This is a genomic window from Tistrella bauzanensis (genome assembly GCF_014636235.1).
GTDB lineage: Bacteria > Pseudomonadota > Alphaproteobacteria > Tistrellales > Tistrellaceae > Tistrella > Tistrella bauzanensis.
In genome coordinates, this window is the sequence record NZ_BMDZ01000016.1 from 1 (window position 1) to 89,490 (window position 89,490).

Sequence of the window (89,490 nt, forward strand, 5' to 3'; positions counted from 1 at the left end):
CTCACCCGAGGGAATCAGCCCCGCAGCGCGGGGGCAAGCGGACATCGACAGGGTTGGAGCCCATTCTGCAACAGGCTCTGGGGGCCGCTTTTTTTATCGCGTGCCGGTTCTTTGACTGTCGGCAGTGTCAGATGATGCCCCTGATTCTCAGATCATTCAGAGTCTGACTGAAAAAGAAGGTGGTTGATTTCAATCGGTTGTGATTCCGTTGGCTTGTGAAGCTCAATGTAGATCACGATGGCTTGGACTGAAACCACCCGCTGGCACTATCGGCGCGAGGGCTTGCGCTACGCAAGCGATCTTACCGACGCGGAGTGGGCGTTGGTCGCCCCGTTGTTGCCGGCGGCGCCGAGGCGGGGGCGGCCGAGAAAGACCAACCCGCGCTCGGTGGTGGAGGCGATCCTGTACATGGCCTCGACCGGCTGCCAATGGCGTGCGATCCCCAAGGACTTTCCGCCCTACTCGACGGTGCAGGGCTACTTCTACGCCTGGTCGCACACGGGCTTGCTGGCGCAGATCAACCACATGCTGGTCATGGCCCTGCGCGAGATGGTCGGGCGCGAGGCCCGCCCCACGGCGGGGGTCATCGACAGCCAGTCGGTGAAAACCACCGAAAGCGGCGGGCCGCGCGGCTTCGACGCCGGCAAGAAGATCAAAGGCCGCAAGCGCCATATCCTCACCGACACCGAGGGCCATCTGGTCGGCGTGCTCACCCCGCCGACATCCAGGACCGTGACGGCGCGCCCGACCTGCTGGCGTCGATCCGTTCGCTCTATCCGTGGCTGCGCCACATCTTCGCTGACGGCGGCTATGCCGGCGACAAGCTGCGCGACGCCATGGCCGCGCTGGGCCACTGGACCTTCGAGATCATCAAGCGCTCCGACACCGCCAAGGGCTTCGAGCTTCTGCCCCGCCGCTGGGTGGTCGAACGAACCTTCGCCTGGCTCGGGCGATGCCGCCGCCTCGCCAAGGACTTCGAGGTCAGCATCTTGCGGCCGCGCCGCGATCAGGTCGCGATCGATGTTATTGGTCGATGAGAGGGTTCATCTTCGCGAACGCCCGCAGATCGTCGACATCGGCAATGGTGACCGTGTTGCCCGCGACATCCACCCCATAGGCCCTGAGGGTCGCGAAGCCGCGCGAGAGGTTTTCCGGCGTCATGCCAAGGATCGAGGCCAGCGTCTTCTTGTCGTAAGGCAGCATGAAGCTGCCGGCGGCCGCGTTCTGATCGTGAAGACGCAACAGCCGGTTGGCCAGCCGCTCGATCCCCGGGCGCAGCTTCAGGTTCTTGTATTCCTTGATCATCACCCGGAAATCGAGCGCCAGTTCGCGCACGATGGCGCGCGCGAAGGCGCCATCCTTCTCGAAGATCGCCCGGATATTCTCGGACGGGATCATCAGGATGCGAGAGGCTTCCGTGGTCCGGCCCGACATCAGATACACCGCGTCGCGGATCACCGCCGCCAGAATGAACGAACTCACCGGCACCACCATTCCCAGGGTCGTCTCGCGCCCGGCATGGCGGCTGAACAGCTCGACGCAGCCCTCGATCACCACATACAGGAAATCAGCCGGTTCTCCCTCAAGAATCAAATCAACCTGACGGGGAAATTTCTGAAGATAAGCGGCATTCATCAGCTCGGCGAAGCTGGCTTCGTCCATGCTGCGGAACAGGGGCAAGTCCCGGATGCCAGGCAGGTCATTTGGGCGCATGTGGCTTTCCTTGATATTTATCAAGGCTGAATTTGATGAACATATACCCTCTGCCTCTGCGAATGTAAATCACCATGATAGATATAGTCATTCTCCATAGCGCGAACATCATCCCAAGCTTTGTTTCGACTCTCTCTCCGCAATTTTTGATCTGGATCAACATCTACGGCGCGTCATCAAAATAACGTCTGGTCACCCCCAAATGCGAACCCTCCGTCAGGCTCGCCAAGGCAGGTGGATAATCATGCAGGCTCAGACCAGCGCCGCAACCCCGCAAGCCGGCAAGATACTCGGTATGAGTACTTTTGCCTTCACCATCTCTTTTGCCGTCTGGACAATCTTTTCGATCATCGGCATCCGCATCCAGCAGGATCTGGGGTTGAGCGATACCCAGTTCGGCCTTCTCGTCGGCACGCCGATCCTGACCGGCTCTCTGGTCCGGATCGTGCTGGGGGTCTGGGCCGACCAGTATGGCGGGCGCCCGGTTTTCGCGCTGACCATGCTGGCGGCGGCGGCCGCGACCGCGCTGCTGGCCTTTGCCGAAACCTACACCATGATGCTGGTCGCGGCGCTGGGCGTGGGGCTTGCCGGCGGCACATTCGCGGTCGGCGTGGCCTATGTGTCGAAATGGTATCCGCGTGAACGCCAGGGCACGGCGCTGGGCATCTTCGGCGCCGGCAATGTCGGTGCCGCGGTCACCAAGCTGCTGGCACCGCTGATCATGGTCGCCTTCGGCTGGACCATGGTCGCCCTGATCTGGGCGGCGGTTCTGGCGGTGACGGCGGTCATCTTCTGGCTGGTCACCTCCGACGATCCGCAGACCATCGCCCGGCGCGCCAGCGGCACCCGCCCGCGCAGCGCCTTCCTGGAGCTTGAGCCTCTGAAGCGTCTGCAGGTGTGGCGGTTCGCGCTCTATTACTTCTTCGTCTTCGGCGCCTTCGTGTCGCTGGCGCTGTGGCTGCCGCATTATCTGGTCGGCGTCTATGGCCTCGACATCAAGACCGCCGGCCTGCTTGCCGCGTTCTATTCGGTGCCGGCCAGCATCTTCCGTGCGTATGGCGGACATCTGTCTGACCGCAAGGGCGCGCGGACGATCATGTACTGGACCTTCGGCGTCTCGGCGATCGCCACCTTCATGCTGTCCTACCCCGCGACCGATTATGTCATCCATGGCATCCGCGGGCCGATCAGCTTCACGACCAGCATGGGCCTTGTGCCGTTCGTGATCCTGATCTTCGTCCTGGGCTTCTTCATGTCGCTGGGCAAGGCCGCGGTCTACAAGCATATCCCGGTCTATTATCCCGATCATGTCGGCGCCGTCGGCGGCCTGGTCGGGTTGATCGGCGGGCTTGGCGGCTTCGTCCTGCCGCTGATCTTCGGGGTCATGCTCGACCTGACCGGCATCTGGACAAGCTGCTTCATGCTGCTGTTCGCGATCGTGTCGGTGGCCTTCATCTGGATGCATCTGTCGATCCGGCAGATGGAACGCCAGCACCTGTCGACCGAACTCGACGCCCTGCCCGATCTGCCCGAGATGCGGGAAATCCATGGGCCGGCACAGACCGCCGCCATGAGCCGGGTGATCGAGGACTGGCGCCCCGAGGATCCGGGCTTCTGGCAGAGCACCGGCCGGCGCATCGCCCGGCGCAATCTGTGGATCTCGATCCCCTGCCTGCTGCTTGCCTTCTCGGTCTGGATGGTGTGGAGCATGGTGATCGCCAAGCTGCCGGCGATCGGGTTCACCTACACCACCGACCAGTTGTTCTGGCTGGCCGCCCTTCCCGGCCTGTCGGGCGCCACGCTGCGCATCTTCTATTCCTTCATGGTGCCGATCTTCGGCGGCCGGCTGTGGACCACCCTGACCACCGCATCCCTGCTGATCCCCGCCTTCGGCATCGGCTATGCGGTCCAGAACCCCGACACGCCTTATGTCATCTTCCTGGTGCTGGCACTGCTCTGCGGCCTGGGCGGCGGCAACTTCGCCTCGTCGATGGCAAATATCAGCTTCTTCTTCCCCAAGGCCGAAAAGGGCAACGCCCTGGCCCTGAACGCGGGCCTCGGCAATCTGGGCGTCAGCGTCATGCAGTTCCTGGTGCCGCTGGTCATCACCATGAGCGTGTTCGGCGCGATGGGCGGCAGCGGGCGGGCCACGAGCGCCGGCGACCTGCTGTGGGTGCAGAATGCCGGCTTCATCTGGGTGCCGTTCCTGATCGTCGCCACCATCGCCGCCTGGTTCGGCATGAACGACATCGCGTCTGCCCGCGCGTCGTTCAAGGAGCAGGCGGTGATCTTCAGCCGCGGCCACAACTGGATCATGTGCTGGCTGTATACCGGCACCTTCGGATCGTTCATCGGCTATGCCGCCGCCTTCCCGCTGCTGGCCAAGACCCAGTTCCCTGAGGTCGACTCGCTGCAATTCGTGTTCCTGGGGCCGCTGGTCGGCGCCCTGTCGCGAGCCGGCACCGGCTGGATTTCCGACCGCTTCGGCGGCGGGCGCGTCACCTTCTGGACCTTCCTGCTGATGATCGCCGGCGTGCTGGGCGTGCTCTACTTCCTGGGCATCAAGGATCAGCCCGGCGCGTTCTGGGGCTTCTTCGCCATGTTCATGGTGCTGTTCCTGGCCACGGGCATCGGCAACGCCTCCACCTTCCAGATGATCCCGGTGATCATGCGCACCGTCGTCGACCGGACCAGCCCGGGCATGGCGCCGCCGGAACGGCTCCGCCAGGCGGAGCGCGAATCCGCCGCGATCATCGGCTTCACCTCGGCCCTCGCCGCCTATGGCGCCTTCTTCATCCCCAAGGCCTATGGCAGCTCGATCGCCGCCACCGGCGGCCCGGAAGCGGCCCTGATCGGCTTCCTTGTCTTCTATGTCACCTGTGTCGCCGTCACCTGGTTCTTCTACACCCGCAAAAACGCGTCGGTGCCGTGCTGACCCGTCCGACATCACGAAAGGATACGGAGAGATGAGCCATCTTCTCGACCGCCTGAACTTCCTGGCCGTGAAGACCGCCGGCACCTTCTCGGACGGTCACGGCGTCACCACCACCGAAAGCCGCTCGTGGGAAGACGCCTATCGCAAGCGCTGGCAGCACGACAAGATCGTCCGCTCCACCCATGGCGTGAACTGCACCGGATCGTGCTCGTGGAAGATCTATGTCAAGGGCGGGATCGTCACCTGGGAAACCCAGCAGACCGACTATCCGCGCACCCGGCCGGACCTGCCCAATCACGAGCCGCGCGGCTGCGCCCGTGGCGCCAGCTATAGCTGGTACATGTATTCCGCCAACCGGGTGAAGCATCCGCTGATCCGCTCGCGGCTGCTGAAGCTGTGGCGGGCGGCCCGGGCGACGCTGGCGCCGGTCGCGGCCTGGGCCTCGATCGTCGAGGCGCCCGAGAAGCGGGCGGCTTATACGAAGATGCGCGGCCTGGGCGGCTTCGTGCGCGCCGACTGGGCCGAGGTCAACGAGATCATCGCCGCCGCCAACGCCTATACCGTCAAGACCCACGGCCCCGACCGCGTGGTCGGGTTCTCGCCGATCCCGGCCATGTCGATGGTGTCCTATGCCGCCGGCTCGCGCTATCTGTCGCTGATGGGCGGGGTGTGCCTGTCATTCTATGACTGGTATTGCGACCTGCCGCCGGCATCGCCCATGACCTGGGGCGAGCAGACCGACGTGCCGGAATCGGCCGACTGGTACAATGCCGGCTTCCTGATCCTGTGGGGATCGAACGTTCCCCAGACCCGTACCCCCGACGCCCATTTCTATACCGAGGCCCGCTACAAGGGCGCCAAATCGGTGGTGGTGTCGCCGGATTATTCCGAGGCCGCCAAGTTCTCGGATCTGTGGCTGCACCCCAAACAGGGCACCGACGCGGCGCTGGCCATGGCGCTGGGCCATGTGGTGCTGCGCGAATTCCATCTCGACCGCCAGACACCCTATTTCGAGGACTACTGCCGCCGCTATACCGATATGCCGATGCTGGTGCGGCTGGTCGAGAAGAACGGCCATCTGGTGCCCGAGCGGCTGCTGCGGGCCGCCGATTTCGACGGCGCGCTGGGCGAGGCCGACAATCCCGACTGGAAGACCGTGGCCGTCGACCGCCGGACCGGCCGGATCGTGGCCCCGCGCGGATCGGCCGGTTTCCGCTGGGGCGAGCAGGGCCACTGGAACCTTGAGCCCAAGGACGGCCAGGGCCGCGACGTCGATCTGGCGATGACCTTCATCGACCCCGCCGATCACGACGCGGTGGCCGAGGTCGGCTTCCCCTATTTCGGCAACCGCAAACACGATCATTTCGAAGGCACCGACCATGCCGACGTGCTGGTGCGGCGCGTGCCGGCAAAGCGGGTGACGCTGGCCGGCGGCGAGGCGCTGGTCGCCACGGTCTTCGACCTGATGGCCGCCAATTACGGCCTGGATCGCGGCCTGGGTGGCGGCAATGTCGCCCGCGATTACGACCGGAACGAGCCTTATACCCCGGCCTGGGCCGAGAAGATCACCGGCGTGCCGCAGGGCCACATCATCACCGTGGCCCGCGAATTCGCCCGCAATGCCGAAAAGACCGAAGGCCGGTCGATGGTGATCCTGGGTGCCGGGCTGAACCACTGGTACCACATGGACATGAATTACCGGGGGATCATCAATCTCCTGATCATGTGCGGCTGCATCGGCAAGTCCGGTGGCGGCTGGAGCCATTATGTCGGCCAGGAAAAGCTGCGGCCGCAGACCGGCTGGCTGCCGCTGGCCTTCGGGCTGGACTGGAGCCGCCCGCCCCGGCAGATGAACGGCACCTCGTTCTTCTATGCCCATACCGACCAGTGGCGTTATGAAACCCTGGACGTGCGCGACATCCTGTCGCCGACGGCACCCGATGGCGACTGGTCGGGCACGCTGATCGATTACAACATCCGCGCCGAGCGGATGGGCTGGCTGCCATCGGCGCCGCAATTGCAGAGCAATCCGCTTGGCGTTGCCGCCGATGCCGCCCGCGCCGGCAAGGCGGTGCCCGATTACGTCGCCGACGGCCTGTCGTCGGGCACGCTGCGCATGGCCTGCGAGGATCCGGACGATCCGGCCAACTGGCCGCGCAACATGTTCATCTGGCGGTCGAACCTGCTCGGATCGTCGGGCAAGGGCCATGAATATTTCCTGAAGCACCTGCTCGGCACCTCGCACGGGGTTCTGGGCCGCGATCTGGGCGCGGAAGGCCGGCTGAACAGCATGGAGGCCGCCTGGCATGACGAGGCGCCGCGCGGCAAGCTCGACCTGCTGGTGACGCTGGACTTCCGGATGTCGACCACCTGCGTCTATTCCGACATCGTGCTGCCCACCGCCACCTGGTACGAGAAGAACGACCTCAACACCTCGGACATGCACCCCTTCATCCACCCGCTGTCGAGCGCCGCCGATCCGGCCTGGGAGGCGCGCAGCGACTGGGAGATCTTCAAAGGGCTGGCGCGGTCGTTTTCCGACATCGCCCCGGAAGTGCTGGGGGTGGAAACCGATGTGGTGCTGGTGCCGATCCTGCACGACACGCCCGGCGAAATGGCCCAGCCCTATGACGTCCACGACTGGAAGCGCGATGGCACCAGACCTGTGCCCGGGCGGACGATGGCATCGGTGGCGGTGGTCGAACGCGACTATCCGGCCCTCTACGACCGCTTCACCGCCCTTGGCCCCCTGCTCGACAAACTGGGCAATGGCGGCAAGGGGATCACCTGGAACACCGGCCATGAGGTCGAGGCCCTGGGCCGGCTGAACGGTGTGGTCGCGGCCGGCCACAGCACCACCGGCCGGCCCCGCATCGACAGCGACATCGATGCGACCGAGGTCATCCTGATGCTGGCGCCCGAGACCAATGGCGAGGTCGCGGTCAAGGCATGGGACGCCTTGTCGAAGGCCACCGGCCGCGAGCATGCCCATCTGGCGCGCGCCAAGGAAGACGAGAAGATCCGCTTCCGCGACATCGTCGCCCAGCCGCGCAAGATCATCTCGTCGCCGACCTGGTCGGGGATCGAGTCGGAAACCGTCTGCTATAATGCCGGCTATACCAATGTCCACGAGTTGATCCCCTGGCGGACGCTGACCGGTCGTCAGCAGTTGTATCAGGATCATCTGTGGATGCGGGCCTTCGGCGAGGGGTTCTGCGTCTATCGCCCCCCGATCGACACCCGGTCGGTGGCGCCGGTGATCCATGCCAAGGACGACGGCAACCCGCAGGTGGTGCTGAACTTCATCACCCCGCACCAGAAATGGGGCATCCATTCCACCTATTCCGACAATCTGATGATGCTGACGCTCAATCGCGGCGGGCCGGTGGTCTGGATGTCGGAAGTGGATGCCGCCCGCGGCCAGATTGTCGATAACGACTGGGTGGAAGTCTACAACACCAACGGCGCCCTGGTGGCGCGGGCGGTCGTGTCCCAGCGGATGAAGCAGGGCACGCTCTACATGTATCACGCCCAGGAAAAGATCGTGAATACGCCGGGATCGAAGATCACCGGGCAGCGCGGTGGCATCCACAACTCCGTCACCCGCGCGATTACCAAGCCGACACACATGATCGGCGGCTACGTGCAGCAATCTTACGGCTTCAACTATTACGGCACGGTCGGCTCCAACCGGGATGAGTTCGTCATCGTCCGGCGGATGGACAAGGTCGAGTGGCTGGATGGGCCGTATCGTGAGGAGGCGGCGGAATGAAGATCCGAGCACAGGTCGGCATGGTCCTTAATCTGGACAAATGCATCGGCTGTCACACCTGTTCTGTGACCTGCAAGAACGTGTGGACGAACCGCGAGGGCGTGGAATACGCCTGGTTCAACAATGTCGAGACCAAGCCGGGCATCGGCTACCCGAAGGACTGGGAGAACCAGAAGCGCTGGAATGGTGGCTGGACCCGCGGCACCGATGGCCGTATCCGGCCCCGCATGGGCGCCAAATGGCGCATCCTGGCCAAGATCTTCGCCAATCCGGACCTGCCCGAGATCGACGATTATTACGAGCCGTTCGATTTCGATTACGGTCACCTGCAAAGCGCCGGCGAGGTCCAGACGCCGCCGACCGCGCGGCCGCGCTCGTTGATCACCGGCCAGCGGATGGAGAAGATCGAATGGGGGCCGAACTGGGAGGAAATCCTGGGCGGCGAATTCTCGAAGCGCTCGGCCGACTATAATTTCGCCGAGGTCGAGAAGGAGATCTACGGCGCCTTCGAGAACACCTTCATGATGTATCTGCCCCGGCTCTGCGAGCACTGCCTGAACCCGACCTGCGTCGCGGCCTGCCCATCCGGCGCCATCTACAAGCGCGAAGACGACGGCATCGTTCTGATCGATCAGGAGAAATGCCGTGGCTGGCGGATGTGCGTCTCGGGCTGCCCGTACAAGAAGATCTATTACAACTGGTCTTCGGGGAAATCCGAGAAGTGCATCTTCTGCTATCCGCGCATCGAGGCCGGCCAGCCGACCGTCTGCTCTGAAACCTGCGTCGGGCGCATCCGCTATCTGGGCGTGCTGCTCTATGATGCCGACCGGATCGCCGAGGCCGCATCGACCGAGGACGAACAGGATCTCTACGAGGCGCAGCTCCGGGTGTTCCTGGACCCGAACGACCCCGAGGTGATCGCCCAGGCGCGGCTCGACGGCGTGCCCGAGGCCTGGCTGGATGCCGCCCGCAAATCGCCGGTCTGGAAGATGGCGATGGAATGGAAGATCGCCTTCCCGCTGCACCCTGAATACCGGACGCTGCCGATGGTCTGGTATGTGCCGCCCCTGTCGCCGATCCAGTCCGCCGCCGATGCCAGCAAGATCGGACTGGATGGCGGCATGCCCGACGTCCGCTCGCTGCGGATTCCGGTGCGCTACCTCGCCAATCTGCTGACCGCCGGCAAGGAAGAGCCCGTGGTGACGGCGCTTGAACGGATGCTGGCGATGCGCGGCTATATGCGCGCCAAGACCATCGACGGCGTGATCGACGAGGCGCTGGCCGCCCGCGTCGGCCTCAGCGGTCCGATCATCGAGGAGATGTACCGGATCATGGCGATCGCGAATTACGAGGACCGCTTCGTCATTCCGACCAGCCATCGCGAGATCGGCGAGGACGCCTATGACGTCCGTGGTTCCTGCGGGTTCTCGTTCGGCAATGGCTGTTCCGGGGGCACGTCGACCGTCGACCTGTTCGGCGCGAAACGCACCCGGACGGTGCAGACACCAACCGATGTGTTCTGAGCCCGGGGAGGTCATCGCCATGTCACGTCTGATCAGGATCGTGTCGCTGCTGCTGTCCTATCCGACGGCGGAGCTTCAGGCGGCAGCGCCGGACCTGCGCGCCGCCATTGCCGCCGAACCAACCCTGGCGCCCGATCTGGCCGGCAACCTTGCCCGGCTGGTCGACCATATCGCCGGCCAGGATCTTTACGACGCGCAGGAAGCCTATGTCCTGCTGTTCGATCGCACCCGGGTGCTGTCGTTGCATCTGTTCGAGCATGTCCACGGCGAAAGCCGCGATCGCGGGCAGGCCATGGTCGATCTGAAGGACATGTACGAAGCCGCCGGCTTTGTCATCGCCGCCCGCGAACTGCCCGACCACCTGCCGCTGTTTCTGGAATATCTGTCGACCCGCGCGCCCGACGAGGCCGCCGGCCTGCTGGACCAGATCGCCCATATCACCCAGGCCCTGCATGCCCGGCTTGTGGCGCGGGACAATCCCTATGCCGCCGCCCTGGCGGTTCTGGTGGCGCTGGCGGCCGCGTCGCCTGCCCATACGGCCCCCGATCCGGCGGTGGTCGCCGGATTGATGGCCATGCCCGATGACGACCCGACCGATCTTGAGGCCCTGGACCGGATCTGGGAGGAAGAGGCGGTGATGTTCGGCGCCGCCGGCGCCGGCACCGACAGTTGCGGCCCCGACCGGCTGCGGCGCCAGCTTCGCGCCGCCGCCCGCCCCGCCCCCGCCACTCATGCCCCCGCCCCCGCCACGCCCGCCTCGGCCGCCGCCACGACCCACGCCCCAACGATGCCATCGAGGGAGACCGTGTGATGGCCAGCTATCTGAACACCGCCCTGTTCGGGGTGTATCCCTATATCGCGCTGGTGGTGATGGTGCTTGGCAGCGTGCTGCGCTATGACCGCGATCCCTATACCTGGCGGTCGGGATCGAGCCAGCTTCTGCGCCGGCGGCAGTTGATCTGGGGATCGGTGCTGTTCCATATCGGCGTGCTGGTCATTCTGGGCGGCCATCTGGTCGGGCTGCTGACCCCCATCGGGATCTTCGACGCACTGGGCATCAGCCATGGCGCCAAGCAGCTTCTGGCGATCGTGGCCGGCGGCATCGCCGGGGTGATGGCGATCATCGGCGCCAGCCTGCTGATCCACCGCCGGTTCCTCGACCCGCGTATCCGCCGCACCTCCGGCCCCACCGATCTGCTGATCATCTGCATGCTGTGGCTGCAACTGGCGCTGGGTCTGCTGACGATTCCGCTGTCGCTGGGCCATCTGGATGGCCACGAGATGGTGAAGTTCATGAACTGGGCGCAGGGCATCTTCACCCTGGATGGCCGGGCCGCCGGCTATATCAGCGACGTCCACATCATCTTCAAGCTGCATCTGATGCTGGGCATGACCATCCTTCTGCTGTTCCCCTTCACCCGGCTGGTGCACATGCTCAGCGCGCCGATCCGCTATCTGTGGCGGCCGGGCTTTCAGGTGGTGCGCACCCGCAGGCCCGCATCCGCCACCCCCACCCGCCGCATGCCGGCCGAATAAGGAGGACGATCCGATGGCGACGATCTTTCGTGACGGCCGCTTCCCCAAGACCATGCCCACCGACAGCCCGAGCGCGGTGCCCGGCCACCGCCATGTCCATCCCCGCGCCCAGGCGGCACAGGCCGCCGCCGCCGCCCGCGCGGCCGCAACCCAGCCATCCGCCGCAACCCAGGCACCAGCCGAACCCCAGATGCCCGACCTGCCGGACATCTCGGTCGATGGCGTGGTGATCGGCGAGGCCGAGATCCGGGCCGAGATGCACAATCATCCGGCCCCGGATGCCCGGCGCGCCTATGCCGAGGCCGCCCGCGCGCTGGTGATCCGCGAATTGCTGCTGAGCGCCGCCCGCCGCCGCGACCTGCAGGCCGAGCCCGAAATCGATGCGGCCGGCAAGCGCGAGGTCGACGACGACGCGCTGCTGCGCGCGCTGCTCGATGCCGAGGTGACCACACCCACGGCCGACGCGGTGGCCTGCCGGCGGTATTACGACCGCAACCCCGGCAAATTCACCAGCGGCACAATCTATGAGGCGCGCCACATTCTGCTGGCGGCACCGGAAAGCGACGCCACGGCGCGCAAGACCGCCGAAGACACCGCCCGGCGGCTGATCGCGGTGCTGCAAGACGATCCCTCGGCCTTCGCGGCGCTGGCCGAGGCTCATTCCGCCTGCCCGTCACGCGCCCAGGGCGGCAATCTGGGGCAGGTGACCGCAGGCTCCACGGTGCCCGAATTCGAACGCGCCCTGGCGGGGCTGGGTGCCGGGCAGATGGTGGCCGAACCCGTCGGCTCCCGCTTCGGCGTCCACGTCATCGCCCTCGACCGGGTCATTGCCGGCGAAACCCTGCCTTTCGAGCTGGTCGAAGCCCGCATCGCCGCCTGGCTGGAGGCGTCGAGCTGGAGCCGCGGCGTGGCACAGTTCATCGGTGTTCTGGCCGGCGCCGCCGATATTCGCGGCATCACCCTGGATGCCGCCGACGGCCCGCTGGTGCAATAGCGCCGCCGATCGCGGCACCGCCCCCCCCCCGCAATCCTTGGGTCCGTGGCCGGATGACGGCCACGGACGGAGGCCCTGGACATGGAGACAGACCGGATCGACCTTCAGGCCCTGACCGAGAGCCTGCCGCCATCGCTGTTCGCGACACCGCTGGACCGGATCTTCGCCGACCATTTCCGTCAGCGCACCCTGTGCCGGGTCTTCGACCGGATCGCCGAGGGTGCCGCAGCCCCGCCGGTGCTGATCGGCGCCGCGGTGCGCTTCCTCGCCACCCAGATCGAGGTGCACTGGACCGACGAGGAAGACGACCTGTTTCCGCTGCTGCGCAGCCGCGCCACCGCCGATGACCGGATTCAGGACATCCTGACCAGTCTGGCCCGCGACCACGACGCCAGCCGGCTTGCCCACGACCGCATTCTCGACGGGCTTGGCCAGATCGACCGGGCCGGCGGCACACCCGCCCCGGCGCTGGCGGCGATGCTCCACGATTTCGCCACGCGCGAACGGCGGCATCTGTGCCTGGAAAACGCCATCGTGCTGCCGATCGCCAGGGCCCGGCTGGGCCATCAGGATCTGGTGGTGCTGGGCCAGCGGATGGCGGCACGGCGCGGCGTGCCGCTCGTCATGACGGAGTATGTGAAATGACCCCTGCCGACATATCGCGCGCGCCCTCGGGCGATGGCTGTGTCTGCGACCGTGACGCCGGCCGGTTGCTGGATGTCACGGCCGCCGTCGCCCGCGCCGAGGCCTTGTGCGTGGCGGTCGGGGGTGTGGAGACCGTGCCACTGGCCGAGGCGGCGGGGCGGATCGCCGCCGCCGCCATCGCCACCCCCTATCCGATGCCGGGCTTCGATCACGCCGCGATGGATGGCTATGCCTTGTCGTCTCATGCCCTGACATCTGGTTCCGTGGCCGGCGCATCCGGGCCGTGGGTGCTGCCGGTGACCGGTGTCGCCGCCGCCGGCGGCCCCGCGCCGGCCGCCGACGGCACCCGCCCCCATGCCGTGCGCATCCTGACCGGTGCCGCCCTGCCGGCGGGCTTCGACCGGGTGGTGGCGCAGGAAGACTGCACCAGCACCGACGGCCGGATCACGCTGCGCCGCGATCCGGCCATCGGCGCCCATATCCGGCGCGCCGGCGAGGATGCGCCGGCCGGCACCGTCATTCTGGCCGCCGGCACCCGCATTGATGCCCGCCACATCGCCCTGCTGGCCATCGCCGGCCATGCGGCGGTGCCGGTCCTGCCGCGCCTGCGGGTGGCGGTGATGACGCTTGGCGACGAACTGGTGCCGCCGGGCCAGCCGCTCGGCCCCGGCCGGATCCATGATTCCAACCGCCCGATGCTGCTGGCGCTGCTGACAGGCCCGTCCACGATACTGACCGACCTTGGCGCCATTCCCGATCAGGCGGCGGCGGTCCGCGACGCGATCGCCGCCGCCGCCGGCCGGTTCGATCTGATCCTGTCGACCGGCGGCGCCTCGGTCGGCGACCGCGATCATCTGAAACCGGCCTTCGTGGCCGCGGGCGGCGTGATCGATAGCTGGGGCGTGGCGATCAAGCCCGGCCGGCCGGTGATGCTGGGCCGCATCGGTGGCAGCGCGTTCCTGGGTCTGCCCGGCAATCCGGCGGCGGCGTTTCTGGGCCACGAGCTGTTCGCGACCGCGATGCTGCGCCGCCTGTCGGGGCAGTCCGGCGGCGTGCCGCCGACCGGCCATGCCGGCCATGTATCCGGCACCGCCCTGACCCACCGGCCGGGCCGGACCGAATACCTGCCGGCCCGGCCCGAATATCTGCCGGCGCGGACCGGGGGCATCGACCCGGCCGGCCGGCCGGTGCTGCGCATCATGGGTCCGAGCAGCGCCGCGCGGCTGATGCCGCTGGCCGGGGCCACGGGTTTTGCCGTGGTCGATGCGGCGGCGGGCGATATCCGCCCCGGCGACCCTGTGGGCTGGCTGCCGTTTTCCTGCCTCTCGTCCGGTCTGCAAGGAGCCCGGTCATGACGATCTTCACCGATCTGGCGCCACTCGGCGTCATCGACTTCGACGACAGGATTCCGGTCGATGCGGGGCCGGTCGATGCGATATTTGAGGCTGTCGCCCGCCAGTTGATGGCCGAGGGCCGGATACCGGGCGGGTTCCTGCAACGCGAGGGGCCCGCCCCCGCCGGATGTTGCGCCGCCATGGATCTGGAAGATCTCCGCACCGGCGCCCTGATCCGGATCTCGCAGGATCTGGGGCCGTCCGCGCGCGGCTGCCGGCTGGACCCGCGCGGATTGGCCGAGGCATCGGCGGCGGCACAGGTCGCGATCGGCCAGGGCATCGACCTGCTGATCATCAACCGCTTCGGCAAGGGCGAGGCCGATGGCCAGGGCCTGCGCGCGGCGATGATCGCCGCCCTGGATGCCGGCATTCCCGTGCTGACCGCCGCGCGGCCGGCCTATATGCCGGCCTGTGCCGCCTTCCATGGCGGGCTGGCGACCGTGCTGGAAGCGGATGCCGCACAGATCCTCGACTGGTGCCGAGGGGTGATGAGGCAGCCCGCCAGGATCGCGGAGCTTCAGTCATGAGCGCGCTGCCGCCGCGTCTGGCAGGTGTCGGCCGACGGCCCGCCACGACGCCGGGCACCGGCTGCCCGCTGACCGATGCGTTCGGCCGGCAGGTGCGCTATCTGCGGCTGTCGGTGACCGACCGCTGCGACCTGCGCTGCGTGTACTGCATGGCGGCGCGGCCGGTGTTCATGCCGCGCGATCAGATCCTGACCATCGAAGAACTGGCACGGCTGGCCGACATCTTCATGGCCAATGGCGTGCGGCGCATCCGTCTGACCGGTGGCGAGCCGCTGGTCAGGCGCGGGGTGATGGCGCTGATCGAGCGACTGGGCGAGGCGGTGGTCGACGGGCGGCTCGACGAGTTGACCCTGACCACCAACGGCACGAGGCTGGCCGTTCATGCCAAGGAACTGGCGGCGGCCGGCATAAGGCGGGTGAACGTGTCACTCGACAGCCTCGACCCCGACACCTTCCACCGCCTGACCCGTGGCGGCCGGCTGGACGGCGTGCTCGACGGGCTCGATCGGGCGCAGGCGGCGGGGTTGCACGTCAAGATCAACGCCGTGGCGCTGGCCGGTGTTATCGAGCGCGAGGTCGACGGGTTGATCCGCTTCGCCCATGGCCGGGGCATGGATCTGACGCTGATCGAGGTGATGCCGCTTGGCGAGACCGGCCATGACCGCCGCACGCAGTTTCTGTCGCTCGACAGCCTGTGCGACGATCTGGCGACGCGCTGGACGTTGACCCGCCTGCCCGATCGCACGGCAGGCCCGGCGCGCTATCTGCGGGTTGCGGAAACCGGTGGCCGGCTGGGCCTGATCACGCCGCTGTCGCACCGCTTCTGTGAAAGCTGCGACCGGGTGCGGATCAGCGCCGCCGGCCGGCTTTACACCTGCCTTGGCCATGATGGCGCGGTCGATCTGGCACCGGCGCTGCGGGCCGGCACACCGGATGCCACCGAGGCGCTGATCCGCCAGACCCTGCGCCTGAAGCCACAGGGCCATGATTTCGCCATCACCCGCGATGCCGCCCATGGCATCGGCCGCACCATGGCGGCGCTGGGTGGCTGAAGCCTGCATGGTTGTCCGCCGGCCGGCGGACACCCCCCTCTTACGATCCAGGACCATGTCATCATGCGCATCGGCATCGTCACCATTTCAGACCGCGCCAGTCGCGGGATCTATGAGGATCTGAGCGGCCCCGCGATCGCGGCGTGGCTGGAAACCGCAATCCGCAGCCCGTGGATACCCGACCGCCGGATCATTCCCGACGGTGTGGCCCCGGTGCGCGACACGCTGATCGATCTTGCCGACACCGCCGGCGCCGGTCTGGTGTTCACAACCGGCGGCACCGGCCCGGCGCTCCGCGACCTGACGCCCGAGGCGATGGCCATGGTCATCACGCGGGAAATGCCGGGCTTCGGCGAGATGATGCGCCGGGTCAGCGCCGAGACCGTGCCGACCGCGATCCTCTCGCGCCAGACCGCCGGCATCCGTGGACGCTGCCTGATCGTCAACCTGCCCGGCAAACCGGCCGCGATCGCGGTTTGTCTGGCCGCGATCTTCCCGGCGATCCCCTATTGCCTCGACCTGATGGAGGCCGGCCGCATCGAGACCGACCCGGCCGTGGTCGAGAGCTTCCGCCCGGTCCCCACAAAGGCTGGGAGCCCGATACCATGACCCGCGCATCCCACCCGCAACCGGCCGGATCGGCCGCGATCCGGCGCGCCTATACCGGCCCTGCCATCCTGCATGGCTTCCGGCTGTTCTTCATGGCCGCCGCGATCTGGGCGGTGATCGCCATGGTCGCCTGGATCCCCCTGTTCCGCGGCATGCTGGTGCTGCCGACCGGGCTGGGGCTGATCGACTGGCATGCCCATGAGATGATCTATGGCTATGTGCCGGCGGTGGTGGCGGGCTTTCTGCTGACGGCGGTGCCCAACTGGACCGGGCGCCTGCCGATCCTGGGCCGGCCGGTGCTGCTGCTGGGCCTGCTGTGGCTGGCCGGCCGGCTGGCGGTGGCGCTGTCGGGGGTTGTCGGCGCACAGGCGGCGGCACTCGTCGACCTTGCCTTTCCGGTGGTGCTGGCCCTGGCCATCGGCCGCGAGATCATCGCCGCGCGCAACAGCCGCAACATGAAGGTGCTGGTGATCCTGGCGCTGCTGATCGCCGGCAATGCGCTGTTTCACGGCGCCCTGCTCTGGCCCGGCCCCGCCGCCGATGCCGGCATCGATACCGGCACCGGCCTGCGGGTGGGGCTTGCCGTCACCCTGCTGCTGATCATGCTGGTCGGCGGGCGGATCGTGCCCAGCTTCACCCGCAACTGGCTGGCGAAGCGCGGCCCGGGCCCGCTGCCGGTGGCCTTCGACCACCTCGACGGTGCCTGTATGGCGGTGGCGGCGGTGGCGCTGGCGGCCTGGATCGCGCGCCCCGACGCCATCCTGACCGCCGCCCTTTCGGCTGTGGCCGCGATCGCGCACACCATCCGTCTGGCCCGCTGGTGTGGCGGGCGGTGCGGTGGCGAACCGCTGGTTCTGGTGCTGCATCTGGCCTATGGCTTCGTGCCGTTGGGCTTTGCCGGCCTCTGGCTGGCGATCCTGTGGCCCGACATCCTGCAACCCTCCGCTGCCCTGCATGCCTGGACCGCCGGCGCCATCGGCCTGATGACCATGGCGGTGATGAGCCGCGCCAGCCTGGGGCATGCCGGATTGCCGCTGCATGCAGGCCCCGCGGTGGTGCTGGTCTATGGGCTGCTGATCCTGTCGGCCGTGCTGCGCATCCTGTCGGGCAGCCCGATGATTGCCGGCGATGCGGTGCTGCCGTTGATCGAGGCCGCCGCCGCCGCATGGATCGCCGGCTTCGCCCTGTTTGTCGCGTCCTATTGGTCGATCCTGACCCGCTATCCCGCGCGCTGAGGACATCCGCCGATGACCGCACAGCAAAACGCCGCCCTGCCGCCAGAGCTCAGCCCGCTGCTTCTGTTGCAGCCGCCGCTGCGGGCACTGCCCGCGCCATGGGTGAACCGGGCGCTCGCCATCGCCCTGCGCGTCACCCGCCAACGCCACCCCGCCGTGTTCGAACGGCTGGCGGCCGGGGTGGATATCGCGCCGCCGGCCCGACCCTGCCTGCTGGTCACGGCCGACGATCTGCCCTGGCCGCTGTTCCTCGACCTCGACCCGCATCACCCGGCGCTGCGGATCGCCGGGCCGGATGACATGGCGCTGGCCATGGCGCGGATATCCGGTCCATTGGCCCTGCTGCTTGATCTGCTTCAGGGCCGGAGCGACGGCGACGCCGCGTTCTTCGCCGGCCGGCTGCGCATCGAAGGCGATACCAGCCTGATGGTCGCCCTGCGCAATGCGGTCGACGACGCCGAAATCGACCTGCTGGCCGACATCCGCGCCAGTTGCGGCCGGATTGGCGATGTCGCCATGCGGCCGATTGCCCTGGGCCTGCGGTTGCATGCGGCCGCCACCCGCGACATGGCCCGCGTCGCCAAGGCCATCACCGGGCCGGGCGATGCCCGCGCCGATGCCGGGCTGCGCCGGCTGGCCGCGATCGACAGCCGCTTGGGCGTGCTGGAACGCCAGACCGCGCGCCGCCGCCCCCACAAGCCCGATGTGGAGCCCGACCAATGACCGGAACCGGACGCGCCGCCGACAGCCGGGCCACAGACAACCGGAGCCGCCCGGATCGCCAGGATCGCACGGCCCGCGGCATCATGGAACTGGTGGCCCCCGCCGGCACGCCGGCGGCCCTGCGCACAGCCATTGCCGCCGGCGCCGACGTGGTCTATTGCGGCTTCCGTGACGCCACCAATGCCCGCAATTTTCCGGGGCTGAATTTCTCCCGCGATGAACTGGCCGCCGGCATCGCCCATGCCCATGCCCGCGGCGCCGGCGTCTATCTGGCCTGCAACACCTATCCCCAGGCCGGCCGGGAACATCTGTGGCGTCAGGCGGTGGACGATGCGGCATCGCTTGGCGTCGATGCGGTGATCCTGGCCGATATCGGCCTGCTGGGCCATGCCCGCGACCGCCACCCCGATCTGCGGCTGCATCTGTCGGTGCAGGCCTCGGCCTCGAACGAGGATGCGATCGCCTTCTATCAGCGGCATTTCGGCGTGCGCCGGGTGGTGCTGCCACGGGTGCTGTCGCTGGCCGACATCGCGGCACTGAACCACCGCATCACGGTCGAGACCGAGGTCTTCGCCTTCGGGGGCATGTGCGTGATGGCGGAAGGGCGCTGCGCGCTGTCGTCCTATGTCACCGGCGAAAGCCCCAACACCACCGGCGCCTGCTCGCCCGCAGCCCACATCCGCTATCAGCCGGATGGCGACGCCACCCTGGCACGGCTTGGCGCCGTGACCGTCGACCGCTTTGCCCCAGGCGAGCCGGTCGGCTATCCGACCCTGTGCAAGGGCCGGTTCACCCCGCGCGGCGCCACGCCGGGCACGGCATCCGGGCCGCGCCGGGATGGCGTCTATCTGTTTGAAGATCCTGTCAGCCTGAACGTCGAGGCGATGCTGCCCGAGCTTGCCGCCGCCGGGGTCAGGGCGATCAAGATCGAGGGTCGCCAGCGCGGCCGCGCCTATGTCGAGGCCGTGGTCGCCGCCTTCCGGCGGGCGCTGGATCAGGCCGGACGTGACGAACCGGCGACCGCCGGCACGCTCGCCGCCATGAGCGAGGGCGGCAGCGGCACCGCCGGCGCCTATCGTCGGGGCTGGCAATGACGATCGGAATACCCATGAGCACGACCGCGACGACCGTCACGACGCCGCCCCCGGCCCGGCTGGTGCTGGGGCCGATGCTGTTCAATCGCCCCCCGGCCACCCTCCACGACCTCTATGCCCGCATCGCCGACGAGACCGATATCGATGTGGTTCATCTGGGCGAGGTGGTCTGCGCCAAGCGGATGCCGTTCATCGACCCGCATCTGCCGGCGATCATCGACCGCCTGCGCCGCGCCGGCAAACAGGTGGTGATCTCCACCCTGGCGCTGGTTCAGGGCGCGCGGGAGACGGCACTGGTCCGCGACCTCACCGCAAGTGACGACTGGCTGATCGAGGCCAACGACATGTCGGCGATCCATGGCCTTTCCGGCCGGCCGCATGTGGTGGGGCCGCATGTCAATGTCTACAATCCCGCCAGTCTGGCCTGCCTTGCCGCCCTGGGTGCCGTCAGGGTGTGCCTGCCCGCGGAACTGCCGATGGCCGGCATCGCCGCCCTGGCCGCCGCGCGTGGCGCGGTCGCGATCGAGGTTCAGGTCTTCGGGCGGGCGCCGCTCGCCATCTCGGCACGCTGCTACCATGCCCGCGCCCATGGTCTGCACAAGGATGGCTGTCGCTATGTCTGCGGCCAGGATCCCGACGGCATGCCGGTCGACACGGTGGATGGCCAGCCATTCCTGGCGGTGAACGGCCTTCAAACCCTGTCCCATGGCTGCCTGGAATTGTCGGGCTGGATCGACGACCTGCGCACAGCCGGCGTCACCGGCTTCCGGCTGTCACCCCACAGTGTGGACATGGTCGCGGTGGCCGGCATTTATCGCGCGGTGATCGACGGCCGTATGGCCGGGTCTGACGCGGCGGCATCAATCCGGCCCCTGCTGGGAGAGATGCCGCCGATCAATGGTTTCCTGGCCGGCGGCGCCGGCATGGCGTGGCACCCCCGGGCGGAATAGGTCAGGAGATGCCCGCGCCATGCCGCTCAGAACGCCGCATCACGCTCGAAGCGCGGAAACAGCACGTTGTTTTCAAGATGGATGTGCTCCATCAACTCGCCCATCAGATGGCCCAGGCCCAGATACAGCGCCTGCCATGACCGGCAGGCGCCCTGGGGCAGCACCAACCCTCCGGTGATCGCCTCGATCTGCCGCAGGGCCTCGCCATGATCGTCATGTTCGTGACGCATCTGGCGGATCGGCTGCGCGACCAGCGCCTGCGGGTTGTGGCGCATCGCCGGAAACAGGATCAGCTCCTCTTTCTTCATGTGCATTTCCAGCACGCCGGCCATCTCACGCAGCAGATCGGCCAGCCCCGCCGGCACCGCCGGATTGGCCGCATGCACCGCCTCCACCTTCCGCGCCAGCAGGATCAGTTCGGGCAGGTCGCGGCGGTGAGCTTCGTGATAGCAGACCAGGATGTGATCGATCAGCGCGTCGGTCGGCAGATCGGCGGCGTTGACCTCGTCGGGTTCCAGCGCATCCAGCGCCGCTTCGATCACCGCCGGGTCGACACCGCGACGGGCGGCCGCCTGATCCAGCGGCACGTCGCCACCGCAGCAGAAATCGAGCCGGTGATGGCGGAATACCGCCGTGGCACCGGGCAGGGTGGCGGCGATCTCGCCAAGCGCGCGGTCACGGAACGGCGCGGCGGCGGCGGGCTGGCACTGGCTGGTCATCGGATGTCCTCCGGATGCGGGGCTCATGATGACCAGAAGATATATCTGAAATACCTTTTTAAGAATGCGACATTGTGCCCGTCATCCGGAAGGCCGGCTCGGGCAGGCCGGGGGTGTCGACGCGGACGGCGAACACGCCGCCGGCCAGGGGTTCGGCCGCGCGCTGTGCCGGCGTGAAGCCCTGCCAGGCCGAGGTGACATACAGCGTCTTCAGATCGGGGCCGCCAAAGGCCGGGCAGGTCGGCCGCGACACCGGCAGCGCGATCGACCGCTCTTGCGTGCCATCGGGGCGATAGCGGACCACCCGCCCGCCATCCCACAGCGCGCACCAGACATGATCCTCGGCATCGACCACCGCTCCGTCGGGCGCCGCCCCGGCGCCGGACAGGTCGACGAACACCTCGGGCGCGCCCGCGGGCAGGCCCGTCGCCGGGTCGATCGGCCAGCGATGGATGATGCCGGTCAGGCTGTCGCCGCTATAGCCGATGCGGCCATCGCCGGTGAAACAGCAGGCATTGGGGATCGACATCGGCCGGCGCAGGGTGGTGATGTCGCGCCCGCTCAGACGATAGAGCGCGCCCATATCCCGCTCTCCGGCAAGACCCATGGTGCCGACCCAGAATCCGCCAAACGGATCGACCCGGCCGTCATTCGACCGGGTGCGCGGGTTGCAGGCCTCAAGCGCCGCATGCACGGTGCGCCGGTCGGTCCCAAGGTCGATCTCGACGAAGCCCAGGGCGGTCGCCACCATGATCCGGTCGTGGTCGATCCAGCCCAGCGCCGAGACCGGGACATCGAAATCCCAGCGCCGGCCCCGGCTGCCATCGCCCGCCACCGCATGCAGAGCACGGCCCGCGATGTCGACGAACAGCAATTCGCCGCGCAACGGATGCCAGAGCGGCGCCTCGCCAAGTTCGCAGCCACAATCGACCAGCAATGCCATCATCGCCGTGTCCGACGCCGTCATGGTCACGCCTCCTTCATACACCACATCATGTGCGATCACCGCACCATGCGGCGGATCACTGTTGGACCGGCACCGCGTGCGATCATGACCCGGCCGCGATCATCTGGGCATGGGCGGCACGAAGCCCCGCGATCACCAGTGTCTCTCCCGACACCTGCCGGGCGGGAATGCCGCAGGCATCCAGCGCCACCGCATAGCGCCCGGCCAGCGCCGGCGCGCCGATCACCACCACCGCCTCTCCCGCCCGCCAGCCGGTCCGGGGTAGCGCCGCCAGCTCCAGCCCGATCAGCAGGCCCGACAGCCGGTCGGCCGCACGCTCCGGATCGGCGCGCCCCTCGTCGCCTCCGGCCGGATCGGCACCACCACCGGTCAGATCGGCCGCGCGCAGGGCAAACATCGCCGGCAGCACTGCGGCCGGATCGGCCATGGCCTGGCGCACCGCCGCGCGGAAGCCGGCCTCGTCGACCAGCACCGCCGCCGGCCGCAGCGACTGGCGCAGGATCGATTGCCGGGCCAGCAGCGCGAAGATCTCGCCGGTCATCATGGTGGCCGAGGCGGTCAGCCGGTCATCGGCGATCCGCGCCCATTTCGAATGGGTGCCGGGCAGGCAGACCAGCCCGGCGAAGCCCGGCTCGGTGCCGATCAGCCCCAGAAGCTGGGTTTCCTCGCCCCGCATCACATCCGGCGGATCGCCGCGGGCATAGCCGGGCAGGATCAGCGGCCGGATGCGCCGGTCCAGCGCCGGGGCTGCCACGGCGGCAGCGGCAAGGCGGGTCAGCGGCACATCCGGATCGCAATAGGCAGCCTCCCGCCAGCCGGTCCGCGACCCGGCCATGCCGCAGATCAGCACACGGATGGCCGCGGGCGGCGCATCGGGCAGCCAGTCCGCCACCAGCGCCATCAAGGCCGGCTCGAACCCGTCGGGCGCCAGACCGCCGGCGCCATCATCGCTGCGCCGCACGGCCAGCACCCGGCCATCGGCCGCAACCGCGAAAACCCGCAGGCTGGACCCGCCCCAGTCGCAGCCGATCCAGGCCAGATCCGCCAACCCGCCGCCGCCGGTCATGGCGCCACCCCGAAGGCACCGGCCACCCGATCGGCGCCGACCATGATCACCCGGCGCATCGCGGCACGGGCGCCATCGGCATCGCCGGCCTCGATCCGGGCGGCGATCGCGCGATGATCGGCGGCCGAAATCGCGATCTTGGCCGGATCGTCCGCCGGCGACGAGATGTTCAGCGCCGCCGACAATGCCGCCTCGATCAGCGCGCTGATCGAGCGCATGAACGGATTGCCCGAGGCGCGGGCAACGACCAGATGAAATTCCAGATCGTGATTGGCAAAGCTGCTGCCGGTATTGGCCGGATCGTTCATCGCCGCCGCCAGCCGGTACAGATCGGCCACATCCTCTGGCGACCGCCGCAATGCCGCCAGTGCCGCCGCTTCCGGTTCCAGCGCCAGGCGGATTTCGGCCAGACTGGCCAGGAAACCGCGGTTCAGCCCGCATTGGAAATGCCAGGACAGGGTATCGGGGTCGAACAGGTTCCAGTGGCTGGCCGGCATCACCCGGGTGCCGATCCGCGCCTTGGGCTGAACCAGCCCCTTGGCCTCCAGGGTCTTCAGCGCCTCACGCAGCACCGTGCGCGACACCCCGAAACGTGCCATCAGATCGGCATCGCCGGGCAGGATGCTGCCGGGGGCGAAATGGCCCTCGACGATGCCGAGCCCCAGTTCCTGCACGACATGGGCATGATTGGTCCGCGACCGCCCGCGCCCCGAGATGCTGCCGACCAGACGGCCATTGCCGATGACGAGACTGCCGGTCATGCCCCTGCTCCGCTGTTGCCCCGCATATCCGACGACATCGCCGTGCGCCGGTCCGACAGCCAGAGCAGGCCGCGTTGCAGGGCGATGAAGGCGAACAGCAGGCCGCCGATCACGATCTTGGTCCACCAGCTCGACAGCGTGCCGTCGAACACGATATAGGTCTGGATCAGCCCCTGCATCAGCACGCCGACGAAGGTGCCGGCCACAAAGCCGGCGCCGCCCGACAGCAGGGTGCCGCCGATGACCACCGCCGCGATCGCATCCAGCTCCACGCCCACCGCCGCCAGCGGATAGCCGGCCGAGGTGTAGAGCGAGAACACGATGCCGGCAAGCCCCGCCGTGAGCCCCGACAGCGCATAGACCCTGACCGTGGTGGCCGCCACCGGCACCCCCATCAGCGCCGCCGACACCCGGTTGCCGCCCAGGGCATAGACATTGGCGCCGAACCGGGTGCGATGGGCGATGACGATGCCGGCCAGGGTGACCAGGATCATGGCACCCGCGATCACCGTCAGCCGTCCGCCGCCCGGCATGCGCCAATAGATCCCCTGCAGGGCGGCATAGAAGCCATGGCCGATCGGCAGCGAGTCGGTGGTCATGACGAAGGCGGCACCGCGCGCCAGGAACATCCCGGCCAGGGTGACGATGAAGGGCGGCATCTCAAGATAATGGATCATCAGCCCCATCGCCGCGCCGAAGGCGGTGGCCACGCCCAGCGCGATCGCGAAGGCCAGCAGCGGATGGATGCCGGCCTGACCGATCAGCACCGCCAGCAGCACGCCGGTGAAGGCGATCACCGATCCCACCGACAGATCGATGCCGCCCGACAGGATCACGAAGGTCATGCCGATGGCGGCGATGCCCAGAAAAGCATTGTCGGTCAGCAGGTTGCCGACCACGCGGGTCGAGGCCATGCTGGGAAACTGCGCGATGCAGGCGGCATAGGCCACCACGAAGATCGCGAGCGTCGCCAGCAGCGGCAGAAAACGGGTGTTCATGGCCGGACCTCCTGGCTTTCGGCACGGGCCGCGGCACCCGGGCGGGCTGCGGTATCGGGCCGGGCGGCACTGCCGGGGCGGCTGCGGCCACCCAGCCAGCGCCGGCCCAGCCGCGCGGCCAGCGGCGACTGCATCACCAGGATGACCACGATGATCGCCGCCTTGAAGATGAAGTTGAATTCCGGCGGATAGCCCGACATCAGAATGCCGGTGTTCATCGCCTGGATGATCAGCGCGCCCAGCAGCGACATCAGCACCGAGAACCGCCCGCCCAGCAGCGAGGTGCCGCCGATCACCACCGCCAGAATGGCATCCAGCTCCAGCCACAATCCGGCATTGTTGGCATCGGCACCGCGGATATCGGCGGCGATGATCACACCCGCCACCGCAGCACAGAAGCCCGAGGCCATATAGACCGAGACGATCACCAGCCGGCTGCCGATACCGGCATGCAGGCTGGCGCGGCGGTTGATGCCGATCGCCTCGATGAACAGGCCAAGGGCCGTGCGCCGCACCAGCAGGATGGCGATCAGCGCCAGCCCGGCGGTGATCGCAACCGGCATCGGCAGGCCCAGCACCGATCCGCTGCCGATGAAGATCAGCCCTTCATCGACAAAGGTGGCGATGGTGCCCTCGGTCACCAGCTGGGCGATGCCGCGCCCGGCCACCATCAGGATCAGGGTCGCCACGATCGGCTGGATATCGAGCACCGCCACCAGAATGCCGTTCCACAGCCCGCAGACCAGCCCGGCGGCGAGCGCGCCGGCCAGCACCAGCCATAACGGGTGGCCGGCATCGATCAGCACGGCCGCCACCGCGCCGGCCAGCGCCATCACCGCCCCCACCGACAGGTCAATGCCGCCCGACGCGATCACCAGGGTCATGCCGATCGCCAGGATCGCCACCGGCGCGCCCCGGTTCAGCACGTCGATCAGGCTGCCATACAGCCGGCCATCCTGGATGGTCAGATCGAAAAAGCCGGGAAAGGCCAGCCAGTTGGCGAACAGGATCGCCGCCAGCGTCGCCAGTTGCGGCAGCCCGGCGGGCTTGCGCATCGCACGCGCGATCATGATGCGGTCTCCGGAACCGGCGCCGACACAAGCGGATGGCCGGCCGCCGGCACATCGGCGATCACCCGCATGATCGCATCGGCGGAGAGCGCCGTGCCACGGATCTCGCCGACATGGCGGCGGTCGCGCAGCACCACCACGCGCGACGCATAGGCCACGATCTCGTCCAGTTCCGACGAGATGACCACCAGCGCCATGCCGTCGGCGCATAACCGGTGGATCAGCCGGATGATCTCGGCATGGGCGCCGACATCGATGCCGCGGGTGGGCTCGTCCAGGATCAGCAGGCGCGGGCTGGTCGCCAACCAGCGCGCCAGCAGCACCTTCTGCTGATTGCCGCCGGAAAGCAGCTTGACCGGCGTTTCGATATCGCTGGTGCGGATGTCGAGGGCCGCGACGAACCGGTCTGCCAACGCCACCATCGCCGTCGGCGGTATCGGCTTCAGCCAGCCGCGCCGCGCCTGAAGCGCCAGGATGATGTTCTCGCGCACCGACAGGTCGCCGACGATGCCGTCGGTCTTGCGGTCTTCGGGGCAGAAGCCGAAGCGCAGGGCCACGGCATCGCGCGGGCCGCCGATCCGCGCCGGCCGGCCATCGATGGTCAGCCGGCCATTGCGCAGCACCGTCACCTGATCGGCCAGCGCGAAGACCTGATCCAGAAAATGGGTGATGAAGATGATGCCCAGCCCCTGATCGCGCAGGCCGCGCACCACATCGAACAGCATCGCCACTTCGGCCCGGTCGAGGCTGGCGGTGGGCTCGTCCAGGATCAGCACCTTGCCCGACAAGTCGACCGCCCGCGCGATGGCCACGATCTGCTGCACCGCCACCGACTGGTCCGACAACAGGCTGCCCGGATCGATGTCGAGGCCATAGCGCGCCAGCAGCCGCCGGGCATCGGCCCGCATCCGGCGGTGATCGACCATCCCGAAGCGGCGCGGCTGGCGGCCCAGATACAGGTTTTCAGCCACCGTCAGATTGGGCAGAAGATTGACCTCCTGATACACCGTGCCGATGCCCTGGGCCTGGGCGTCGGCGGTGTCGCGCGGCGCGATGCGCCGGCCGTTCAGGTGGATATCGCCGGCATCGGCGCGGTGCACCCCGGTCAGGATCTTGATCAGGGTCGATTTGCCGGCGCCGTTCTCGCCCAGCAGCGCATGCACCTGGCCGGCATGCAGGGTGAAATCGATCCCGTCCAGCGCCTTCTGGCCGGGAAAGGATTTGCTCAGGCCGCTGACCTGCAACAGGGCGCCAGCGACGGGCACGCCTGCAGCGGGCACGCCAGCAGCGGACAGTGCCGCATGGGCGGCATCGGGCATGGGAACCATGATCGCGGAGGTCTCCTGCGGCGGAAACCGGCACCGCGCCGGGTGACGTGCGCGGTGCCGGGCAGGGTGAAGCTGGCGACAGCCGTCGGATCAGTAGCCGAGGCCCTGCTTGCTCTTATAGACCGCCGCCGGATCGTCCGCCTGGGTATAGAGCTTCGAGTCCGTCTGGATCCATTTCGGCGGCACGGTGCCCTTGTCCTTATAGGCCAGGATGGCATCGAAGGCCGGGCCGGCCATGTTCGGGGTCAGTTCCACCGTGGCATTCGCCTCGCCATCCATCATCGCCTTGAAGATGTCGGGCACCGCATCGATCGACACCACCAGAATGTCCTGGCCGGGCTTCAGCCCCGCTTCCTTGATCGCCTGGATGGCACCCACCGCCATGTCGTCGTTATGGGCATAGAGGGCGCAGATCGATTTGCCGCCGCCTTCGGCCTTCAGGAAGCTTTCCATCACCTCCTTGCCCTTGGCGCGGGTGAAATCGCCGGTCTGGCTGCGGATGAGCTTGAGGTTGTCATGGGCCGCGACCACCTCGTCGAAGCCCTTCTTGCGGTTGATCGCCGGGCTCGACCCCACCGTGCCCTGCAATTCCACGATCGGGCAGTCGCGGTCGCCCACCGTCTTTGCCAGCCATTCACCGGCCACCCGCCCCTCATGGACCGTGTCGGAGGTGACGGCGGTCAGATACAGATCGGGATTGGCGGTCTCGATGCTGCGGTCGAGCAGCACCACCGGAATCTCGGCGTCCTTGGCCTCGCTCAGCACCGTGTCCCAACCGGTGGCCACGACCGGCGCCACGAAGATCGCGTCCACCCCTTGCGCCACGAACGACCGGATCGCCTTGATCTGGTTTTCCTGTTTCTGCTGGGCATCGGCGATCTTCAGCGTGATGCCCCGGGCCCCCGCCTCGGATTTGGTTACCGTGGTCTCGGCCGCGCGCCAGCCGGATTCCGATCCGATCTGCGAGAAGCCCACCGTCAGATCGGCCGCCTGGGCGGCCGAAATCGCCGACAGTCCCGCAACCGCGAGCACCGCCAACCGTGTCAGCGTCGACATCGTCTGTTTCCCCCCTGGGATGATCCGGCCCGTCTCCCCGTCGCCCTGCCCGTTTCTTCAGGGTTGCACAGGTGCGGTCCGATTGGTGTTCAGACGATTATGTCTATCATAGTACTTTTCGAAAGCCCTAAACTGCGGGTCAGGAATTTTTTCTCAAGGCGACGCCATGACGACCGACACCAGGATAGAGCGGCCCGAACGACGCTTCATGCTCGATAGCGGCGATGGCGGCCTCAGGGCCGTGATCGCCGAGGGCGGCGCCCGGCTGATCTCGCTGACCATGCCCGACCGCCAGGGTGGCCGGGTCGATATGGTTCATGGCACACGCGGCCATGACCCGGTGATCGCGGGCGACAGGGTCGACATGCATGGGGTCGACATCCATGCCGGCACCATCTGCGGCCGCTATGCCAACCGCATCGCCGGCGCCCGCTGCCCGATCGATGGCCATATGGTCGTGCTGGCGGCGAATGAAGGCACCACCAGCCTGCATGGCGGCCCCGAGGGCTTCGGACAACGGCGCTGGCGGGGTGGCGCTCTGCCCGGTGGCATCTGCTTCCGTCTGGAGTCGGCCGCCGGCGATCAGGGCTTTCCGGGGCGGCTGGCGGTCGAGGCGGTGTATCGGCTGGCGGGCATGCGGCTGAGCCTGGAAATCGCCGCGGTCACCGATGCGCCGACGGTGGTGAACCTCAGCCAGCATGTCTATTGGAACCTTGCCGGCGGCGGCACCATCGCCGGCCATGACCTCGCCATCGCGGCCGCGCATTATCTGGCCGTCGACGAGGCGCTGTTGCCGGTGGGCGCGCCGCAACCGGTCGCCGGCACCCGGTTCGATTTCCGGGCGCCGCGCCGGCTCGATCAATCCGTCGATCACAATTTCTGCCGCATCGCAGGCCGCGGACCACTGCAGGCCGTGGCCCGGCTCAGCGATCCGGGCTCCGGCCGGGCGATGACCCTGTTCACCACCGAACCGGGGCTTCAGGTCTATACCGCCGATCATTTCCATGCCGGACTCGCCGGCGCCGACAGGCCGCTGCGTCACCATGGCGGGGTCGCCCTGGAATCCCAGGCCTTCCCGAACAGCCCCAACCGCCCGGATTTCCCCTCCACCCTACTCCGGCCGGGCATGGCCTATCGCCACGACATCGTCTGGGACTTTTCGGGTCCACCCTTGATTTAATGCCAGAATGATCAAGCTGTTTCATGCTGGCAAAAAACCCGGCCGCTGGCTGGCAGGGGGCCTGGCAGGACATGCGGATGGTGATGCACCGCCGTCCACCCTTGGGCCCCCGCCGCCGGGTGGCGCCTTCCCTGTCAAAGCCCGATAATTGTTGCCGCTTGCGGCCGCGGACGACCTAGCGATCCTCCCGGCTGTGCCACAGCCGGAGCACATAGATCGTGCTGGCCTGGATTTCATAGCGCAGTTCGTATGACCCGACGAGCAGGCGCCGGACCTCGCGCGGCTCGAAGCCGAAGAGCTGCTCGCCAAGACGGGGATTGGTCAGAAGGATGGTCGGGGCATGGGCCAGGGCCTGCACCGCCCGTGCCGCCGCCGGCGGGTTTGCCGGGGCCAGAAAGTCGTGCAGGCGCGCCAGATCGGACAGCGCCTTGCCGGTCCATTTCAGATCCATCAGCGCGGGCGCGGCAGCGGCGTATCATTGGGCGTATCGACGGGCGTATCACTGCCAAGACTGTCGGCCCAGGCCTGCACGGCCTGATGGTCGATCACCCGGCCGGCATCGACATCGGCCAGCGCCTCGCGGGTCAGGCGGTCACGCTCTTCTTCCTGCGCCAGCCAGGCCGACAGCGCCTGCTTCACGATCCAGCCACGCGACCGCTCCAGCCGTTCGGCCATCTGGTCGACCCTGTCGGCCAGGGGCAGCGGCACATGGGCGGTCAGCACCCGGGTTCCGGTCTGTGCCATCGCGGAGGTCACCTTTCGGTCAGAGCCATCTGGTCATCTCCAATCATAGTGATTAAAGATGACCAGTTCAAGCTGCCGACCGACCGGACGGCCCAAGGCGGTCACACGCCGGCCAGAATCCAGGCCGCCGCCTTCTCCGCCATCATCAAGGTGGGGGAATTGGTGTTGCCGCTGGTGATGGTGGGCATGGCGCCGGCATCCACCACCCTGAGGCCGCGCATGCCGCGCACCCGGAAATGCGGGTCGAGCACGGCATCCGGGTCGTCGGCGCGGCCCATGCGGGTGGTGCCGACCGGGTGAAAGATGGTCGAGGCGATGTCGCCGGCCAGCTTGGCCAGTTGTTCGTCGGTTTCGTATTGCGGGCCGGGCTTCCATTCCTCGGGCTGGAACTTCTCCAGCGCCTTCTGACCGCAGATCCGGCGGGTGACGCGCAGCGAATCCGCCGCCACCTTGCGGTCCTCCTCGGTGCTGAGGTAATTGGGCGCGATCAGCGGCGCGTCCTCGAAATTGGGGCTGCGGATGCTGATCGTGCCCCGGCTGGTCGGGTTCAGGTTGCAGACGCTGGCGGTGAAGGCATCGAAGCTGTGCAGCGGCTCGCCGAAGGCATCCAGGCTGAGCGGCTGCACGTGGAACTGGATGTTGGCGGCATTCTTTTCGGCCGAACTGCGGGTGAAAGCGCCGAGCTGCGAGGGCGCCATGCTCATCGGCCCGGTGCGGCGCAGGGCATATTCCAGCCCGATCGTGGCCTTGCCGACCAGATTGCTTGCCAGCCGGTTCAGGGTCCGCGTGCCCTTGACCTTATAGACCGCGCGGATCTGAAGATGATCCTGAAGATTGGCGCCGACGCCGGGCAGATCGTGGCGGACCTCGATGCCGTGGCGGGCCAGCAGACCGGCCGGACCGATGCCCGACACCTGCATGATCTGCGGCGAGCCGACGGCGCCGGCGCTCAACACCACCTCCTGGCGAGCCAATGCCTGCATCCGCTCGCCATTGCGCACCACCTCGACACCGGTGCAACGCATCAGGCCGTCATCATCGGGGGTGGTGATCAGCCGCGCGACCTGGGTCTTGGTCCAGACGGTGAGGTTCGGCCGCACCATCGCCGGCCGCAGAAAGGCCTTGGCGGCATTCCAGCGCCAGCCATTCTTCTGGTTGACCTCGAAATACCCGACACCCTCATTATCACCACGGTTGAAATCGGTGGTCGCGGGCAGCCCGGCCTGTTCGGCCGCCGCCGCCCAGGCGTCCAGGATGTCCCAGCGCAGACGCTGGCGTTCCACCCGCCATTCGCCGCCGGCGGCATGGGCATCGTCGCCGCCTTTGTGATGATCCTCATGGCGCTTGAAGAACGGCAGCACCTGATCCCAGTCCCAGTCGTCCTCGCCGGTGATTTCCGACCACTGGCGATAGTCGCGGGCCTGACCGCGCATATAGATCATGCCGTTGATGCTGGAACAGCCGCCGAGGGTCTTGCCGCGCGGATAGCGCAGCACCCGGCCGTTCAGCCCCGGCTCGGGTTCGGTCATGAAGCACCAGTCGGTGCGCGGATTGCCGATACAGTACAGATAGCCGACCGGCACATGGATCCAGATGTAATCGTCCTTGCCGCCCGCCTCGATCAGCAGCACCCGGCGGTTCGGGTCGGCGCTCAACCGGTTGGCGAGCAGGCAACCGGCGGTGCCGGCGCCGACGATGATGGTGTCGAAGGCGGGCGTCGTGCGTGTCATCGTTTCTTCCCGACCGGGTGCGGCCAGCCGCACGCTTGGGGTTGTTGGGGCATTATGACGGCGGCGTTTCTCTCCGCCTTCATGGATAGCCCCGAACCGCCCGGTTTTCCAGTCAGGTGTTTGTGCAAGAGGACGGGCTAATGCTCTGATCGTGAGGTCGCGGACGCCGGTACGCAGGCGTCGACCTCCGCGATCGAGAGGCTCAGCGAAGGGCCACGGGCGCATCCTGCGCCTGCAATGCAGCGTCAAAAAGCCGCTTTCCGCGACCGGAGAGCCACGCATCAAGGGTGGTCAGCGTGCCGAAATCCCTGCGGAGAGCGTCAATATCCGCCGCCCCGGCGCATCGGCCGTCATCGACGAGCGCTGCCAACCGTCCAAGGAATGCATCCTGCTCAAGGAGACTGTCCGGGAAACGATTATATGTGATCGTCCTGCCTGCAGCTCGGCTGAGCACCTCCTGAATGCCGCGTCCGGTGACCTCGTCTCCGGCAATCTCGATGGTCCGGCCCGCAAAGCGCTCCGGATCGGCAAAAATCAAGGCGACGATCTTTCCGATGTCATCGGCCGCGATGAACTGCATGGATTGATCGGGCCGCATGAAGAAGCTGAACGTTCCCTGGTCCAGGCCCATGCCCGGCAGCATCAGCATTTCCATGAAGGCTGCCGGCCGCACGATCGTGCTACGGATGGGCAGACCACGAATATGCCCTTCGATTTCCGTCTTGCTGTCGAAATGGCCCAGACCGGTTTCGCCTTTGCCCGCAGCGCCACCGGAGGTGTAGACGAGATGCCGGACACGATGCTTCGCGGCCATGTCGGCAACGGTCTTGCCGTAGCGGACCTCCTCTGCGTCGGTGATGCCATACGCAGCACCTTGTCCCGAACTGGGCTGAACGCTGAAGACGCCATACGCGCCCGACATCGCCGCGTCGATGGACGCGACATCCGAAAAGTCGCCCTTGTGCAACGCAACGCCGATGGCCTCAAGCGCCTTTGCCGTCTCGCCAGCGGGCTCCCGGACAAGCGCCCTGACATGCCATCCGGCGCTCCGGAGCGCCCGCGCAACCGCTCCTCCCTGCTGCCCCGTGGCGCCGAACACGAGCACCGATTTTTCGTCCATCATCGTCCGTTCCTTTTCGTAACCATTGAAGGTTACGAAATGGCACTGCTATAAAAACCGCGCAAGACGGCACATTTTTGTGTGCCGGTTACAAAGAGGTGCCTCATGGAAAAGTCGATCCACGGTCGGCCATACATCGAGACGAAGAAGGGGCCGGTCCTCACGCCCTGCGCGCCAAACGGCGTTCTCGCGAGGCTTGGCGACAAATGGACGATTCTCGTGATGAGCATCCTCGCGCTGGAGCCTGCCAGGGCGCTGCGGTTCTCCGAGATCAAGAACGGGATCCCGAGCATTTCACAGCGCATGCTCACCCTCACGCTCCGCAACCTGGAGCGCGATGGACTGGTGACACGCCATTACTTTGCCGAGGTTCCGCCACGCGTCGCCTACGAACTGACGCCGATGGGCAAAACGATGCTACCGGCGCTTGAAGGATTTACCGGTTGGATCAGAGACAACTGGCGGGCCATTGAGCAGGCCCGTCAGCGGTTTGATGCGGCTGGAAGCGACTAGACCAGGTTTCGGTATCAAGCTGGGGTACAGCATAGCTGGCTCGCAGGAACGCGGTCGGCGTTGTCGGCTTGCGACCGAGGAGTGTCTCCAGGTCGCCGGTCCGGCCGTCCCACTCGCCAGCGTTGATGCCATGTGCCCATGCCAGCACGAAGCCGGCAGCCGGCTCGGGCAGCCCCGCTGCCATGAGGTGGGCGATGTAGTCCTGATCCGAGACGGCATTGAACGGCACCGGCTTGCCGCTGATGTCCGACAGAATCCGTGCAACATCCGCGAAGGATACGGCCGGACCGCCATACAGCGCGTAGGCCTTGTTCTCATGTCCGGCTTCGCTCAGCACAACGGCATGCGCTTCTGCCAGCTCATCACGGAGGGCATAGCCCGCCTTGCCCGCCCCGGCCGGCGCAACGACACCCGTCACCAGGGGATTGCCACCGATATAAGAGACGACCGTCTCAAGAAATGGCGGATGACAGACCAGCGTGTAGATCAGGCCTGAGGCCTTCAACCGTTCCTCGACGAAGCGGTCTTCGTCGGTGACCTGCGGCAAATGAAAGGCGGAACCCGCCTTGTGGATGATCGGCATATAGACGATGTGCCTGACGCCCGCCTGCTTTGCCGCGCCAATGACATTCTGATGCTGGGTATTGCGATCGGTAAAAGCCGTGGCGGACACAAGCATGACCTTCTCGATACCCTGGAAGGCGCGCACCAGCCCCTCATAATCAAGGTAGTCGCCCTGGCGGATCTCAATCCCCTCGCCGGAAAGATCTGCCGCCTTGGCCGGATCGCGGGCAAGGCCCGCAAGATCGCTGGCAGGCAGGCGCTTCAGAAGATGTTGGAGGGTCATGCGGCCAATGTTGCCGGTTGCGCCGGTGACGAGGATCCGGGTCATGGATGTCCCTTTCGGTTTATGGGGTGGCGCGGCGCCGTTGTGCCGCGCCCCTTGTTCATTGCGGGCGGACGATGACCGGTCAGGCGACGATCACGATCTTTCCGATCGTTCGTCGGCTTTCGAGCATGTCGTGCGCCGTTTTCATGTTCCGGGCGGTCAGGCCGTCGAGCCGGGTCGTCACGATCGGGCGCAGCCCACCCGAGACGACGCGATCGGCGATCTCAGCGAGGATTTCGCCCTGACTGGCCGGATTGAAGCCGCTGATCACCTTCGCGAAGACCATTTCGGTGTGAACGGATATGGATTTCGACACGATCGGACTTGCGTCGAAGGGCGGTGCGATGTCCACCGCCGACAGATGCCCGAAGGGCCGCAGCAGCCTGGCGATCCAGCTCAGGTTTCCTGCGGTGCCTGCGGTCGAAAGCACCATGTCGACCTGGTCTATGCCGGCGGCGCCGAGCTGAGCGATCACGTCCCGGCTGTGATCGACGACCAGGTCGGCCCCCATCACCGTGCACCACGCCGTCGATTCCGGACGGGAGGCGGTCGCGATGACGAACGCGCCTGTCCTGGCTTTCAGCAACTGGATCGCCATGGAGCCCACACCGCCGGCGCCGCCGACGACGAGCACACGGTCAACCCCGGCCGGCAGCGTATCGCGATCGCGGAACATCGCCTCCCATGCCGTCAGGCCACCGATGGGCAAAGAGGCGGCATCGATGACAGACAGCCGATCGGGGATTCTGGCTGCGACACGATGATCGACGGCAAGGCGTTCGCCCCAGCAGCCATCGCGGGTAACGTCGCCGGTGCCCATCACGCGGTCGCCGACCGCGAAACCCTTTGCCGCCGAACCGACCTGGATCACCACCCCGGCGAATTCCCAGCCCAGAACGACGCGACCGTCTGGTTCGGCGCTACGCACGCTCCTGATATAAGCCTCGCCGGGATTGACGCCGACGGCACGGATGTCGACCATAAGATCTGCATCGCGCAGCGTCGGTTCGGCGACGTCCCGCTCCTCGATCCCGAAGGCGTCGAGAGCATGCGCCGTCTGGTATGCGAGCGCCTTCACAGCACGAACCGATCAACCAGGGTCAGGTTGAGACCCGCCAAGGGACCACCGATCTGCTGCTGCCTGCCACCGATCGCGAGTGTACCGAGATCGACGACGGCAAAGCCGACCTGCTCAAGCACGTCGCCCAGCGCAGTCTTCGCCCCGGCATCGTCACCGGAAATGAAGAGGACGGTTTTTGGTTTATCGGGCGATGCATCATCGATCCACTGCATCGGGATGGTGTTGAACGCCTTGACCACCTTGGCGCCCACCGCCTGATCGGCAACGATCTCGCTGGATGTGGGCCCTGAGAGGTCGCCGAGATCGCGAGGATTGTTGCGGTCGATCCGGTTGGTGGCGTCGATCAGAATACGGTCCGACCAGTCCGGGATCGACGCGAGCGCCTTCGGGACATTGGCCCAGTCGACACTCAAAACGACAACGTCCTGATCGGCAGCCTGTTGCGGGGTGCCGGCGGTCGCACCCTGGCCAAGGCTGCCGACGACATCGGCCAGCGTGTCAGGCCCGCGGCTGTTGCTGAGCAAGACCTCGTGGCCGAATGGCAGTACATGGCGGGCAATCGTCTGCGCGACCACGCCTGCGCCGATGAATCCGAACGTCATGGATGTCTCCTGCAAATCTGCATCCCGCAGCGTTGTCTCGGCGATCATCGACCGTCTTGCGCGTCGACATCGTCGTCCGATCCAGTTAAGACAGGGCAGACTTTCGTTCCAGTACTGACTATTTAGTAAGTGTCTGAATTAGGAGATCAAAATGACCACGACGAATTTCCGGTGCGGCCTGGAAGCGGTTCTGGCCATCCTTGGCGGCAAGTGGAAGCCGCTTATCATTTATCATCTGGCCGGCGGGTCCAAGCGCACCGGCCAGCTCCGTAGGCTCGTTACCAATGTGAGCGAAAAAATGCTGATCCAGCACCTCAAGGAGCTGGCGGATGATGGCGTCATCCGCCGCATTGATTTCCAGAGGGTGCCACCGCATGTCGAATACGAACTGACCGACTTTGGTCGAAGCCTGGCCCAGGTTCTGGCACCGCTCTGCGAATGGGGCACCCATCACAACGCCGAGGTCGCGATGATCGTTCAGAAACGACAATGCGCAGCGAAGGAGGCTTAGAACATCTCAACCCGACCCGATGATTCCACCTGGTCGGGTTGAGATGCTCGATAAACCAACAGTTTTTTTTAGAGTTATGTTGTGCGCCACCCCGATCCGGCGCGATGGCGCCGCCGGTCAGAAGCGGAACACGCCATAGCCCTGCCGATCCATCGGCGCCTGTGCCGCCGCGGCCAGGGCGATGCCAAGGGCATTGCGGGTGTCGACCGGGTCGAGCATGCCGTCATCCCAGATCTCGGACGTCGAATGCCACGACGAGGTCTGCGCCTCGTAATCGCGCTGGGTGGCGGCGCGGACCGCGTCGAGCAGCGCCGGGTCGGGTGCGGCACCATTGCGGGCCATCTGCCGCGCCTTCACATCCGCCAGGGTCCGGCCGGCCTGATCGCCGCCCATCACCCCGATCTGATGGCCGGGCCACGAGAACAGGAAGCGGGCATCATAGGCCCGGCCGCACATGCCGTAATTGCCGGCGCCGAAGGACGCGTTGCACATGACGGTCAGCTTGGGCACATGGCTGCAACTCTGCGCCATGATCATCTTGGCACCATCCTTGGTGATGCCGGCAGCCTCATAGTCGCGCCCGACCATATAGCCGGTGATGTTCTGAAGAAACAGCAGCGGCGTGTCGTTCTGATTGCACAATTCCATGAAATGGGCCGCCTTCAGGGTGCTGTCATTGAACAGCACGCCGTTATTGGCCAGGATGCCGACCCGATAGCCCCACAGATTGGCGAAGCCCGCGACCAGGGTGGTGCCATAGGCCGGCTGGTATTCGTGGAACCGGCTGCCATCGACCATCCGCGCGATCACCTCGCGCATGTCGAAGCCCTTCTTGATGTCGTCGGGCAGAATGCCGTACAGCTCGTCGGGGTCATAAGCCGGGGCTTCCGGCGCGTCGACCGGCGCGATCCATTTCCGCGGCCGGTCCCATTGCGCCACGATCTCGCGGCCGATGGCGATCGCCTCGGTCTCGGTCGCCGCCGGATAGTCGCAGGTGCCGCTGGTGCGGGTGTGCAGGTCGCAGCCGCCCAGATCCTCCACCCCCACCACCTCGCCGGTGGCCGCCTTCACCAGCGGCGGACCGGCCAGGAACACCGCGCCCGTGCCCCGGACGATGACGTTGTAATCGCTCAAGGCCGGCACATAGGCGCCGCCGGCGGTGCAATGTCCGAACACAATCGCAAGCTGCTTGACGCCCATCCGGCTGAGGATCGCCTGATTGCGGAAGATGCGGCCGGCCATGTGCTTGTCGGGGAACAGCTCGGACTGGCGGGGCAGGAAGCCGCCGGCGCTGTCGCAGAGATGCACCACCGGCAGGCGGTTCTCGATCGCGATATCCAGCGCGCGGACGATCTTCTTGATGGTCAGCGGATACCAGGCGCCGCCCTTGATGGAACTGTCATCGGCATGGATCATCACCTCGCGGCCGGAAATGACCCCGATGCCGGTGATGCTGCTGGCCCCCGGCGCCTCGCCGTCATAGGCAAGGCCGGCCGCCAGCGTCGACAATTCCAGGAACGGGGTGCCGGGGTCGAGCAGGCGTTCCAGCCGCTCGCGCGGCAGCATCTTGCCCTGGCGTTCAAGCCTGCGGATATCGGCCTCCGGCCGGTCGTGGCGCGCGGCGCGCTGGCGTTCGCGCAGCTCGGCCACCAGGGCGCGGTTGCGGGCATAGCGCCGGCGGAATTCCTCCGACTGGCCGTCGATCGCGGATCTGATGAAGCTCATCGCCGGGTCATCCTTCGCACAGGGTATCGGCCGGTGCCAGCGACACCAGCACGTCGCCACGGCCGAACGCGGTGTCGGCCGGCGCGTGCAGCCGGGCGATGGCACCGTCACGCGGGGCAATGATCGTCGTCTGAAGCTTCATGCTCTCGATGGTCAGCAGCGCGTCGCCCCGCGCCACCACATCGCCGGCAGCGCAATGCACCGCCACCACGATGCCCGGCATCTCGGCGCACAGATCGTCGCCGCCGGCGCCCGCACCCGCCGCATCACCGCGCCCGTCATCGACGGTCACGTGATGGGTGCGGCCATCGATGCGCAGGAACACGTCATCGCCCGCGACATGACGCCAGCCATGATGCACCCGGCCATCGATGGTGATGGCGAAGCGGCCCGAGCCGCGCGGCCCGGCTGTGTCAGGTCCGGTCGCATCTGGTCCGGATATCTCGTGCACCACACCGTCGACGGCAAGGCGCAGCACCGGGCGGCGGGCGGCGATGTCCAGGCGGACATCCCGGCCGTCGATCGACAGATGAAATTCCATGGGGGATTGCCTCAATTGCGCCAGCCGCCGATCGATGCGTGCGGGTCGGGCGTGTCGTGGATCAGACGGCGCAGCACCGGATGGCCAAGGGCGGCGGCGGCAATCGCCGGCGCCGGGTCCGGCGCGCCGCCGACCAGCGTGGCCGCATGGGTCTCAAGGAAGCCGGTATCCACCGCGCCGGCGATGAACGCCGGATGGCGCAGGATCCGCGCCAGATGATCGATATTGGTGGTAATGCCCAGAATGGCCGTCTGGTCCAGCGCCGCCGCCAGCGCCGCGGCCGCCGCCGCGCGGCTGTCGGCCAGGATGATGATCTTGGCCAGCATGCTGTCGAAGGCCACCGTCACCTCCTGTCCCTGCGCGATGCCACCGTCGAAGCGCAGGCCCGGCGCGCGCGGCACATCCAGCAGCCCGATCCGGCCCACCGCCGGACGGAAGCCGGCCTCGGGCTCCTCGGCGCAGATCCGGCATTCGATCGCATGACCGCGGGCCACGATATCGGCCTGGGTCAGCCGCAAGCCCTCACCCGCCGCGATCCGGATCTGCTCCGCCACCAGATCCAGCCCCAGCACCATCTCGGTCACCGGATGCTCGACCTGAAGCCGGGTGTTCATTTCCAGGAAATAGAATGCCCCGTCCGGGGCCAGCACGAATTCCACCGTGCCGGCGTTGCGATAGCGCGCGGCCGAGGCCAGATCGACCGCCGCGGCGCAGATCGCCTGCCGTAAGGCCGGGTCCAGCCCCGGCGCCGGGGTTTCCTCGACGATCTTCTGATGCCGGCGCTGGATCGAGCAATCCCGCTCACCCAGATGCACCACCCGGCCGGTGCCGTCGCCCAGCACCTGAACCTCGATATGGCGCGGCCGCTCGATCAGCCGTTCGGCATAGATCCGGTCGTCGCCGAAATAGCGCAGAGCCTCGCCGGCGGCGACACGGGCGCTGTCGGCCAGCTCACCCGCATGGCGCACGATCTTCATGCCTTTGCCGCCACCGCCGGCCGATGCCTTGATCAGCAGTGGAAAGCCGACATCACTGGCGGCCGCGTCGAGGAAGCCCGCGACATCATCCTCGCGGATCACGCTGGGGGCGACCGGCACGCCGGCCGTGCGGGCGAAGTCGCGCGAGCGGATCTTGTCGCCCATCAGGCGCATGACATCGGCATCGGGGCCGATGAAGGCGATGCCGGCCGCCTCCGCCCGCTCGGCGAAGCCCGCATCCTCGGACACGAAGCCATAGCCCGGATGCACGGCATCGGCACCTGCGGCGAGGCAGGCCTCGATGATCAGCGCCTTGTCGAGATAGGCGGCGGCGGGGGTGGGGCCGGTGATCTCCACCGCCCGGTCGGCCATCGCCACATGGGGGGCATTGCGGTCGATATGGTGAAAGATCGCGACGCCCTCGATCCCCATGGTCTTCAGCGTCCGCAGGATACGGCAGGCGATTTCACCGCGATTGGCGACCAGAACCGTTCTGAACATGATGTCTTTGACCCTATTCTGCGGAGCGGGCGGCCGCGCGGGCCAGCAGGGCCTGTGCCTGCACCAGATGCGGCCGGTCGAGCATCCGGCCGTCGAGCCCCACAGTGCCGGCGCCATCTGCAGATGCAAATGCGGCAACGATACGCTCTGCGGTTGCGATTGTGGCCGCATCGGGGGTGAAGGCCGCGTTGATCGGCCCGACCTGATCGGGATGTATGGCGATCTTGGCGCGGAACCCGGCATGGGCGGCGGCGCGGGCCGATGCAACCAACCCCTCGCCATCCTTGTAATCCGCCCACAGCGTATCCACCGGGTCGACACCGGCTGCGGTGGCCGCCAGCAGGCACAGATGCCGGACAGTCAGATAGAGCGGGTCCAGCCCGCCACTGGCATCGCGATTGGATACGGCACCCAGCGCCGCCGACAGGTCCTCGGCCCCCCAGGTCATCGCCGCCAGCCGTGCTATCGCCGGCCCGGCATAGCTGTGGAGCGTCAGCACGGCCGCCGGTGTTTCGGTCGCCACCGACAGGATGTGGGTGGCGCCGTGATCGATGCCATATGCCGCCTCGAACGCATCCAGATGATGGCCCAGCCGGATCACGTCATGACGCCCCGCCGCCTTTGGCAGCATGATGCCGGCGGGCCGGCCGGGCATCACGGCGGCAAGATCGGCCAGCGCCGAACCATGGCCATCGGTCAACGGGTTGATCCGCACCCAGAGCTGTGGCCCGCCGGCCGTGCCGCCATGATCGTCCAGCACATCGCGCAACGCAGCCCGCGCCATGGGCTTGCGGTCGCCCGCCACCGAATCCTCAAGATCCAGGATCAGCGCGTCGGCGCCGGAGGTCAGCCCGCGCGCGATCTTGCGCGGCGCATCGGCCGGCACGAACAGATAGGACCGGGCGCCGCTCATGCTCCCGCGTCCCCCGTCTTTCCGCCGGTCGCGGTGCCGGCCGGCATCTTGCGCTTCATCAGCGCATAGCGGTGACAGGTCGCCACCATCTCGTCCTTCTGATTGAAGCATTTGTGCTCGAACACCACCACGCCGGCATCGGGGCGCGACCGGCTGTCGCGCAGCTCGACAACCTCGGTGGTGCTGCGCAGCGTGTCGCCGATATGGACCGGCTTGGGGAATTTCACCCCCTCCATGCCCAGATTGGCGACCGTGGTGCCAAGCGTGGTGTCGCCGACCGACACGCCCAGCATCAGGCCGAAGGTATAGATGCTGTTCACCAGGATGCGGCCAAACTCGGTGCCCTTGCAGAACTCGGCATCCAGATGCAGCGGCTGCGGGTTATGGGTCAGCGTCGTGATCAGCAGATTGTCGGTCTCGGTGACCGTGCGGGTGATCGCATGCACAAAGTGCTGGCCGACGTGGAATTCCTCGAAATGCAGACCGGACATGGGTGGGGGGTATCCCTGGAAGCGGCCGGGGCGCGATGCGCCGGGCCTCAAAGTGAGTGATATTTACTTTATGGCTCAAGATGCCATTGGTCAACGATGTTCAACCGACATAAAACTGCGTATTATCTGACATGTTCCAATTATGAACATGATTCGCTTTTATCCCCGCCGCGGAGACCAGACCGATGACAGATACCGCATCGCCACCCCGTCATGTCGCACCCGGCCCGTTGGCCGGACAGCATTTCGCCGCCGGCCTGCTGGCCGGAAAGACGGCGCTGGTCTCTGGCGCCGGCAGCGGGCTGGGCCGGGCGATCGCGATCGCCATGGCGCGGGCCGGCGCCGATCTGGTGATCTGCGGCCGCCGGCCCGAACCACTGGAGGCGACCGCCACCAGCCTGCGCGATCTGGGCGCGCGGGTGCTGATCCACCCGATGACCATCCGCGATCCCGACCAGGTGGCCGGGCTGTTCACCGCCACCGCCGGCTTCGGCGGCATCGACATTCTGGTCAACAATGCCGGCGGCCAGTTTCCGCAGGCCGCGATCGACATGTCGCCCAAGGGCTGGAACGCGGTGATCGACACCAATCTGAACGGAAGCTGGTACATGATGCAGGCGGCGGCCCGTGCCTGGCGCGATGCGGCGCGGCCCGGGTCGATCGTGTCCATCACCGCCCCGATCTGGCGCGGCATGCCCGGCGTCGCCCATACCTGTGCGGCACGCGCTGGCGTGGTGTATCTGTCGAAGACGCTGGCGGTGGAATGGGCACCGCTCGCCATCCGGGTGAACTGCATCGCCGCCGGCGTGATCGAAAGCGAGGGCATGCGGGCCTATACGCCAGAGGTGCAGCGCGCCTTCGACCGCTCCAACCCGATGATGCGCAAGGGTCGGGTCGACGAGGTCGCAGATGCCTGCCTGTTCCTGGCCGGCCCCACCGCCGGCTATATCACCGGCGAGGTGCTGAACGTCGATGGCGGCCAGCAGATGTGGGGCGAGTTGTGGACCAACGGCCGCCCCGCCTATTTTTCCGGAGACTGACCCGGCGCCGGCACGCGGCGGCACCGGGTCATCCCGGTGCCGCGTCAGCCCTTCAGCAATTCGCCGCTGATGATCAGCTTGCGGATTTCGGTGGTGCCGGCGCCGATCTCCAGCAGCTTCGATGCCCGGTACAGCCGGTTGATCTCGGTCTCGCGCATATAGCCGGCGCCACCGAAGATCTGCACCGCCTCGTTCATCACCCGGCTGCATCCCTCGGCCGCATACAGGATGGCGGCGGCGGTCAGTTTGTGGATGTCGCCGCGCCCGCCCTGGTCATGCTCCATGCCGTTGGCCTGCTCCAGCACCCGATAGCAGAAGCTGCGCATGGTCTCGACCGTCACATACATCTCGGCAAGCTTGGCCTGGATCATCTGGAAATCGCCGATCCGGCGGCCGAACTGCTCGCGGGTGCGAGCATAATCCAGCGCCAGATCGAAGGCGCGCTCGGCCATGCCCAGATTGATCATCGCGACCACGATCCGTTCAAGATCCAGGCCGCTCATCACCACGGCAACGCCCTCGTTCTCGACACCGACCATGTTGGCGGCGGGTACACGGCAGTCGTCGAACACCAGTTCCGCCGTGGTGCTGCCACGGAAGCCCATCTTGTCCAGCTTCTGCGCCACGCTGAAGCCGGGGGTGCCGGCCTCGACCACGAAGGCCGAAATCCCCCTGGCGCCGCGCTCCGGGGCCGTCTTGGCATAGACCAGAACCAGATCGGCGACCGGGCCATTGGTGATATAGAGCTTGGTGCCGTTCAGAATGTAGTCGTCGCCATCCCGCCGCGCGGTGGTGCGCATCGAGCCCAAGGCATCCGATCCGGCCCCCGGCTCGGTCAGGCCCAGCGCGCCGATCGCGGTGCCGGCGCACAGACCGGGCAGAAACCGCGCGCGCACGTCGTCATTGCCGTTGCGCAGAATATTGTTCAGGCACAGGTTCTCGTGCGCCACATAGCTCAGCGAAACCGCATGGTTCCAGCGCCCCAGCGCCTGGGCGATCAGCCCCGATGCGAACAGATCGCTGTCGGCGCCACCAAGTTCGCCCGGCGCGGTGACACCCAGAAAGCCCATCTCGCCCAGCCGGGGCATCACCTGCGGCGGCCACCATTCCTCGTCATCCATCCGCTGTTGCAGCGGATACAGTTCCTTGCGCGCGAAACGGTCGGCGTGGTCCAGGATCTCCTGGCGGTCCGCCGACAGGGTCCAGCCGGATGGCTCGATCCGGTTGGGAAGGGTCTCGATTGCCGTCACGTCCGCATCCTCCCTGAATGCATGAATTGTCACGCGCACGTCGGCCCGCTGGCCGGGCTCACGAGCGCATATCCTCGATCAGCCGGCCGTCATCGGGCAGTCGCCCCACAGCCACCAGCCGCACCTCGCCCTTCAGCCGGGTCAGCGCCGCCAGATCGGCGGCGATCGCCCCGGCGGAAATCTCGTCGCCGGAACCGGTCTCGACCAGCAGGGTCATGCTGTCGCGGCCGTCGTCATGGCCGATCACCAGCCGGCCGCGCGTCACCGCCGGATGCCGGGCCAGCACGCCCGCCACCTGCATCGGATAGACAAACTGCCCCTTCACCTTGGTGCCGTCATCGGCCCGGCCCAGCCAGCCACGGATGCGCATGGCCCCATCTCGTACCGGCACTCGTATCGGCACCTGGGCCGGCACCTGGGCCGGCAGCACCTCGGCACTCAGATCGCCGGTCGCGAACCGGATCAACGGCCAGTCGGGATCGAGCCTGGTCACCACCACCTCGCCCACAGCGCCCGGCACCACCGGATCACCGGTGCCGGGGGTCAGGATCTCGACGATCAGCCGGGCATTGACCAGCATGTCGGGCGACCGCACGCCATCGCTCAGCGTCTCATGCGCGATCATGCCGATCTCGGCGGTGCCATAGCACTGGATCGCCACCACACCGAACCCCGCGATCTCCGCCGCCATGGCCGGCGGAAACGCCTCGCCCGACACCAGGGCATGGCGGAACGGCAGGGGCGTGCCGGCGGCGGCGGCGCTGCGCAGCAGATGCAGCAGGAACGACGGTGTGCCGGTATACCCGGCGGGCTTCAGATGCAGGGCGGCGGCGATCTGCGCCTCGGTATTGCCGATACCGGCCGGAAACACCGCGCAGCCCAGCGCCCAGGCGCCGGCCTCCATCGCCGCACCCGCCGGCGTCAGGTGATAGGAAAAGGCATTGTGCACGATGTCGCCGGCGCGGAACCCGGCCGCGTCCAGCGCCGCCGCCATGCCCCAGTGATCCACGGTGCCGCGCGGCTGGGCTTCGTGGATGCCGCCGGGCGAGGCAAAGACCCGGGCATGATCGCCCGGCCCCCGGACATTGATGCCGGCAAAGGGCGGCCGGGCCGCCTGCAACCCCGCCAGAGTGGATTTGCGCAACACCGGCAGGGTCGCCAGCCCCGCACGGTCGGTGATGCGGTCGGGATCGATGCCGGCCAGTGTCTCGGCATAATGCGGTGTCGTCAGTGCGGCGCGCAGCAGCGCCGGCAGGCCGTCGCCATGAAACCCGGTCATGACCATGTCCTCCCGCCCCTCAACTCAGCCAGCGCTTGCGCCGGCGGTAATGCTTCACCCGGGCATAGTCGACAGGCTCGGCGCCCCCGCCCAGATAGAATTCGCGGATGTCGGGGTTGTCGCGCAGGGATTGCGCGGCACCGCTCATCACCACCCGGCCGTTCTCGATCAGATAGCCATGGGCCGCGATGGCCAGCGCCGCATCGGCGTTCTGTTCCACCAGCAGCACACCCACGCCACTGTCGGCGGCAACACCCGCGATGATCGCGAAGATCTCGTCGACCAGATGCGGCGCCAGTCCCAGGCTGGGTTCGTCGAGCATGATCAGCGACGGGCCGGTCATCAGCGCCCGGCCGATGGCCAGCATCTGTTGTTCACCACCCGACAGATAGCCGGCCTGCGCCCGCGCGCGCTGTCGCAGGCGCGGGAACCGCTCCATCACCTCCTCCATCCGCGCCGCCACGGCCCGGCGGTCACGCTGCATGGTGGTGGCCGCCATCAGGTTCTCGACCGGCGTCAGATGCCCGAACACCCGCCGGCCCTCCAGCACATGCACGATGCCAAGCCGCACGCGTTCGGCCGGCGGCAGGCTGGTGATGTCCCGGCCGCGAAAGGTCAACGTGCCCTTGGTCACCATTCCGCGTTCAGGCTTCAGCAGCCCGCTCACCGATTTCAGGGTTGTGCTCTTGCCGGCGCCGTTGGCCCCGAGCAGGGCGATGATGCCTTGCTCGGGAACGTCCAGTGATACGCCGGACACAGCCATGAACACGCGGTCATAGACCACCTCGACATTGCTCAGGCTGAGCAGCATCGGTGTCACTCCCCCGTTTGGCGGTACTTTTCCGATTCAGCCCGCACCATCTTCCACACCAGATCCTGATGCGCCGAAAACCAGTCGGTCTTCGCCACCCAGCGCGTGCCATCCCACGCCGCCATCCGGCCGGCGCCGCCGCCCTGATGGTCCTCACGCGTCAGCGTGGTCGGCGGCAGCAGGCCCTCGGCATTGAAATCGGTGATGCTGCGGATGCCGATGTTCAGCCGCTCGGCGGTCAGCGGCAGGGTCGGGTCGGCCTCAAGCGCCAGGCGCGCGCCTTCGACCATCATCGCCATCATGCCGACGCCCATGTTGTAATAAGCGGTGCCGACCTTGGCCTCGGGCCCCGCGCCCTTGCCCTTGGCCACCACCTCCGACAGGATGTCGGCGATGATCTTCGGCTCGCGGCCGCTGGCCACGGCCTCGAATTTCAGCACGCCCTTCGTCTGTTCGCGGCCCACGATCTCGGCATCGGATTCCGACAGCCAGACACCGGTTGCCAGCCGGTCGCGGGGGATGCCGTTGCGCACCGCTTCACGCAATGCCACGGTCTGGCCGACACCGGCGCCCCAGATGATCGTCCAGTCGGGCTGGAAACGCCGGACCTGGGTCCAGACCGCCGACTGCTCGCTGCCGGGCGAGGCATAGGGGAAGGTGCCCAGTTCGAAACTGTTTTCTTCCGCCAGCGCGTTCAGCACCGGCAGCGGCTCGCGGCCGAAGGGCGAGTCGATATAGACATAGGCGAGCTTGCGGCCCTTCAGCCCGCCCTCGGTCGCCGTGTTCATGTACGACACCACCGCCGCCGCCTGCGACCAGTACATCGGCGACATCGGGATCACATAGGGGAAGGTGCTGCCGTCGGCGGCGTCGCTGCGGCCGCTGAAGGTGGTCAGCAGGTTCAGATGATCGGCCATCGCCCGGGGCACCAGCGCCCGCGACACCGGCGTCGACAGCGCGTCGATGGTCAGTGCGCCCTGCTGCTTCAGCCGCTCATAGGCCTCGATCCCGCGCTGCGGCTGATTGCCATGGTCCAGCACCAGCGCCTGGAAGGTGGCCCCGCCGATGCCACCCCGGCCATTGACCAGCGCCAGATAGTCGCGCTGGCCCTGATTGTATTCCGACGTCACGAAGGTGTAGACGGCGGTGAAATCCTGCGGCAAGCCGAATTTGATCACTGCATCGTCATTGGCGGCAGCGCTGCCCGTGGCCGCCGCCGATGCCGCAAGGACCGCCGCCAAGGCAAATCCTGCAGCACGAGCCAGAATACCCATGTCGCTTCTCCCCAGAGATCGTGTTCTTTTTTGTGCGTGGAACCGGCCCGCCGCCACCATCAGCCAAGATGGCGGAACGGCCAGACCAGGATGTACTTGCGGATGTTGTCGTAGATCTTGGCCAGGCCCAGCGGCTCGATCAGCAGGAAGCCGATGATCAGCGCGCCATAGACCGCGAGCGGGATATGCGCGATCAGTTCCTGCGAGATGGCGAGATCGCCGGCACGGACAAGGGCGACCAGCCCGGTGTTCAGCAGCAGCGGTGCCGCGAAGATGAAGGCGGCGCCGAGCATGCTGCCGATCACGCTGCCAAGCCCGCCCACGATCACCATCGCCACCAGCTGGATCGAGACGTCCAGATGGAACTGTTCGGGCGTGATCGCGCGGTAATAACAGAAGGCGAGCACCGCGCCGGCCACACCACCGATGAACGAACTGGTCCAGAAGGCCGACAGCTTGTAGCGGAAGCTGTTCACGCCGATGACCTCGGCCGCGTAATCCTTGTCGCGGATGGTGGCGAGCGCGCGGCCATAGCCGGTGCGCGACACGTTCAGCAGGAACGACGCCACCACCACGCACACCGCCAGCGCCACCCAGTAGCGCCCGGCATCGCTGTCCACCGGCACAAGGCCCAGCAGGGTCACCGACGGCGCCTGAAGCGTCGCCTGACTGCCGCCGCTGATCGCCGGCACATGGGCGATGCCGAAATCGACGATGTACTGCATGGCCAGCGTCGAGATCGCCAGATACAGCCCCTTGACCCTGAGGGCGGCCGCGCCGAACACGCTGCCGATCAGCGCCGCCGCCAGCCCGCCGCCCAGCACCGCCAGTTCGAACGGCACCCCCGCCCGGCCCAGATGCACCGAGGCATAGGCGCCGATCGCCATCACCGCCGCATAGCCCAGATGGATCTGGCCGGCGCCGCCCATCAGCAGGTTCAGCCCCATGGCCGCCGTGGCCCAGATCACCATTGGCAAGGCCCAGGCGGTGAGATAGAGCGGCCCCAGCCACAGCGGCACCGTGATGGCCACCACCATCACCACGGCCAGCATCCGGCGATCGAAGGCCAGCGGCCAGAGTTTGCGGTCGGCCACATAGCTGGTGTGGCGGACCCCTGCCCGACGATAGAACATCGGCCTCAGACCCTTTCGATATGGATGCGGCCGAACAGGCCGTAGGGGCGGATCAGCACGGTCAGCAGGATGATCACCGCGGCCACGATGTCGCGGGTGCCGCCGCCAACCACAGGGTCGAGCAGGCCTGCGACCAGGCTTTCGGCGATGCCGACCAGCAGCCCCGCCACCAGCAGCCCGGGCACGCTGTCGAGTCCGCCCAGGATGGCCACCGCCAGCCCCTTGACCAGGAACAGCGACAACGTCCAGTCGACGCCCTGAACCGAGCCCCACAGGATGCCCGCCGATGCGGCGGTGACCCCGGAAATCCCCCAGGCCAGCGCGATCGCATGCTCAACCCGGATGCCCACCGACCATGCGGCGATCTGGTCGTCCGACACCGCCCGCAGCACGATGCCGTGCAGCGTGCCGAAGAACAGCACCGACAGCCCGATCAGCACCAGCGACACCACCCCGCCCACCAGATAAGCGGTGTTGATCAGCATCGGCCCCAGGAAGATCGGATCCTGGCCGATCCCCAGATCCAGGCGCTTGACGTCGGCGCCCCAGATGCCCGGCACCACGCCGCGCAGCATGATCTCGATGCCCAGCGTCACCATGATGATCATGATCGGCGCCTCGCCGGCCATGCGCCGCAGCACCACCCGCTCCAGCACCACGCCCAGGCCGAACATCACCACCAGCACCAGTGGAATGGCAAGCCATGCGGGCAGACCGGCATCGGTCGCCAGCGCCCAGGCGACATAGCCGCCAACCATGGCAAGCGCGCCCTGCGACAGATTTGCGACGCCGGATGCCTTGTAGATCAAGACGATGCCCAGACCCACCAGGGCATAGAACAGGCCGACCAGAGCGCCATTGAGCGCGAGTTCGCCGGCAAAGGCCATATCCATCAGTCAGCGCGCCTCCCGCAGCATGATCCGGCGGCTGGTCATCGCACGCGCGCCGGTCTCATAGGTGATCTCGATATCCAGGGTCGTGGCGTCTCCGGGGCCGTACAGCGCCTCGATCAGCGCGCCATAGCGGCTCTCGATCAGCCCGCGACGCAGCTTGCGGGTGCGGGTGATCTCGCCGTCATCCGCATCGAAATCCTTGTGCAGATTGGCGAAGCGGCGCACACGTTCACCCTCGGGCAGCACGCCGTTGGTGCGCGCCACCGCCTCGCCCACCAGATCCAGCACCTTCGGGTGCTGCGACAGGTCGGCATAGGATGTCCAGGTGACGCCATGTCGCTGCGCCCACTGGCCCACCGCCGCCTCGTCGATGCAGATCAGCGCCGCCAGATGCGGCCGCCCATCGCCAAACACCGCCGCATTGCGGATATAGGGGCTGAACTTCAGCCGGTTCTCGACATGGCCGGCAATGAAGCGCGCGCCGCCGGTGGTGTGGCGGACATCGCCCATCCGGCCCAGCACCACCAGTTCCCCGCCGGCCTCGAGGTGACCGGCATCGCCGGTGCGCAACCAGCGCCGGCCGGCGTCATCCGTCACCAGGGTGTCGTCACCGGCGGCGGCGGCACCCAGATAGCCGTTGAACACCGATCCGGCGCTGATCAGGATCTCGCCCTCGGCCGATATCCTGACCGCCACGCCGGGAAGCGGCCGGCCGACACTATGCGGCATGGCCTCGCCGCCGGTCTGGCAGACCACCAGCGCGCAGCTTTCGGTCTGGCCATAGAACTGCCGAAGGTCGATGCCCAGCGCGCGGAAGAACACATAAGTGTCCTCGCCGATCGCTTCGCCGCCGGTATAGGCGCGGGTGGCGCGCGACAGACCCAGATGATCCTTGATCGGGCCAAAGATCACCGGCTCGCCGACAGCGCGCAGCATCCGCCGCATCATGCCCGGCCGGCGGCCGGCCAGGCGGTCGCGCTCCATACCGGTCGCCAGCGCCATGAAGCGCTGATAGACCGCGCGCTTGAACGCCGTGCTCTCCTCCATGCCAACCTGCACCCGGGTCAGCATCAGATCCCAGGCGCGCGGCGCCGCCAGATACAGGGTCGGCGCCACTTCCCTCAGGTCTCGGGCCACGGTTTCCTGGCGCTCGGGAATGTTCACCACGAAGCGCTGCGCCATGGCGCCGGCGATGCTGAACACGAAATCGCCCACCCAGGCCATCGGCAGATAGGCGATGTGTTCGTCGCCCGTGCGGAAGCAGCCGCCTTCGGCTGCCGCCGCCGCCGCCGCCAGCGCCTGACCATGGCGGATCGGGATGCCCTTGGGCACGCCGGTGGTGCCAGATGAGTGCAGCAGCACCGCGATATCGTCGGCGCCGGCCCGGCCCATGATGTCGTCCATAAGCCCCGGTTCGGCCGCGAGCCGCGCCCGACCGCGCGCCGCCAGATCGGCCAGCGCCACCAGCCCGGGCTCGTCATAGCCGGCGATGCCGCGCGGATCGTCATAGATGATCGTCGCGGGCAGGCCCGATGTAGCGCGCAGCGCCAGCAGCTTGTCGGTCTGCTCCTGATCCTCGGCCAGCGCGAAGCACGGCTGCGCGATGCGGGTGAAGTGCACCAGTTCCTCGGGCGGCACGTCGGGGAACACGGGCGATGCGAAACCGCCCAGCGCCATGGCCGCGACCGATCCGAAATACAGCGCCGCCCGGTTGTCGCCCAGCACCGCCAGGGCATCGCCCCGCCGGAAGCCCAGCGCGTCGAGCCCGGCCGCGATCGCCGCCACCCGGTCGCGATAATCACGCCAGTCATAGGTCTGCCAGATGCCCAGCGCGCGCTCGCGCAGGGCCGGCCGATCGCCATGATCGCGGGCATTCGCCGCCAGGATCGTCAGCACGCTGGTTCCGCGCCCGCTATCTGGCGGTGCTAGCGGGCCGGCTTGCGGCTGCGCCGGCCGGTCGGCGGCAGGCGCAGCCAGCCGTCCGCCATGGGGTTCTGCCAACCGCTCAGGCCGCACGGGTCCGCCCCTTCCCCAGATAGGCCGCGACCACCGCCGGCTCGGCGATCACCGCATGGGGGTCGCCCTCGGCAATCGGCTCGCCATAGCTCAGCACCAGCAGGCGGTCGCACAGGGCGGTCACCACGTCCATGTGATGCTCGATCAGCAGCACCGCGGCGCCAAAGGCGTCGCGGGCGTCCAGGATGAAACGGGCCATGTATTCCTTCTCTTCCTGGTTCATGCCGGCCATTGGTTCGTCCAGCACCAGCAGTCGGGGCTCGGCTGCCAGTGCCCGCGCCAGTTCCACGCGCTTCTGCAACCCCAGCGGGATCACCTCCACGGCCATATCGCGGACATCCTGCAATTGCAGGAAGTCGATGATGTCCTCGACATGGCGGCGGTGGCGGATCTCGGCCGGCCGCGCCCAGACCGGATAGAACAGCGATTTCAGCGCGCCGGGCCGCATGTGGATGTGCCGGCCGACCAGGATGTTGTCGAGCACGCTCATGCCCCGGAACAGCGCCAGATTCTGGAAGGTCCGGGCGATGCCCAGCTGCGCGATGCGGTGCGGCTTCAACCCCTTCAGGTCGCGGCCATCGAACATGACCCGGCCGGCATCCGGCGGATAGAAGCCGGTGATGGCATTGACCATGGTGGTCTTGCCGCTGCCATTCGGCCCGACCAGCCCGAAGATCTGGCCGGGGCTGATCGCGATCGACACGGATTTCAACGCCTTCAGCCCGCCGAACGACCGGTCTATGCGGTCGCAGACCAGCAGAGGCGGCGCGCCGGTTCGCGACCGCGCGGCCGCGTCGGACGGATCGGTGGACATGGCGGGGCCTGCGTCGGCGCGCGGCAGATCAGCCGGGCCGGCAGCCTCGCGAACGAGGGTCGGTGCGGTCATCGGATTGGGGGGCCTTCTTCAGCGGCCGTATCGGCGGATGGCCATGCGCGTCGTGGCGCGGCGTGATCACGAACTTCGCGGGCGTCGCTGCCCCGGCCGAAGTCATCTCCCTGTCTGCGCGCCGGTTCTGCATGTCTTGTTGTCCGGCGACATGCCTAGTGAACGTTACTCACTTTTATGAGTCAATGCAAAATGACAACGGCGGACGCATCATCCGCATGCCGGAGCAATTATCCGGAATGAGAGGCAATATACTGCAATGCACGCAAAATTTCCGCACCGCACCACGGCGATGGCCGGATTCGCCTCCGGCATCGCGCGGACATTGTCAGTAAGTATGGTTCACTTATGTGCTGGCTGCGCCTCGATCCGGGCGATCGCCGCCTCCAGACGGTCCAGCAGACCGCAGGCAGGGTCGGGCTCGGCGGCGGCAGGCGGCGCCATGCCACGCACCAACGCGTCAGTCAATGCGTCGGCAATGGCGGGCACGTCGATGCGGCCACGGCCGCTCATGGCGCGCCACGCCACATGTTCCAGAGTTCCGAACACCAGATAGCGCACCAGCCGTACGGGGAAATCGGCCCGGACCTCGCCCCGCGTGATCGCATCCTGCACGATGGCCTGGGTGATGCCGGTATAACGGCGGTTCACATCCAGAATGATGGATTCGAAATAATCGTCATGGCTGCGGGCTTCGCGCAGAAATACTTTCGATATGCCCGCGTTCGTCAGAAGGTTCTGAAGATGGAAGCCGAAAATATACCGCAGCTTCTCATGAAATCCGGTGATATGCGGCAGATTCGCCTCTATTTCGACGATCAGACCATCGTAATAGCGGACAAGAACCTGCCCGAGCAGATCCTTCTTGCTGTCGAAATGCTTGTAGATCGTGCCTTCGGCGATGCCCACCCGGCGCGCGATCTCGGAAATCGACGCCCCCTCATAGCCACGCTCGGCAAACACGTCATGGGCGGTTTCCAGGATGGTGCGCGTCCGGGCCAGGGTTTTCGGCCGCACGCTGCGCTTGCGCGGCTCGGGCACATCGGCGCTGGTCTCGGGGCTGGTCTCGGTCATCTTGGGCAACGGCGCTCCAGGTCACGGACAGGGCGGCCGGCCGGGCGATCAGGCCGCTCCCGTCTTCCTAGCATGCCCACCTTGCAGACTTCCATCGGCAACCGGCCCGATCCGGAACCACGCGGCATAGAGCGCGGGCGGTGAGTAGCCCGAATCGGGTCGGGTCGGATTGAGGGTCATCGCCCGGCGGCCGACCCGTCATATCATTATCCGCAATGAGCTCTCACCGGGGAACACTGGCCGCCACAACCTGCGTCAACGAATATCCACCGACGCGGTAGCACGGCTTGCGGGTGACATGATCTTGCACCTAATGTGCGACCGGACAGGCACCATCCGGACGGCCGACAGGCCTTGATCCGGGCAGCAGGAGCCGGGGTGCGTATGAAAGGTAAGGCGGCGTGAGCGTGATTGGTCGGGTCGGGCCCAGCCTGCGACAGGATATGTCGGCGGTGATCGATGCGGCGGCGCCGGCAGCGGATACCCCCGCGCCGTCATCCGCGCCGATGCCGCTGTCGGGCGCCCAGGCGGCCATCTGGGCCGAACTGGCGGCGGGCGGTGTCGCCACGACGTTCTATAACATCGCGGATCAGATCAGCCTGAACGGACCGCTCGATCTGGCGGCGTTCCGGGCGGCACTGTATCACGTCCACCGGACCACCGATGGCCCGCGGCTGCGCTTCGCCGCCGATGACGGCGTGCCCGTGCAGTGGTTCGACGCCCGGCCCGGCCGGTTCGATTTCGCCCTGATCGACCTGTCGGATGCCGAAGACCCCGAGACGCTGTCCACCGAGGAATTCCACGCGCTGCGCCTGCGCCCGTTCGACCTGATGCATGGCCCGCTGAACCGGCACCGGCTGATCAGGCTTGCCCCCGACCGGCATTGCTGGATCCGCTGCTATCACCACCTGGTCACCGATGGCCTGGGCGGTGTGATGACCGCCGCCGCCACCGCCGCCGCCTATGATGCTTACAGGCAGGGGGCACCGCTGCCCGATCCGGCCTTTCTGCCCTATGGCGACCATCTGATGCGTGAGGCGGCCCATGCGGCGGGGGCAGCCGGGGCGGCCGATCTCGCCTATTGGCGCGCGCGGCTGGCCGGCGACATCCATCCCCACAGCTTCGGACCCGCCATGCGGCCGGGCGGCCTGCCCGCTGCCGCGGGCGCCCGCCGGGCCGCCATCCTCGGCACCGAAGCCCCGCCGCAATCGGTGGTCCGGCCACTGGGCACCGCCCGGATGGCGGCGTTGGACGCGCTGGCCGGCCGGCTTGGCATCAACGCACGCAGCAGCGTGATGCTGGCCCTGTTCCTGGCGCTGCTGGGCCGCAGCACCGGCACCGACACGCCGTCCTGCACCACCCTGCTCAGCAACCGCCTGACCCGTGCCGACCGGCGCACGCTGGGCCAGTTCGCCTATACCGTGCCGTTCTGGACCCCGATCGACCCGGCCGAGAGCCTTGAGGATCTGGCCCGCCGGGTCGACGGCATCGCGCGCCGCGACCTCCGGCATATGCGGCTCGCCCCGGTGCGCTGGCGCGAGGCGGGTTTTACGCCGGCATCGGCCATCGCCCGCGGCGCCACCTTCAACGCCATGGATTTCCCCGCCACGCTGGGCTTCGACGGGCTGAGCGTTGCGGTGCGCGACGCGGTTTTCGGGCCGCTCGACGATGTGCTCGCCTGTCTGCGAACCTTCGGCACCGCCGGCGGCGCCGATATGCAGTGGAGCTTTCCGCCGGCCCGCATCGACGCATCGGCCGTCGAGGCCCTGGCCGACAGTTATGAACGCATGCTCGATGCGGCACTGGCCGATCCGTCGCAACCGCTCCGCCAAGTGCAGGCGCTGGCGGCGGGGCCGGCCGCGATCGCCACGGCGCCGGTCATCGACGATGCCACGGTCTGGCGGCTGGAAGACGACATCACCCGGATTTTCGCCGGCCTGCTGCACAGCCCGGCGCTGACGCCGGCCTCGGACCTCACCGATCACGGTCTGCATTCACTGCTGGCGATCCGCGCGCTGGGCCCGGTGACGCGCGCGCTGCGCAATATCGTGGCGGCCGGTCGTGACGTCACCGTCGCCGATGTCCTGGGTCATCCGTCACCAGCGGCGCTGGCAGCCCGCCTGCTCGACCGGCCGGTTGTGGCACGACCGCAGGCATCGACGCCTGCCTTGTCCCCGGTGCCCGGCCCGGCCGCGGTTCCGACATCGCCCGCCGCAACCACCCCACCCTCACCCGTCGCCGCAATCGCCCCGCCCTCGGCCGGCGCCACACAGGCAGCCTTCCCCCTGCCGGCGATGCTGGAAGGCCAGTGGCTGGCCCGGCGCGACGCGGGGCCCGGCACCACCTATGCCATCGGCATGATCTGCGATCTGCCGGCCGGCACCGGCCGCGCGGCGCTGATCGCGGCCCTGACCACGCTGATCGGCCGCCACCCTGCCCTGCGCTCCACCTTTGCCGAGGCGACCGACGGCCAGGTGGTGCAGCATGTCCACCCGGTGCCGGCGGTCATCCTGCACGGCTTCAACGATCCGCACGCCATGATGGCGCCCTTCGACCTGACCACCGGGCCGCTGATCCGGTTCGGCTGGGACGAGGACGCGCCCGAGCGGCTGCGGGTGATGGTCGACCATATGGTGTTCGACGGCGAATCACGCGCCATCCTGCAGCGCGAGCTGACGGCGCTTCTGTCGGGCGCGCCGCTGGCGCCGGCGCCCGATATGGCGGTGCTCGCCGATGCCGGATCGGGCGACCATGCCGCCACCGAAGCCGCCCGCGCCTTCTGGGCCGATCGTCTGCCGCTGCTGCCCTGCCGGGCGCTGACCGCCGATCCCGACCCTGACGTGCAGCCGGCCACCGGCCAGGGCCGGCGCGCGATGACCCGGCTGTCGGCCGAGACCGCCCGCGCCCTGGGGCGGCTGACCGGCCGTGGCGCCACGCCGACCGCGATCTGGACCGCCATCGTCGCCACCGCCCTCACCCGCCTGATCGACGACACCCCCCGCCTTGCCTTCGGCTTCCCCTTCGCCGGCCGCAATCGTGGCGGCACGACCGATGCGATTGGCTGTTTCGTCAACCTGCTGCCGGTGATCGCGGCGCCCGAGGACGGCGACACGCTGACCACGCTCGGACGCCGGATCGGGCTTGAACTGTCGCGGGTGCTGGCGGTTCAGGATTATCCGCTGTCCCGGCTGACCGCCGACTGGAGCCGCGCGGTGCCCGATCGCGGCCCGGCGCCCTTCGATGTGGTCTGCACGCTGGAAGGCGATCTCGCCGCTCTCGATTCCGCCGATCTTGCCATCGCGACCGGCAAGTTCCCGCTGCTGATCGGGTTGATGTGGCAGGGCGACGCGGCGGCGCTGAACATCGAGCACGATCCGGCCCGCTTCGGCACGGCCTGGGTCGACCGGCTGGCCCGGGTGCTACAGGCGGTGATCATGGCCGCCGCCGCCGACCCGGCCACGCCGCTCGGCCGGCTGTCGCTGCTCGACGATGCCGACCGCGCGCTGATCGATGCGGTGAACGCCACCGCCACGTCTTATCCGCGCGATCAGGGCCTCGCCACCCGGCTCGACGCGGTGCTGACCGCCGATCCGGCGCGCCCGGTGATCGCCGATGACGATCAGACCCTGGATGCCGGCACGCTGCGCGCGCGCCTGGGTGGCGTCGCCGCCGCCCTGGAGGATGCCGGGGTCGCCCCCGGCGCGGTCGTGGGTCTGGCGGTCGACCGCGATCTTGGCGGCATCATCGGCCTGATGGGGATCATCTGGGCCGGCGGCGCCTATCTGCCGCTGGCCACCACCTTCCCGATCGACACCGCCCGGCGGCTGCTGGCCAATGCCGGCTGCACGGTGCTGCTGGCGGATGACGCCGGGCTGGCACACTGGGCGGCGCTCGCCCCCGACATCACCCTGGTGCCGCTGACTGCTGCCATGCCGGTGGCGGCGGCACCCGGCCAGGCGCCGGCGCCGCGCGGTCCGGAAGACCTCGCCTGCATCCTCTATACCTCGGGCTCGACCGGCGAGCCCAAGGGTGTCGCCATTCCCCAGCGCGCCATCGCCCGGCTTGCCCATGGCGGCTTCTGCCGGCCGGGGCAGACCATGGCCCAGACGGCGCCGATCGCCTTCGACGCGATCAGCCTGGAATTGTGGGCGCCGCTGCTGAACCACGGCCGGGTGCGGATCATCCCGGCGATGACCATGTTCGATCCGCCGCTGCTGGAACGCTGCCTGCGCGATGGCCGGGTGGATGTGGCCTGGGTCACCGCCAGCCTGCTCAACCGGATCATCGACGACCGGCCCCGGACCTTCGCCAGCCTGTCGCTGCTGTTGACCGGTGGCGAGGTGATCAGCCCCGGCCATATCGCCCGGCTGATCGACGCCTGCCCCGGCATCACCGTGCTCAACGGCTATGGCCCCACCGAAAACGGCACCTTCACCACCACCCATATCGTCTCCTCAGCCGATCTCGACGGCGGCCCCGTGCCCATCGGCCGGCCGGTCGCCAACACCCGCATCCATGTGGTCGACGACCGGGGCCGGCCGGTGCCGCCGGGGGTGTGGGGTGACCTTCTGGCCGCCGGCGACGGCCTGGCCATCGGCTATGTCGGCCGGCCCGATCTGACCGCGCGGTCCTTCGTCACCCTGCCCGATATCGACGAACCCCTGCTCTATCGCACCGGCGACCGGGTGCGGCTCCGCGCCGATGGCCTGCTGGAATTCGGCGGCCGGCGCGACGGCCAGCTCAAGATCCGCGGTCAGCGCATCGAAACCGCGGCCATCGAAGCGGCACTCGCCGCCCGGCCGGATGTGCGGAATGCGATGGTGATCGCCATCGGCGCCGGTGCCGATCAGACCCTGGCCGCCCTGGTCGCCGCCGACACCGCCGATCCTCAGGGCTGGCATCAGGCGGTGGCCGATCGCCTGCCCGCCTATATGATCCCGGCCCGGTTCGAGCGGGTCGACCGGCTGCCGGTCAATGCCAATGGCAAGGCCGACCGCGCCGCCGCCGCCCGGCTTCTGGCGGGAGAGACGCCGGCGGCAGCGGTGGTTGCGGCCGCCATGCCCTTGGCGTCCGGCCTGCCGGCCCTGCCCGACCGCCCGTTGGAAGACAGTTCGTTGGAGCGGGCGGTCGCTACGGCCTTCGCCACCCTGTTCCCCGGTGCCGATATCGATGCCGAGGCCGATTTCTTCGCCCTGGGCGGCCACAGCCTTGCGGCCATGCGGCTGTCGGGGCTGATCGACACGGCGACCGGCCGGCGCCCCGGCCTGGGCCAGATCATGGCCGGCCGCACGGTGCGGGCGATCGCGGCCGATCTGGCCACCCTGCCGGTGGTGGGTCCGGCGGCGATCCCGCACGCGCCCGGCCTGGATCATCCGCTGTCCAGCGGTCAGGCGCGGCTGTGGGTGCTGCAGAAGCTGCATCCGGGCCTTGCCACCTATTCGGTGCCGATGGTGCTGGATTTGCGGGGCGCGCTCGACACGCAGGCGCTCGACCGGGCGCTGGTGGCGCTGGAAGACCGCCACCACGCGCTGCGCACCCGCTTCGTCGCCCGCGCCGACGATGCCGATGGCGTGCGCCAGACCCTGGCCGCACCCGGCGCGTTGTCGCCGCGCCGGCTCACCCTCGACGCCGATGCCGCGACGGCCTTCATCGCGGCCGAGATTGCCCGGCCCTTCGACCTGGGCGCCGAGCCGCTGGCACGGGCGGCCCTGATCCGGCTGGATGATACCGGCCACCATCACTGTCTGCTGCTGGTCATTCACCATGCGGTCTGCGACGGCTGGTCGCTGCCGATCCTGCTGCGCGACCTTGGCACGCTCTATGAAGCGCAGTTGGCCGGCCATCAGGCAGCGGGCACCGCCCCACTGCCGCCGCTGACCCGCCAGTTCACCGATATCGCGGTCTGGCAGCGGGCGCGGCTGGCGGCGCCAGAGGGCCGGGCGCTGATCGCGCGCTGGCAGGCACGGCTGACGCCGGTGCCGGAAGCCCTGGCGCTGCCGACCGATTACCCGCGCCCCGCCCTTCGCAGCTTTGCCGGCGCCGTGGTCAGCCGGGTGCTGCCACAGGCGGCCACCGCCTGCATCGACCGGGTCGCCGGTGCCGCATCGGTGACGCCGTTCACGGTGATGGCGGCGCTGCTCCAGATTCTGCTGCACCGCATGACCGGGCAGACCGACATCGCCCTGGGCCTGCTGGTCAGCGGCCGCGCGGCACCGGTGCCACAGGATGTCGTGGGCTTTCTGGTCAACACCGTGGTGCTGCGCCAGCCGGTCGACCCGGCGGCGGCCTTCGCCACCCATCTTGCCGTCACCCGCGACCGTCTGGCCGAGGCGATCGCCGATCAGGACGCGCCGTTCGAAGCGGTGGTGGCAAGCCTCGGCGCCGAACGCCGGGCCGACCGCAATCCGATCTTCGACGTGCTGGTCACCTGGCAGGACGACATGCCGGCGATGCCGGCCATGGGCGGGCTTCAGGTGGTGCCGGTCGAAACCGTGCTGCCCTTCGCCAAATTCGACCTGTCCTTCCACATCCAGCGCGATGGTGCCGCCATCCGCCTGCATGTGGAATATGCGACCGAGCTGTTCGATGCGGCCACCGTGCAGGCGCTGACCGACCGGCTGGCGGTGCTGGCCGAGGCGCTGCCGTCATCGGCGCCGGTCGGGGCATCGGCGCCGGTCGGGGCCCTGCCGCTGCTGACCGCCGATGACCGCCGGCACCTCGCCGCCTGGAACCGGACCGGCCTGGCCCTCGACACCCGGCGCAGCATTCCGATGGTCTGGCGCGACGCGGTGTCGGCCATGCCCGACGCCCCCGCCCTGATCGGCGCCGACATCACGCTCAGTCACCAGCCCACCCTCAGTCACAGGGCCTTCGCAGCACGGGTGGATGCGCTGGCGGCCCGCCTGCATGCGGCCGGTGTGGCCGGCGGCGATGTGGTGGCGGTGGCGCTGGCGCGCGGCGCCGACATGCTGATCGCCATTCATGCGGTGCTGCGGGCCGGGGCCGCGTGGTGCCCGCTCGACCCCGCCCTGCCCGAGCGCCGCCGTGCCCATATGATCGAGGATCTGGGCCATCCCTGGTTCCTGTGCGATGCCGCCGGCGCCGCCATGTTCCCCGCCGACCGATGCGTGCGGGTGGACGAGGTTGACGGAACGGCGGCGGCGACACCGCCGCCGCTGCCCTCCGATCCCGATGCGCTGGCCTATGTGCTGTTCACCTCCGGCTCCACCGGCCGGCCCAAGGGGGTCGAGATCGCCCATCATTCGGTGCTGAACCGCATTCTGTGGATGCAGGCGACCTTCCCGATCGGGCCGGGCGACGTGATCCTGCAGAAGACGCCGGCCGGGTTCGACGTCTCGGTGTGGGAATTGCTGTGGTGGTCGTGGACCGGCGCCGCCGTCGCCATGCCGCCGCCGGGGGTGGAACGCGACCCGCAGGCCCTGGCCGATGCGATCGCAGGCCATGGCGTGACCGTGATCCATTTCGTGCCCGCCATGCTGCGCGCCTTCCTGACCGCGATCGAGGACGGCATCGTCGATGCCGGCCGGCTGGCCGGGCTGCGGCTGGTCTTCGCCAGCGGCGAGGCGCTGGATGCCGCCACCGTGCGCCGGTTCAACCACCTGCTGCATGACCGCTTCGGCACCATGCTGCACAATCTGTACGGGCCGACCGAGGCAACCGTCGACGTCACCTGGCAGCCCTGCACGCCCTGGGCCGCCGACAGCCAGATCGTGCCGATCGGCCGGCCGGTGGCCAATACCCGCGTGCTGATCCTGGATACGGCCGGCCGGCCGGTGCCGCCGGGCGGCGTGGGCGAAATCGTGCTGGCCGGGCCGCAGGTGGCGCGGGGCTATCGCGGCCGGCCGGGCCTGACCGCCGAGCGTTTCCGTCCCGATCCCGAGGCCGATCAGCCCGGCGCGCGGGTCTATCACACCGGCGATCTGGGGCGCTGGACCGCCGATGGCGCGGTGGCCTATCTGGGCCGCGCCGACGATCAGGTGAAGATCGGCGGCGTGCGGCTGGAACTGGCCGAGGTGGAAACGGCGCTGGATGCCTGCCCGGGTGTGGCGCGCGGGCTGGCCCGCGTCGCCACCCGCGACGGATTGACCGAGCTGCACGCCTATGTTCTGGGCGCCGACGACCTGACGCCGCAGGCCCTGCGCGCCGCCCTGGCGCGCCATCTGCCCGATGCCATGATCCCCAGCCGCTGGTTCCGCATCGACGCGGTGCCGCTGTCGCCGAACGGCAAGGTCGACCGCAAGGCGCTGACCGGCCGGCCGTTCCAGCTTGCGGCCGCGCCGGCACCGATGCCCGCCCATGCCCCGGCATCGCCCGAGGCCGCCATCGCCGCCATCTGGCGCGCGGTGCTGCCGCCTGAGACGACCTTCGGCACCGATGACGGGTTCTTCGACGTCGGCGGCACCTCGCTGCTGCTGCTGCGCCTGCATGAACGGCTGGACGCACGCTGGCCGGGCGCCTTCACCATCGCCGGGCTGTTCGCCGCCACCACCGTCGCCGCACAGGCGGCACAGGTGGCGGATGTGGCGTTGCAGCCCGCGGCCCGCGGCTCGCTTGCGGCCGGACCCGGCGCCGGTGATGTCGCGGATGGCGCGATCGCGATCATCGGCATCGGCCTGCGGGTCGCCGGCGCCACCGATCTGGACGGCTTGTGGCGTGATGTCGCCGCCGGCGCCGACCGGGTGGGCGCGCTGCCGGCCGCACGGCTTGAAACCGCGCGCATCATCGCCACCGCCGCCGGCATGACCCTGCCGGCGCGGCTGCGCGAGGCTGCCTGGATCGAGGATATCGACGGTTTCGATCCGCGCCGCTTCCGCTTCTCGCCCGCCGATGCCGCCCTGCTCGACCCGGAACAGCGGCTGTTCCTGGAAACGGCGCTGCGGGCGCTGGAGGATGCCGGCCTTGGCGGCACGGCGCTGGATGGCCGCGCGGTGGCAGTTCATGTCGGCGGCAACGCCAACCCGGTCTATCGTCAGGCCGTGGCCAGCGTGGTCGGTGCCGGCGTGGTCGGTGCCGGCGTGGTCGGTGCCAGCGTGGTCGGTGCGGGCGGAAGCGGTGCCGGCGGCACGGGTGCGCGGCTGGAACAGGCCTTCGCGCTGAACGTGCCGTCGAACATCGCCACGCGTCTGGGCTTTCTGCACGACTGGCATGGCCCCGCCTCGCTGATCGACACCGCCTGCTCATCGGGTCTGGTGGCGGTGGATGCCGCCTGCCGCGATCTGCGCACCGGTGCGGCCGAGGTGGCCATAGCCGGCGCCGCGCGGCTTATCCTGGTGCCGATGGATGCCGCAACCACTCTCAGCATCGAAAGCTCGACCGCCCGTACCCATGCCTTCGCCGACGGCTCCGACGGCACCGGCGCGGGTGAAGGCGCGGTCGCGCTGGTGTTGAAGCCTCTCGCCCGCGCCGAGGCCGATGGCGACCCGATCCATGCGGTGATCCTGGCCAGCGCGGTCAATCAGGATGGCGCCTCCAGCGGCGCCGCCGCCCCCAACCCGGTGGCGCAGGCGGCCGTGATCCGCGATGCATGGCGCCGCGCCGGCGCGCCTCTGCACACGGCATCCTATATCGAAGCCCATGGCACCGGCACCCGGCTGGGCGACCCGATCGAGATCGAGGGCCTGACCCGCGCCGCCGCCGACGGGTCGGTCGGTAGCGAGGCCGCTCCGGCGCTGATCGGCTCGGCCAAGGGCAATTACGGCCATCTCGACACGGTGGCCGGCGCGCTTGGCCTGGTGCGCGCAGTCGCGGCCCTGGCCCACGACACAGCACCGCCGCAGCCCTTCTTCACCCGGCCGAACCCGGCGATCGATTTCACCCGCGCACCGGTGCGGGTGGCCGACCGGCCGACACCGCTGCCCGATCGCGGCACCCGCCGCCGGGCCGGGGTCAGCGCTTTCGGCCTCAGCGGCATCAATGTGCATGCGGTGATCGAGGCGGCACCGCCGCCGGCCACGATCGCAGCGACGGATCATGGCTGGGCGGTGGTGGTGCTGTCGGCCGGCGATGATGCCGCACTGACCGCCTATGCCGGTGCGCTGCATACGCGCCTGATCGCCGATCCCGCCATCACGCCGGCAGAGGTGGCCCACACCCTCGCCCATGGCCGCGATCATCTGGCGCGCTGCGCGGCCCTGGCGGTGGACAGCCGCGACGCTTTGCTGGCGGCCCTCGCCCGGCTGGCGCGCGGCGACCTGGCCGGCACCGCCACCCTGTCCCGCCGCCGGGATCGCGGTTGGACGGTGCCGGTCTGGCATGCTGGCGGGGATGGTGCCGACCGGGATGGTGCCAACCGGGATGGTGCTGGCCGGGATGGTGCTGGCCGGGCAGCGGCGGATGCCGCGGCGCAGGCGGTTCTGGCCGGCGCCGTGCCGGTCTGGCCCGAGACCATGCCCAGCCGCCGCCGGCATCTGCCGCCGGCACCCTTCACCCGCCAGCCCTGCCGGCTGGTGCTGCCCGCCGCCCTGATGGCGGCCGAGCCCGTCGCCCGCCCGGCGCGGCCCGGCGGGACACCCCATACCGGCCGAACACCCCATGCCGGCTGGATCGCCTATCCGGGGGGCCGGGTGCTGGCCCTGCCGCTGGATGATCCGGCGTTCTGGCCGATGGCCGAACATCGCCTGAACGGTATACCCACCCTGGTCGGCATGGGTGTACCGGCGCTGATCGCCGCCGCCGCCGGCACTGGCGCCAGCCTGCATGATCTGGTGTGGCGCCGGCCGATCCGCGCCGCCGCCGGAACCGATGCCAGCCTGACGATTGCCGAGGATGGCGCGGCGCGTGTCGCCACCCGCGATGCCGGCGGCGAATGGGTCACCTGCGCCGAGGCGCGGCTGTCGACAGATGCCATGGCACCGGCGGCACCGGTCGACCTTGCGACCGACGGATTGATCCGGCTTGCCCTCAGCCCGTTCACCGGCACCGAGGGGCTGATGACCATCAGCCGGCGCTGGGATTGCCGGCGGGCGGTGTGGATGGCGTCTGACCGCAGCCGGGCCGTCGCCCGGCTGGCCATACCTGACGACATGGCTGGGGATCTGGCGATATGGCCCTGGCATCCCGCCCTGCTGGATGTGGCGGCCAGCCTGCTGATCGGCCCAGGCGAGGTGCCGCGCGGCTGTGATGCTATCCATTTCCACCATCCGCTGCCACAGGTGGTGATCGCGCGCATCCACCGCACCGGTCCGGGACGGGCCGATCTGGTGCTGGCCGATGAAACCGGCCGGGTCTGTGTTCGGATGGATGGCCTGCGCTTCGTGACCCTGGCCGCAGGGCCGGGCGCCCCTGAGATCCTGGCGCCGGTCTGGACACCAGACCGCGCCACGCGACCCGCGGCAGCCATGCTGCCTGTGGGCACCCGCGTCATCTCGGACGCGGCCGAACTCGACGGGCTGCCGGCCGATGCGCCGCTGGTGGTGCGGGCCCCCGCCGGCGCCGATGCCGCCCGCGATGTGGCCCTGCTGCTGCGCGCGGCCATGGCGACCCCGATCCCCCGGCGGATCGCCGTCACCGGCCTTGGCGCCGCGCCGATCGGCGACCGCGCCGCCGATCCCGATCAGGCGGCCGTGGCCGGTGTGGTGATGGCGGCGGCGCGTGAAACCCGCCATCACGACCTGCGCTATCTGGACGTGCCGGCCGGTCAGGCCATGGCGGCGGTGGCGGCCGAATGGTCCTATGACCGGGCCGAGCCGGCCTTCACCGCCTGGCAGGACGGCCAGCGCTTCACCCGCGGGCTTGCGGCCGTGAAGCGGTCCGGGCAACCGGTCTGGCCCGATCATGGCGTCTGCGTGGTCACCGGCGGCAGCGGCGGTTTCGCCGCCGCCCTCGCCGAAGCCTTCAGCAATGGCGGCCGCGTGGCCCTGGCCCTGCTGTCGCGCGGCACGCCCGGCGATGCCGTGCTGACAGCGGCGATCGACCGGCTGACCGCCCATGGCGTCACCATCCGGCACTATACCGCCGACGTCACCGACCAGGGCAGTCTTGGCGCGGCGCTCGACCGGGTCCGGTCGGAGCTGGGCACCATCACCGCCGTGGTCCACATGGCCGGCATTGCCGATGGCGCCATGCTGGCGGTGCGCGACATGGCCGGCTTCGATGCGGTGATGGCGCCCAAGATCACCGGCGCGCGCAATCTCGACGCCTTGACCGCCCGCGATCCGCTGACCGCCTTCGTGGTGTTCGGCAGCGTCACCGGCCTTGCCGGCGCCATCGGCCACACCGCCTATACCGCCGCCAATGCCTGGCTGGACGGCTTCGCCATCCGCCGCCATGCGGCGGGTCGGCCGGCGCTGGCGATCGACTGGTGCACGCTGGCGGGCCAGGGCATGGCCGCCCGCGCCGGCGCGGATGATCTGGCCGGTGCGCCGGTCATCACGCCCGCGCAGGCGGTGAACGCCTGGGTCGCGGCATTGTCCGCCGGCGTGGCACAGGCCGTGGTGCTGCCGTCCGGCGCCGCCGCTGCTCTGACGGCGCCGGTAAACGCACCCGCGCCTGAGGCCGCCGTCGCCGACACCACCGCATCCGCGATGGCGCCGGATGCGGGCATCGCGGCGATCTGGGCGCAGATCCTGGGCCATCCGGTGGTCGGCCCCGATGATGATTTCTTCGAACTGGGTGGAGACTCGCTCTCGGGCATGGACATCGCCGACCGGCTGACCGCGCATTTCGGCCGGACGGTCAGCCTTCAGGATCTGTTCGACCACAGCACGCCGCGTGCGCTGGCCCTGGCCCTGATGCCGCAACCGGTCGTGGCGGAAGCAACCCCCCTCGACGTGCGCATCGCCGCGATCTGGGCCGGGATCCTGGGTGATCCCACGGTCGGGCCGGATGATGATTTCTTCGAACTCGGCGGCGATTCGCTCTCTGGCATGGACATCGCCGACCGGCTGACGGCGGAGACCGGGCTTGCGGTCACCCTGTCGGATATCTTCGACCACACCACACCCCGCGCGCTGGCGGCGGCGTTGCGGCCGTCCGCGGCGCCAGAGCCCGATCGCGCGCCCGAACCTGCGCCTGAACCTGCACCCGAACCCGCACCGGCAGCCACCGACCCGCGCAAGGCGCCGCCGCGCGACCGGTATCCGCTGGCCTGGGAACAGCGTGCCGTGCTGCAGGCCGAGGCGATCGCCGATATGGGCACCGCCTTCAACCTGCCGCATGAAATCGATCTGGCGCCGGATGTGTCGCTCAGCCGGCTGCGGGCGGCGGTGGCCGCACTGGTCCGGCGTCATGCCGCACTCAGAACCGGCATCCTGCCCGATGGCGACGACTGGGTGATGTGCCCGATCGATCCGGCGCAGGCCACCCCGGCGCTCGACATCCAGCCGATCGACCATCCGGCCGGCACGGTGCCGGCGGCAGCGATCCGGCCCTTCCATCCCGATGGCGGGCCGCTGGCGCGCTGGTCGCTGCACCGCGACCCGGCCGGCCGGCCGGTGCTGTTCTTCGATATCCATCACAGCATGGCCGATGCCCAGGCGGTCGACATCCTGCTGGGCGATCTGGCCGCGCTCTATGCCGGCCGGACCCTGGCGCCGGTCGCGGTCGACGTGGTCGATTACGGCTGGTGGACGGCGACCCGCGATCCGGCCGCCGCCGATCAGGCCCGCGACTGGTGGCGGCAGGTCTTCCCCGGCCCGCTGCCGCGCCTGGACCTGCCGACCGACCGCCCCCGGCCGCCCTGTCACGGCCATGACGTGGCAACCATCGCCGCCGATCTGCCGGCCGAACTGGTCGCGGGCCTGCGCGCCTTCGCCGTGCAGCGCCGCACGACCCCGTTCTCGGTGCTGCTGGCGGCCTGGGCGGTGCTGCTGGCCCGGCTGGCCGGCAATGACGACGTCACCATCGCGGTGCCGGTCAACACCCGTGGCCGCGCCGGTTTCGATGGCGCGGTCGCCATGCATGCGGCCCTGGTGCCGGTGCGTCTGGCGATCCCCGGCGATCTGAGCGGTGCCGCCCTGCTCGACCATGTCCGCAGCCGCCATGGCGGGGCGCTGGCCCATCACGCCCTGCCTCTCGGCCGGCTGCTGACCGAGCTGAAGGCGCCGGCGATGCCGGAACGCAGCCCCCTGTCGGAAGTCTCGATCTCGTATATGAACCATGCCTCGGTCGCGGCGGATGCCGTGGGTGCCGCCGGCTTCGGTGCGCGCGGTCTGGCGCGGCCGGCGGGCAAGAACGACCTGTCGGTGTTCCTGGCCGATCATGGCGAGGCCATGGGGCTGGTGATCGAATACGACACCGCTCTGTTCGATGGCTGGCGGATCGCGGCCTTCGCGCCGATGCTGCGCACCCTTCTGGCCGCCCTGATCGCCGATCCCGACCACCCGGTGGGCCACCTGCCACTGCTCGAAGATGCGGCCCGCGCGATCATCACCGGGTATGAAACCCGCCACGGTCTGGCGGTGCTCGATCCGGCCGGCGCGCCGGCACCGGTGGGTGTGTGGGGGGCCCTGCACAAGATCGGTGCCGATGGCCGCGTGCCAACCGGCCTGCGGGCACGCTGGCGCGCCGATGGCGAGATCGAAACCGGCGGCCCGCTGGACCGCGTGATCCGCTGGCAGGGCCACCTGCTCGACCCGGCGGCGATCGAGGCGCGGCTGCTGGCGGCCCTGCCCGACATGGCTGGTCTGCGCATCGCGGTTGGCGAGGATGCCCTGCGGGCGGCGGTGCTGGCGGCACCGGCGACGCCGCCACTATCGGCCACGCCACCACTGTCGGCCACACAGCTTCACGCCGTGGCCGCAGCACTGCTGCCACCGGCCCTGGTGCCCGCTTCCTGGCATCGGCTCGACACCCTGCCCGACGACCCGGCCCGACTTGACGCCCTGATCGCCGCCGCCACGCCGCTCGGCGACACCGCCGGCGACACGTCATCGCCATCCGTGGCCGAAGCCGAGGCCGAAACCGCGGTCTGCGCGGTGTTCTCCGAGGTGTTCGGCCGGCCGGTCACGGCATCGGATGGCGATTTCAACACGCTGGGCGGTCATAGTCTGCTGGCGATGCGGGTGGTCAACCGGCTGGAACAGACAACCGGCATCCGGCTGGCCATGTCGGTGTTCTTCAGCGATCCCGGCATTCCCGGCATCGCGCGGCATCTGGTGGCGGCCGGGGCCGGCGCCGGCCACCAGCCGGCCGCCGTTCCGGCGGTGATGGCACCGTCGGCAGCACCCGACCGGTCGGATACCGGCCTCCATCCGGCAAGCCATGGCCAGCAGCGGCTCTATCTGCTCCAGCAGTTGGAGCCCGACAGCCCCGCCTGGCTGATGCTGTTCACCCTGCCCTGCGGCGCGGTCGATGCCGATGCCCTGGCCCGCGCCCTCGATGCCCTCGCCCGGCGCCATGCGGTGCTGCGCACCGGCTTCGAGACCATCGACGGCCAGATCCTGCAACGGGTGGCTGGCGGGGCGCCGGCGCTGGTGGTCGACGATCTCCGCCATCACCCTCAACGGCGCGACGAAGCGCTGCGTCTGGCCCGGCGCGAGGCGGCAACCCCGTTCGATCTGGCCCACCCGCCTTTGCTGCGCGCCCGGCTGATCCGGCTGGGCGACACCGACAGCCTGTTGCTGCTGGTGCTGCACCACATCGCCGGCGATGGCTGGTCCAGCCGCATCCTGCTGGCCGAACTGGCGGCCCTCTACACCGCCGCCCGCGCGGGCACGCGGGCGGCCTTGCCGCCGCTGCCAATCTCTTATGCCGATCATGCCCGCCGCCAGATGCCGCCGCAGACGGCACAGCACTGGCAGGCCGCAACCGGCTGGTGGCGCGACCAGCTCGCCGGGGCGCCGGGCGAAATCGCCCTGCCGATGGATCATCAATCCGCTGATGGCCAATCCGGTGGGGGCCAATCCGGTGGGAGCCATAGCAGCGCGCCGGGCCGGGGGGCCACACTGCGCCGCGACCTGCCGCCGGCGCTGCTTGAAAACCTCCGCGATCTGGCCCGCCGGCAGGGTGCCAGCCTGGCCGCGGTCGGCCTGGCCATGGTCTCGGCCATGCTGTATCGGTTGACCCGACAGCCCGACATGGTCATCGGCATGGGCGTCGCCGGCCGCGACAGCGCCGATACCGAAGGGCTGATCGGCTTTTTCGTCAACGTGCTGCCGATCCGCATCCAGCTCGACGACGACACCGAGGCCGGCCAGTTGATCGACCAGATCAACCAGCGGCTGATGGCGGCGCTGGACCGGCGCGACGTGCCGTTCGACATGGTGGTGCGGGCGGTGGCGCCGCAACGCGCCGGCGCCCGTCAGCCGCTGGCCAATGTGATCTTCGAATATCAGCGCTTCGGCGACATGACGGGTGGCGGTGAGGTGGGCGGCACAGATGCGGGTCTGCCGCCGCCGCCGGATGATGGCGGCATTCTGGGCGATGCCGTGGCCGGGCTGATCGACGCCACCACCGCCAAACACGATCTGATCGTGTTCTTCGAGGACGAGGGCGCCCGCGCGCGGTTCTCGTTCGAATACGACACCGGCCGCTTCGCAGCGTCGACCATCGACCTATGGATGGGCTTCCTGATCCGGATCACCACCGCCCTGTCCGCACGCAGCAACGAGACCTGACCCCCATGAAGATCGGCGACCTGCTTCTCGACGACCCCATCCCGGCACCGGCGGCAAAGCCGCGCGCCCTGCCGGCCGCGGCGCCCGATGTCACGATCATCGATCTGTTCGACCGCGCGGTCGCAGCCCATCCCGACCGGCTTGCGGTGCGGGATGCGGTCGAGGCTGTCAGCTATGCCGGGCTTCAGGCCGAGGCGCGCGCGATCGCCCGGCTGGTCGCGGGCGCGGCATTGGGCGACGAGGCCCGCATCGGCGTGATGACCGGCCGGGGCTGGCGCCATGTCGCCGCGATGCTGGGGGTGATGATGGCGCGGGCGGCCTTCGTGCCGCTGGACCCGGCGATACCGCTGCCCCGCCGGCGGCAGATCGTCGAGACCGCCGGCATCGCCATGATCATCGCCGATAGCCTGCGGATCGGCGACCTCCACGCCCTGGCCTGGACCTGCCCGGGCGTCCGCGATCTGGTCTGCCTGGACAGCGACGATATCGATGCGCTGACGGAGGCCCATGGCGCGCGGATGAATGCCGAGCTGTGGGACCATCTGGCCGGCAGCGCCGATGATGACGTGGCCGCCGCCGGCTGGCGCAGCCCGTTCACCGGCGCCGCCATTCCCGAGCCGGTGATGACCGAATTCGGGCGCGCGGCCGCGGCCAAGATGGCGGCATTGCTGCCCCCGCAGGCGCGGGTGCTGGAAATCGGCTGCGCATCGGGCTTCACCATGCGCGCGCTCGCCCCCCATGCCGGCCAGTATCTGGCCACCGACATTTCCCGGCGGGCGACGGAACGAGCCGGCGCGGTCGCCGCCCGGGCGGGGTTGACCCAGGTCGACGTCCGGCCGCTGGCCGCCCATGATCTGGACCTGCTCAACGGCCGGCAGTTCGACCTGATCGTGATCAACAGCGTGATCGAAAGCTTTCCTGGCTTCGGCTATCTGTCAGCCGTGCTGTCAAAGGCGGCCGCCCTGCTCGCGCCGGGCGGGGCGATCTTCCTCGGCAATATCCGCGATCTTGAGCGCCGCGACGCCTATCGCGCCGATCTGGCCGCCTTCGCCCGCGCACATGCCGGGGAGAGCACGACATCGGGCACGGCATCGGGCATCACCACCAGGCTCGATGCCGCCGACGACCTGTTCGTGCCCGCCGGCTTCTTCACCGACTGGGCCGCCCGCCTGGGCGGCTTCCGCGCCGAGGCCAGCGCGCTTGCGGTCGACGGCTTCGATCTTGCACCCTATGTCTATGACATGGTGCTGCGCCGCGACCCGGCAGCCACCGCACGACCGCCCCGCCACCGCCGCCACGACCGGCGCGCGCTGGCGCCGCGACCGGCGGCGGCAGCCATGCCGGCGCCGACGCCGACGCCCGGCATGCTCGCCTATGTGCTGTTTACCAGCGGCACCACCGGCGCGCCGAAGGGCGCCATGATCGAACATGGCTCTGTGGCCAATCTGGCCATGGCGACCGATGCGGCGATGTATGCCCGGCTGCGTGGCGGCAGCGATGCCGATACCGGGCCGCTGAACATCCCCTGCCTCGCGCCCTTCGCCTTCGACGCCTCGATCATCCAGATCCTGCCCACCCTGGCTCATGGCCACCACCTGCATGTCGCCTGCGAGGAAACCCGCCGCAACCCGTCGATGCTCGACAGTTTCCTGCGCGCCCGCATGATCGACATGATCGACCTGACCCCGAGCCTGTTCGATCTGATGCTCGATCACTGGCAGGCCGAGGCGCTGTCCTGCCCGGTCCGGCTGGTGGTTCTGGGCGGCGAGGCGGTGCCGGCCGGGTTGATGGCGCGGATCTTCGACAACCCCGCCCATCGTGACCTGCTGGTGCTGAACGCCTATGGCCCGACGGAATGCTGTGTTGCCGCCACGACCCATCTGATGACCGCCCGCAATTGGCGCGAAATCCTGCCGCCGCCGGTCGGCATGCCGCTCTCCGGGGTCGTGGCCGATATCCGCGACGCCGCCGGCCGGCCGGTGCCCGATGGCGTGGCGGGTGAGATCTGGATCGGCGGCGCCGGGGTCGGGCGCGGCTATCTGGGCGCCGATGACGCGGCCAATGCCCGCTTCGTCACCGATGACGACGGCGCGCGCTGGTATCGCAGCGGCGATATCGGCCGTCGCCTGTCCGGTGGCGCCATCCATGTCATCGGCCGCGAGGACGGTCAGGTCAAGATCCGTGGCAACCGCCTGGAACTGGCCGAGGTCGAAGCGGCCGTTCTGGCCCATCCCTTCATCCGTCAGGCAGCAGTGACCACCTGGACACCGCCGGATGGCGGCGGCGCCGAACTCGTCGCCTGCGTCGTGCCGGCCCCCGGCTTCGATGCCGGCCGCTGCCGCGCCGATCTCGACACCCGGCTGCCGCCGGCCATGGTGCCGTCGCGCATCGTTCAGGTCGCCGGCCTGCCCTTGACCGGCAATGGCAAGATCGACCGCCGCCGTCTGGACGGGCTGCTGTCGGGCCAGAGCCAGGCCGACCCCGCGCCGGCGCCGGGCCAGACGGCATCTGCGCCGGCGCGGCCGCTCGCCACCGATGACGAGCGCCGGGTCGCCGAAATCATGGCGGCGGTGCTCGAAACCCCGGTCGATGACGGCGATGCCGATTTCTTCCGGCTGGGCGGGCACAGCGTTCTGGCGGTGCAGATGGTCGACCGGCTGCGATCGGCCTTCGATGTCCGCCTGCCGCTGGCCGATCTGTTCGACCATCCGACCGTCGCCCGGCTGGCGCTGCGCCTGCGCCATCAGGCCCAGGGCCGGCGCTCGCGGCTGGTGGTGGTGAACGAGGCCGGCCACGAGCCGCCGCTGGTCTGCTTCCACCCGGTCGGCGGCAATGTGCTGTGCTATCAGGCGATGACCGCCTGCCTTGGCCCCGACCAGCCGGTGGTGATGGTCGAGGCCAAGGGCCTGGACGAGGACGAGGCGCCCGAGCCGTCGGTGGAAGAGATGGTGGCCGCCAGCCTGCCCGATCTGATCCGCTTCGCCGGCGACCGGCCGCTGCGCCTGGCCGGCTGGAGCTTCGGCGGGCTGCTGGCGGTGGAAGCCGCCCACCGGCTGGATCAGGCCGGCATCGTGGTCGACGATGTTCTGATCTTCGATGCCGTCGCCTCGGCCGATCCGATCCGCGCCCTGCTCGCCAAGGACGACGCGGCCTATCTGGCGGCGCTGTTCGATGGCATGGGCATCGCCGATGCCGCCACCTTCCGCGCGCTCGACCCCGAAGGCCGGCTGGATCTGCTGATCACGCGCGGCGCCGGGCCGCTGGGCCTGCCCCAGGGCGTCGACCGCGACGCCATGCGCCGCCTGCTGTCGGTGTTTCAGAACAACGCGCTGGCCGCCATCCGCTATCGCGTGCCCCGGCTGGACCGGTTGCAGGCCCTGCTGGTGCGGCCGCGCATCGCCTCCGCCCAGGCCCCCGGCATCGCGGGCGACCCGTATAACGGCTGGCGCGACCGGTTCGGCGGCGGCGTGTCGCTGATGTGGATGGATGGCAGCCATGGCGACATGATGATGCCACCGCATGTGGAAGACCTGGCCCGGCTGGTGCGGGCGCATCTGACCCGGCCACGTTGAGGAAGGGGCTGACCAGTCATCGGGATCTGGGCCATCGGCAGGGGGCTGACCCGCTACTGTTGAACGGGCGGCCATTGACGGGCTGTGTGGACGATGGCCAGAACCCACACTGTGTCGTCATCAATCTCATAGACCAGGCGATAGCTTTCATGTGGAATCAACTCGCGGGTGCCAGCCAACCTGCCAGTCCGACCCATCTTCGGATGCATGGCCAGCCTGGCGACCGCATCGCGGAAAAGCGCATCAATGCGAGCGGCCGCGCCATGATTATCTGCCGCGATGTGCTCCCAGATATCGGCACGATCCCGTTCCGCCTCCGCCGTCCAGATGACGATCACCTGTGGGACGTCTCGGCTTGGTTGCGTCTGGCGGCGAACGTGGCCTCAACCTCGTCATTCGACCGGCCTCGTCCGGCACGCATCGAAGCGCGGGCGACCTCGACCTTGCGGCGCAGATAGTCGTCGTAGTCGCGGGTCTGGCGGCGCTGTTCGATATAGCCGCGCATCAACTCACGCATCACCTGAGAGGCCGGCCGGTCTTCGCCGGCGGCCTCGGCCAGGAATGCATCACGCAGGTCCGCTTCCAGCTTCATGGTGAAAACAGCGTCCTTCAGCATGGATTATCTCCTCTGTCACGCCATTTAATACTGATAAAGTATATACGGTCTCAGTACCCGGGACCACGTGAAATCGTGGTGCATCCGTTTGGCATCTGCTGGTGAGCGGCCGGTTCCGCTCTGGGAGCCACTGGCCCGCGACGGCCGCTTCTGCCATGGCAGCATGGCACGTGAACGCATCACCGAAGGCGAAATCCTCAGCGCCGTGCGCGCCAACGGCGCCGAGGGGATCGAGGCCGTCTCGGCGGTGATCCTGGAAAGCGACGGCTCGATCAGCGTCTTGACGAACCGGCCGTCCTGACCTCTGGCAGGTCTAGACGACCGCAGTGCCCGTTCCGTCTGGGCCTATTCCGCCTTGGTCACGCCCCAGAAGCGGTCGAAGCCGGCCGACCATGGCTTGTAGCCTTGCAGGTCCGCTGCTGTCGCGACCACGCGCACATCGTTATACAGCCCGATCACCGGCACCGCATCGGCCATGCGGGTGTGGATCTGTTCGAACAGTTTGGTCCGGGGCGCCGGGTCCATGGTCTGCTTCGAGGCATCCAGCAGCTTCATCGCGGTCGGGTCTTCCCATGACACGCTGGGCGATTTGGCCTTGTCGCCGATGATCGACGAATAGGCGATCGCCGGGTCCAGGCGCGAGGAATAGGCGAAGGACTGGATCTGGTAATTGCCGGTCAGATAGTTCTGAAGCTGGGTCGCCCAGTCCAGAACCTCGATCTGGGCGTTGATGCCCACCGCCTGCAACATCGCCTGGGCGGTGATCGCCACCTCGTGATAGCCGCCGGGGCGCATATTGGTCTGAATGCGGATCGGCTGGCCGGCATAGCCGGCCTCCTTCAGCAGCGCCTGCGCCGCCGCCGGGTCATAGGCCGGCCACTGGTCGTGCACGGCGGTGTGATAGGGGCTGGCCAGCGCCACGCCCGAGGGGTTGGCCTTGCCCAGCCCCTCGCTCGCCACCGCCACGATCGAGGGCACGTCGATCGCATGGGCGATCGCCTGACGGATGCGCTTGTCCGACAGCACCGGGTCGGTGGTCTGCATCAGCAGCAGCCGCCACGACAGGATCGGCTGCTTGAACACCACCAGCCCGCGCTGTTCGGCCTCGGCGATATCGGCCGGGCCGAGATCGACCACCATGTCCAGATCGCCGGCATAGAGCGCGTTCTTCATCACCGCGCCATCGGGGGTGATCAGGAAGCGCAGATGTTTCGCGAGCGCCGGGCGCGCGCCGGTCATGCCGTCGGTCGGCGTGTCGCGGCCGGTATAGTCGTCGAACCGGGTCAGTGCCACATAACGGCCGGGCTTCCAGTCACCGATCACATAGGGGCCGGTGCCGACCGGCGCCGTCCAGCTACCATCCCCGGCCACCGAGGACGGGTGCAGCACGGCGGCATTGCACTGGATATTGGCCATCATCATCGGCAGCAGCGCGTTGGGCTTTTCCAGCCGGAAGACCACCACATCCGGAGCCGGGGTCTCGATGCTGGTGATCGCGGCGCCCTGGCTGCCATCGAAGAACCGCTTGCACTGCCAGGTAGTCTCGGGCTTCAGATAGCGGTTCCAGCTCCAGGCGACATCGGCCGAGGTCATCGCCTCCCCATTGTGGAAGCGCACCCCGGGCCGCAGCTTGAACTGCCAGCTCAACCCGTCCTCGCTCTGTTTGAAGCTTTCGGCCAGCACCGGGCCGATCGACAGATCCTCGCGATGGCCGACCAGCCCCTCGACCACGTGATGCAGGATCAGGTCGGCGGTGCCGTCGGGTTGCACATCCGGATTGGTGCTGCGCAGATCGGTCGGGATCGCCAGGGTGATCCGCTCGGTATTCGGCATTCCACTGGCAGAAAAGGCAATCTGAGGCAGCAGAAGCGCTGCGGCCGCCACGGTCGCGGCGCGCAGATGCCGCCTGGTCACGCAGGTCATGGGTCTTCCCCTTCGCATCGTCCAGCCCTTGCGCGTGGTCTGGCCACCGCATCGTCCGAATCTTGATGAAGCGACACCGGCGGCGGGGCCGCCGGTCCCTGTCACGAGCCGGCCGGACATTCTTGAAAAGGGCGTCCGGTCCGGTATGTCCGCCAACGGCCCCGCGCGCTCCCCGCGCCAGGCTGCCGGCTGATGGTCGGTCACGCCCGGCTGGCGGCCACCGCATCGGCCAGAAAGTCCTGAACCGCGCCGACCACCTTCAGCCCTTCATGGCGCACGCCCGGCAGCACATCGTGGCGCACCGCGATGCCGGCGGCCTCGAACCCGGCCTTCAGGCTGGCGATCTTGTCGATGCGGGTGGCGCCGGCGATGTTGGCATCCTCCATCCAGCCGGGCATGCCCGGCTTCAGGGTGATTTCCCAGGTATCGGTATCCTCGGCGCCCACCACCATCTGCACCATCACCCGGCGCATCGCCTCAAGATCGACATCCACCCCGAACACCGCGCGCAGATTGCGGGTGCCCACCCACCAGTCGCGGCTATCGTCCAGCAGGGTGACACCGCCGGGGGCGCCGATCGATGCCGCGAACAGCCGATCGGCGTGCAGATACAGGAAGCGGTGAGTGAAATGGCCGCCGCCCGAAAACCCGAACAGCGCCACCCGCGAGACGTCGATGTCATAGCGCCGACCGACCAGATCGACCATGTCGAGCACAAGCTGGTCGAAGCGCATGTCATGGAATTTGATGCGCTTGTAATTCGACATCTCACCTGGCTCGATCAGCCCCACCGGAAACAAGGGCGCCAGGATGATGCAGTCATGGGCGTCGGCGAAGGCCGCGAAATGGTCGCGATAGGCCGCCGCCGTGCGGCCGGTGCCATGCATGGCCACGATCAGCCGCCAATGCCGGCGCGCCGCCTTGTCGGCGCTGACGAAGCTTTTCGGCACATACAGGCAATACGACACCCGCTGTTCGTCGGGCAGGGCCACAAACGGGGTCGGGCCGAAATCATAGAAGTTGAGATGCGGCTGGGCGAGGGTGATGCCGTCGGGGATCATGGGCCGGGCTCCGGTTTCATGGCGTCTGTCGGCCGTCCGCAGGCGGGCCTTGCCTTGGCAAGCATAGGACCGGCCAGGACACAGGCCAAGTTAAAAACTGCGTTTTTTGATGTTATAACGCAGAACGAGGGGCAACCTGCGGGGCACGGCCGCTGGCGGCCGCGACCACCGGCCGCCAGCCGCCGTCGGGCGCCGGCTCCAGCACCGGCGCCGCATCCAGCAGCGCGCGGGTGTAATCGGCGCGCGGGGCCGCGAACAGGTCTTCGGTCGCCGCCGTCTCGACGATCCGGCCATCCTTCATCACCGCCACCCGATGGGCGATGCGGCGCACCACCCCCAGGGCATGGGTGATGAACAGGCAGGAAAAGCCGTGGCGCTGTTGCAGATCGGCGAACAGGTCCAGCACCTGCGCCTGCACGGTCATGTCCAGCGCCGACACCGCCTCGTCGGCGACCACGAAGGCCGGGCGGCGGATGATGGCGCGGGCGATCGCCACCCGCTGGCGCTGGCCGCCGGAGAGTTCATGCGGCAGCCGCCGGACATAGCCGCTGCCCAGCCCCACCTCGTCGAGCACCTCGTCCACCCGCCGGGCGGCATCGGCCGCCGACAGCCCCGGCACATGGCGCAGCGGCTCGCCCACGATCCGGCCCACGCCATGGCGCGGGTCCAGCGACGAGAACGGATCCTGGAACACCATCTGGCAGTTCAGCCGCCGGTCGCGGGCCTGGGCGGCGCTGGCGCGCAGCGGATCGGTGCCACGGAACAGCAACTGCCCGCCGCTGGGCCGGGTCAGCCCCACCAGGCAGCGGCCGACGGTGGTCTTGCCCGATCCGCTTTCGCCGACCAGCGCCAGGGTTTCGCCGGGTTGAACCCTGAAACTGACCCCGTCGACCGCACGCTTGTCGGGCGCGCGGGTCAGCATCCGCCGCCGGCCGGGATGCACCACCACCAGATCGCGGGCCTCGATCACCGGCACCGGCGCCAGCGACACCGGCGCCAGCCGCCGGGGCCGCGGCATCGCCTCCAGCAGGCTGCGGGTATAGTCGTGGGCGGGGTTCAGCAGGATGTCGGCGGTGGCACCCTGTTCCACCACCACGCCCCGGCGCATCACCGCCACCCGGTCGGCATAGCGCGCCACCAGCCCCAGATCATGGCTGACCAGCAGAATGGCGGTGCGGTTCTCGTCGGCCAGTTCCACCATCAGCTCCAGCACCTCGCGCTGCACCAGGGTGTCGAGGGCCGTGGTCGGTTCATCCGCGATCAGCAGCTTCGGCTTCAGCAGCATCACCGAGGCCAGCATGATCCGCTGGCGCATGCCGCCGGAAAACTCATGCGGCCAGGCGCCGAAGCAGCGCGCCGGATCGTCGATCCGGATCCGCGCCAGCATCTCAAGCGCCAGCATCCGGGCCTCGGCCGCGCTGATCCGCTGATGCCGGATCAGGCCCTCCACCAGTTGCGCGCCAACCGTCAGCGCCGGGTTCAGCGACACCATCGGTTCCTGGAACACCATGCCGATATCGACACCGCGCACGGCATGGCGGCGGGCCGGCGCCAACGCCGTCAGATCGCGGCCGTCGAAGACGATCCGCCCGGCCCGGCGCATCAGCGGCGGCGGCAGCAGATCGAGCACCGCGCGCGACACCACGGTCTTGCCCGAGCCGCTTTCACCGACCACGGCCATGATCCCGGACGCGGCGAGGTTGAGGGTGACATCGTCGACCACCGCCGGGCCGCCATCGACCCCGATGGTCAGACCCTCGATGGCCAGAAGGGGTGGATGGGCCGGAGGAGGTGCGTGGGCCGGAAGGGGTGCGTGCTGATCGGTCATGCCTTGCGCATCCTGGGATCGAGCCGGTCGCGCAGCGCGTCACCCACCAGGCAGATGCCGAGCAGGGCCAGCGTGATGCAGGCACCGGGGAAAATGGTCAGCCAGTCGGCCTGGCCCAGATGCGGCCGGCCGGCCGACAGCATCGAGCCCCAGGTCGCCGCCGGCGGCGGCACGCCCAGGCCCAGAAAGCTGAGCGCGCTTTCAGCCAGCAAGGCCCAGCCGAACATCGATGTCGCCAGCACGATGATCGGTGACACCGCATTGGGCAGCACATGCGCCGCCATGGTGTAGAGCGTGGAATTGCCGGTCACCATCGATGCCTCCACGAAATCGCGGCTGCGCAGCGACATCACGATGCTGCGCACCACCCGCGCCATGGCGGGGGTATAGGCGATGCCCAGCGCCAGCACGATGCTGCTCTCGCCCGGGCCGATCACCGCCATCAGGCCCAGCGCCATCAGGATGCCGGGAAAGGCCAGCAGCGCATCGACCACCACGGCGACCAGCCGGTCGACCATGCCGCCCAGAAACCCCGCCAGAATGCCGATCGGCGCGCCGATCAGGCTGGCGGTGACCACCGTCGACACGCCGATGGTGACGCTGGTGGTGGCGCCGCTCATGATCCGCGACAGCACGTCGCGGCCGAATGCGTCGGTGCCCAGCCAATGCGCCGCCGATGGCGCCTGAAGCCGGTGCGGGATGTCCAGCGCCATCGGGTTATAGGGCGTCCAGATCAGCCCCATCACCGCCAGAACGATGACCAGCCCCACCAGCGTGGCGCCGATCCACAACCCCACCGGCCGGCGGCGGCGCAGCAGGCGCGGCACCGGGGCGGTGCCGTCGCCAGCCCCTGAGCCTTCAGATGTGGTGACGGTCATGCGGCGATCCTCGGGTCGAACAGCGGGTGCAGCAGGTCGACGATCAGATTGATCACGACATACAGCCCGGCAATGAACAGCAGCCCGCCCTGCACCACCGGATAGTCGCGGGCATAGATCGCATCGACCAGCAGCCGGCCCAGCCCCGGCAGCGAGAAGATGGTCTCGGTGACGGCGATCCCCCCCAGCAGATTGCCCAGGATCAGCCCGACCAGGGTCAGGGTGGGCGCGAAGGCGTTGGGAAACACATGGCGGGTCATCACCACATGTTCGGGCAGCCCCTTGGCGCGGGCATGGGTGACATATTCCAGCCTGAGGACATCGATGGTGTTGGCCCGCGCCATCCGGGTCAGGATGCCGATCTCGACGATGGTCAGCGTCATCACCGGCATGACCAGATAGGCGAGCGCGCGGCCGGCATTCTCGCCGAACCCCACATAGCCCACGATCGGCAGCCAGCCCAGTTCCAGCCCGAACCACATCAGGATCAGCAGCCCCAGCCAGAAGGTGGGCACCGACATGATCAGGGTGGCAAGGGCGGTCAGGGTCAGGTCCAGCGTGCCGCCGCGCGCCCAGGCGGCGATCATGCCCAGCGGCACGGCGACCAGGGTCGCGATCACCACCGCTGGAAACACCACCCCGGCGGTGACCATGAACCGGTCGGCGACCAGATCGGCCACCGGCAGATTGTTGACGATCGACCGGCCCATATCGCCCGCGAGCAGCCGTTCGACCCACAGCACGAATTGCAGCGGCCACGGGCCGTCGAGGCCATAGGCCTGACGCAGCGCCGACACGGTCGCCGGATCGGCGCTGTCGCCGAGCATGGTGGTGACGGGATCGCCGGGGATGGCGCGGATCAGCACGAAGACCGCGAGCGCCACCACCACCAGCGTCGGGATCGCCGACGCGAGGCGGTAGAGGATGAAGTGCCGCATCTGGCTTGGGGCCCCTGGTTGATGGTGCGTGGATGATGGCCGGCGATCAGGCGGTCGGACGGGCGGGCGCGCAGGCCCTGGCATCGCGGGTCGCCGTCTCGTCCATGTCGAGGGTATAGGTGGTGAAGCGGTCGCGGAGCGCCGGCATCGGCGCCACCTCCATCACGCCGGCCGCCGGTTCCATCACCACCATGGCGACCGTCGACGAGATCGAGCCGCCGGCGCCGGGGCGCGGCGGCCGGCACACCGAATAGGGCACGCCGAAATCGTCGAAGAACGCCGCCTTCAGATCGGCGCGGGTGATCTGGCCGCGCCGCGCCGCCAGCGCCCGGCGCACCCGCCAGTCGCGATAGAAGCTTTCCGGCACGAAGGGGATGCCGGTGTCGCGCAGCTTCGACAACGCCACCGGGCTGGTCCAGTGATTGGCATGCACGATCATGCCGTCCGCGTCGGGATAGATCTGGAAGGCTTCGTCGGGCGCGCATTCGAAATCGATCGCGAAGCCTTGCGACCAGCTCAGCATCATGTTGTTCGACGCCGATTTGGGCGTGGTCGCCACGGTCTTCATCGCCAGCGCCATATGGGCCTGTTCCAGCACCTTGCGCCGGATCAGCGCCAGCGGCACGCCGACCTGGGCGTAATCGCGGTCGCATTCCAGGTAATTGGCGGTGATGGCGATGCCGGCCGAGTTCATTCCGCAGCGCGCGAGGCCCCCGGCCTCGGTCATGGTCAGCAGATCGGGGCCGTCGTCGCGGCGGATCTTCAGCACCACGGTGGTGTGCGCGCATTCGGGCCGCCAGTCCCAGTTCTGGCCATGGATCAACCGGCCATGGGCGGTCTCGGCGCCCAGCACCACGGCACCGGTGCAGCCATCCGGCTCCTCATCGGGAATGCCGGCGCGCATCCGGCCGATCTGGAGAATTTCGGTGCGGGCATTGATCAGCAGGATATGTTCCAGATCGCAGCCGGCGCCTTGCGCGATGCCGCGCATCTCCTCGACATAGCTGCCATCGAAGCCCTCGACCACCGGCAGGAACTCACGCGCGATCGCGGCAATGCCCGCCCAGTCGTGGTTCATCGCCCGCAACTGGGCCGCATACAGCGCCACACTGCCCAGCACATGGGTCTTCAATGCCTGACCATGGCGCTGGCCGCGCTCGAAGGCTGTGCCGGCCAGCTCGACCATGGGGAAGTCGGTCACGTCGGCGGCGCTGACGGGAGCCACGGGAGGTGTCATCGGCGGGTCGTCCTTGGGCGGAGGGGAAAGATCCCGGTGGCAGATCGTGCGTCGGCAACACAATTGTGCTTATTGCACATGGAAGACAGTTCTGAAACCGCCCCCGGCCATGCAGGCCGGGCTTGATCGCGGCGGTGCGGCGTGGTTAACAGGGGATGCCGGACACCGGCACCCGCCAGTCGCAGGCTGTATTTCAGGTGGTGATGATGCCCAGGGGCAGTGATGACGCGGCCCAGCGGCCCGAACTGTCGGCCTTGCAGGCCGAGGTTGCGCGCCGGATTCTGGAACGGATCGGCGACGGGCGCTGGAAGCCGGGCGAACGCTGCCCGGAACTGGCGCTGGCCAAGGCGCTGGGCGTGTCGCGCACGCCGGTGCGCCGGGCGCTGGAACTGCTGGAGGCGGAAGGGCTGATCGCCCAGTCGCCCGGCCGCAGCTTCCGGCTGCTCGACGATCCGGCCGCCATCGCCGACGCGGTCGCCCGGGTCGAGGCCCTGCTGCCGACATCGGATGCCGAGCGGGTCTATCAGCAGATCATCGCCGACAAGGCCCAGGGCCGCATCGCCCAGGACGTTTCCGAAGCCGAGCTTCTGCCCCGTTATGACGTGTCGCACGGCACGCTCAGGCGCGTGCTGATCCGGCTGTCGGCCGAGGGCCTCGTCGCCCGCCAGCCCGGCCATGGCTGGCGGTTCGCCGACAGCCTGGACGACGACGACGCGGTTTCGGAAAGCTATGCCTTCCGCATCGCCATCGAATGCCAGGCCCTGGCCCAGCCGGGCTATCGGGTGGACCAGGAGCGGTTCCGCGAGGTCCGCGCCGCCCATATGCAGGTTCTGGCCAGCGACCCGGCCGGCCTGGACGAACGCGACTGGTTCCGGGTGAATTCGGCCTTTCACGAGGCCATCGTCGCCGGCGCCCGCAACCGGTTCTTCGATCAGGCGATCGCCCAACAGAACAATCTGCGCCGCATTCAGGAGCGCGAGGAATTCCGCCGGCTGCCGGCCGATCGGGTGGTGCAGTCGTGCTGCGAGCATCTGGCGATCCTGAACGCGATCGAAACCGGCAACCGCAGGCTCGCCGCCGCCCTGCTCCGCCACCATCTGGCCGAGGCCGCCGAATTCACCGAAGACGAGGGCGGCCCGGCCGACAGTTTCGGGCGCCTCTGACCGGCCGGTCACGACGGCCCCTCGGGCGCGATGCCGGGATAGGCCGCCATCTCGGCCGCCAATGCCCGATCCTCGTCGCGCGATGACCTGGCCAGCGCCGCCATCACCGCCACCCGATCGGCCGCCGGGCGTTCCTGGCTGTATTTGGCCAGCGCCTCGACCGTGTCGATCACGATCTCGAAGGCCTGGATGCGCGGCAGCATCGCCTGGATATCGGCCTCGTCCAGCGTCTCCAGCGGCCAGGGCTGCGGGCGGCTCGCCTCGACATGCGCAACCGTGCGCGCCAGCACGTCGCGCGCCGTATCATCGCCATGGATCAGCCGGATACGGCCGGTGATGTGGACGGCGGCGTAATTCCAGGTCGGCGCATCGGTGCCGGTGACATACCAGGCGGGTGACACATAGCCGTCGGGGCCGGTGAACACCGCCAGCACCCGCACGCCGTCGCGCAGCCGCGCCGCCTGGGGGTTGGCGCGGGCCAGATGGCTCAACAGCCGCGCACCGGGCCGGGGCGCGCCATCCAGCCGCAGCATCGGCAGATGGCTGGCCAATGGCACGGCCCCATCGGGGGCGGCATCGACCAGCATCGCGAAGCCATGGGCATCGACGAAGGCGGCGATCCGGTCCGGGTCATCGATGCGATAGCGTGCGGGTGCATACATGGGGAACTGGCTCCGTTCAGCGGTGCGCGGCGCGCACCGGCGGCCGCAGATGCGCCCAGGGGGCCGCCTCTTCGATCCGCCCGGCCAGCCGGAACAGGGTGGCCTCGTCGCCCGGCCGGGCGATGAACTGCACGCCCACCGGCAGGCCGTCGGCGCTGACGCCGCCCGGCACCGACATGGCCGGCTGGCCGGTGACATTGGCGATATGGGTAAAGCCCAGATGGCCCATCACCCGGTCCAGATAGGTATCGAGATCCAGGCCGTCGCAATCGAGGAAGCCATGAGCCATCGGCGCCTGCGGCAAGGTCGGCGTCATCAGCAGGTCATAGCCGGTGAAGAAGCGGCAGAACCGCCGGGCCTCGGCCCCCATCCGGCCGCGGGCATCCAGCAATGTCGGCGCCGGGATCGCGCGGCCGCGCTCCGCCGCCGCCAGAATGCAGCCTTCCACGGTCTCGCGGCTGACCGGCCGGCCCGTCAGGGCCGACAGATCGTCGACCTGGGCGGCGTCATAGGCGCACAGCATCAACTTCACCGCCCGGGCCACCGCCTCGCCATCATAGGCCGGCACGGCCTCGACGATCTCATGACCCATCTGTTCCAGCAGCCGCGCCATGCGGGCCACGGCGTCGCGGGCATCATCGGTCACCGCCACATCGACCGGCGGGGTCAGGCAGACCGCGATCCGCAGCCGGCCGGGTTCGGTCGTGACCTCGTCGATCCACGGGCGCTGCTTGGGCAGCGCGAAATAGGGCGCGCCGATATCGGGGCCGTCGGTCAGGTCCAGCATCAGCGCGCTGTCGCGCACGCTGCGGGTGATGACATGCTCCGACACCAGCCCGCCCCACAGATCCCACGACACCGGCCCGGCCGGGGTGCGGGCGCGCGACGGCTTCAGCCCGAAGGTGCCGGTCGACGAGGCCGGGCAGCGGATCGATCCGGCACCGTCATTGGCATAACCAATCGGCGCCATGCCCGCCGCCACCGCCGCGGCCGACCCGCCGCTCGACCCGCCGACGCTGTAGCCATGCTTCCAGGGATTGTGCGTCGGACCATTGGCAACCGGTTCGGTTGTAGCGTTGGAGCCGTATTCCGGCAGATTGGTCTTGGCGACCACGATCAGCCCGGCCCGGCGATAGCGGGCCATGATCTCGGTGTCGTAATCGCGGGTGAAGCCGGCGGCCAGCCGGCTGGCATTGGCGCTGGGCACGCCGGCATAGGACTGGCAATCGTCCTTCAACAGCACCGGCACGCCCCAGAGCGGCGCCGTGGCCCGGTCGACCCGGTCCAGCGCCGCAAGCTGCGCCCGAGCCTCGTCCTCCATGCGCAGGATCACCGCGTTCAGCACCGGATTGACCCGGTCGATCGCCGCGAACGCCGCCGCCACCGCCTCGTCGGGCGTGATCTCGCCGGCACGGATCCGGCCCGCCAATGCGACCGCATCGGCCGTTGCATAGTCCTCGACGAAGCTCATGGTGCGGTATGCCCTCTTCTGCGACAGGAAGCATATCTTTGATGATGATTACCCTATCAAAGTGTTTTCTTAATGTGAATAAGGCAATTTGATGATTCGCACGAACGGCTGGGCGACCGTTCGGCGGCGCCTTGCGTGATCTCAAAATCACAGCTCCCCGGCGGCAAATCGCTTGGATGATTCATCCGGGCGTGACTATGATCGTGATGCGCGAAGCGTGCGGATCTGTTCAGATCCAGCCAAGGTCATGCAGCGCGGATGCGATCCCGGCCACTGGCCGGACCGGTCATGCCGTGCATTGTCATGTGACCACCGAAATCAATGACGTCCGCCCGACCCGTCCATGAGACAAAGAGAGGCCCGCCATGACTTCACCGTCACGATCGAGGGCCAAAAAACGCCCCAGCCTGACACTGGCATTGACGCCGGTTGTTCTGACCCTGTTCGTTCTGGGACTGCAACTGTTCTATTTCGGCGATTTCACGCCGCATGTACCGCTTGCCATCGGCCTTGCGATCACCGCCGTTGTCGGCGTCACCCTGGGGTTCACCTGGCAGGACATCGAGGAGGGGGTGTTCCACGTCATCCATGTGGCGCTGCCATCGGTGTCGGTGCTGATCTGCGTCGGCATGATCATCGGGGTGTGGATCGCCAGCGGCACGGTGCCGACGCTGATCTATTACGGCCTGACCCTGCTGTCGCCGCAGATCTTCCTGGCGGCGGCGATGGTGCTGTGCGCGGTGGTGTCGCTGTCGCTGGGAACGTCCTGGGGCACGGTCGGCACGGTCGGCCTGGCGCTGATGGGCATCGGCGCCGGCTTCGACGTGCCGGTCTACTGGACGACCGGCGCCGTGGTTTCGGGCGCGTTCTTCGGCGACAAGGTGTCGCCTTTGTCCGACACCACCAATCTGGCGCCGGCGGTGACCGGCACCGATGTGTTCTCGCATATCAAGAACATGATGCCGACCACGATCCCGTCGATGCTGATCGCCTTCGCGATCTATCTGGCGGTGGGCTTCCTGGTGGTCGATGCCGATGGCGCCTCGTTCGAGAAGATCGGCGCGATCACCGGCGCGCTTCAGGCCAATTTCGACATCTCGCCCTGGCTGCTGCTGCCGGCGCTGCTGGTCATCGCACTGGCGCTGATGCGGATGCCGCCGATCCCGTCGCTGTTCGCCGGCGTGATCGCCGGCGGCGTGGTGGCCATGTTCACCCAGGGCGCCACGCTGCACGAGATCTTCACCTTCGCCAACAGCGGCTATGCCATCGACACCGGTGTCGCCGAAATCGACAGCCTGCTCAATCGCGGCGGCATCCAGTCGATGATGTGGACGATTTCGCTGGTGCTGATCGCGCTGGGCTTTGGCGGCGCGCTGGAACAGACCGGCTGCCTCGAAACCATCATCCAGGCGATCATGGCGCGGGTGCGCAGCTTCGCGGGCATTCAGACCGCGGCGGTCAGCACCTCGCTTGCGACCAATCTCGTCGCCGGTGACCCTTATCTGTCCATCGCCCTGCCCGGCCGGATGTATGCGCCGGTCTATCGCGGCCTTGGCTATTCCACGCTCAACCTGTCGCGGGCGATCGAGGAAGGCGGCACGCTGATGTCGCCGCTGGTGCCGTGGAATGCCGGCGGCGCCTTCGTGATCAGCGCGCTGGCGCTGGGCATCGCCGATGGCGAGATCCAGAACCTGCTCTACATCCCGCTGGCCTTCGCCTGCTGGCTGTCGCCGGTGATCGGCATCATCTATGCCCAGCTCGGCCTGTTCTCGCCCCGCGCCACCGAGGCCGAACGCCAGCGCTGGAAGGACCAGGGCGAGGCCATCGCCGATGTCAGCCAGTCGGATTGGGCGGAGGGCACGGTTCAGGAGCGGCCGCGGACGGCCTGACGGCCTGACAGCATGAGAGCATGGCCGCGCGATGGCTCAGGTCGAGCGCGGCCATTCGGGGTGGTGATGGTCGATGGTATAGGCGTGGGCATGCCGATGCCCGGCGCCGACAGTCACCGCCCCGCGCAGATGGGGATGATCGGCATCGAGCATCCGGTGGACATGCTCGATCTCGTCAGGATCAAAGGCCGGCCACAGGCGGATGGCGGCCACCGCCGCAAGTGCTGCGACCCCACCCAGCACGGCGAAGGTGGCGGACAGGCCAACCGTTGCGCCAAGCCAGCCGGCCGCGGGATAGGTGATCAGCCAGCAGGCATGCGACAGCATGAATTGCGCGGCGAATAGCGGCGGTCGGTCTTGTGGCTGCGATGATCTGCGCAGCAGCCGGCCGGACGGGGTCTGAGCCAGGGAACAGCCCAGACCAAGCGCGAACCACAGCAGCAGCAGCACCCCCAAATCGGCGACAAGCCCGCCGCCGGACAACCCGGCGGCGAGCACCGCCGCGCCGGAGAGCATGACCGTGCGATCGCTGATATCGTTGAGCAGACGCGGCAGCAGCAGGGCCGCGATCATCGACCCGGCCCCGAAGGCCGCCAGCGCCAGCGCCGTCGCGCGTTGGCCAAGGCCGAATTCCGCCTGCACCAACACCACCGTGTTGACGATGACCATGGCGCCGGCGGCGGCGATCGCGAGGTTCAGCGCCAGCAGGCCACGCAGGCGCGGCGTGGCGCGGAAGATCCGCAGGCCACGGGTGGCGCGGTTGTAAATGCTCTGCCGGCCGGCGGGCGTCGATGCCGGCAGCACTGTCGAGCCCACCAGAACAGCCGATATGATGAAGCCCGCCACCGTGCCCGCGAACAGGTCGTGGAAGCCGATGACGGTCAGAAGCGCCGCCGCCAGAATCGGGCTGACCAGGCTTTCCAGATCATAGGCCAGCCGCGACAGCGACAGGGCGCGGGTGTATTCCGCTTCATCCGTCAGCACGTCGGGGATGGTCGCCTGGAAGGTGGGGGTGAAGGCGGCCGACGCCGATTGCAGCACGAAGATCAGGAGATACACCTCCCACACCTGGGTCACGAAGGGCAGCAGCACCGCCACCCCCGCCCGCGCCAGATCGAGGCCGACCAGCAGCGCCCGCCGCGGCAGCCGTTCGGCCAGGGCCGTGGCGACCGGCGCCACCCCCACATAGGCGACCATCTTGATCGCCAGAGCGGTGCCCAGAACCGCGCCGGCATCGGCGCCGGCGAGGTCATAGGCCAGCAATCCCAGCGCGACGGTCGCAAGCCCGGTGCCGATCAGCGCGATCATCTGGGCCAGGAACAGATGGCGGTAGGTCCGGTTGGCAAGGATGCGCCGCATGATGCCCCCTTCGACCGCCCGCCTGCGCCACGGGCTGCACAGCGGGCGGTATCGACTTCTTATAGGTACTTGGTGATCTTCTTGAAGGTATCGATCGACTGACGCTGGTCTTTCTCAAGATGACCAACGACACCCTCAAGGCAATGATCGAGATGATCCTGGATCAGGATCTTCTTGGCCTGATTGACCGCCTTCTCGACCGCATGAAGCTGCTGAGCGATGTCGAGGCAGGGCCTGCCCGCCTCGATCATCTCGATGATACCCCTGAGATGGCCGTCGGCGCGCTTCAGCCGCTTGACGATCTCAGGATGGGTCTCGTGGATATCGGATGGCTCGGTCATGAGGCCGATCCTATCCCCCTGGAGGGGATATGACAAGGGCAATGCCCTGGGAACGCAGGGCAATCGGGTGAAACTGTGCGTGACAGGGCGGAAAAAGTCTGAATCTCTCGTTGTCGACCTTTTTGGCTTGGGAGGGA

The 89,490-nt window shown here is 68.4% G+C and carries 66 protein-coding genes and 1 pseudogene; 25 read left to right on the plus strand and 42 right to left on the minus strand.

The window, feature by feature from the left end; genetic code table 11:
* Nucleotides 1-237: 237 nt before the first annotated feature.
* Nucleotides 238-1,037: pseudogene (locus IEW15_RS08710) on the plus strand (IS5 family transposase).
* Here the strand turns inward: IEW15_RS08710 and IEW15_RS08715 are convergent.
* On the minus strand, nucleotides 1,024-1,713 hold the full coding sequence (locus tag IEW15_RS08715) for a cyclic nucleotide-binding domain-containing protein (protein WP_188576887.1): 690 nt from the start codon (nucleotides 1,711-1,713) through the stop codon (nucleotides 1,024-1,026). The pseudogene IEW15_RS08710 and the gene IEW15_RS08715 overlap by 14 nt on opposite strands.
* 244 nt (nucleotides 1,714-1,957) lie before the next feature.
* On the opposite strand from IEW15_RS08715, the gene IEW15_RS08720 reads away from it, so the two are divergent.
* The 15 genes from IEW15_RS08720 (at nucleotide 1,958) to ubiV (ending at nucleotide 20,702) form a co-directional block, all read left to right on the plus strand.
* Nucleotides 1,958-4,648: a nitrate/nitrite transporter gene (locus tag IEW15_RS08720; protein WP_188576889.1), complete on the plus strand. Its 2,691-nt coding sequence runs from the start codon at nucleotides 1,958-1,960 to the stop codon at nucleotides 4,646-4,648.
* Nucleotides 4,649-4,679: 31 nt separating this feature from the next.
* On the plus strand, nucleotides 4,680-8,420 hold the full coding sequence (locus IEW15_RS08725) for a nitrate reductase subunit alpha (protein WP_188576891.1): 3,741 nt from the start codon (nucleotides 4,680-4,682) through the stop codon (nucleotides 8,418-8,420).
* Nucleotides 8,417-9,943, plus strand: a complete 1,527-nt coding sequence (narH, locus tag IEW15_RS08730; protein WP_188576893.1) for a nitrate reductase subunit beta — start codon at nucleotides 8,417-8,419, stop codon at nucleotides 9,941-9,943. Before IEW15_RS08725 ends, narH begins: the two co-directional genes overlap by 4 nt.
* Nucleotides 9,944-9,962: 19 nt before the next feature.
* Nucleotides 9,963-10,754 carry a nitrate reductase molybdenum cofactor assembly chaperone gene (gene narJ, locus IEW15_RS08735; protein WP_188576895.1) on the plus strand — a complete coding sequence of 264 codons (792 nt, stop codon included), beginning with the start codon at nucleotides 9,963-9,965 and terminating at the stop codon, nucleotides 10,752-10,754.
* Nucleotides 10,754-11,479 carry a respiratory nitrate reductase subunit gamma gene (gene narI, locus IEW15_RS08740; RefSeq protein ID WP_188576897.1) on the plus strand — a complete coding sequence of 242 codons (726 nt, stop codon included), beginning with the start codon at nucleotides 10,754-10,756 and terminating at the stop codon, nucleotides 11,477-11,479. Before narJ ends, narI begins: the two co-directional genes overlap by 1 nt.
* A gap of 13 nt (nucleotides 11,480-11,492) precedes the next feature.
* Nucleotides 11,493-12,473, plus strand: a complete 981-nt coding sequence (locus IEW15_RS08745) for a peptidylprolyl isomerase (protein WP_229707944.1) — start codon at nucleotides 11,493-11,495, stop codon at nucleotides 12,471-12,473.
* An 81-nt stretch (nucleotides 12,474-12,554) separates the two neighbouring features.
* The gene (locus tag IEW15_RS08750) at nucleotides 12,555-13,118 is read left to right on the plus strand and encodes a hemerythrin domain-containing protein (protein WP_188576899.1); all 564 of its coding nucleotides are present in this window, start codon (nucleotides 12,555-12,557) and stop codon (nucleotides 13,116-13,118) included.
* Complete coding sequence (locus IEW15_RS08755; RefSeq protein ID WP_188576901.1) at nucleotides 13,115-14,473, plus strand: molybdopterin molybdotransferase MoeA; 1,359 nt, start codon at nucleotides 13,115-13,117, stop codon at nucleotides 14,471-14,473. The genes IEW15_RS08750 and IEW15_RS08755 overlap by 4 nt, the downstream gene beginning before the upstream one ends.
* Nucleotides 14,470-15,039 (plus strand): DUF2478 domain-containing protein, encoded by a 570-nt coding sequence (locus IEW15_RS08760; RefSeq protein WP_188576904.1) that lies wholly within the window; start codon nucleotides 14,470-14,472, stop codon nucleotides 15,037-15,039. The genes IEW15_RS08755 and IEW15_RS08760 overlap by 4 nt, the downstream gene beginning before the upstream one ends.
* Nucleotides 15,036-16,091 carry a GTP 3',8-cyclase MoaA gene (moaA, locus tag IEW15_RS08765; RefSeq protein WP_188576906.1) on the plus strand — a complete coding sequence of 352 codons (1,056 nt, stop codon included), beginning with the start codon at nucleotides 15,036-15,038 and terminating at the stop codon, nucleotides 16,089-16,091. Before IEW15_RS08760 ends, moaA begins: the two co-directional genes overlap by 4 nt.
* Before the next feature lie 63 nt (nucleotides 16,092-16,154).
* Nucleotides 16,155-16,700: a molybdopterin adenylyltransferase gene (mog, locus tag IEW15_RS08770; protein ID WP_188576909.1), complete on the plus strand. Its 546-nt coding sequence runs from the start codon at nucleotides 16,155-16,157 to the stop codon at nucleotides 16,698-16,700.
* The gene (locus tag IEW15_RS08775; RefSeq protein ID WP_188576911.1) at nucleotides 16,697-17,935 is read left to right on the plus strand and encodes an NnrS family protein; all 1,239 of its coding nucleotides are present in this window, start codon (nucleotides 16,697-16,699) and stop codon (nucleotides 17,933-17,935) included. Before mog ends, IEW15_RS08775 begins: the two co-directional genes overlap by 4 nt.
* Before the next feature lie 12 nt (nucleotides 17,936-17,947).
* Nucleotides 17,948-18,658 carry a ubiquinone anaerobic biosynthesis accessory factor UbiT gene (ubiT, locus tag IEW15_RS08780; RefSeq protein ID WP_188576914.1) on the plus strand — a complete coding sequence of 237 codons (711 nt, stop codon included), beginning with the start codon at nucleotides 17,948-17,950 and terminating at the stop codon, nucleotides 18,656-18,658.
* A gap of 83 nt (nucleotides 18,659-18,741) precedes the next feature.
* Complete coding sequence (gene ubiU / locus IEW15_RS08785; RefSeq protein ID WP_188577023.1) at nucleotides 18,742-19,752, plus strand: ubiquinone anaerobic biosynthesis protein UbiU; 1,011 nt, start codon at nucleotides 18,742-18,744, stop codon at nucleotides 19,750-19,752.
* Nucleotides 19,753-19,766: 14 nt separating this feature from the next.
* Complete coding sequence (ubiV, locus tag IEW15_RS08790; RefSeq protein ID WP_188576916.1) at nucleotides 19,767-20,702, plus strand: ubiquinone anaerobic biosynthesis protein UbiV; 936 nt, start codon at nucleotides 19,767-19,769, stop codon at nucleotides 20,700-20,702.
* Nucleotides 20,703-20,728: 26 nt separating this feature from the next.
* Here ubiV and ytfE read toward each other — a convergent pair whose 3' ends face one another.
* From ytfE to ytfQ, 8 genes are all read right to left on the minus strand, one after another.
* Nucleotides 20,729-21,421 carry an iron-sulfur cluster repair protein YtfE gene (gene ytfE, locus IEW15_RS08795; RefSeq protein ID WP_188576918.1) on the minus strand — a complete coding sequence of 231 codons (693 nt, stop codon included), beginning with the start codon at nucleotides 21,419-21,421 and terminating at the stop codon, nucleotides 20,729-20,731.
* Nucleotides 21,422-21,479: 58 nt separating this feature from the next.
* On the minus strand, nucleotides 21,480-22,388 hold the full coding sequence (locus tag IEW15_RS08800) for an SMP-30/gluconolactonase/LRE family protein (RefSeq protein ID WP_188576920.1): 909 nt from the start codon (nucleotides 22,386-22,388) through the stop codon (nucleotides 21,480-21,482).
* Nucleotides 22,389-22,470: 82 nt separating this feature from the next.
* The gene (locus IEW15_RS08805; RefSeq protein ID WP_188576922.1) at nucleotides 22,471-23,454 is read right to left on the minus strand and encodes a 2-dehydro-3-deoxygalactonokinase; all 984 of its coding nucleotides are present in this window, start codon (nucleotides 23,452-23,454) and stop codon (nucleotides 22,471-22,473) included.
* Nucleotides 23,451-24,215 carry a FadR/GntR family transcriptional regulator gene (locus IEW15_RS08810; protein WP_188576924.1) on the minus strand — a complete coding sequence of 255 codons (765 nt, stop codon included), beginning with the start codon at nucleotides 24,213-24,215 and terminating at the stop codon, nucleotides 23,451-23,453. The genes IEW15_RS08805 and IEW15_RS08810 overlap by 4 nt, the downstream gene beginning before the upstream one ends.
* Nucleotides 24,212-25,213 carry a galactofuranose ABC transporter, permease protein YjfF gene (gene yjfF, locus IEW15_RS08815; RefSeq protein WP_188576927.1) on the minus strand — a complete coding sequence of 334 codons (1,002 nt, stop codon included), beginning with the start codon at nucleotides 25,211-25,213 and terminating at the stop codon, nucleotides 24,212-24,214. Before yjfF ends, IEW15_RS08810 begins: the two co-directional genes overlap by 4 nt.
* The gene (locus tag IEW15_RS08820; RefSeq protein WP_188576928.1) at nucleotides 25,210-26,283 is read right to left on the minus strand and encodes an ABC transporter permease; all 1,074 of its coding nucleotides are present in this window, start codon (nucleotides 26,281-26,283) and stop codon (nucleotides 25,210-25,212) included. Before IEW15_RS08820 ends, yjfF begins: the two co-directional genes overlap by 4 nt.
* Nucleotides 26,280-27,602 carry a sugar ABC transporter ATP-binding protein gene (locus IEW15_RS08825; RefSeq protein ID WP_188577024.1) on the minus strand — a complete coding sequence of 441 codons (1,323 nt, stop codon included), beginning with the start codon at nucleotides 27,600-27,602 and terminating at the stop codon, nucleotides 26,280-26,282. Before IEW15_RS08825 ends, IEW15_RS08820 begins: the two co-directional genes overlap by 4 nt.
* A gap of 99 nt (nucleotides 27,603-27,701) precedes the next feature.
* Entirely contained in the window at nucleotides 27,702-28,667 is a 966-nt protein-coding gene (gene ytfQ / locus IEW15_RS08830; protein WP_188576930.1) for a galactofuranose ABC transporter, galactofuranose-binding protein YtfQ, read from the minus strand.
* Nucleotides 28,668-28,833: 166 nt separating this feature from the next.
* Here ytfQ and IEW15_RS08835 point away from each other — a divergent pair, with 166 nt between their 5' ends.
* Complete coding sequence (locus tag IEW15_RS08835) at nucleotides 28,834-29,847, plus strand: aldose epimerase family protein (protein WP_188576932.1); 1,014 nt, start codon at nucleotides 28,834-28,836, stop codon at nucleotides 29,845-29,847.
* A 175-nt stretch (nucleotides 29,848-30,022) separates the two neighbouring features.
* Here the strand turns inward: IEW15_RS08835 and IEW15_RS08840 are convergent, their stop codons facing one another.
* From IEW15_RS08840 to IEW15_RS08855, 4 genes are all read right to left on the minus strand, one after another.
* Complete coding sequence (locus IEW15_RS08840; RefSeq protein ID WP_188576934.1) at nucleotides 30,023-30,298, minus strand: type II toxin-antitoxin system RelE/ParE family toxin; 276 nt, start codon at nucleotides 30,296-30,298, stop codon at nucleotides 30,023-30,025.
* On the minus strand, nucleotides 30,298-30,591 hold the full coding sequence (locus IEW15_RS08845) for a CopG family ribbon-helix-helix protein (protein ID WP_188576936.1): 294 nt from the start codon (nucleotides 30,589-30,591) through the stop codon (nucleotides 30,298-30,300). Before IEW15_RS08845 ends, IEW15_RS08840 begins: the two co-directional genes overlap by 1 nt.
* Nucleotides 30,592-30,692: 101 nt before the next feature.
* A complete protein-coding gene (locus IEW15_RS08850) occupies nucleotides 30,693-32,321 on the minus strand; it encodes a GMC family oxidoreductase (RefSeq protein WP_188576938.1) in 1,629 nt (542 codons plus the stop codon).
* A gap of 202 nt (nucleotides 32,322-32,523) precedes the next feature.
* Entirely contained in the window at nucleotides 32,524-33,444 is a 921-nt protein-coding gene (locus IEW15_RS08855) for an NmrA/HSCARG family protein (protein ID WP_188576940.1), read from the minus strand.
* 102 nt (nucleotides 33,445-33,546) lie between these two features.
* Here IEW15_RS08855 and IEW15_RS08860 point away from each other — a divergent pair, with 102 nt between their 5' ends.
* Nucleotides 33,547-33,954, plus strand: coding sequence for a winged helix-turn-helix transcriptional regulator (locus IEW15_RS08860; protein WP_188576942.1), 408 nt, complete (start codon nucleotides 33,547-33,549; stop codon nucleotides 33,952-33,954).
* Here the strand turns inward: IEW15_RS08860 and IEW15_RS08865 are convergent.
* The 3 genes from IEW15_RS08865 to IEW15_RS08875 form a co-directional block, all read right to left on the minus strand.
* On the minus strand, nucleotides 33,890-34,846 hold the full coding sequence (locus IEW15_RS08865) for an SDR family oxidoreductase (protein WP_188576944.1): 957 nt from the start codon (nucleotides 34,844-34,846) through the stop codon (nucleotides 33,890-33,892). The genes IEW15_RS08860 and IEW15_RS08865 overlap by 65 nt on opposite strands.
* A gap of 79 nt (nucleotides 34,847-34,925) precedes the next feature.
* Complete coding sequence (locus IEW15_RS08870; protein WP_188576946.1) at nucleotides 34,926-35,921, minus strand: zinc-binding dehydrogenase; 996 nt, start codon at nucleotides 35,919-35,921, stop codon at nucleotides 34,926-34,928.
* Nucleotides 35,918-36,574: an NADPH-dependent F420 reductase gene (locus tag IEW15_RS08875; RefSeq protein ID WP_229707946.1), complete on the minus strand. Its 657-nt coding sequence runs from the start codon at nucleotides 36,572-36,574 to the stop codon at nucleotides 35,918-35,920. The genes IEW15_RS08870 and IEW15_RS08875 overlap by 4 nt, the downstream gene beginning before the upstream one ends.
* Before the next feature lie 103 nt (nucleotides 36,575-36,677).
* Here IEW15_RS08875 and IEW15_RS08880 point away from each other — a divergent pair, with 103 nt between their 5' ends.
* Nucleotides 36,678-37,037: a winged helix-turn-helix transcriptional regulator gene (locus IEW15_RS08880; protein ID WP_188576948.1), complete on the plus strand. Its 360-nt coding sequence runs from the start codon at nucleotides 36,678-36,680 to the stop codon at nucleotides 37,035-37,037.
* Nucleotides 37,038-37,154: 117 nt separating this feature from the next.
* On the opposite strand, the gene IEW15_RS08885 is transcribed toward IEW15_RS08880, so the two are convergent.
* The 5 genes from IEW15_RS08885 to IEW15_RS08905 are packed head-to-tail and all read right to left on the minus strand — an operon-like array spanning nucleotide 37,155 to nucleotide 42,185.
* Nucleotides 37,155-38,762 (minus strand): acyl-CoA carboxylase subunit beta, encoded by a 1,608-nt coding sequence (locus tag IEW15_RS08885; RefSeq protein ID WP_188576950.1) that lies wholly within the window; start codon nucleotides 38,760-38,762, stop codon nucleotides 37,155-37,157.
* 7 nt (nucleotides 38,763-38,769) lie between these two features.
* Nucleotides 38,770-39,303, minus strand: a complete 534-nt coding sequence (locus IEW15_RS08890) for an acetyl-CoA carboxylase biotin carboxyl carrier protein subunit (RefSeq protein WP_188576953.1) — start codon at nucleotides 39,301-39,303, stop codon at nucleotides 38,770-38,772.
* Nucleotides 39,304-39,314: 11 nt separating this feature from the next.
* The gene (locus tag IEW15_RS08895; RefSeq protein WP_188576955.1) at nucleotides 39,315-40,781 is read right to left on the minus strand and encodes an acetyl-CoA carboxylase biotin carboxylase subunit; all 1,467 of its coding nucleotides are present in this window, start codon (nucleotides 40,779-40,781) and stop codon (nucleotides 39,315-39,317) included.
* Nucleotides 40,782-40,794: 13 nt separating this feature from the next.
* Nucleotides 40,795-41,694 carry an HpcH/HpaI aldolase/citrate lyase family protein gene (locus IEW15_RS08900; RefSeq protein WP_188576957.1) on the minus strand — a complete coding sequence of 300 codons (900 nt, stop codon included), beginning with the start codon at nucleotides 41,692-41,694 and terminating at the stop codon, nucleotides 40,795-40,797.
* The gene (locus tag IEW15_RS08905) at nucleotides 41,691-42,185 is read right to left on the minus strand and encodes a MaoC family dehydratase (protein ID WP_188576958.1); all 495 of its coding nucleotides are present in this window, start codon (nucleotides 42,183-42,185) and stop codon (nucleotides 41,691-41,693) included. The genes IEW15_RS08900 and IEW15_RS08905 overlap by 4 nt, the downstream gene beginning before the upstream one ends.
* Before the next feature lie 185 nt (nucleotides 42,186-42,370).
* On the opposite strand from IEW15_RS08905, the gene IEW15_RS08910 reads away from it, so the two are divergent.
* Nucleotides 42,371-43,225, plus strand: coding sequence for an SDR family oxidoreductase (locus IEW15_RS08910; protein WP_188576960.1), 855 nt, complete (start codon nucleotides 42,371-42,373; stop codon nucleotides 43,223-43,225).
* 44 nt (nucleotides 43,226-43,269) lie between these two features.
* Here IEW15_RS08910 and IEW15_RS08915 read toward each other — a convergent pair whose 3' ends face one another.
* The 9 genes from IEW15_RS08915 to IEW15_RS08955 form a co-directional block, all read right to left on the minus strand.
* A complete protein-coding gene (locus IEW15_RS08915; protein ID WP_229707947.1) occupies nucleotides 43,270-44,475 on the minus strand; it encodes an acyl-CoA dehydrogenase family protein in 1,206 nt (401 codons plus the stop codon).
* 58 nt (nucleotides 44,476-44,533) lie between these two features.
* Nucleotides 44,534-45,754: a phenylacetate--CoA ligase family protein gene (locus IEW15_RS08920; RefSeq protein WP_229707948.1), complete on the minus strand. Its 1,221-nt coding sequence runs from the start codon at nucleotides 45,752-45,754 to the stop codon at nucleotides 44,534-44,536.
* 19 nt (nucleotides 45,755-45,773) lie between these two features.
* Nucleotides 45,774-46,565 (minus strand): ABC transporter ATP-binding protein, encoded by a 792-nt coding sequence (locus tag IEW15_RS08925; RefSeq protein ID WP_188576964.1) that lies wholly within the window; start codon nucleotides 46,563-46,565, stop codon nucleotides 45,774-45,776.
* Nucleotides 46,566-46,570: 5 nt separating this feature from the next.
* A complete protein-coding gene (locus IEW15_RS08930; protein ID WP_188576967.1) occupies nucleotides 46,571-47,839 on the minus strand; it encodes an ABC transporter substrate-binding protein in 1,269 nt (422 codons plus the stop codon).
* 59 nt (nucleotides 47,840-47,898) lie between these two features.
* Nucleotides 47,899-48,972 carry a branched-chain amino acid ABC transporter permease gene (locus IEW15_RS08935; protein ID WP_188576982.1) on the minus strand — a complete coding sequence of 358 codons (1,074 nt, stop codon included), beginning with the start codon at nucleotides 48,970-48,972 and terminating at the stop codon, nucleotides 47,899-47,901.
* A gap of 5 nt (nucleotides 48,973-48,977) precedes the next feature.
* A complete protein-coding gene (locus IEW15_RS08940; RefSeq protein WP_188576984.1) occupies nucleotides 48,978-49,865 on the minus strand; it encodes a branched-chain amino acid ABC transporter permease in 888 nt (295 codons plus the stop codon).
* A gap of 3 nt (nucleotides 49,866-49,868) precedes the next feature.
* On the minus strand, nucleotides 49,869-51,761 hold the full coding sequence (locus IEW15_RS08945; RefSeq protein WP_229707949.1) for an AMP-binding protein: 1,893 nt from the start codon (nucleotides 51,759-51,761) through the stop codon (nucleotides 49,869-49,871).
* A 109-nt stretch (nucleotides 51,762-51,870) separates the two neighbouring features.
* Nucleotides 51,871-52,695, minus strand: coding sequence for an ABC transporter ATP-binding protein (locus IEW15_RS08950; protein ID WP_188577032.1), 825 nt, complete (start codon nucleotides 52,693-52,695; stop codon nucleotides 51,871-51,873).
* Nucleotides 52,696-53,109: 414 nt separating this feature from the next.
* On the minus strand, nucleotides 53,110-53,841 hold the full coding sequence (locus IEW15_RS08955; RefSeq protein WP_188576986.1) for a TetR/AcrR family transcriptional regulator: 732 nt from the start codon (nucleotides 53,839-53,841) through the stop codon (nucleotides 53,110-53,112).
* A 401-nt stretch (nucleotides 53,842-54,242) separates the two neighbouring features.
* On the opposite strand from IEW15_RS08955, the gene IEW15_RS08960 reads away from it, so the two are divergent.
* Both IEW15_RS08960 and IEW15_RS08965 read left to right on the plus strand, forming a co-directional pair.
* Nucleotides 54,243-70,415 carry a non-ribosomal peptide synthetase gene (locus IEW15_RS08960; RefSeq protein ID WP_229707951.1) on the plus strand — a complete coding sequence of 5,391 codons (16,173 nt, stop codon included), beginning with the start codon at nucleotides 54,243-54,245 and terminating at the stop codon, nucleotides 70,413-70,415.
* A gap of 5 nt (nucleotides 70,416-70,420) precedes the next feature.
* Nucleotides 70,421-73,987 carry an AMP-binding protein gene (locus IEW15_RS08965; RefSeq protein ID WP_188576988.1) on the plus strand — a complete coding sequence of 1,189 codons (3,567 nt, stop codon included), beginning with the start codon at nucleotides 70,421-70,423 and terminating at the stop codon, nucleotides 73,985-73,987.
* A gap of 53 nt (nucleotides 73,988-74,040) precedes the next feature.
* Here the strand turns inward: IEW15_RS08965 and IEW15_RS08970 are convergent, their stop codons facing one another.
* On the minus strand, nucleotides 74,041-74,325 hold the full coding sequence (locus tag IEW15_RS08970; RefSeq protein ID WP_188576991.1) for a type II toxin-antitoxin system RelE/ParE family toxin: 285 nt from the start codon (nucleotides 74,323-74,325) through the stop codon (nucleotides 74,041-74,043).
* Nucleotides 74,322-74,603 (minus strand): antitoxin of toxin-antitoxin stability system, encoded by a 282-nt coding sequence (locus IEW15_RS08975; protein WP_188576993.1) that lies wholly within the window; start codon nucleotides 74,601-74,603, stop codon nucleotides 74,322-74,324. Before IEW15_RS08975 ends, IEW15_RS08970 begins: the two co-directional genes overlap by 4 nt.
* 88 nt (nucleotides 74,604-74,691) lie before the next feature.
* Here IEW15_RS08975 and IEW15_RS08980 point away from each other — a divergent pair, with 88 nt between their 5' ends.
* Nucleotides 74,692-74,904: a YetF domain-containing protein gene (locus IEW15_RS08980; protein ID WP_188576995.1), complete on the plus strand. Its 213-nt coding sequence runs from the start codon at nucleotides 74,692-74,694 to the stop codon at nucleotides 74,902-74,904.
* 44 nt (nucleotides 74,905-74,948) lie between these two features.
* Here the strand turns inward: IEW15_RS08980 and IEW15_RS08985 are convergent, their stop codons facing one another.
* From IEW15_RS08985 to IEW15_RS09010, 6 genes are all read right to left on the minus strand, one after another.
* Entirely contained in the window at nucleotides 74,949-76,526 is a 1,578-nt protein-coding gene (locus IEW15_RS08985; RefSeq protein WP_188576997.1) for an ABC transporter substrate-binding protein, read from the minus strand.
* A gap of 200 nt (nucleotides 76,527-76,726) precedes the next feature.
* The gene (locus IEW15_RS08990; RefSeq protein WP_188576999.1) at nucleotides 76,727-77,587 is read right to left on the minus strand and encodes an alpha/beta hydrolase; all 861 of its coding nucleotides are present in this window, start codon (nucleotides 77,585-77,587) and stop codon (nucleotides 76,727-76,729) included.
* A gap of 112 nt (nucleotides 77,588-77,699) precedes the next feature.
* Entirely contained in the window at nucleotides 77,700-79,415 is a 1,716-nt protein-coding gene (locus IEW15_RS08995) for a dipeptide ABC transporter ATP-binding protein (RefSeq protein WP_188577000.1), read from the minus strand.
* The gene (locus IEW15_RS09000; protein WP_188577002.1) at nucleotides 79,412-80,293 is read right to left on the minus strand and encodes an ABC transporter permease; all 882 of its coding nucleotides are present in this window, start codon (nucleotides 80,291-80,293) and stop codon (nucleotides 79,412-79,414) included. Before IEW15_RS09000 ends, IEW15_RS08995 begins: the two co-directional genes overlap by 4 nt.
* On the minus strand, nucleotides 80,290-81,231 hold the full coding sequence (locus tag IEW15_RS09005; RefSeq protein WP_188577004.1) for an ABC transporter permease: 942 nt from the start codon (nucleotides 81,229-81,231) through the stop codon (nucleotides 80,290-80,292). Before IEW15_RS09005 ends, IEW15_RS09000 begins: the two co-directional genes overlap by 4 nt.
* Nucleotides 81,232-81,277: 46 nt before the next feature.
* A complete protein-coding gene (locus tag IEW15_RS09010; protein ID WP_188577006.1) occupies nucleotides 81,278-82,468 on the minus strand; it encodes a C45 family autoproteolytic acyltransferase/hydolase in 1,191 nt (396 codons plus the stop codon).
* A 155-nt stretch (nucleotides 82,469-82,623) separates the two neighbouring features.
* Between IEW15_RS09010 and IEW15_RS09015 the strand changes: the two genes are divergently transcribed.
* Nucleotides 82,624-83,631 (plus strand): GntR family transcriptional regulator, encoded by a 1,008-nt coding sequence (locus IEW15_RS09015; RefSeq protein WP_188577008.1) that lies wholly within the window; start codon nucleotides 82,624-82,626, stop codon nucleotides 83,629-83,631.
* 8 nt (nucleotides 83,632-83,639) lie between these two features.
* On the opposite strand, the gene IEW15_RS09020 is transcribed toward IEW15_RS09015, so the two are convergent.
* Nucleotides 83,640-84,293: an FMN-binding negative transcriptional regulator gene (locus IEW15_RS09020; protein WP_188577010.1), complete on the minus strand. Its 654-nt coding sequence runs from the start codon at nucleotides 84,291-84,293 to the stop codon at nucleotides 83,640-83,642.
* 16 nt (nucleotides 84,294-84,309) lie between these two features.
* On the minus strand, nucleotides 84,310-85,764 hold the full coding sequence (locus IEW15_RS09025) for an amidase (RefSeq protein WP_188577012.1): 1,455 nt from the start codon (nucleotides 85,762-85,764) through the stop codon (nucleotides 84,310-84,312).
* Between the two features lie 365 nt (nucleotides 85,765-86,129).
* Here IEW15_RS09025 and nhaC point away from each other — a divergent pair, with 365 nt between their 5' ends.
* Nucleotides 86,130-87,653, plus strand: coding sequence for a Na+/H+ antiporter NhaC (gene nhaC, locus IEW15_RS09030; protein ID WP_188577014.1), 1,524 nt, complete (start codon nucleotides 86,130-86,132; stop codon nucleotides 87,651-87,653).
* 36 nt (nucleotides 87,654-87,689) lie between these two features.
* Here the strand turns inward: nhaC and IEW15_RS09035 are convergent, their stop codons facing one another.
* Entirely contained in the window at nucleotides 87,690-89,012 is a 1,323-nt protein-coding gene (locus IEW15_RS09035) for an MFS transporter (RefSeq protein ID WP_188577016.1), read from the minus strand.
* 59 nt (nucleotides 89,013-89,071) lie between these two features.
* A complete protein-coding gene (locus tag IEW15_RS09040; protein ID WP_188577018.1) occupies nucleotides 89,072-89,353 on the minus strand; it encodes a metal-sensing transcriptional repressor in 282 nt (93 codons plus the stop codon).
* Between the last annotated feature and the right edge of the window lie 137 nt (nucleotides 89,354-89,490).

Coding starts and splice junctions, on each gene's coding strand:
- IEW15_RS08755 (WP_188576901.1), top strand. CDS start 13,115: ATGACCCCTGCCGACATATCGCGCGCGCCCTCGGGCGATGGCTGTGTC.
- IEW15_RS08715 (WP_188576887.1), bottom strand. CDS start 1,713: ATGCGCCCAAATGACCTGCCTGGCATCCGGGACTTGCCCCTGTTCCGC.
- IEW15_RS08880 (WP_188576948.1), top strand. CDS start 36,678: ATGACCACGACGAATTTCCGGTGCGGCCTGGAAGCGGTTCTGGCCATC.
- IEW15_RS08950 (WP_188577032.1), bottom strand. CDS start 52,695: ATGTCCACCGATCCGTCCGACGCGGCCGCGCGGTCGCGAACCGGCGCG.
- mog (WP_188576909.1), top strand. CDS start 16,155: ATGCGCATCGGCATCGTCACCATTTCAGACCGCGCCAGTCGCGGGATC.
- IEW15_RS08840 (WP_188576934.1), bottom strand. CDS start 30,298: ATGGATCTGAAATGGACCGGCAAGGCGCTGTCCGATCTGGCGCGCCTG.
- IEW15_RS08995 (WP_188577000.1), bottom strand. CDS start 79,415: ATGACCGATCAGCACGCACCCCTTCCGGCCCACGCACCTCCTCCGGCC.
- IEW15_RS08890 (WP_188576953.1), bottom strand. CDS start 39,303: ATGGAATTTCATCTGTCGATCGACGGCCGGGATGTCCGCCTGGACATC.
- IEW15_RS09035 (WP_188577016.1), bottom strand. CDS start 89,012: ATGCGGCGCATCCTTGCCAACCGGACCTACCGCCATCTGTTCCTGGCC.
- yjfF (WP_188576927.1), bottom strand. CDS start 25,213: ATGAACACCCGTTTTCTGCCGCTGCTGGCGACGCTCGCGATCTTCGTG.
- nhaC (WP_188577014.1), top strand. CDS start 86,130: ATGACTTCACCGTCACGATCGAGGGCCAAAAAACGCCCCAGCCTGACA.
- IEW15_RS08905 (WP_188576958.1), bottom strand. CDS start 42,185: ATGTCCGGTCTGCATTTCGAGGAATTCCACGTCGGCCAGCACTTTGTG.
- ytfE (WP_188576918.1), bottom strand. CDS start 21,421: ATGACCAGCCAGTGCCAGCCCGCCGCCGCCGCGCCGTTCCGTGACCGC.
- IEW15_RS08820 (WP_188576928.1), bottom strand. CDS start 26,283: ATGATCGCGCGTGCGATGCGCAAGCCCGCCGGGCTGCCGCAACTGGCG.
- IEW15_RS08845 (WP_188576936.1), bottom strand. CDS start 30,591: ATGGCACAGACCGGAACCCGGGTGCTGACCGCCCATGTGCCGCTGCCC.
- IEW15_RS08930 (WP_188576967.1), bottom strand. CDS start 47,839: ATGGGTATTCTGGCTCGTGCTGCAGGATTTGCCTTGGCGGCGGTCCTT.
- narH (WP_188576893.1), top strand. CDS start 8,417: ATGAAGATCCGAGCACAGGTCGGCATGGTCCTTAATCTGGACAAATGC.
- IEW15_RS08855 (WP_188576940.1), bottom strand. CDS start 33,444: ATGATGGACGAAAAATCGGTGCTCGTGTTCGGCGCCACGGGGCAGCAG.
- IEW15_RS09010 (WP_188577006.1), bottom strand. CDS start 82,468: ATGACACCTCCCGTGGCTCCCGTCAGCGCCGCCGACGTGACCGACTTC.
- IEW15_RS08750 (WP_188576899.1), top strand. CDS start 12,555: ATGGAGACAGACCGGATCGACCTTCAGGCCCTGACCGAGAGCCTGCCG.
- IEW15_RS09005 (WP_188577004.1), bottom strand. CDS start 81,231: ATGCGGCACTTCATCCTCTACCGCCTCGCGTCGGCGATCCCGACGCTG.
- ytfQ (WP_188576930.1), bottom strand. CDS start 28,667: ATGTCGACGCTGACACGGTTGGCGGTGCTCGCGGTTGCGGGACTGTCG.
- IEW15_RS08835 (WP_188576932.1), top strand. CDS start 28,834: ATGACGACCGACACCAGGATAGAGCGGCCCGAACGACGCTTCATGCTC.
- IEW15_RS08895 (WP_188576955.1), bottom strand. CDS start 40,781: ATGTTCAGAACGGTTCTGGTCGCCAATCGCGGTGAAATCGCCTGCCGT.
- IEW15_RS08810 (WP_188576924.1), bottom strand. CDS start 24,215: ATGACCGGCAGTCTCGTCATCGGCAATGGCCGTCTGGTCGGCAGCATC.
- IEW15_RS08975 (WP_188576993.1), bottom strand. CDS start 74,603: ATGCTGAAGGACGCTGTTTTCACCATGAAGCTGGAAGCGGACCTGCGT.
- narJ (WP_188576895.1), top strand. CDS start 9,963: ATGTCACGTCTGATCAGGATCGTGTCGCTGCTGCTGTCCTATCCGACG.
- moaA (WP_188576906.1), top strand. CDS start 15,036: ATGAGCGCGCTGCCGCCGCGTCTGGCAGGTGTCGGCCGACGGCCCGCC.
- IEW15_RS08910 (WP_188576960.1), top strand. CDS start 42,371: ATGACAGATACCGCATCGCCACCCCGTCATGTCGCACCCGGCCCGTTG.
- IEW15_RS08775 (WP_188576911.1), top strand. CDS start 16,697: ATGACCCGCGCATCCCACCCGCAACCGGCCGGATCGGCCGCGATCCGG.
- IEW15_RS08940 (WP_188576984.1), bottom strand. CDS start 49,865: ATGGATATGGCCTTTGCCGGCGAACTCGCGCTCAATGGCGCTCTGGTC.
- IEW15_RS08990 (WP_188576999.1), bottom strand. CDS start 77,587: ATGATCCCCGACGGCATCACCCTCGCCCAGCCGCATCTCAACTTCTAT.
- IEW15_RS08920 (WP_229707948.1), bottom strand. CDS start 45,754: ATGACCGGGTTTCATGGCGACGGCCTGCCGGCGCTGCTGCGCGCCGCA.
- IEW15_RS08720 (WP_188576889.1), top strand. CDS start 1,958: ATGCAGGCTCAGACCAGCGCCGCAACCCCGCAAGCCGGCAAGATACTC.
- IEW15_RS08760 (WP_188576904.1), top strand. CDS start 14,470: ATGACGATCTTCACCGATCTGGCGCCACTCGGCGTCATCGACTTCGAC.
- IEW15_RS08875 (WP_229707946.1), bottom strand. CDS start 36,574: ATGATCGCCGAGACAACGCTGCGGGATGCAGATTTGCAGGAGACATCC.
- IEW15_RS09040 (WP_188577018.1), bottom strand. CDS start 89,353: ATGACCGAGCCATCCGATATCCACGAGACCCATCCTGAGATCGTCAAG.
- IEW15_RS08860 (WP_188576942.1), top strand. CDS start 33,547: ATGGAAAAGTCGATCCACGGTCGGCCATACATCGAGACGAAGAAGGGG.
- IEW15_RS08865 (WP_188576944.1), bottom strand. CDS start 34,846: ATGACCCGGATCCTCGTCACCGGCGCAACCGGCAACATTGGCCGCATG.
- IEW15_RS08925 (WP_188576964.1), bottom strand. CDS start 46,565: ATGCTGCTCAGCCTGAGCAATGTCGAGGTGGTCTATGACCGCGTGTTC.
- ubiU (WP_188577023.1), top strand. CDS start 18,742: ATGGAACTGGTGGCCCCCGCCGGCACGCCGGCGGCCCTGCGCACAGCC.
- IEW15_RS08900 (WP_188576957.1), bottom strand. CDS start 41,694: ATGAGCGGCGCCCGGTCCTATCTGTTCGTGCCGGCCGATGCGCCGCGC.
- IEW15_RS08725 (WP_188576891.1), top strand. CDS start 4,680: ATGAGCCATCTTCTCGACCGCCTGAACTTCCTGGCCGTGAAGACCGCC.
- IEW15_RS08955 (WP_188576986.1), bottom strand. CDS start 53,841: ATGACCGAGACCAGCCCCGAGACCAGCGCCGATGTGCCCGAGCCGCGC.
- IEW15_RS08825 (WP_188577024.1), bottom strand. CDS start 27,602: ATGCCCGATGCCGCCCATGCGGCACTGTCCGCTGCTGGCGTGCCCGCT.
- IEW15_RS09015 (WP_188577008.1), top strand. CDS start 82,624: ATGCCGGACACCGGCACCCGCCAGTCGCAGGCTGTATTTCAGGTGGTG.
- IEW15_RS08985 (WP_188576997.1), bottom strand. CDS start 76,526: ATGACCTGCGTGACCAGGCGGCATCTGCGCGCCGCGACCGTGGCGGCC.
- ubiV (WP_188576916.1), top strand. CDS start 19,767: ATGAGCACGACCGCGACGACCGTCACGACGCCGCCCCCGGCCCGGCTG.
- IEW15_RS09020 (WP_188577010.1), bottom strand. CDS start 84,293: ATGTATGCACCCGCACGCTATCGCATCGATGACCCGGACCGGATCGCC.
- ubiT (WP_188576914.1), top strand. CDS start 17,948: ATGACCGCACAGCAAAACGCCGCCCTGCCGCCAGAGCTCAGCCCGCTG.
- IEW15_RS08965 (WP_188576988.1), top strand. CDS start 70,421: ATGAAGATCGGCGACCTGCTTCTCGACGACCCCATCCCGGCACCGGCG.
- IEW15_RS08800 (WP_188576920.1), bottom strand. CDS start 22,388: ATGACGGCGTCGGACACGGCGATGATGGCATTGCTGGTCGATTGTGGC.
- IEW15_RS09025 (WP_188577012.1), bottom strand. CDS start 85,764: ATGAGCTTCGTCGAGGACTATGCAACGGCCGATGCGGTCGCATTGGCG.
- IEW15_RS08805 (WP_188576922.1), bottom strand. CDS start 23,454: ATGACCGGCGGCGGCGGGTTGGCGGATCTGGCCTGGATCGGCTGCGAC.
- IEW15_RS08850 (WP_188576938.1), bottom strand. CDS start 32,321: ATGACACGCACGACGCCCGCCTTCGACACCATCATCGTCGGCGCCGGC.
- IEW15_RS08885 (WP_188576950.1), bottom strand. CDS start 38,762: ATGAGCTTCATCAGATCCGCGATCGACGGCCAGTCGGAGGAATTCCGC.
- IEW15_RS09000 (WP_188577002.1), bottom strand. CDS start 80,293: ATGACCGTCACCACATCTGAAGGCTCAGGGGCTGGCGACGGCACCGCC.
- IEW15_RS08935 (WP_188576982.1), bottom strand. CDS start 48,972: ATGTTCTATCGTCGGGCAGGGGTCCGCCACACCAGCTATGTGGCCGAC.
- narI (WP_188576897.1), top strand. CDS start 10,754: ATGGCCAGCTATCTGAACACCGCCCTGTTCGGGGTGTATCCCTATATC.
- IEW15_RS08745 (WP_229707944.1), top strand. CDS start 11,493: ATGGCGACGATCTTTCGTGACGGCCGCTTCCCCAAGACCATGCCCACC.